The sequence below is a fragment of the Actinoplanes sp. NPDC051513 genome, assembly GCF_044454685.1.
Lineage (GTDB): Bacteria > Actinomycetota > Actinomycetes > Mycobacteriales > Micromonosporaceae > Actinoplanes.
Genome location: NZ_JBITDW010000006.1, coordinates 248,093 through 357,398, shown reverse-complemented (window position 1 = coordinate 357,398; position 109,306 = coordinate 248,093). Strand labels below are relative to the sequence as shown.

Below are 109,306 nucleotides of genomic sequence, written 5' to 3'. Positions count from 1 at the left end.
ACCAGCGCGCTCAGCGTGAGCAGAGCGCCCACCCCGGCCAGAACCCGCGGCCCGTGGGTGGGCAGCAGCGCGCCGCCGACCAGCGACCCCGCCGCGATCCCCAGATTGAAGGCGGTGCTCACGCCGGCCGAGGCGATGTCGGTGTTGCCGGGCGCGACCTGCAGCATGCGGTTCTGCAGGGCGGTGGCGAACGACGAGAACGAGATCCCGATCCCCGCCAGCAGCACCACCGTCGCCACCGGCAACGAGCCGAGCAGGTACAGCCCGAGCAGCGACGCCGACCCCACCCCGAGCGGCGTGAGCAGCGACGCGATGGGCCACGAGTCCAGAGTCCGCGCGACCGTGATGGTTCCCGCGATCCCGGCCACGCCCGAGACGAACAGCAGCGGCGCCAGTGCGGCCGGCCCGAACCCGCTCACGTCCAGCAGGAACGGCGTGACATAGGTGTTGAAGGCCAGAAAGCCGGTGATCGCGGCGGCGACCCCGAAGAGCAGCACCACGAAGGCGCGCCGGTCGGGCGCGGTGCCGCGGGCCGCGCCGCCGTCGCCGGGCGGATAGGACGGTAGCAGCGCCACCACGGCGACCATCGCGGCGAGACCGGTGGCCGCCATCACCGCGAAGGCCGCTCGCCAGCCGGCCTGCTGCCCCAGCCAGGTGCCCAGCGGCACGCCGAGGACCGGTCCCAGCGCCGCGCCCGTCGAGAACAACGCGACCACCCGCCCGCGCATGGTCAGCGGAAACAGGCCGCTCACCACCGCCGGCGCGATCGACCAGAAGAGCGCCTGCATCAACGCGGTGAGAAGACGGGAGACAGCCAGGATTTCGTACGACGGAGCCAGCGCCCCCGCGAGATTGGCGACGGCGAACAGGAACAGGGTGGCGCCGAGCACCCGCCGCCGCGGCATGTTCTTGGTGAGCACGGTCAGCGGGATCGACGCCAGCACGACCACGATCGCGTACCCGCCGACCAGCAGGCCGATCTGCGAGCGGGACCGGTCCAGATCGTCGGCGATCACCGTGAGCAGGCCGATCGGCAGCAGCTCGGTGGCGACGAACGCGAAGGCGCACAGCGACAGCACGACCAGCCCGGCCCAGGACCGGCGGGGCGTGAGGTCAGGCATCGACCCTGACGCTACAGGTTGTTCAGCAGCGCGATGAGCAGCAGAGCGGGAGCACACAGCACAGTGGACAGGAAGATGGCGTCGCGAGCCAGGACGAGGCCGACACCGAAGCGCTGGCCGTAGAGGAAGACGTTCTGGGCGGTGGGGAGCGCGGCGAGCACGCTGACGGCGTACACCTCATCGGCACGCAGCCGTAGCACGACGGCCAGAAGGAAGGCAATCGCCGGCATTCCGGCGACCTTGAGGAGCACCGCGGCGACCGTTGCCGTGCGGTCGGGGCCGGCGGCGAGGACGCGACGGCCCGAGAGCGACATGCCGAACGCGATCAGCACGACCGGGACCGCGGCGTGACCCATGGTGGTGATCGGTTCGGCGATGACGGTCGGTAGGCGCATTCCGGTCACGGAGAAGAGTGCCCCGAGGAGCACCGCCACGATCATCGGGTTGCGCAGCGGCGCCAGCACGGTCGAGCGCCACGAGGCGTGCCCGGTCTCGGCGATCTCCAGCAATGCCAGCGCGATCGGGGTGACGATCAAAAGCTGAAGCATGATGATCGGTACGACCAGAGCGGCGTCGCCCAGCACATACGTGGCGATCGGGATCCCGATGTAGTTGGCGTTGACGTATCCGGCGGCGAGCGAGCCCATGATCCGCGTGCCCGGCGTGCGCCCCCGCGTGAACAGCAGGTGCAGGCCGAAGCAGATCCCGGCCGCGGCGGTCGACACCACCAGCGGCTCGCTGAACAGGACGCCCAGGTCGGCGCCCTCGACGCCGATGAACAACAGGCAGGGGTTGAGCACCGCGTAGACGAGCCGGCCGATCACCGCCTCGGCGTTCGGCGGCAGCCCCGCCCAGCGCTTCGCGGCCCACCCCGTGAACACGATGACGCCGATGAGCACGAAGCCCGACAGAGCCGAGATCATGGCTCTCCGTCGATGACATATCGCGGTAACCTGCTGCGGTGACGGATCGTATGCCGAACGTAGGGGACGTGGCGGCGATCCCTTTGCGTGACGGCTACGGCGCCTGCCTGGTGACCGGTCTCGGCCCCATGGCGTGCGCGCTGGACTTCTTCTCCGCCGAGATGCCCTCCGTGGACGAGCTGGCGGACGCCGAGCCGCTCATCCTCGATCATCACGTCCTCCGCGGGCAGCCTACCGAGATCAACGTCATCGGGGACGAGCCGCCCCCGCCCTGGTGGGTGTGGCTGGGCCGGCGCGACCTGCCGTCCGGCGTGTCCGAGCGGGTCGACTCGCACGCCGGCTGGTCGTGGCTGCCCGCGCAGATCGCCGCCCAGCGCCGCTGGGATCACACGCTTCCCGCGTTCGCCAAAGAGGCCTACCGGACGGGCCAGGGCAAGGCGACGTCCCTGCTCGACATGACCGGCACGTCCGCGTCGTGGGCCGAGCTCGACCGGCTGCCCCGGTGCCGGTCGCTGGTCTGGTCGGGCCCCGACCGCGGCCTGCGCGAGGCCCTCGTGGCCCACCCGATCGTCAGCGACCTGACCTGGGTGGACGCGCCGCGCCGGGTCGACCTCACGGGCACGTACCTGACCCGCCTGCGTCTGTCCGCGTCCGACGTCGACGTGGCGCGCCTGCCCGACGACCTCGAGACGCTCAAGCTCGACGAGGACACCCGGGTGGCGTCGGTCGTCGCGGCCGACGAGGGCCGCTGGCTGCGGCTGACCACCGATCACGCCGAGGTGCCGCGCGGCCTGAACGGCCTGTGGGACCTGGAGCTGACCGGCGACGGCACGATCTCCGCCGACACCGTGCGCGACCTGCGCGACCTGCGGCGCCTGCGCCTGACCTGGCGGTCGGCGCCCGGCGAGCTGAGCGGGGCGTTCGCGCTGAGCAGCATGTCACGCCTGACCGACGTCAAGCTCATCGGCGCGTACGGGATGAGCGCACGCACCCTGCCGGAGCTGCCGTCGCTGAGCTGGCTCGTGTGCGACGGCCTGTACCGCAAGGCGGCGGCCGCGATCGAGACCCGCTACCGCGACGCCGACGTGCGAGTGGACATCACCGGCATCGAGAACGAGTGGAGAGAGTTCTGACGCTGCTCGTGCAGCGCCTCCCGGACGGCCGCGTCGACGTCGTCAGGACGGCGACGTCAGGTAGCGCTGAATCGTCGGGCCCACCCAGGCCGCGGCCTCCGCGGCCGGCATCGTCACGATCGGCGGGAGGCGCAGCACGAACCGGCACAGCGCCAGGCCGAGCATCTGGCTCGCGACCAGCCCGGCCCGCCGCGGCGCCGACGCCGGGTCGGGGCAGACGGCGGCCACCACCGGCAGGAGCTGCGCGCCGAACAGATTGCGCATCCGGTCGGCGGCGGCCTCGTTCGTGGCGGCCGCGCGCAGCAAGGCGGTCAGCGTGTCGTCGCCCTCCCAGCGGTGCAGGAAGTGGCGGGCCAGGGTGTCGCCGAGCTCCCCAGCCGGGACCGCGGACACGTCGGGGAGCTGCAGGTCGAACTCGGCGGCCGCCGCGAACAGCTTCTCCTTGTTGCCGTAGTAGCGCATCACCATCGACGGGTCGATGTCCGCGTCGGCGGCGATCGAGCGGATGGTCGCCCGCTCGTACCCGTCGCTGGCGAACCGCTCCCGGGCCGCCAGCAGGATCGCCGCACGCGTGGCGTCGGAACGCCGCTCGGCCATTTCTAAGCTCCCGTCGCCATTTTCTCCCGGTGGATCGTAGACAGCTCGGAAAGATTCATCGCGAGCCCTCGCCGGACCGCCGGCACCTTCCCCACGAGCGGCAGCACGGTGTTGCGCAGCGCGATCAGCGGCCGGCTCCGCAGCGTGGCGATCCGGGTCATGCGGTGGGTGAGCGCGACCACCTCGGCGGCGACCGGGCGCCGGCGGGCCTCGTAGCCGTCGAGATCGGCGCCGCCGGCCAGCACCGCGGCCAGCTCGATCGCGTCCTGGATGCCGGTGTTCATGCCCTGGCCGCCGGCGGGGCTGTGCACGTGCGCGGCGTCGCCGGCCAGGAAGATCCGGCCGTTGCGGTAGCGGTCGGCGAGCCGGTGGTGCACCCGGAAGCGGGAGCTCCAGACCACGTCGCGCACCCGGCCCGGCCGCTTGCGGGGGCCGCGCGATTCCAGCAGCGCCTGCACGTCGGCCGCGGTGGGGTGCTCGGGCGCGTCGTCGAGCGTCGCGACGATCCGGTGCCGGCCGCCGGGCAGCGGCGCGACCACGGCCAGTCCCTCGGGCGCGAACCAGAGCGTCACCTCGTCGTCGGGCAGCGGCCAGTCCATGCGCACGTCGGCGAGCACGAACGATTGGGCGTACGCGTCGCCGCTGAAAGTGATGCCACTCAGCTCACGCACCGTGCTGTGCATGCCGTCGGCGCCCACCAGATAGCGAGCCCGAATCGTCTCGCCGTCGCGCAGCGTGGCGGTCACACCGTCGGCGTCCGGCCGGACGCCGACGAGCTCCGCCGACCGGCGGACCGAGACCCCGAGGTGGTTCAGGCGGTCGGCGAGGATCCGCTCCGTCTCGTCCTGGGGCAACATCAAGGTGTACGGGTACGCCGTGGGCAGCCCGCCGAAGTCCACGGTGAGCAGCGCCCGGTCCCCGTCGCGCACGGTGAACCGCGGCACGACGACGCCCCGGTCCACGAGCTCGCGCGAGACGCCGAGCTCGTCGAGCACCTCGAGCGTCCGCGCGTGGATGACGGCGGCGCGCGACGTGTTGGCGCCCTCCGCCTGCTTGTCGACGATCACGACCGCCAGCCCGCGCTGCGTCAGCGCGGCGCCCAGGGCGAGCCCGACCGGCCCGGCCCCGGCGATCAGCACATCGGTGTTCCGCATGACCACTCCTCCACTTGCCAACAACTGTTGGCACGACGATAGTCTATGCCAACGGCTGTTGGCAAACACTTGTTGGCAAAGTTGATCCGCGGTGCGCGATATCCGGACTGTCGCGCTGTCGCATGATTTGATCAGCGACAACCGGTAACAGGCGGGAAACGTCGGGGTGCGAGCATCGCCGGGGATCCAGGGAGGTTCGGTTGTTCCTCAGCCAGCACGAACAGGAACGCCTGCTCATCCACGTGGCGGCCGAGGTGGCCCAGCGGCGGCGGGAGCGGGGCTTGAAGCTCAATCACCCGGAGGCCACCGCGATCATCACGGCGTTCCTGCTGGAAGGCGCGCGGGACGGGCGGACCGTCGCGGATCTGATGGACGCCGGGCGGCGGGTGCTGACGCGCGACGATGTCATGGAGGGCGTGCCCGAGATGCTGGGCGAGGTGCAGGTCGAGGCGACCTTCCCGGACGGGACCAAGCTCGTCACCGTGCACGGGCCGATCTCATGATTCCGGGCGAGGTCATTCCGGGTGACGGGCCGATCGAGATCAATGCGGGACGTGAGGTGACCGCGCTGACCGTGCGTAACACCGGCGATCGGCCGGTGCAGGTGGGATCACATTTCCACTTCGCGGAGTCCAATGCGGCGCTCGAGTTCGATCGCGCGGCCGCCTGGGGACGCCGGCTGGCGGTTCCGGCGGGCACGTCGGTGCGGTTCGAACCGGGGATGCCCCGCGACGTCGAGCTGGTGGCGCTGAGCGGCAAGAGGATCGTGCCGGGCCTGCGCGGGCTGGCGGGCGGGGCGCTGGACGCGACGGTGGAACCGCCGGCGCCGGAGCCGCCGGGCGCACCGGAAGAGCCCGAGAACGGGAGCCCGCGATGACCATCCTGGACCGCGGGCGCTACGCCGCCCTCTACGGCCCGACCACCGGCGACCGGATCCGGCTGGCCGACACCAACCTGCTGATCGAGGTCGAACAGGACCACAGCGGCGGCCCGCACGCCGGGGACGAGGTCGTCTTCGGCGGCGGCAAGGTCATCCGGGAGTCGATGGGGCAGTCGCGGGCCACCCGGGCCGAGGGCACCCCGGACACCGTGATCACCGGGGCGGTCGTCGTCGACCACTGGGGGATCGTCAAGGCCGACGTCGGCATCCGCGACGGGCGGGTCGTCGCGATCGGCAAGGCCGGCAACCCGGACACGATGGACGGCGTGCACCCCGACCTGGTGATCGGGCCGGGCACCGAGATCATCGCGGGCAACGGGAAGATCCTCACCGCCGGCGCCGTCGACAGCCACGTGCACCTGATCAGCCCGACCATCCTCGACACGGCCCTCGCCAGCGGGATCACGACGATCATCGGGGGCGGGACGGGCCCGGCCGAGGGGACGAAGGCCACGACGGTCACGCCCAACCAGTGGCACCTCGCCCGGATGCTCGAGGCGATCGACACCTACCCGATCAACGTGCTGCTGCTCGGCAAGGGCAACACCATGTCGGAGGAGTCGATGTGGGAGCAGCTGCGCGGCGGGGCGGGCGGCTTCAAGCTGCACGAGGACTGGGGCACGACGCCGGCGGTGATCGACGCCTGCCTGCGGGTGGCGGACGCGTCAGGCGTGCAGGTCGCGATCCACACCGACACGCTGAACGAGGCCGGGTTCGTCGAGGAGACGCTGCGGGCGATCGCCGGCCGGTCGATCCACGCCTATCACACCGAGGGCGCCGGGGGCGGGCACGCGCCGGACATCATCACGGTCGCCGGGCACCCGAACGTGCTGCCCTCGTCGACCAACCCGACCCGGCCGTACACCCGCAACACGCTCAGCGAGCACCTCGACATGCTGATGGTCTGCCACCATCTGAACTCGGCGGTGCCGGAAGACCTGGCGTTCGCGGAGAGCCGGATCCGCCCGTCGACGATGGCGGCCGAGGACCTGCTGCACGACCTCGGGGCGATCTCGATGATCGGCTCCGATTCGCAGGCGATGGGCCGGGTCGGCGAGGTCATCATGCGTACGTGGCAGACCGCCCACGTGATGAAGGCCCGCCGCGGCGCCCTGTCCGGCGACACCAAAGCGGACAACGAGCGCGTGAAACGCTATATCGCGAAATATACGGTCTGCCCGGCGGTGGCGCACGGGATGGCCGAGCAGATCGGGTCGGTCGCGAAGGGCAAGCTGGCCGACCTGGTGCTGTGGGACCCGGCCTTCTTCGGCGTCCGGCCGGCGCTGGTCATCAAGGGCGGCATGATCGCGTACGCGCAGATGGGCGACGCCAACGCCTCGATACCCACCCCCCAGCCGATGCTCCCGCGGCCGATGTTCGGCGCGTACGGCGCCGTGCCCGCCCAGACCTCGCTGGCGTTCGTGGCGCCGGCCGCGATCGACGCCCTGCTGGCCGACCGCATCGGCGTGAAGCGCGCCCTGGCCCCCGTCGCCGACACCCGCCGGGTGCGCAAGGCCGACATGCCGTTGAACGACGCCCTCCCGCGCATCGAGGTGGAGCCGGACACGTTCACCGTCCGTATCGACGGCGAGGTCATCGATCCCGATCCCGTGACGGAGCTCCCCATGGCCCAGCGTTACTTCCTGTTCTGACGATGACCATGAGCTTCTGACGATGACCATGAGCCTCGCGACGCTGCTGGTGCTCGCCGACGGCCGGCTGCCGTCCGGCGCGCACGCCCACTCCGGCGGTCTCGAGGCCCAGGTCGCCGCCGGCCGCGTACGCGACCTCGACGACGTGGGCGCGTTCCTCCGCGGCAAGCTGGCCACCGCCGGCCTGGTCTCGGCCGCCTTCGCCGCGGCCGCTTGCCGACGACCGGCCGAGTGGCAGGCTCTCGACGACGGCCTCGACGCCCGCACGCCCTCCCCCGCACTGCGCAAGGCCTCGCGCGCCCAGGGCCGGGCACTGCTGCGGGCCGGCCGGGCCATGTGGGCGCTGCCGGCGATCGGCCGCTCCCCGCACCAGCCCACCGCGCTGGGCGTCCTCGCGCACGCCGCGGGTCTGGGCCCCGGGGAGGCCGCCGTCGCCGCCGCGCACGGAACTGTCGCCGGCGTGGCCGGCGCGGCCGTGCGACTGCTGGGTCTCGACCCCTATGCGACGCATGCGCTGATCGCACAAAACGCACCCGAATGTGACCGGATAGCGCGGGAGGCCGCACGCCGCGCCGACGACCCGGTCGACGACCTGCCGGCGGCGGGCGCTCCCCTGCTCGACATCGGCGCCGAACACCACGCGACCTGGGAGGTGCGTCTCTTTGCATCTTGACCATTCCACCGGCGGGGCCTGGCCCCGGCCCTCCGACAACTACGTCCCGCCGACGCCACACACGCATCCGCACCCGGATCAAGACCCGCACCAGGCGCTCGCGGCGGGACCACGGGCGCTCCGGATCGGGATCGGCGGTCCCGTCGGCTCCGGCAAGACCGCCCTGGTCGCCGCCCTGTGCCGCGCCCTGGGCGAGCAACTGCGTCTCGCCGTGGTCACCAACGACATCTACACCACCGAGGACGCCGATTTCCTCCTGCGCAACGGCGTGCTCCCCGCCGAGCGCATCCGCGCCGTCGAGACCGGCTGCTGCCCGCACACCGCGATCCGCGACGACATCTCCGCCAACCTGGACGCCGTCGAGGACCTCGAGGCCACCCTGGGCCCGCTCGACCTGGTGCTGGTGGAGAGCGGCGGCGACAACCTGACCGCCACGTTCAGCAAGGGCCTGATCGACAAGCAGATCTTCGTGGTCGATGTGGCCGGCGGCGACAAGGTGCCGCGCAAGGGCGGTCCCGGCGTCACCGCCGCCGACCTCTTGGTGATCAACAAGACCGATCTGGCCCCGCTCGTCGGCGCCGACCTGGCCGTGATGGAGCACGACGCCAAGGAACGCCGGGGCGACCTGCCCACCGTCTTCGTCTCGCTGGTCGATGACCGCAACGCCACCGCGGTCGCCGACTGGATCAGCGCGCTCCTGCCCCCGAGGTGAAGGCGGTCGCGCGCATCGTCGCCGAGTCGGACGGCCGCGGCGGCACGCGGCTGGCCGTGCTGCGCGGCGAGTCGCCGTTGCTGCTTCGCCGCACCGGCGGTCGTGGCGGCGTGAGCGTGACGGTCCATCTGGTCGGTGGCGCGGCCGGGCCGCTGCGTGGCGACGAGCTCCGCGTGGAGGTCACGGTGGGTGCGGCTGCGCATTTGATCGTACGGAGCGTGGCCGCGCAACTGGCGCTGCCCGGCAAGCCGGGGCTACGGCCGTCCCTGCTTTCGGTGGACGCACAGGTCGCCGGCACGCTCGACTGGCAGCCCGAGCCGTTGATCGCGGCAACGGGGTGCGACCACCGGACCGACACCCGGGTCGAGGTGGCCGACGGCGGCAACCTGCTGTGGCGGGAGGACCTGGTCCTCGGCCGGCACGCCGAGCCCACCGGCACGGTCCGCCTGTCCACCACGATCCGCCACGCCGGCCGGACCCTCTACCGGCACGACCTCGCGGTGGGCCCGGATCTGCGCTCCCCCGCCGTCCTCGGCGACTTCCGGGCCTTGGGCACCCTCGTGGGCGTCCCCGGCCTGCCCGGCGCCCTCCTCGCGACATCGCAGGCCGCGATCATGAAGCTGGCTGGTCCGGGCGTGCTCGCCACGGCCGTGGGAAGGGACATCCGCGAGGTACGGGCGGCGCTGGACCCACTCTGCGCGGAAAAGCCACGGCCCGCCCCGGCCCTCGCTTCTCACGCCGCGACGGCGATGGGAACGCCGTGACTGTCGGTGATCGCCAGCCGGGTGTGCAGGTTGCCCTGCTGAGCGACCCGGGCGAAGTACTCCGAGCGACGGCGCTGCAGGCACCCCTTGCGGGTGCGTGGGCCGCCGGCCGCCACGGTGAGCAGCTCGGGCGCCAGTGAGCTGTTCAGGCCCTCACGGAGCAGCTGAAGGGCCTCGGTGCGCAGCTGGGAGATGCGGGACTCGGTCACGCCCAGGCGCGCCGCCACGTCGCTGAGGGGCTGCTCCTGCAGGAACGACTCGGTCACCACCAGCCGCAGCCGCTCGGGCAGGGCCTGGATCGCCTGGTGCAGGTAGCCGAGCCGCTCGCGCTTGAGCAGCAGGTCCTCCGGCCCCTCCGACATCTCCGGAACCATCTCCTCGGCCGCGCCCGTGGGAAAGCCCTGAAGGCTGAGCAGGGCGGCCTTCTGCACGTCGTCCTCGACGGTGGCGAGTTCGGCCACGCCGATGCCCAGCAACTCCGCGACCTCGGCGTCGGTGGGCGTGCGGCCCAGCGCGGCGGTGAGCTCCTGGCGGGCGGCCGCGGTGCGCCGGGCCCGGGCCCGCACCGAGCGACTGGCCCAGTCCTGCCCGCGCAGCTCGTCCAGCAGGGCGCCGCGGATGCGGACCGCGGCGAAGCGGTGGAAGGGAATTCCCCTGGTCACGTCGAATGATCGGGCCGCGCCGAGCAGAGCGGCGAATCCGGCCGAGGACAGGTCATCCGCGTGTACATGGCCCGGGACCCGGTTGAGCAGTTCCCGGACCAGATGGCCAACCATCGGCATGTTTTCGCGGACGAGGTCCTCGATGTCACGCGCGGATGGCGCGTCGTGGGTCGTGCCGATGGTGGCGGGGAGCTCGGTCGTGGTCGTCACGTGGTCCTCCTCGCTCATACGACCGGTTGGTGAAAACCGGCTGACGAGGAAGACGTTGGTCGCCGAAAGGTGCAGCGACGGCCGAACTCGGTTGCTTTTGGGGTGCTTTTTGCGAGAAAAGCTCAGGTTTCAGTTCATGGCGGGCGTGACGACGCCGATGAGCTCGTCATGCACCCAGTGCATACGGCGGACCGCGATCTCCGGGTGATCACCGAACTCGGTGGCCACCTCGGCCGCGCAGCCGTCGCTGCCGTGCAGCAGGATCATCGCGGTGACCGCCTGCTCCACCGCCTGCCTGCTGGGGTACTCGGACGGCTGCAGGCACGAGACGAACAGCGCCTCCGCCGCCAGATCCTTCACAATGCTGATCATTTGCTCGGACTCCCCGATGTACGACGATATGGCCCCGCTGGAGCGATTCTTGCCCGCCCGGACGGAGGCCGGTGGCAGCCACGCCGTGCGGTCGTCTCTCATCGGTAGCTCAGGCACGCAGATCGCGGATCGCTCCAGAAAGTGCCTGCTCACATCGCTTTCACCCTAACGCGTTGATCGGCCGCCCGGCTTGTGGTTTTCCGCCGGACGGCCGATCAACGGCGATCAGCTGCAGCTCGGGTCGGCCACGTCGCACGAGTCCGGTGGTGGCGGCGGTGGGACCGCGGAGCTGGTGGTCGGGTCGACCACCGGATCGCTGGTCACCTCGGCGGTCGGCGTGGTGGTCGGCGGCGACGTGCTTTCCGGCGGCTCACCGGGGTTGGCCCGCGTCGTTGTGGAGGTGGTGGTCGGCGTCGTGGTCTCGGTCGCCGTCGGCGTCGGCGTGGTGGTCGTCGTGCCGCCCCCGCCGGGCGTCGTGGCCGGCGCCGTGGTCGGCGTGATGTGCACGATGCCGCCCGGGTCGACCGAGATGCCCACCGTCGGGTTGCTCGTCGACGGCGTCGCCGCGAGCCGCGCGGTGCCGTCCGACAGGTGCTCGACCTGCCGGGACGGCTCGCCCGGCTTCGACGACACGAACGTCTCGCAGGTGCGGTTGTTGAGCATGAACGCCAGCGGCGCCGTGTTGTTGAGCTGGTAGCGGCCGGTGATCGGCACGGTCAGCGCGGTCTGCGGCTCGAGCGCGGCGGCCGAGCTGACCGTCACCGTCTGGCCGGCCTGGGTGAGCTGCGACTTGCCGTTGCCGGAGACGACCTGGTCGCCCGGCATGATGAACCACAGCTTCCAGTTGTTCACCGCGGCGTCGGCCCGGTTGGCCAGCGTCACCTGAGCCTTGAACTGACCGTTCCCGTCCGACCAGACCGCGTAGCTGACCACGCATTTGCCGGTGGCCGGAACAACGCTGGGCTGCGGGCGGCCGGCGGCGTTCGCGCCCCCGGATCCGCCGTTGAGGTTGCTGGTCAGGCTCCACCCGTACGTGCCGGCGCCGAGCAGCAGGACCGCACCCGCCGCGACCAGCACCCGGCGGGTGTGGACACGCGAGTTGTTGCGGGCCTTGTCCTGGTCGGTGGGCGGCGGGTCGCCGGGCTTGTTGTCGAAGGCCTTACGCAGGTTGGGACCCTCGGCCGCGGCTGCCTCGGCGGCGGCTGCCGCACCCGCGGCCGCTGCCCCGATCATGACCGGGCCCGACTTGAGCTCGGCGAACCGGCTGTTGCGGGCCGGGGCCTCCGGCTCCTCGCCGACCGGCTCCGGCTCCTTGCGGATCACGTCGGGGTAGGACCGCTGCGCCGGCAGGATCGTGGTGTCCTCGCCGTTCTCGCCCCAGTCCGGGACGTAGCCGCGGGCGGCCATCGGCGCGCCGGCCGCGAGCTGGGCCAGCACCTGCGCGAGCTCGGCGCTGGACGGCCGGTCGGACGGGTGCTTCTCCAGGCAGCGGCCGACCAGCGCGTCGATCGCCGGCGGCAGGCCCTCGACCTGCGGCAGCGGGTCGGGCTCCACGTACTGATGGGCGCGCAGCAGCGCCGTGGTGGTGCCGACGTCCCAGGGCAGCTGGCCGATCAGCGTGCGGTAGATCAGCAGGCCCACCGCGTACACGTCGGTGGCCGGGCTGACCTGGCCGCCCTCGAGCCGCTCCGGCGCGAGGTACGCCGGGGTGCCGAGCAGGCTGCCGTCGGGGTCTATGTCGTTCTCCCCGATCAGGGCCGAGATGCCGAAGTCGACAACCTTGGCCCCGGTCGGGGTCAGCATGACGTTGGCCGGGGTGACATCGCGGTGCACGATGCCGCGCGAGTGCGCGGCCGCGAGCGCCGCGGCGACCTCGGCGGTAATCCGGACCGCGTGCTGCCAGGGCAGCCGGCGGGTCCGGGCCAGTACGGCGGCGAGCGACTCGCCGTCGATCAATTCCATGACGACGTACGGGACGGGCTCGCCATCAACCGTGGTGGCCTCGCCGTAGTCGTAGACATTCGTGATGTTCGGGTGGCTGAGCCGGGCAGCGGCTTGGGCCTCAGCCCGTAGCCGGCGCCGGAAGGCCGGGTCGGCGCTCGTCGACGGCGGCAGGACTTTGACCGCGACCTGCCGTCCGAGGACCTCGTCGAACCCTCGCCACACCACTGACATCCCGCCGGCGCCGAGCCGCTCTACCAGCCGGTATCTACCGGCCAGCAGGCTCGAACCGGGCAGGTCCGTCGTGCTCATGTGCCCCCACATGCGCGCTCCGAAGAAACGCCGGGTCGCACCGCCATGCCACCCGACGCCGGGGTATGCCAGGACCGCGGTCGGACCGGGCGTTCCCCCTCGACGGCGAGGATGTTAGCCCACCTCGGGCACTATCACGAGACGCCGGAAGCGTGCTCTACCTGCGGATCGTTACGGACCGTTTCCGCGCATATGCCACCCGTCGGGGTGATCTAGAAGGGGCTGAAAGTCGGATCAAGGACTGTTTACCGTGCCGATTCGCCGTACATATCCTATTTTTTCTGGATAAGGCCGATGCGTCGCTAGTTCTAGTTTCTGAATGTCCATATCCAACAGCTCCACTTGCTGTCGTCAACGCGTCACGCAGAGAGACCAAACCCGTCACGTACTGATGATCTTTAATTACTCGCCCTATGGCAAATGTTGAAGGATCTACCTGTGCAACCCCATCTGATCGGGTGATCCGCCCGACTGATCAGCCATTTCCGCGTGCCAACATCATCACGCGGCGTGTCCTTCTCCGATAAGTCGGACTCCCGGCCCGTTATCCCAGCAGAACGCCCGGCGCCAGCTCGCGGGCCGGCGACGTGGCCGCCCCCGGCGCTTTCGTCGCCGGCAGCGCCATCGCGGACGGCACCGGCACGTCCGACCCGCGCACCGCGCCCAGCTCGGCCAGCAACGCGAGCACCGGCGCCAGCGACTCGTAGAGCACCAGCACCACGTCCCCGGGCCCGGCCAGCCGCAGCGCCTCGGTGATCGCGTCCCGGTAGCCGTCCGCCCGCAGCGCCAGCAGCTTGGGCCGGCGCGCCCGCATCTCCCGCTCCACGAGTGCCGACACCTCCCCCGGCTGCCGGCCGCGCGGATCCTCGTCGTCGTAGAGCACGGCCCGGCCCACCCCGTCGGCGACGATCTGCGCGCACGCCGCCAGCAGGTCGTCGCGGCGGTCGCCGGGCAGCGTCACCGCGGCCACGCACCGCTCGACGCCCCACAGCCGGTGCAGGGTGCGCAGCGTGGCGGCGAGCGCGGCCGGGTTGTGCGCGTAGTCCACGAAGATCGAGACGTCGCCGATCCGCAGCAGCGTGGCCCGGCCCGGGTTCGCCACCGGCGGGTCGAAGTCGGCGAGCCGGCTCGCCACCGACTCCTGGCCGGCCCCGAGCGCCCGCGACGCCGCCACCGCCGCGAGGGCGTTCGCGGCCGCGTGCGGCGCCGCCCCGCCGTACGCCCCGGGGAGGTCGGCCACCCGCAGCAGCGGCGTCCGCCGGGCGCCGGTCGCCTGCACCAGCCATCCGTCGTGCATCAGATACGCGGTCGCGCCCTTGGCCAGATGCTCGACCACCACCGGCTCCCGCGGGTCGAGCCCGAACCACACGAGCCGCTTGCGGTCGGCGCGCACCCGCGGCCGGTCCACCAGCGAGCGCACCCACGGGTCGTCCGCGTTGAGCACCAGCGTGCCGCCGTCGCGCACCCGCTCGGCCACCAGCGCCTTGGCGTGCGCGAGGTCCTCAATCGTGTCCAGCCCGTCCTGCCCGAGGTGGTCGGCCGTGATGTTGGTGATCACCCCGACGTCCGACCAGTCGTAGCCGAGTCCGCGCCGCAGCAGCCCGCCCCGTGCCGTCTCCAGCACCGCGGCCTGCACGCCGGGGTCGCCGAGCACCATCTGCGCCGAGAGCGGCCCGGTCGCGTCCGCCCGGAAGATCGTGCGGCCGTCGATGCTCACGCCGTCGGTGGTGGTCAGCCCGACCCGCATGCCGGTGTCGCCGAGCAGATGCGCGGTCAGCCGGGCCACCGTGGTCTTGCCGTTCGTGCCGGTCACCGCGGCGGTGGGGATGCGGCCGTCGGAGCCGGCCGGGAACATCGCCCGGACGATCGCGTCGCCCACGTCGCGCGACCGGCCGCGCACCGGCGCCAGGTGCATCCGCAGGCCCGGCACCGCGTTCACCTCGATCACGCCGCTCGCGACCTCCTGGCCGTCGGCGACCGGCGGCAGCGGCTCAGCGATGCCGGGCAGCCGCAGGTCGATGCCGGCGATGTCCAGCCCGACCAGCGCGGCGACCCGCAGGCAGAGCCGGGCCACGTCGGGATGCACCCGGTCGGTGACGTCGTGGCTGGTGCCGCCGGTGGAGAGGTTCGTGGTCTCGCGCAGCCAGACAGTCTCCCCGGTCGCCGGGATGTCGCCGAGAGAACAGCCCTGCCGCTCCAGCACCCGCATCGACGCGTCGTCCACGGTGATCCGGGTCAGCACGCGGGAGTGGCCGGCGCCCCGGCGCGGATCGGTGTTGGTGCGGTCGGCGAGCTCGGCGACGGTGCTGTGGCCGTCCCCGACAACGTGGGCGGCGATCCGCTCGGCCGCGGCGACGATCTCACCGTTCACCACCAGCACCCGGTAGTCCCGCCCGCCCAGCTGCCGTTCGATGACCACGTCCTGGCCGGCCGCCGCGAAGGCGTACGCGGTCTCGGCCCCGGTCGTCACGCTGAGCGTGACCCGATCGCCCTGCCGGCCCTGGCGTGGTTTGACGACGACCGGCGCGCCGAGCGTGGCGAACAGTCGCGCGGCCTCGGCGGCCGACCGCGCGACGCCACCGGCCGGTACGGGCACGCCCGCGTCGATGAGCAGCCGCCGGGTGATCTCCTTGTCCCCGGCGATGTCGATGCCCACGCCGCTGGTGCGGTCGCTCATCGCGGCCCAGGCCAGCCGGCGCCGATTGCCCCAGCCGAGCCGCACGAGGCTGAGGTCGGCGCAGCGCTCGACCGGGATGCCACGCCGTCGTGCTGCCGCGATGATCGCCCGGGTGCTCGGGCCGGTGGCCTCCCGTTCGGCGGTCGCGGCCAGCAACGCCAGGCGGGCCGCCGATCCATGCTGCATCTGAGGTACGCCGGCGCCGGCGGCGGCCAGCGCGACGCTCGAGTACGACACCCCGGCCACGATCTCGGTGACCAGGTCGACGGCGACGGCCAGCAGGTCGCCCGGCACTTCCGACTCGGCCGGCTCGTCCACCGGGCACTCGATGATCAGGTGATAGAGCCCCGGTTCCCCCGCCGAGACCGTACGGCCGAAGCTCACGTCCCGCCCGATCAGCTGGGACAGCTCGAGGCAGACGTGCTCGGTGACGTGGCCGAAATAGGTGCCGCCGCGCAGCCGGCTGACGAACCCGCCCGGCGCGCCGGCCGCGCAATGATGGTCGGCCAGCCCCGGCAGCGCGCGCAGCAGCCGCTCGGCGAAGCCGGTGACGTCCGAGGTCTCCCGGCCGGCCAGCTCCTCCAGCCGCACGCCGGCGACGATCGCGGGCCGGGACAGATACACGTTGGGTCCGCGCAGGCGGCGCAGGCTCTCGATCTTCATACGACTCCCCGTTCAGGCGCGGGTGCGTCGACGACCGGCCGGCGTCCCGTGAGGTGGAAGGTGTGCCCGGCGGCGAGCACGTGGATGCGCGCGCCGGCCAGGGTGATCGGGCCCTGGGCGGGAACCCGGATGTCGGTGGCGGCGCCGGCGTCGATCACGGTGACCGCGCCCGAGCCGAGCACCTCGAAACGGTCGCCGTCGGTGAGGATCGCGGTGTCCTCGTCGATGCCGAGGCCCAGCTCGTGCGGATAGAGGGCGACGGCGCTGAGCAGCCGGTTGACCCGGCCGCGCTCGGCGAAATGCTGGTCGATCAGCACGCCGGGCAGCAGCTCGAGGCCGGGGCCGGTGCGCACGCTGGCCCGCGTCACCCCGGGCCCGTCGCCCTCGACGATCATCGTGCCGGACATGACGGCCGCGCCCGCGCTGGTCCCCGCGATCAGGTGATGCTCCTGCAGCGCCGCGTCGGTGGCCGTCCCGCCGATGACCGACGAGATCCGCTCCTGGTCGCCGCCGGTGAAGAAGACGCCGGTGGATTCGCGCAACAGCGGCTGCGGCCGGTTGGCCTCGGCCCGGGTGGTCAGACGCAGCGCGTGCACCTCGCCGGCGCCCAATGCGGTGAACGCCTCACGGTGGGCGCTCTCGGCTTCGGCGGGTGCGGAACTGGCGGTGGCGATCACGACGATGCGGGCTGCCGCGCCGCCGGCCAGCGAGACGAAGCGGCCGAGCAGGCCCGGTCCGGCCGCGCCGCCGATGATCAGGAGCCGGCGACTCGACACAGCCTCAGGTTAATCGGAACAAATACGAAACATCCGGCTAATGCCCTGAGTCTGGTTTGCCCCCTGCGTTCCCGTCCGAGTTCCCATCGGTGTTCCTGTCCGCGTTCCCGTCGGCGGGCAGCAGATGCGTGATCTCCGCCGGGCCGCGGGCCAGCGCGGCGGCCTTCTCCTCGATCTCCTCGTCGCGCACGGTCAGCCGGCCCTCGTGCTGGCGCAGGTGCTCGGCCCACGTCGGCACCTGATAGACCTCGACGAAGCGGGCCGGGTCCTCGCCGTCGCGGAACAGGCCCCAGCGGGTCGCGCCGGTGCGCTGCCGGGAGCCCCGCAGGTCCTCCATCGCCTCGCGGAAGGCATCCACGTTCTTCTCGTCGACCCGGTACATCGCGGTGACCAGCACCGGGCCCTCGTCGAGGTGGGGCTCGAGCATGAGGTGCGGCTCGGCCCAGAAGATCGCGGGACTGCGGTCGGTGCCGTCCTGCTCGTGGATCGGCCACCAGGCGACGGTGACGGTGCCCAGCAGCATGAGGGCCGCCGCGGCCAGGTAGGCGACCCGCAGGCTGCTGCTCTGCGCGACCTGGCCCCAGAGCAGGGCGCCGACGGCCTGCCCGCCGGCGAACACCACCTGGTAGATGCCGAAACCGCGGGCGCGCACCCAGTTCGGGAGGAAGAGCTGCAGGGTCGCGTTCATCCGGGAGACCAGGGTCATCCAGGCCAGCCCGGCGGCGACCAGCACGGCGGTGACCGCGTAGCGGTCGGGCACCAGGGCGATGACGATCAGGGCGAGGCCGTAGACGACGCCGGCCAGGGCGACCAGCCGGTTGGGCGTGATCAGGTCGCGGATCCTCGGCATGAGCAGGGCGCCGGCGATCGCGCCCACGCCGAGCGCGGCCAGCAGGATGCCGTACCCGCTCGCGCCCATGTGCAGCTCCTGGTGGGCCACGAGCGGGAGGAGGCCCCAGATGACGCTGCCCGGCAGGACAAAGAGGACGACCCGGCCGAGCAGCCTTCGCACCACCGGCGAATAGCGGACGTATCGCCCGCCGGCGCGGAGCGCCGATCCCAGGTGCTCCGGATGCGAGGCCGGGGTACGCGGCTTCCGTCGCCAGATGAGCAGGGCGAGCGCGAAGACCCCGAAGGAGACCGCGTTGATCGCGAAGACCGCGGCGGGGCCGATGTGCGCCACGAGCAGGCCCGCCACGGCGGGGCCGGCCGACCGGGCCAGGTTGGTGTTGACGGCCCCGAGCGCGGAGGCGGACGGAATCTCGTCCCGCGGGACGACCTCGGGGATGATCGCCTGCCAGGACGGCAGCGTCAGCGCCTGCCCGACCCCGAGCAGGAAGGTGAAGACCAGCAGCAACGGCGGCGGCATGAGGTCCATGACCGTCAGCGCGGTCAGCACGCACCCGACGACGAAGAGGCCGGACTGCACGGCCAGCAGCAGCCGGCGCCGGTCGAACCGGTCCGCGAGCGCCCCCGACGGCAGCGCGAGCAGCAGCACCGGGATGGTCGTCGCGGCCTGCACCGAGCTGACCCAGGTGGCGGCGTTCGGCTCGGGCACGACCAGCCACTGCGCGCCGACGGTCTGCATCCAGGTGCCGACGTTGCTGGCGAGCACGGCGATCCACAGGTTCCGGAACACCGTCCGGCGCAGCGGCGCCCAGGGCGAGACCGTGGGCGAGGCCGTAGTCGTCACCGCACGAACCTATCGGCGGCGTGCCCCCGGACCGGGCCTCGGCACAACCTCACGCGGGTCCTCCAACCGATGGCCCGCCGAACAATGCAGCTCGGCGTGCACCTCTGCCCCGCAGTCACGGTGCGCAAACCGCAGCGGCGGCCCGCCCGGGTCGGCCAGGTACCGGTTGCCCCACTCCAGCAGCGTGATCAGCACGGGGTAGACGTCGAGCCCCTTGCGGGTCAGCCGGTACTCGTGCCGCTCGCGCGCCCCCGGCTCCCGGTACGGCTCGCGCCGCAGCACGCCCTGTTCCACCAGCATCGCGAGCCGGTTGGTAAGCACCTGCCGTGGGATGCCGGTCCGCACCCGCATGTCGTCGAAGCGGCGGATCCCGTTGAAGACCTCCCGCAGCACCACGAGGGTCCACTTCTCGCCGAGCACCTCCATCGCCCGCCCGATCGTGCAGCCGTCGATCGACCAGCTCAGTGCGTCGAAGGACGCTGTGGGATTCATGACAGCCAGGCTAGGTCTACTTGACAGACGCAGCAACCACCCGAAGCCTGGATCCATGACGCAGACCCAGGAGCGCACCCGCACCTTCGGCTGGACCGACCCCGCCACCCACGCCGCCGAGATCGGCCGCCGGAGCGGCCTGGACTTCCTGCAGGCGATGGCGAGGGGCGACTTCCCGGCGCCGCCCATCATGCATCTGATCGACCTGGCGTCGATGGAGGTCGAGGAGGGCAGCGTCACGCTGCGCCTGGATCCTCAGGAGTTCCACTACAACCCCCTGGGCACCATGCACGGCGGCGTCATCTCCACCCTGCTCGACACCGCCGCCGCCTGCTCGGTCCACAGCACGCTGCCGGTGGGCGTCGGCTACACCAGCCTCGACCTGACGGTGAAGTTCCTCCGGCCCGTCACGATCGCCACCGGCCGCATCGTCTGCACCGGCAAGGTCCTCCAGCGCGGCCGCCGCACCGCCCTGGCCGAGGCCGGCCTGAAGGACGATGCCGGCCGCCTGCTGGCCCACGCGACAAGCTCGTGCATGCTCTTCGAGATGCCCGCCTAGCGCGGCGTCTCAGGGCTTCTGGATCTGGCGCAGCCGCCTGGCCTCGCGCTTCTCCTCGAAGCGGGTCGCTTGCACGTCGAGGCTCTCCATGTGGGCCGCCAGCTCGTCGCGCGCCTTCTCGCCCTCGGCCGTCAGGCCGGTACGGCCGAAGACGTTCCACTGGCGCAGCACCGGCTGCAACACCTCGTCGCGGTGCTGGCGCAGGTCGTAGATGCCGGCCAGGGCGATCGACAGCGCCCTGCGCTGGAAGCCCTCGATGTTCGCCCCCGGCATCTCGAAGCCCGCCACCACGTCGGCCACCGCCCGCATCGCCTTGTCGGCGTCCAGGTCGAAGGCCGCCGCCAGCAGGTTGCGGTAGAAGACCATGTGGAGGTTCTCGTCGGCCGCCACCCGGGCCAGCAGTTGCTCGGCCATCGGGTCGCCGGTCGCCTTGCCGGTGTTGCGGTGCGAGATGCGGGTGGCGAGCTCCTGGAACGCCACGTACGCGATCGAGTGCATCATCTCTTCGGGATGCGCGTTGGCGTAGCCGGCCTGCATGTGGGTCATCCGGGCCCGCTCCAGCGCGGTCGGGTCGACCGCCCGGGTGACCGTCAGGTAGTCGCGCAGGGCGATGCCGTGCCGGCCCTCCTCGGCCGTCCAGCGGTGCACCCAGGTGCCCCACGCGCCGTCGCGCCCGAAGAGGGTGGCGATCTCGTGGTGGTACGAGGGCAGGTTGTCCTCGGTCAGCAGGTTGACGATCAGGGCCGTGCGGGCCACGTCCGGGATCGCGGAGTCGTCCTCGCGCCACGGCTCGCCGTTCAGGAGGCCGTCGAAGGTACGCCCCTCGCTCCACGGCACGTACTCGTGCGGGAACCATTCCTTGGCCAGCGACAGATGCCGGTCGAGGTTCTCGGCCACCACGGGCTCCAGCTCGATGAGCAGGGCGGTTTGGTCCACGATCACTCCCTACGGTTGCGTAACCTACGCAACCGTAGCCTCTCACCCCCGGTTCCTCACAGAGGGGCGGAGGATTCACAGCTGACTCGAAGTGGCGGGCCCGCATTTGTCTGGTTAGACCATCATGGATGGCTCAAACGACCCGGGAGGCAGCAGTGTTGCGACGCGCCCTGACCGTTCTGACCGTTCTGACCGTTTCTACCGCCCTGATCGCCCCCGTCGTCCCCGCCGCCGCGGCGACGACAAGAGACGATTTCGGCGCATTGCTCCAGGAACAGCTCGATGCCGTGCACGCCGCCGGGATGCCCGGCGCCTTCGCCGAGGTGCGCGACGGCCGCCGCACCTGGACCCCGACCACCGGCGTCGCCGACGTCGCCACCGGCGCCCCGGTGCGCGACGGGATGCGGCACCGGGTCGGCAGCATCACCAAGACCTTCACCGCCACGACCATGCTCCAGCTCGCCGGCGAGCGCCGGATCGCCCTGGACGCGCCGATCGGCCGGTACCTGCACCGCGGTCTCGTCCCCGCCGGCCTGGCCCGGCAGGTGACCGTGCGGATGCTGCTCAACCACACCAGCGGGATCGGCGACTACGCCAACGCGATCTTCACGACCCTCGACGACCTGATCACGATGGGCAAGACCATCTACACCCCCGAGCAGCTGGTGCGGCTCGGCGTGGGCGTCGGCCCCACCAACGCGCCCGGCGCGATGCATTCGTACTCGAACACCAACTACATACTCGCCGGGCTCATCATCGAGCGGGTGACCGGCCACAGCTACCGCGCGGAGGTCACCAACCGGATCTTGCGCCCGCTGGGCCTGCGCGACACCTACTTCGAGGGCAACGAGTTCGACATCCGCGGCCCGCACATGCACGCCTACGTGCCGTGGCCCGACGGGACGCTCAAGGACTTCACGCACTACAACATGTCGTGGGGCTGGGCCGCCGGAGAGATGGTGTCGACGGCGCGGGACCTGGACGTCTTCTACCGCGCGCTGCTCACCGGGAAGCTGCTGCGGCCGGCCCAGCTGGCCCAGATGCAGACGACCGTGCCGAGCGTGCCGGAGGACCCGGCGGCCGGCGGTTACGGCCTCGGGCTGTACTGGGTCGATCTGCCGTGCGGCCGGTTCTGGGGCCACGACGGCGGCACGATCGGCCACCAGACGGTGTCGTGGCACAGCCCGGACGGCAGCCGCCAGGTGACATACGCCCAGAGCATGGCGTTCTACCAGACCTCGAACACCGAGCCCCACCCGATCGACATCGCGCTGATCAACTTCCTCTACGTCGCGCTGTGCGGCGACGACAGCAACGCCGTCGCCGCACGCGCCCGCACGATGCCCAAGATGCCGCAAACCGTCGAGGTGATGCGCGGGCTGGTCAGCCGGTGAGGCGTTTCGTCAGCTCCTCGTAGGTGGGGGCGAGCCGGCGCAGCGTCTCGCACGCCGCGCCGGTCTCGCCGGCCACGACGGCGTACTGCAGGCTGCCGACCAGGCGCGCCTGACGGGTGGCCACCTCGGCGGCGCGGCCCAGGCCGAGGAGGTCGAGCGCGGTGGCGGCGTCGGCGAGCCGCCGGGCGCCGACCTGGACGGCGAAGTTCGCCAGGAAGTCATTGTCGGCGGAACCGTCGGCGACCATCTCGGCGAGCCGGAGAACCCCGTCGGCGTTGCCCAGCGTACCCGGCGGCACCTCGAGATCGGTGCGCCCCTGCAGCCACGCGATCGCGCGGGGGATCGCCGACCCCAGCGCCTGTCGCGCGCCGATGGCGTAGAGCGGGCCCTCGAAGCCGTACCGCAACGAGTACGGCTTGGAGCGGTAGGCGATGGTGTCGGCCCGCCACGCGGCCAGGAACTGCGGGGTCGGCAGCGTCGCGTACGGATGGCCCTGCGGGTCGTGGAAGAGCACCGTCGCCTCGTCGGCCTCGAGCACCACGACGAAGTGATCGGCCCCGATCGGACCGGTCATGCCGGGCTGGTGGCGCAGCAGGCCCAATTCGAGCGGCCCGGCCAGCGCCGGCCCGGCCCGGACGGCGTCGCGCAGCATCGCGAGGGCCTGTTCGTCGTCGTCGGCCCCGGTGCGCCGGAACGCGAAGCCGAGCTGGCCGATCGCGTCGTCGAGGCCGCGATCGGGATCCCAGCCGTACGGGTCGAACAGTGGCCGCCGCCCGCCGATCAGCTCGAAGCCGAACGGCGAGCCGGTCAGCACCTCGATGACCGGCGGCGGTGGCGCCGCCGGTCCGAGGATCATCGAAAGCGAGTTGGCGTAGCAGTAGGGCCCGGAGCCGGTGTACGTGTGCATGGCTTCGAGCCTGGCGTCTCCCCCAAGGGGAGAGTCAAGCGCCGGCGACGACCGGGTGCAGATCGGCGGCCGGCGGCGCCCAGGCGGCCGCGTCCGCGGTGACCTGCTCGCCCGAGCGGATGTCCTTGACCTCGTCGGAGGACGGGCCGCCGGAATCCGGGGACCCGCCGGGGAACCACACGTACGGAATCCCGCGCCGGTCCGCGTACTGAATCTGCTTGCCGAATTTCGCGGCGGTCGGCGCAACCTCGGTGGGGATGCCGCGTCGCCGCAGCGACGCGGCGATCCGGTCGCAGGCCACCCGCTGGTCCTCGTGCGGCAGCGCCACCAGCACGCAGGTCGGCACCGAGCGGGAGACGCCGAGCGCCTGCTGCCCGAAAAGCAGGCCGAGCATGCGGGACACCCCGATCGAGATGCCGACGCCGGGGAACCGGTCCTTGCCCGAGGAGGCGAGGTTGTCGTAGCGGCCGCCCGAGCAGATCGACCCGAACCTCTCGTAGCCGCGCAGCTGGGTCTCGTACACGGTGCCGGTGTAGTAGTCGAGGCCACGGGCGATCTTGAGCTCGGCGACAACCAGGCCGGGCGCGTGCTCGCGGGCGGTCTCCACGACGCGGACGAGCTCCTCGAGCCCCTCGTCGAGCAGCGGATCGCCGACGCCCAGCTTGCGCACCGCGTCCACGAAGGAGGCATCCTCGGCCGAGATGGCGGCGAGGTCGAGGCACGCGGCGGCCTGCGCCGGGGTCGCCCCGGCCGTCTCGACCAGCAGGTCCGCAACGCGCGAAGGACCGATCTTGTCGAGCTTGTCCACCGTGCGCAGCACCTGGTCGGTGTCCGTCAGGCCCAGCCCGCGGTAGAACCCCTCGCACACCTTTCGGTTGTTGACCTGGATGCGCGCCGCCGGGATCGGCAGCCCGCTCAGCGCGTCGCCGATGACCAGCGGCATCTCGGTGTCGTAGTGGAACGGCAGGTTGTCCCGGTTGACCACGTCGATGTCGGCCTGCAGAAACTCCCGGTAGCGGCCCTCCTGCGGCCGCTCACCCCGCCACACCTTCTGGATCTGGTAGCGCCGGAACGGAAAGACCAACTTGCCCGCATTTTCCACGACATATCGGGCGAAGGGCACGGTCAAGTCGAAGTGCAAGCCAAGTTGGTCATCGCTCGGGGCGTCGTCGGTCGCCTGGAGGCGGTGCAGCAGATAGACCTCCTTCGAGGTCTCTCCCTTGCTCAACAGGGTGTCGAGCGGCTCGACCGATCGCGTCTCCAACGGCGCGAATCCGTAGAGCTCAAAAGTCGAACGGATCCGGTCGATCACGCTCTGCTCGATGATGCGCTGCGCGGGCAGCCATTCGGGGAAGCCGGAAATCGGCATTCTCAAAATCTCCTCGGAATATGGTCAGAGTCCCCGGCCGGGCGCGGCGATCAGTTCCCGCAGGTACGGGTTACTCGCGCGCTCGCGGCCGATGGTGGTGGCCGGTCCGTGGCCGGGCAGGACGACGGTTTCATCGGCCAGCGGCAGAATCTTGTCGCGCAGGCTCGTCATCATCGTCGGGGTGCTCCCGCCCGGCAGGTCGGTGCGTCCGATGGATCCCGCGAAGAGCACGTCGCCGGAAAGGCAGAGCGGCGAATCGTCTCCGGGCAGGCGGAACAGCACCGACCCGCCGGTATGGCCAGGGGCGTGATCGACCGTCACCTCGAGGCCGACCAGGTTGAGAACGGCCCCGTCGGTCAGCTCGGCGACGTCCGAAGGCGCCGTATATGTCAGGCGACCGCCGAACAAAGCCGACAGATCAGCGCTCAGCCCCTTGGCCGGATCGGCCAGCATCTCGCCGTCGGCCGGGTGCACGTAGGCCGGGATCCCCCTGGCCCCGCACACCGGCGCCACCGAGAACGTGTGATCGAGGTGCCCGTGCGTGAGCAGCACCGCGGCGGGCTGCAGCCGGTGCTCGGCAAGCACCTCGTCGAGCTGGTCGAGCACCCCGATGCCGGGATCGACGATCAGGCATTGCTCGCCCGGCCCGGCGGCCACCACATAGCAATTGGTGCCGAAGGCTTCAGCCGGAAACCCAGTGACGAGCAAGGGACCCACTCCACAGACAGATCGGGTACGAATCGTAACGAGCCTAGCCGGGCGGGGGCACACCACTTTCCCAGGAGGTACCCGTACACTCTTGCGGGCGTGTGACACGACACAAAAGGAAGGGCAGCGTTCGGTGGCATCCAGTAAGGACCGGCAGCGCAAGCTCGCCCGGGCGAAGCTCGATCGGCAGATGGCGCGGCGAGCCGTCAAAGAACGGCGAAGGCGTCGGATGTATGCCGGTGTCGGGGCGGGTGTCGCGGTCCTCCTGATCGTCGCCGGTATCGCCTGGATCGGCGGGGCGTTCGACTCCGACGACACGACCAACGCCGCCGACCAGGACATCTGCGCCTGGACGCCGCAGAGCGCCACGTCGAACACCAACCTCAAGGACGTCGGCACCCCGCCCACCAAGGACTTCCCGGTCGACGGCACCGAGACGATGACCGTCAAGACCGACCAGGGCGACCCGATCGAGGTCACGCTGGACGTGACCTCCTCGCCCTGCGGCGCCGCGAGCCTTCGCTACCTGGCGAGCAAGAACTTCTACGACAACACCACGTGCCACGAGATCACGACGTACGGCGCGATCCACTGCGGTGACCCGAGCGGCACCAACCTCGGCGGCCCGACGTACAGCGTGTACAGCGAGAACACCCCGACCGCGCCCGACCCGTCGGCGAGCACCGCCCCGGCCGGCAAGACCCCGCTCTACCCCAAGGGCACGGTGGCGCTGATCGGCAACCCGCCCGGCACCAACGGCAGCCAGTTCCTGATCTTCTTCAAGGACTACTCGCCGGCCACCCCCGAGTACTCGATCGTCGGCTCGGTCACCGGCGGCATGCCCACCGTTGACAAGATCGCCAAGATCCCCACCGTCGCGAACGACATCGGCGACAAGGTCAAGCCGACCAAGAAGATCACGATCACCAGCCTCACCGTCGGGCAGACGGCTGCCTCCGCGGCGCCCTCGGCGAGCGCACAGTCTTAAATCCCCCAGGCCGAACACCCAGCAGGAGGAACACCGTGTCGTCGATCAAGGACCGGCAGCGCGCGGCGGCGCGGGCCCGGCTCGAGAAGGAGATGGCCGAGCGCGCCGCGGCCGCTCGTAAGCGCCGCCAGCGGCAGGCCATCATCGGTTCGGCGATCGCGGTCGTGGTCATCGCCGGCGCCGCGGTGTGGATCGTGGCCGCGATGAAGGATGACAAGAAGGGCACCCCGGCTGCGAGCGGCGTGCCCGCGGGCCAGGTCGCGTGCACCTGGACGCCGGACACCGGTGGCGGCAAGGTCAAGGACGTCGGCACCCCGCCGGCCACCGCGGCCAACACCGGCACCGCCACCCTGACCATGGACACCAACCTCGGCAAGATCGTGGCGACCCTCGACAAGTCGAAGGTGCCGTGCACCGCCGAGAGCTTCGCGTTCCTGAGCAGCAAGAAGTTCTGGGACAACACGAAGTGCCACCGGCTCGTCAACGAGGCGAGCTTCAAGGTGCTGCAGTGCGGCGACCCGTTCGCCACCGGCAAGGGCTACCGCGAAACCGACGGCCAGGGCGGCCCGAGCTACACGATGGCCGAGGAAAACCTGCCGACCGACACCAACAACCCGTACCCCGCCGGCTCGATCGCCATGGCGAACACGGGCCAGGCCGGCAGCACCGGCAGCCAGTTCTTCATCTGCTCCGAGAACACGCAGCTCCCCGCGAGCTACACGCTGCTCGGCACGATCACCACGGGCCTCGACATCGTGAAAGACGTGGTCAAGGCCGGCGACGACGGCGCGTTCGCCCAGCAAGCGGGCGGCGGCCACCCGAAGAAAGAGCTCGACATCAAGGCTCTGACGATGTCGTAGGTGCACGTTGCACGAGGAAGGGCGGGGCCGAAAGCCCCGCCCTTCCTTTGTGTCGCTCAGGCTCCGTGTCGCTCAGGCTCCGTGTCGCTCAGGCTCCGGAAGTGACCCGGTAGGCGTCGAAAACGCCGTCGACCTTGCGAACCGCGGCCACCAGGTGGCCCAGATGCTTCGGGTCGGCCATTTCGAAGGTGAACCGGCTCACGGCCACCCGGTCACGGGTCGTGGTGACCGTTGCCGAGAGGATGTTCACGCGCTCCTCGGAAAGCACCCGCGTGACGTCGGCCAGGAGCTTGTGGCGGTCGAGCGCCTCGACCTGGATAGCGACCAGGAACGTCGACGCGCTGGTCGGCTTCCAGCTGACCTCGACGACGCGCTCGGACTGCTCGCGCAGGTCTTCCGCGTTGGCGCAGTCCTCGCGGTGCACGCTCACGCCGCCGGAACGGGTGACGAAGCCGAACACGGCGTCGCCGGGCACGGGCGTGCAGCAACGGGCCAGCTTGACCCACACGTCGCTGACGTCCTTGACCACGACGCCCGGATCTTGCGCGGTGCTGCGGTTGCGCGGCGGGCGGGTCGCGACGGCGGTCTCGGCGATGTCCTCGACCGCGCCCTCCTCGCCGCCGAAGCCGGCCACGAGCTTCTGCACGACCGACTGCGCGGAGACCGTGTTCTCGCCCACCGCCGCGTACAGCGAGGCCACATCGGCCAGGTGCAGGTCGCGTGCGATGGTCGTCAGGTTCTCGCTGGTCAGCATGCGCTGCAGGGGCAGGCCCTGCTTGCGCATCGCCTTGACGATCGACTCCTTGCCGATCTCGATCGCTTCCTCGCGGCGCTCCTTGTTGAAGAACTGCCGGATCTTCGTACGGGCGCGGGGGCTCTTGACGAAGCCCAGCCAGTCCTGCGTCGGTCCGGCCGTGGCCGACTTCGACGTGAAGATCTCGATGACGTCGCCGTTGGAGAGCGTCGACTCGAGCGGGACCAGCTTGCCGTTGACCCGCGCGCCGATGCACTTGTGCCCGACCTGGGTGTGCACCGCGTACGCGAAGTCGACCGGGGTCGAGCCGGTGGGCAGCGGGATCACGTCGCCCTTCGGCGTGAAGACGTAGACCTCCTGGCTGGAGAGGTCGAAGCGCAGCGCGTCGAGGAACTCCGACGGGTCGCTCGCCTCACGCTGCCAGTCGAGCAGCTGCCGCAGCCAGGTCATCTCGTCGATGTGCGCCGGCGGGCCGACGATCGTCGCGCCCTTCTGCTCCTTGTACTTCCAGTGCGCGGCGATGCCGAACTCGGCCGTACGGTGCATGGCGAACGTGCGGATCTGCATCTCGACCGGCTTGCCGGTCGGGCCGATGACCGTCGTGTGCAACGACTGGTACATGTTGAACTTCGGCATCGCGATGTAGTCCTTGAACCGGCCCGGCACCGGCTGCCAGTTCGCGTGGATGACGCCCAGCGCGGCGTAGCAGTCGCGGACCGTGTCGACCAGGATGCGCACGCCGACCAGGTCGTAGATGTCGTTGAAGTCGCGGCCCCGCACGATCATCTTCTGATAGATCGAGTACAGGTGCTTCGGCCGTCCGGTGGTCTCTGCCTTGATCTTGGCCGACTTCAGGTCGAGCGAGACCCGGTTGGTCACCTGGCGCAGCAGCGCCTCGCGCTGCGGCTGGTGCTCGCCGATCAGGCGGTTGATCTCTTCGAACCGCTTGGGGAACAGCGTGCCGAACGCGAGGTCCTCCAGCTCCCACTTGATCGTGTTCATACCGAGGCGGTGGGCCAGCGGGGCGAGGATCTCGAGCGTCTCCTTGGCCTTCTGCTCCTGCTTGGCGCGGGGCAGGAAGGTCAGCGTACGCATGTTGTGCAGCCGGTCGGCCAGCTTGATGACCAGCACGCGCGGGTCTTTCGCCATGGCGACGACCATCTTGCGGATCGTCTCGGCCTTGGCCGCGTCGCCCAGCTTGACCCGGTCGAGCTTGGTCACGCCGTCGACCAGCAGCGCCACCTCGCCGCCGAAGTCGGTCTTCATCTGGTCGAGCGAGTAGTCGGTGTCCTCGATCGTGTCGTGCAGCAGGGCCGCCACCAGCGTGGTCGTGTCCATGCCCAAGTTGGCCAGGATCGTCGCCACGGCGAGCGGGTGCGTGATGTACGGGTCGCCGGACTTGCGGTACTGACCCGAATGCCAGCGGGCGGCCACGTCGAAGGCGCGCTGGAGCTGGCGGCCGTCGGCCTTGGGGTGGCTGGCCCGGTGGGTGGCGATCAGCGGCTCGAGAACCTCGCTGACCTGGGTGCTCTGCCAGGGCGCGTTGAACCGGGCGAGCCGGGCGCGCACCCGCCGGCCGGTCGGCGCGCTGGCCAGGCCGAAGCCGCCGCTGGGCTCCTCGCCGGGCGGCATCGGCTGCGTCACGTCAGGGTCGGGAGTCGGCACCGCGGGAGTCGGCACCGCGGGACGAGGCTGGACCGCCTCGGGGCGGGGTGGGGTCGCATCGGCCGCGCGCGGCTCGTCGACGGGCGTCGCCGCCGTGGCGTCCGCGCCGGTCTGTGTGTCCTCGGTCGGCTGCACCGTGCCCTCCGCCGGAGGGGCGACGTCGCTGGACACCGGCCTCCTCACACCATCGCCTGGAACCTCACCGGTCGTCGTCGGCCGGAGAAGTCCGCTCATGCCATTGGTCACCTGGTCTGGAACGCCATCCTACCCGCACCGTCTTCCCCGATGGCCCGGCCGAACCTCCGAAAGAACGACTCCCAATCCGACAAACCGGTCAAACCGTTAGCAGCGCGTGGACCTCTCGGGGCGCCAGCCGCTCCCGGCCCTTCAGGAAGGCCAGCTCCATCAGCACGGTGAAGCCCGCGATCGTGCCGCCGGCCCGCTCGACCAGGTCGAGGGCCGCTCCGGCCGTGCCGCCGGTGGCGAGCACGTCGTCGACCACCAGGACACGCTGCCCGGCGATGAAAGCGTCTTCGTGCACCTCGAGGGTCGCTTCGCCGTATTCGAGCGCGTACGAGGCGCTGAGGGCCTTTCGCGGCAGCTTGCCGGCCTTGCGCACCGGGACCACGCCGCTGCCGGTCGCGTAGGCGACCGCGGCGGCCACCACGAACCCGCGCGCCTCCACGCCGGCGACCACGTCGAAGCCACCCGGGTAGTGCGCGACGATCCCGTCGATGACCTTGTGAAAGGCCGGGCCGTCGGCGAACAGCGGCATCAGGTCCTTGAAGCCGATGCCCGGCTTGGGAAAGTCGGGCACGTCGACGGTGCCGCCCGCGACCACGGCCGCCAGCTCGGGCCCGCTGTCACCTCGCGGAGTCTGATCAGTCACGGCCCAAAGACTAACGGCCCGCCTCCCCTCGGGGAGCCGGGCCGTCCGCATCGAGCCTTACCTACGCTTGCTGCCGCCGCTCGGGCGGTTGCCGGCGCCGCCGGGGCGCCCGCTGCGGTTGGTGTTGCGCTTGGCCGTCGGCCGGGATCCCGGCCGCGGCGCGGACGAGGAGGCCATGGCCGGCGCCTCGTCCGACTCGGTCGCGTTCGGCTCACGCTGCCGCTCGGCGCGCGGGGCGACGTCGCCCGAGCGGACCGCGGCGCGGCGGGCCAGCACCCGGGCGGTGTGCGCCTTGATCTTCGGCTCGCGGTCCTTGAGCGCGGTGAGCACCGGCGCCGCGAACATGATCGAGGAGATGACGCCGAAGCCCATGCCGACGAAGAGCACGAGACCGAGGTCCTTGAGCGTGCCCGCGCCGAGCAGGCCGGCGCCGATGAACAGCAGGCCGCCGACCGGCAGCAGCGCCACGAGACCGGTGTTGATCGAGCGCATCAGGGTCTGGTTGACCGCGAGGTTCGTCGCCTCGGAGTACGTCCGGCTGCTGCCCGCCGTGATGCCGCGGGTGTTCTCCTGGACCTTGTCGAAGACGACCACCACGTCGTACAGCGAGTAACCGAGAATCGTCAGGAAGCCGATCACCGTGGACGGCGTGACCTCGAAGCCGACCAGCGAGTACACGCCGGCCGTGAGGATCAGGTCGAGCAGTAGCGAGGAGACGGCGGCCGCCGCCATCCGCCACTCGAACCGGACGACCAGATAGGCCATCACCAGGACCAGGAAGATGAGCAGACCGATGACCGCCTGCCGGGTCACCTGCCCGCCCCAGGCCGCCGAGACCTGGTCGTCGCTGACGTCCTCGGCCTTGACCCCGAGGTCCGCGACCAGCGTCTCCTTGGCCTGCTCGGCCTGCGCCGCGGTGAGCGCCGAGGCGCGGACGGTGAAGCTCTCGCCCTGGCCGGCGCGGCCGACCTTCTGGGCGGCGCCGACCTCGGCGCCCGGGTCGACCTTCTGGATCGCCTGCTCGACCGCGTCGGAGACCCGGGCCTGGGTGAGCGACTCACCGCTGATGGTCGTGGCCGGCACGCTGAACGACGTGCCACCGGCGAACTCGATGCCCAGACTGAACCCGCGGAACACGAAGCTGCCGATCGAGATCAGCACGAGCACCGCCGCCACCGTGAACCAGAGCTTGCGCCGGCCCACGATGTTGATGTTCGCCTCGCCCTGGTACAGGCGGGTGGCGAGACCGGTACGGGCCATCTCAGGCCTCCTTGACGTCGGTCGGAACGCGACGCAGGACGCGGCCGAGACCGCTCACCCGCGGCGACATGAACGCCTTGGTGTTCGCGAACATCGTCATGATCGGGTGCCGGAAGAGGAACACCACGAGCAGGTCGAGCACGGTGGACAGACCCAGCGCGAACGCGAAGCCCTGCACCGCGCCGATCGAGACGATGTAGAGAACCACGGCGGCCATGATCGTGATCGTGTTCGCCGAGATGATCGTGCGCCGGGCGCGGGCCCAGGCCCGCGGCACCGCGCTGCGCGGTGTTCGACCCTCGTGGATCTCGTCCTTGAGTCTCTCGAAGTAGATGACGAACGAGTCTGCCGCCACACCTAGTGACACGATGAAGCCGGCTATACCGGCCAGGGTCAGCGTGAAGCCCACCGTACGGCCGAGGAAGACCAGCGCGCCGAAGGTCAGCAGACCCGACAGCATCAGGCTCAGGAAGATGACCGAGCCGAGCAGGCGGTAGTAGAAGAACGCGTACACGGCCACCAGCAGCATGCCGATCGCGGCGGCGAGCAGACCCGCCTTGAGCTGCTGGACGCCCAGGGTCGCGGAGACCGTCTGCGCCGGGCCGGAGGTGAAGGTCACCGGCAGCGCGCCGAAGTTGAGCTGGTCGGCCAGCTGCTTCGCCGAGACCGCGGTGAACTGGCCGGTGATCTGCGAGGTGCCGGTGAGAACGCCCTGGATCTGCGGCGCGGAGATGACCGTCTTGTCGAGCACGACCGCGACGGCGCAGTGCTCGATGCTGCCGTACATCGCCGTGGCGGCGGTGTAGCAGGGGTCGCTCGAGGTCGCGTTGTACGCCTGGCGGGTCAGGTTGGCCCACTTCGTCGAGCCCTCGCTCTTGAAGTCGAGCGAGACGACCCACTGGCCGTTCTGCTGGTCGAGCTGCGGGCTGGCCTTCGAGATGTCGTCACCGACCACCGGCGCCTTGTCCAGCAGGACCTTGCCGCCCTGGTAACAGACCGTGGCCTGCTTGTTGACGTCGTCGATCGCGCCGTTGGGCCGGGCGTCGAGCTGCGCGCAGCTGATCGTCGGCACGTTGTACTGCATCTGCGGGGTCAGCGCGTTGACCTCGGCGCCGGAGAGCTTCGCGAAGCTCGCGTACGCCAGGCCGGCCTTGGTGTCGGTGGAGAGGTCGACCGGCGCGGTCAGCTTCTCGGCGGCGGCCCAGGCGGTGGCGCCCACCTTCTTCTGCACGTCGGCGACGGAGACTTCCTCCTGGCCGGGAACGGCGGCGGTGCTCGTCGCGGCCGGGGTCGCGCTCGGCGTGGCGCTGGGGGTCGTGCTGGGGCTCGGCGCCTTCACGACCTCGCCACCGCCCTGCCCGCCGGTCGACGGGCTCGCGTTGGCGGCCGGGGCGCTCGCGTTGCCGGCGGGGGCGCTCGCGGAGGTGCTGGGCTTGGCTGATCCGCTCGCCGACGGCGCGGCGGAGGGCGACGGCGGGTTCAGCGCCGTCGACGCCACGTCACCGGTCGCCCCGATCACCAGGCGGAAGCGCATCTGCGCGGCCTGCGACAGGTCCTTGAGCTGGTCGTCGGCCTTGCCGGCGAGCGAGACGACGATGTTGCGGTCGCCCTGGACGACCACCTCGGCCTCGGACACACCGAGCGCGTTCACGCGGTTCTCGATGATGTTCTTGGCCTGCTCCATGCTTTCCTTCGACGGCACCTGGCCGCCCTGCACGGACGCGATGTAGGTGGCCTGCGTGCCGCCGACCAGGTCCAGCCCCAGCTTGGGGTGGAGCCGGTCGGTGAAGCTGCCCTTCGCTCCGCCGGCGAAGAAAACCAGCAGATACAGGACGACGAAGACCAGGCCGAGCACGCCGAGTTGGCGTCCGGGATGCATCTGTCCCTGTGGTGGTCGTGCCACGGCGTTCGGTCTCCCTGCGTTACGGCCGCCCCCCTGGCGGCGCCCATACTTTTGTCATTGGCCGGTGTCCGGCCGGACGAACCGGCCCGTCGGCTCAGTGCGCCGCGGGCCGGTCCGGAAAAGTCTTCAGTCCTTTTTCTGGGTGTCGTCGACGACCGTGGCCTCGACGTCCTCGACCGCCGGCTCCTCAGCCGGAGCGGCCTCTTCCGAATCCTGGCGCGGCAGGATGCGGGAGATGGCCTGGCGGGCGAACTTCACCTGAACACCCGGAGCGACCTCAAGAGTAGCCGCGTCGTCGTCGATCGTGACGATCGTGCCGTGCAGACCGCCGATGGTGACGATCTGGTCGCCGGGGCCGAGCTGCTTCTGCATCTGCTGCGCCTCGCGACGCCGCTTCTGCTGCGGCCGGATCATCAGGAAATAGACGACGCCGAAGAGCAGAAGCAGGAACAGGATCGTGGTGAAGCTGTTTCCTGCCCCCGAGGCAGCCGCTGACAGTGGCACGAGAAAGCCTTCCGTAGGCCCGGGCGCGACCGGTCGCGCGCGTCAGGGCGATATACACATCTGGGTTGAACCGCGGCGAGTCTAATCGGTCAACCTGGGAAGTCCGAATGCGGCACACATCACGTTCACATTACGAGCGGATTTCATACGTCTCGGGCGAACAAGTCGGCCTGAACCGCACCGGACGGGGGCGTCTTGCCCAGATGCAGCCACCCCGACTCGGTCGCCACCCGGCCCCGCGGCGTCCGCGCCAGCAACCCCGCACGCACGAGGAACGGCTCGCACACCTCCTCGACCGTGTCGGACTGCTCCCCCACCGCGACGGCGAGCGTGGACAGACCCACCGGGCCGCCCCGGAATGTCTCGATCAGCGCCCGCAGCACCGCACGGTCGAGCCGGTCGAGGCCGAGCGCGTCCACGTCGTACACCCGAAGGGCCTCCCTGGCAGTTTCCTGGGTGACCACTCCGTCCGCCCGCACCTCGGCGTAGTCGCGCACGCGGCGCAGCAGGCGGTTCGCGATGCGCGGCGTGCCGCGCGAGCGCCCGGCGATCTCGGTCGCGCCCTCCGGCGTGATCGGCACGCCGAGGATCCGTGCCGACCGGTGCAGCAGAGCGTCCAGATCGGCCGGTGAGTAGAAGTCGAGGTGCGCCACGAAGCCGAACCGGTCACGCATCGGCCCGGAGAGCAACCCCGCGCGTGTCGTGGCGCCCACCAGGGTGAACGGCTCGACGTCCAGCGGGATCGCGGTGGCGCCCGGCCCCTTGCCCACGATCACGTCGACCCGGAAGTCTTCCATGGCGCTGTAGAGCAGTTCCTCGGCCGGCTTCGCAATGCGGTGAATCTCGTCGATGAACAGCACGTCGCCCGGCGCGAGGCTGGTCAGGATCGCCGCGAGGTCGCCGGACCGCTCGATCACCGGCCCGCTCGTGGTGCGGATCCCGGTGCCGAGCTCGGCCGCCACGATGTTCGCCAACGTCGTCTTACCCAGGCCCGGCGGGCCCGAGAGCAGGATGTGGTCGGGCGGCGTGCCCCGCCCCATCGCGCCCTTGAGCAGCAGCTCGAGCTGGTCGCGCACCCGGTGCTGGGCGATGAAGTCGGCCAGGCGGCGGGGCCGGACGCTCGCCTCGGCGTCGAGGTCGTCGTCGCCCGCGTCCGCGGAGACCAGCTCGCGCTCCGTCATGATTCGCTCCGTCGTGCGGCGCTGAGAGGGCGACGTCCGGCCTCCGCTTCGCTCCGGCCGAACGCCGCCGCGCCAACTCCGTCGCTCATCGAGCGCGGCCCAGCAGGCGGATCGCCTGGCGCAGCAGCACGGGAACGGGCGGCGCCGCACCGTCGATGCCCTCGGCGAGCTTCGACACCGCCTGGTCGGCCTGGGCGACCGTCCAGCCGAGCGCCAGCACGCCCTGGCGCACCTGTTCCTGCCAGCCGCCGCTGAGCACGCCGGCCGAGGCGCCGTCGCCGCCGATCGGCAGCGGGCCGATCCGGTCGCGCAGCTCGACGACCATCTTCTCGGCGCCCTTCTTGCCGATGCCCGGCACCTGGGTCAGCGTCGCCAGGTCGGCGCCGGCGATCGCGCGGCGCACCACGTCGGGCGCGTGCACGGCGAGCACCGCCTGGGCCAGGCGGGGGCCCACGCCGCTCGCGGTCTGCAGGAGCTCGAACAGCTGCTTCTCGTCGTCGTCGGCGAACCCGTACAGGGTCAGGGAGTCTTCCCGGACCACCATGCTGGTCGCCAGGCGCGCCTCGACGCCGGCCTTGAGGCCGGCGAGCGTGCCCGGCGCGCACTGCACCTGCAGGCCGACGCCGCCGACCTCGATGACGGCGCTGTCCGGGTTGATCGCGGCAACCACGCCACGCACGCTCGCGATCATCGCCGGGCTCCTTTTCTGTTGAAACGCGCCGCGGCAAGCGCCGCGGCCTCCATACGTGCCCGGGTGGCACCACGCCAGATGTGGCAGATGGCGAGGGCGAGCGCGTCGGCCGCGTCGGCCGGCTTGGGCGGCGCGTCGAGCCCGAGCAGCCGGGTGACCATGCTCGTCACCTGCTGCTTGCCGGCGGTGCCGGAGCCGGTCACGGCCGCCTTCACCTCGCTCGGCGTGTACGTCTGCACCGGCAGCCCCGCCCGCGCGCCGGCCAGGATCGCGACCCCGCTGGCCTGCGCCGTGCCCATCACTGTTCGCACGTTGTGCTGGGAAAACACCCGCTCCACGGCCACGCTCTGGGGCTTGTGCTCGGCGACCAGCTTTTCCAGCTCGGTGTCGAGCCGCAGCAGGCGCAGGGAGATGTCGTCGTCGGGGTCGGTGTAGACCACGTAGTAGCCGATCAGCTTGCACTGCCGCCCGGGAACGCCCTCGACCACGCCGACGCCGCAGCGGGTGAGGCCCGGGTCGACGCCGAGCACGCGCACCACGGACCTCCCCTGTCTCACGTACGTGTGTTCGACACCCTAATACGGCCTGGTCTTGCGCCCGGCACCGACACGCCTCGACGATGGGTGTCGGGAGGCTCGACTTTTAGGGGGTTGGGCATGTACCTCGTTCCGCCGATGGATGACGAACCGCCACCCGAGTACGTCGCCTTCGTAGCCGGTCACCTCACGGCGCTACGCCGCGAGACCGACCGGCTGGTGGGCGGCGACTTCGAGGCGGGCCACCTGTATATGGACGTGCTGGCCGACGTGGCCGGCCATTGGCGCAGGCTGTGCTGGTGGGCGTGGCTGGCGCACAAGGACGCGCAGATGGAGTACCTGACGCGCCGCCTGGCCGCGCGCACGAAGCAGTGGCGCGACGAGCAGATCTACGAGGTCGACATCCGCGTGCTGCGCACGCAGCCCTACATGCCCATGCGCGGCCCGGGCGCGACGCTGGCGTTACGCAAGGCCGACGTCCTGCCCGACACGGTACGGCTGGGAATGCTCCCCGCGGCCGACGCGGGCATAGCGTGGGTCCACGCCTACCGCAAACAACAGTGGCATCGGCTGGGCCGTCTGGTGGCCACCGGCATTCTCCTGGTGGGCGGAATGATCCAGTACATGTCCTGGCTCTCCACGACCACGTCATGAGAAAGCCGGCCCGGGAGATCTCCGGACCGGCTTTCTGATCGACGGCGGCCATTACCGATTCGCGCGGTACTCCGCTTCCAGTTCGGACAGCAGCAGACTGCGCTCCCACGCATACGAGGACTTGCCGGGCTCCAGCCGAAGGATTCGGACGTGCCCGTCGTCCTCATCGCGATCAAGCGTCTGATCAACGATCCAATACTCCGGGATGCCGCGCTTGGCATACCAGTCCGTCTTGTCGGCGTACTCGCCGTTGACCGAGTTCTCCGAGACGACCTCGACGACCAGGCGGTAGGCCGAGCCGGGCAAATTCGAATATCCCTGCTTACCGGGAGGAAGCGCGCCGGCGATGACGCCGAGATCGGGAAGCCGGCAGTCGCGGGGGCGGTCGCCCAGCACGCCCGGGTCCTGGAAGACGTCGAGGCCCGCGGTGTGAAGCATGAGGAAGAGGCGTCGCACGACGAACTTATGCCAGAAGGACGACGGTGCCATGATGACGAGGTTTCCCTCGTGCAGTTCGTAGCGGTAACCCTCGGGCAGGGTGAGGAGATCTTCGACATCGAGGCTCTCAATGGGGGGCAGATTCAAGCTCGGCATCACCAGCACCTCCTCACCCTACTGGTCACATGGCCAGATGTCACACGCCAACTGTCACGCGTCAATGGCCGCCATGACTTCGTCGCTCACGTCGAAGTTGGCGAAGATGTTCTGCACGTCGTCGCAGTCCTCGAGGGCGTCGATCAGCTTGAACACCTTGCGGGCCGCGTCCTCGTCGACCGGCACCGTCATGGTCGGGACCAGCGACGACTCGGCCGAGTCGTACTCGATGCCCGCGTCGACCAGCGCCGTGCGCACCGGAATCAGATCAGTGGGCTCGGACACGATCTCGAACGAGTCCCCGAGGTCGTTGATCTCCTCGGCCCCCGCGTCGAGGACCGCGAGCATCAGGTCGTCCTCGCTGGGCCCGTCCTTCGGGACGATCACGACGCCCTTGCGGTTGAACAGGTACGACACGCTGCCGGCGTCCGCGAACGTGCCGCCGTTGCGGGTGAGCGCGGTGCGCACCTCGGTCGCGGCCCGGTTGCGGTTGTCGGTGAGGCACTCGATCAGGATCGCCACACCGTTGGGCCCGTAGCCCTCGTACATGATCGTCTGCCAGTCGGCGCCGCCGGCCTCGAGGCCCGAGCCGCGCTTGACCGCGTTGTTGATGTTGTCGTTGGGGACCGAGCTCTTCTTCGCCTTCTGGATGGCGTCGTAGAGGGTCGGGTTACCGGCCGGATCCCCACCGCCCGTGCGGGCAGCGACCTCGACGTTCTTGATGAGCTTGGCGAACATCTTGCCGCGCTTGGCGTCGATGACGGCCTTCTTGTGCTTGGTCGTCGCCCACTTGGAGTGGCCGGACATGCAAACCTCCGTGGTGTCAGGCGGCCTGGCGGACCATCTCGACGAAGTACCGGTGGACACGGAGGTCGCCGGTCAGCTCCGGGTGGAAAGCCGTGGCGAGCAGGTTCCCCTGCCGAACGGCGACAATCCTACCGGCGGCCGGTCCGTCCTTGACGCGGCCCAACACCCGCACCTCGGCGCCCACCTCTTCGACCCATGGCGCGCGGATGAAGACGGCGTGAAAATCCCCGCCCGAAATGTCGTCGATGGTCACGTCGGCCTCGAACGAGTCGACCTGCCGCCCGAACGCGTTGCGACGCACGGTCATCTCGATCCCCTGGAACGACTCCTGATCGGGCCGCCCGTCGAGCACCTCGGTAGCCAGCATGATCATGCCCGCGCACGACCCGTAGACCGGCATCCCGTCCGCGATCCGCTTCCGAATCGGGTCAAGCAGCCCAAAACTAACCGCAAGGTTGCTGATGGCGGTCGACTCCCCGCCAGGAATCACGAGCGCCGAGACGTCGGCAAGCTCCTCGGGCCGCCGCACCGGCCGCGCCAGCACGTCACTCTCCGCAAGCGCGGCCAGGTGTTCCCGAACATCACCCTGCAGGGCAAGGACTCCAATATTCACCATCCGAGCTTAGGTCGACGTCTCCCTTTCCTTCGCTGACCCGGCCTCAAGATCAGAATCCAGGTCAAATTCAGGATGTCGTGCCTGAGCGGTGGGTACGGACCGTCGCTCACGCCGAGGCCGGGCCTGGGGCCCAGCTGCGCCGGCCCGAGGCCCTTCATTCTGCGTAAGTGGTCACCCCAACCCCAAACCCCCAACCTTCAAAACCCCCAAGACGCCCGAAGGCCGGCCCCGATCGGGGCCGGCCTTCGCGAAGCGGGTGATGTCAGCTGCCGATGAGCTGGGGGATCTTCTCGAACAGCTGCTGGGTGTAGGTGACCATCTCGTGCAGCATCCAGTTGCCCGAGAACAGCAGGGCCGCGCCGACCGCGGCGGCCTTGGGGACGAACGAGAGGGTCGCCTCCTGGATCTGGGTGACCGACTGGAAGAGGGAGATCGCGAAGCCCACCGCGAGGGCGGTGAGCAACACCGGCGCGGACATCTTCGCCGCAATGGTCATCGCCTGGAGGCCCAGCTCAACAATCATCGTGTCGGTCATGCCAGTCAGTTCGGCCCGCCGGTCGGCCCGCGGAGTGCGGAACGGGCGCAGCCGGGTTGCCGTTCGGTTCGGGCCACGGAAAGCCTCAAGAAGACGAAAGTAGGAGAGTGCAGGCCACCGGGGGGTCGATTGGCCATCGGTGGCCCCCGGGTAGCTGGATACGATTCCGGTACCGATACCCCTGCTTGAGGAGCCGATACACCATGTCCGAGAACCAGCCCGCAGTCGGGACCGCCCGCGTCAAGCGCGGGATGGCGGAGATGCTCAAGGGCGGCGTGATCATGGATGTCGTCACGCCGGAGCAGGCGAAGATCGCCGAGGACGCCGGCGCCGTGGCGGTGATGGCGCTCGAGCGGGTGCCGGCCGACATCCGCGCCCAGGGCGGCGTGTCCCGCATGTCCGACCCCGACATGATCGACGGCATCATCAACACCGTCTCGATCCCGGTGATGGCCAAGGCCCGCATCGGCCACTTCGTCGAGGCCCAGGTGCTTCAGGCGCTCGGCGTCGACTACGTCGACGAGTCCGAGGTGCTGACCCCGGCCGACTACGCCAACCACATCGACAAGTGGCAGTTCACGGTGCCGTTCGTCTGCGGCGCGACCAACCTGGGCGAGGCGCTGCGCCGCATCACCGAGGGCGCCGCCATGATCCGCTCGAAGGGCGAGGCCGGCACCGGCGACGTCTCCAACGCCACCACCCACATGCGCAAGATCCGGCAGGAGATCCGACGCTTGCAGACCCTGCCGGAAGACGAGCTGTTCGTCGCCGCCAAGGAGCTCCAGGCGCCGTACGAGCTGGTCAAGGAGGTCGCCGAGGCCGGCAAGCTCCCGGTGGTGCTGTTCACCGCCGGCGGCATCGCCACCCCGGCCGACGCCGCGATGATGATGCAGCTGGGCGCCGAGGGCGTCTTCGTCGGCTCCGGCATCTTCAAGTCCGGCAACCCGGCTCAGCGCGCCGCCGCGATCGTCAAGGCCACCACGTTCCACGACGACCCCGACGTGCTCGCCAAGGTCTCCCGGGGCCTGGGCGAGGCCATGGTCGGCATCAACGTCGACGACATCCCGGTTCCGCACCGCCTCGCCGAGCGCGGCTGGTAAGCGACACCGACGAAAGGCCCCGGTCAGCGCCGGGGCCTTTCATGCCCCCGACACTGGTCAGGCCGGCAGGTGGTCAGGCCAGGCAGGTGGTCAGGCCGGCAGGTGGTCAGGCCGGCAGGTGGTCAGGCCGGCAGGTGGTCAGACCGCCTCGAGGGGCGCCGTCGGGGTGGGCGCGGGCAGCGGAACCTCCACCACGGGCTCGAGCAGGGCCGGGTCCTCGATGTCGAAGTACTGCGGCAGCGGGTACCTCCGCGCCATCCCCAGCGCCCGCACCAGCAGCCGATCGCGGGACGTCAGCGCGTCCCGTACCTGATCGGTGTGCACCTGTCGCGCAAGCCCCACCCGCCGCGACGTGGCGATCAGCTGTCGCGCCGCAGGGTCGTTCCCGCCCAGCGGCGTGGCGCGCAACTGGCGGGTCAGGTCGTTCTCGGCCGACTCACGCTCGTCGGGATCGGCGTCGAGGGCCAGCCGCGCGGCCGCGTACAGCTCGACGTTGTCCTGCTGCTCGGCCACGACCGCAGCGGCCGCGGCCCGGCGGAGCAGGTGGGCGTCGAGGGCGCGCTCGGCCGACTGCGCGCGCACGTGCACCCGCTCGACCCGGTGGGCCGTCCAGCCCAGGTAGGCGGAGAGCAGCGTGACCAGCGCGACAACCCCCAGCACCCACCACATGCGGGGCATCGTAGTGCCCTTTTGCTTCGGAAAGTCACGCCCCCGGCCGTGGCTCTGCCCACTCGTCGTCGATGACCCGGCCGTCGGTGGCCTCGATCGCGGTGGCGTAGACCTCGAGCACGCGCAGCGCCACGGCCGGCCAGTCGAAGACGGCGACGGCCGTGCGGGCGGCCGCGGACTGCGCCTCGCGCCGCGAAGGATCGTCGAGCAGGGCCCCGAGCAGCACCGCGAGCGCGGCCGCGTCCCCGGTCGGGAACAGCGCCCCGGCCTTCCCGCCGTCGAGCACCCGCCGGAAAGCATCGAGATCCGAGGCCGCGATGGCCGTACCGGCCGCCATCGCCTCGGTCAGGATCATGCCGAAGCTCTCGCCGCCCGTGTTCGGCGCCACATACACATCGACACTGCGCAGCATGCGAGCTTTGTCCGCTTCAGACACTAAGCCGAGAAATATCACGCGATCGTGGAGGAAGCCGGGAATTTCGGAGTAGAGATCGTCAGCATCTCCGGGGCCGGCCACGAGCAGTCGCAAACCGGGCCGCTCGCCGGCAAGAGCCACAAAGGCCGACCGGAGAATCTCGAACCCCTTACGAGACTCCGTGAACCGCCCCAGAAACCCCAGGGAGCCACCGTCGCCGGGCCACCCGTCCAGCGGCACGGCATTGGCGAACTTCGCGACCGCCACCCCGTTCGGGATCTCCACCGCTCCCCCGCCGAGGTGCTCCACCTGCACCTTCCGTGCCAGCTCGCTGACCGCGATCCGCGCCGTGATCTTCTCGATGACCAGCTGCAACAGCCCCTGAGCCATCGACATCGCCCGCGACCGGGTCATGGCGGTGTGAAAGGTCGCCACCACCGGCCCGCGAGCGGACAGCACCGCCAGCATCGACAAGCTCAGCACCATCGGCTCGTGCACGTGCAGCACGTCGAAGTTCCCGCGGTTGAGCCACCGCCGTACCCGCGCCGTGGACACCGGCCCGAACGCGATCCGGGCGACCGACCCGTTGTACGGAAACGGGACCGCCCGCCCGGCCGGCACCACGTAGGGCGGCAGGTCGGCGTCCTCGTCCGCCGGCGCCAGCACGCTGACCTCGTGCCCGAGCCCGATCAGCGCCTCGGAGAGGTCCATGATGTGGTTCTGCACGCCGCCGGGCACGTCGAACGAGTACGGCGAGACGATCCCGATCCGCACGATGCTCCCCCTACAGCCACAGCTTCTGGAGCATGTGCCAGTCCTGCGGGTGTTCGGCGATCCCGGCCGCGTACGCGTCGGCCAGCATCTGCGTGGTCGCCTTCACCCGCTGGTCGAGCGGGCCCTCGGTAGGCGGCGTGATCGGGCGCAACACCGCGTACGTCTGATCGGGTGTGAATGAAAGATCGACGGCGTAGAGCGGCGCGCCGGTCCGGATCGCCAGGATCGCCGGACCGGCCGGCATCCGGGTACGCCCGCCGAAGAACTCGACCTCCACCCCGTTGCGGGACAGGTCGCGGTCGCCGAGCAGGCAGACGATGAAACCCTGCTTGAGCCGATCCGCGAGCACGTCGATCGGGGCCTGCTCGCCACCGGTCAGCGGGATGACCTCCATGCCGATCTTCTCGCGGTACGCCACGAACTGCCGGTACACGCCCTCGGGCTTGAGCCGCTCGGCGACGGTCACCATGCGCCAGCCGTTGGAGACCACCCAGCCGGCGGCGGCATCCCAGTTGGCGAGGTGCGGCAACACCAGCAGGATGCCCCCGCCGTCGGTGGCCCCGGTCTTGATCCAGTCGTAGTGCTCCGCGGAGATGCCGAATCCCGCGAGCAGCTGCTGTTTGTTCTGCGACGGCAGCCGGAAGGCCTCGAGCCAGTAGCGGGCGTAGGAGCGCAACCCGTCCCGGACCAGCTCGTCCGGCATGCCTTCGCCGACGACCTGGGCGAGATTCTGGCGCAGGCGCTGGGTCCCGGGTCCGTTCTTCCGGTACGCCCGGTCGGCCGCCGCCATGAACAGCGACCGCGCCACGGGCAGCGGCAACGTCCGAATGAGCCGCCACCCGGCAGCGAAACCGATCTCGGTGAGCCGGTCTTTCACGCGGGCTCCGAAGGCGACGCGGGCGAGGCAGGGGCGGCGGGCGAGGCCTTTGTGCCAGGCGAGGCGGGCGCAGGGGCCGGCTCGGTGCGGGCCGCGTGGATCAGCCGCTGGAACACGGTGATCGTCGACAGCAGCGCGAGCACCCACAGCGCCGCCGGCAGACCCCACTCGAGCCCGGCCGATCCGAGCAGCCCGCCGACGCCGAGGATCAGCAGGCGCTCGAGGCGCTCGGCGATGCCCACGTCGGCGTTCAGCCCGAGACTCTGGGCGCGCGCCTTCACATACGACACGACCTGGCCCGCGGCCAGGCTGATCAGCGCGGCGACCGTTCCGCCGTACGGATTGCCCTCGGTCGCCATGTAGAAGACGACCGCCCCGAAGACGGCGCCGTCGGCGATGCGGTCCATGGACGAGTCGAGCAGGGCCCCGAACTTGCCGGAGCCGCCGCGCATCCGGGCCATCGTCCCGTCGAGCGCGTCGGTGAGTGCACACGCGGTGACGACCAACGTGCCCACCAGGAGCTGGCCGATCGCGCCGAAATAGGCGCCGATGAGCACGCCGACGGTGCCGGCGATGGTCACGGCGTTCGGGGTGACCCCGATCCGCAGCAGAAAACGCGCGGTCGGATTGACGCCGTGCGACACGACAGCACGGGCGGTTACGTTGACGATCTTTGCCATGGCGGTCCCCACCTTATCGGCGGGAAGCGCGGCACAGTACGACCCAGGCCACCCAGTGGCCGTATCGTCATCTCCTGCGACGTTTGACCACTACAAAGGGTTGCGACAGGCACAGCGGCGGGTGTGGGATTCAGGAACAGCGTCGTAACAGTCACGAAACGGCTAGGGAGCGGACGCCATGGCGCAGAAGACCTCGGAGAAGGGGCTCAACGGCGCGACGGCGCCGGTGGTGACCGAGCCCGGCAGAGTACGCAACGTGGTGTTGGTGGGCCATTCCGGCTCGGGCAAGACCACACTGGTCGAAGCCCTGCTCGCCGCCACCGGGACGATTCCTCGGGCGGGCACGGTGGCCGACGGCACCACGGTGTCCGACCATGACCCGGCCGCGGTGCGTCAGCAGCGGTCGGTTTCGCTTTCCTGCGCCCCGCTGATCCACCAGGACGTGAAGATCAACCTGCTCGACACCCCCGGCTACGCCGACTTCGTGGGCGAGTTGCGCGCCGGCCTGCGGGCCGCGGACGCCGCCGTCTTCGTGGTGTCGGCCGAGGGTGGCGTCGACGACGCCACCGCCGCGCTGTGGGAGGAGTGCGCCGCGGTCGGCATGCCGCGCGCCGTCGTGATCACCCGGCTCGACCACCCGCGCGCCGACTACGACGCCGCCCTCGAGGCCTGCCAGGAGGCCTTCGGCGAAAACGTGATGCCGATCTACCAGCCCATGCTCGGCGACGACGGCGTCTCGATCGCCGGCCTCATGGGCCTGGTCACCCTGCGGGTTCTCGACTACTCCGAGGGCTATCCGCCCAAGGTCGGCGAGGCCGAGCGCGAACATCTCGAGCCGATCGCCGACGACCGCAACACCCTGATCGAGGGGATCATCGCCGAGAGCGAGGACGAGACCCTCATGGACCGCTACCTCGGCGGCGAGGAGGTCACGGCCGACACGCTGGTGACCGACCTCGAGAAGGCGGTCGCGAAGGGCAACTTCTACCCGGTCATCCCGGTCTGCTCGGCGACCGGCGTCGGCCTGGACGCGCTGCTCGACGGCCTGGTCACCGGCGCGCCCTCGCCGCTGGAACACGACCTTCCGGTGGTCACCGGGGTCGACGGCTCCCCGCGCCCGCCGCTGACCTGCGACCCCGGCGGACCGCTGGTGGCCGAGGTGGTCAAGACCACGATCGACCGGCATGTGGGCCGCGTCTCGCTCGTCCGCGTCTTCTCCGGCACCCTGCGCCCCGAGCAGGTCCTGCACGTCTCCGGGCACGGCCTGTCCGAGCGCGGCCACCCCGACCACGACGCCGACGAGCGGGTGGCGCACGTCTACTCCCCGCTCGGCGCGACGCTGCGCGAGGTGCCGTATTGCGTGGCCGGCGACCTCTGCGCGATCACCAAGTCGGGCAGCGCCGAGACCGGCGACACGCTGTCGGGCAAGGACGACCCGATGCTGATGGCGCCGTGGAGCATGCCCGAGCCGCTGCTGCCGATCGCCGTGGTCGCCAAGACCCGCTCCGACGAGGACGCCCTGGCGAAGAACCTGGCCCGCCTGGTGGCCGGCGACCCGACGATGCGCCTGGAGCGCAACATCGAGACCCACCAGCTGGTGCTCTGGACGATGGGCGAGTCGCACGCCGACGTCGTGCTCGACCGGCTGCGCTCGGGCGGCGTCGAGCTGGACACCGAGCCGGTCAAGGTGCCGCTGCGCGAGACGTTCGGCTGCGGGGCCAAGGGCCACGGCCGGCACGTCAAGCAGTCCGGCGGCCACGGCCAGTACGCGGTCTGCGACATCAGCGTCGAGCCCCTCCCCCGCGGCTCGGGCTTCGAGTTCGAGAACAAGGTGGTGGGCGGCGCGGTCCCGCACAACTACATCCCCTCGGTCGAGAAGGGCGTGCGCACCCAGCTCGAGCGCGGCCTGGTCGCCGGTTACCCGGTGGTCGACCTGCGGGTGACCCTCTTCGACGGCAAGGCGCACAGCGTCGACTCGTCGGACGCCGCGTTCCAGACCGCCGGCGCGCTCGCCCTGCGCGAGGCGGCCGCCGCCGGCCAGCTCACCCTGCTCGAGCCGATCGACGAGATCGCCGTGCGGGTGCCGGAGATGTACGTCGGCGCCGTCATGAGCGACCTCTCCGGCCGCCGGGGCCGCCCGCTGGGCTCGGAGTCGGAGGCCGACGGCGTGCACAGCGTCGTGCGGGCCGAGGTGCCGGCGACCGAGCTGATCCGGTACGCGGTCGAGCTGCGCGCCATCTCCTCCGGCGCGGGCACGTTCTCCCGCACCTACATCCGCCACGAGCCGATGCCGGCGCACCTGTCCGAGGCCGTCAAGAAGGAGCACACGAAGTAGGTCGGGAAGTAGGTCAGAGGGTGATGGCGTTGGCCGCCTCGTGCATCGGCGCGAGAAACTTGTCGATCACCTGCTCCTTGCGCGGGTGGTACGTCAGGGTCCGCATGCCGTAGCTGCGGAAGGCGATCGCGAGGCGGCCGCCCGGCACCATGTCCTTGGCCATCTTCCTGCCGAAGGCCATGTTCTTCTCGACGTAGGGGCGCATGGTCCGCTCGTAGGTGGCCAGGCCGTCCGGCTCGCCGAGGTGCTTGCCGAGCATGTACGCGCCGACCAGGGCGAGGCTGGTGCCCTGGCCGGAGGCCGGCGCCGGGCAGTGCGCGGCGTCGCCGAGCAGCGCGACCCGCCCGCGTGACCAGGACGGCAGCTCGACCTGGCTCATCGAATCGAAGTAGAAGTCGCTCGCGTCGTCCATCGCCGCCAGGAACTCGCCGACCCGCCACCCCTGGCCTTCGAAGGCCTCGCGGACCAGCCGTTTCTGCGCCGCGGTGTCGCGGCGGGCGAGGCCGGTGTCGGACGAGGCGAAGGCGAGGCCGACCCGGGCGTCCTGGTCACGATCCATCGCGTACGCGAAGACGAGCCGCCCGGGCCGGAAGAACATGACCTCTTCGCGCTCGATGCCCAGCAGGTTCGGTGTCGAGAAGATCGAGATGTACGCCCCGAGGTGGCTGAGCGACGCCTCCCCCAGAACCATCCGCCGGGTCGCCGAGTGCAGCCCGTCGGCGCCGACCACATAGTCGAACCGGCGCGGGGCGCCGCGCTCGAACGCCACGTCGACGCCGTCCGGCCCGTCGGCGATCTTGGCGATCGCGTCGCCGAAGACGTACTCCACCCCGTCGGCGGTGGCGTCGTGCAGGATGCGGCTCAGGTCCCACCGCATGATCTCGACGTCGTCGCCGCGGCGGCCCATGAGCAGGTCGGCCGGCAGCGCCGCGATCGGCTTGCCGTTGCGGCGCACGTACGTGATCTGCCGCATGCCGGTGTCGGCGGCCTGCGCCGCCTCGAGCAGGCCCATCTTGCGCAGCACCTCGGTGGCGGCGCCGCGCACGTCGACCTTGTAGCCCGCCTCGCGCAGCGCCGGGGCGCGCTCGACGACGGTCACCTCGAAGCCGCGCTCACGCAGCCAGTACGCCAGTGCGGGGCCCGCCACGCCGGCCCCGGAGATCAGTACGCGTGTCGATGTCATGCGGACTACTATACAAACGTCTTATACGTTTGTATAGAAGTTAGGATCGCCAACGTGGGCCACAAGGAAGATCTGCTGGTAGGCGCGAAGCGCGCACTGCTGGAGAAGGGCTACGCCCGCACGACGGCGCGCGACATCGTGGCCCTCTCCGGCACCAACCTCGGCTCGATCGGCTACCACTACGGCTCGACCGAGGCGCTGATGACCGCCGCGATGCTCAGCGCCATGGAAGATTGGGGCGACAAGATCACCATCGCCCTGACCACGCCGCCCGCTCCGGGCGAGGCCGACGAGGACCAGCTGATCGGCTTCTGGCGGCGGGTGATCGGCTCGATCAAGGAAGACCGCGCGCTCTGGACGGCCAGCATCGAGGTGGCGATCCAGGCCGAGCACAATCCGCGCCTGCGCGAGCAGCTCGCCGAGGGCGTCGAGCTCGGCCGCCGCGGCATGGCCTCGCTGATGACCGGCGTGCCGGAAGATCAGCTCGACGACGAGACCGTGCGCACCCTCGGCGCCGTGCAGATGGCGCTGATGTCCGGCGTCCTCACCCAGTGGTTCACCGACCCCGAGAACGCGCCCGGCCCCGAGCAGATCGTGGCCGGGATCAGAGCGCTGGCCAAGCTTTCGCGAGCATGACCCGGGTGTCGGTCAGCACCTGCGGCAGAACCTTGGTGCGGCCGATCACCGAGACGAAGTTCGCGTCGCCGCCCCACCGCGGCACCACGTGCTGGTGCAGGTGAGCCGCGATGCCGGCGCCGGCGACCGCGCCCTGGTTCATCCCCAGGTTGAAGCCGTGCGGGCTGCTGACCGAACGGATCACGCGCATCGCCGTACGCGTGAAAGCCGCCACCTCCACCGTCTCGTCCTCGGTCAGATCGGTGTAGTCGGCGACGTGCCGATAGGGGCAGATCAGCAGGTGCCCGGGGTTGTACGGATAGAGGTTGAGCACCGCGTAGACCAGATCGCCGCGGGCGACCACGAGGCTCTCGGGCTCGGCCGGCGCGCGGCAGAACGGGCAGCCGGACGGTTTCGCGTATCCCTCCGGCGGCGCGTCCTCGCCGGTGACGTAGGCCATCCGGTACGGCGTCCACAGCCTTTCCAGGCCGTCAGGCTCCCCCGTCGCGGTCACGCCCAGCAGCCTATGCCAACGAGGTCGCGAGCCAGGGCGGTAGTGCTTCGCGCGCCGACAGCCACGCCGCCGGGATGCCGTCGAGGCCGGTGTGCGCGGCCACGATCCCGCCGGCGATCGCGCAGGTGGTGTCCACGTCCCCGCCCGCGGCCACGCACGCCCGGATCGCCGCCGGGTAGTCGTCGAGGAACCGGTCGGCGACCCAGACCGCGAAGGGCACGGTGTCGCGCGCCATCGCCCGGGCGCCGCTGCCCAGCTCGTACGCGGCCTCGGCGACGTCGCGCAGGCGAGTCGCCCGCTGCAATCCCTCGCGGATCCGCCCGTCGGGCGTGTGCGCCGCCACCGCCCGCAGCAGCCCCGGCCGATGCCCGTCGAGCCGCCCGGCCGCCGCCAGCGCCGCGGCAACCGCCACCGCCACTCCCCCGGCGATGCCCTCGGCGTGCGCGTGGGTCACCTCGGCCGCCCGCGCTCCCTGCACCGCCGCGCGGGCCAGCGAATCGGCATGCCACGCGCCCAGCGGCGCGGCCCGCATGGCCGCGCCGTTGCCCGACGAGCCCTCGCCCTCGAACGCCGCCGCGGCCGCGATCGGCCACGGCAGGCCCTCCCGGATGGCCCGCAACATGACCACCGCGCCGGGCCCGTAGCCCCGATACGGATCGTGATGACGACCCAGCAGTTCGGCGAACCCGTCGCGGTCGAACTCACCGTCACCGAGCACGGCGACGAGGCAGCACGCCTCCTCGGTGTCGTCCGTCCACTCCCACGGGGCCGGTGGCAGGTCACCGAAGTCGACAGGGCCGACGAAATGCTGGGCCCCGAGCGCGTCGCCGACGCTCAGACCGGCCAGGCTTTCGAGCGCCAGGGCCAGCCGCGTACCGGGGAAAAGCGTGAATGACATCAGCACATCGGATGGTAATCCGTCACGGAATGTGATCGAAAGGTGTCCCTGCATCACCGGTTAGGCGTGTCTTGCCGTTGGCAGTACGGTCTCTGCATGGCCACGGTGTTGCTCGTCGAGGACGATCACGTCGTGCGCGGTGCCATGCTCCGATCGCTCACCGACCGGGGGCACGCCGTGCACGCCGTCGGCACGGCACTGGACGCGTTGCGCCGGGTCGCCGCCGAGACGCCCGACCTGGTGGTGCTCGACCTCGGACTGCCCGATCTGGACGGTTCGGACGCTTTGCGCATGCTGCGCGGCATCACCGATGTGCCGATCATCATCGCCACCGCGCGCGACGACGAGCAGTCCGTCGTCCGGCTGCTGCGGGCCGGCGCCGATGACTACATGGTCAAGCCGTTCACCGGCGCCCACCTCGACGCGCGCATCGCCACGGTGCTGCGCCGGGTGGGCCGCGCCAGCCGCACCGCCCAGCCCGCCGTGCACGAGGTCGGCGAGCTGCGGGTGGACGTCGGCGAGCGCAGCGCCAGCCTGGGCGACCAGGCTCTGGCGCTGACCCGCAAGGAATTCGATCTGCTGGCTTACCTGGCGGCCCGCCCGGGCCGGGTGGTCTCGCGTCGTGAGCTGTTGGAGGAGGTATGGCGACAGCCATCGGTCGGCGAGGACCAGACGATCGACGTCCACCTGTACTGGCTTCGCCGGAAACTGGGCGAGTCCGCGGCGAAGCCTCGCTACCTGCGCACCGTGCGGGGGGTCGGGTTCCGGCTGGTGGCGCCGGACTGAGGTCCCGGCTGGCGATCATGACGGCCGCCACCACCGCCGTCGCCGCCCTCGCCTTCCTCGTTCCGCTCGGCTGGTACCTACGCTCCGACCACCGTGACCAGGTCATGTCGCTGGCCGAACGGCGCAGCGCCACGATCGCGGGCGCGATCGCCGCGGGCGCCGACAAGAAGGGCGTGGCCGCCGCGGTCTCGGCCGCCGGCGGCGAGGCGGTGGCCCATCCCCCGGGCGACGTCGCGGGCGGGTGGGCGGGCGCGGCCGAGGTGCGACTGACGGCCTCCGGCGGCGCGATCCGCGAGGTGGGCGTCACCAACGGCCTCGTACGCCTGGAGCCCGTGACCGTGGCCGGCAAGACTTCGGTGGTCGAGGTGTTCGTGCCGTCCGCCGATCTCGCCGGCGACACCACCCGCAACTGGCTGCTGCTGCTCGGCATCGCGCTCGGCCTGGTCGGCGGCTCGGTCTTCGTGGTCGACCGGCTGGCTCGCGGCGCGGTGAGCTCGGCCCGCAACCTCGTGCACGCGGCCCTCGCGGTCGGCGGCGGCGATCTCGGCGTGCGTATCCAGCCGTCCGGCCCGCGCGAGCTCGCCGAGGCCGGGTACGCGTTCAACCGGATGGCCGACCGCCTGATCACCGCGCGCACCGACGAGCGGGAGCTGGTCGCCGACCTGTCGCACCGGCTGCGCACCCCGCTGACCGCGCTGCGGCTGGACGCCGAGGCGCTCGATCCGGACGACACCCAGGTGGGCATGTTCGACCAGGAGGAGCTCGACCGCCGTCGCGGCATCCGGCGCATCCGGCAGGCGATCGTGACCCTGGAGGGCGAGGTCAACCAGCTGATCAACACGACCCGTCAGGCGGTCGCGGCGCAGGTCGCCGAGGCCCCCGAGGACGGCTTGTGCGACGCCAGCGAGGTGGTCCGGGAAAGGATGATGTTCTGGTCGGCGCTTGCCACCGACCAGAACCGGCAGTACCGCGTGATCGGCGCCCATCTCCGTATCCCCGTTCCGGTGGCGCGTGCGGAGCTGGCTGCCGCTCTTGATGCCGTTTTGGGTAATGTGTTCCGCTACACCCCCCAGGGCACCGCGTTCGAGGTCGGCATCTCCCGCCGTGACGGCTGGGTTGCCGTCCGGGTCGACGACGCGGGGCCCGGCATCCCCGACCCGGAGAAAGCAATGCAGCGTGGTCAGAGCAACCAGGGCTCGACGGGCCTGGGGCTCGACATCGCCCGCCGGGCGGCCACGGCCGCCGGTGGCTCGGTCAGTCTCGACCGTGCCGCGATGGGCGGCGCCAGCGTGGTGATGCTGCTGGCCGACGCCGAGGCCGCACCCAAGCAGGCAAGCCGGTTCGGCCTGGTGGGGCGCCTCGCGCGCGAGCGGACGAGCCGCCCGGGCAGGCCGGAATGAGCATGACGCCGGGCGGTGCAACAGTTGCTTAGATCTGCGTTAAGAAGGTTTCCCCGGCTCCGCCGGAGTGGGATCGTTCCCGACGATCCCATCCGGCTTCCCGGTTCGAAACCCGCAAAACGTCCCCGCGAAGCGAACCGGCGGAGCTCACACGCGGTGGGAGGCGGCAACCCCATGGCCGCTTCCCATCGCGCCCCCGCCAGGCAAGGAGAGGACTTGTCCACCCACCGCCGGCTGGTCGTTGCGCCGCGCGCGCATCGCCGGGTGGAGCGCCCCCGCGCGACGAACCGGCCCTGGACCCACCGGCTGCTGCCGGTCGGGCTGGGTCTGGCCGTGCTCGGCATCGGCGGCGTGGTCGGCCCCAGCGTGGTGGAGGAGGTCTCCGGCGGCTCCCGGCAGCTCGAGCTGACCGCGCTGCCGGCCGACAACCCCGGCCAGGGCCTGGTCTACGAGGGACTCGCGGCGGCCAAGTCCGACGCGATCTGCGCGGGCTCGTACCAATTGGACGATCAGACCTGCACCCGTGGCCCCGACCCGGCCCCGGCCGGCCTTGCGGTTCGCCGCGGCGTCGCGCCGGTGACCGCGAAGGCGCCCGAGCCGGTCCAGCCGACGCTCGAGACCGGCGCGGTGCCGGCCGACGCCGAGATCGCCCGCGACGAGGGCGGCAGCGCGCTGACCGCGGACGCCCCCGCGCTGATCCCCGACGCGGCGCCCGGCGAGGCCGACTTCATCATGGGCTCGCAGAACGTGGCGTGCGAGGCCGACGGCCGCAGCGGCAAGCGCGTCCAGGTGCTCTACCTGCACGAGTTCGGCACGCCGTCGCGGTACACCGACTTCCTCGGCTCGATCCGCACCTGGGCCGGCGGCGCCGACCAGATCTTCGACGAGAGCGCCGGCGAGACCGGCGGGTCGCGGCACATCCGCTTCGTCACCAACCCGCAGTGCCGGGTCGACGTCGCCGAGGTGCAGCTCCCGCCCGAGGCGCTCGGCACGTTCGCCAAGAGCATCCGGGCGCTGCAGACGCTCGGCTACAACCGCAACGACCGCAAGTACCTGATGTTCGCCGACTCGAACGTCTACTGCGGCATCGCCACCTACATCGCCGACACCCGCGCCGGCCTGGGCAACCGCAACAACGGCGGCCCCTCCTACGGCCGGGTCGACTCGGGCTGCTGGAGCTCGGTGATGGCAGCCCGCGAGCTGACCCAGACGCTGGGCGCGGTGCTGGTCAACTCGCCGAACGCGAGCGGCGCCGGCGGCTGCCTCGACGAGTACGACCTGCTCTGCGGCGAGGACCGCTCGGGCAAGCCACTGCGCAACATCTGTCCCAAGAAGCACGAGACCCGCCTCGACTGCGGCCACGACGACTACTTCAGCACCAACCCGAAGCCGGGCAGCTACCTCGCGACGAACTGGAACATCGCGACCAGCGAGTTCCTGCTGCGCGGCGACGGCGGCGACGACGTGCCCGACGCGGGCGGCACCCCCGCGATCCCGACCGGGCCGAGCACCGAGCCGACCGCGGCTCCCACGGTGGCGCCGAGCACGGGCGTCTCGTACAACGCGGGCGCGGCCGACGGCGGCGGCGACGCGCCGCCGAGCCCGGCGGTCACGGCCCCCGGGAACGGCGCCGGGAACGGGAACGCCAACGGCGCCGGGAACGGGAACACCGGCGGCAACAACGGGAACGGCGCAGCCGCCTCCGCCGGACCGCCGACCGAGCAGGCCGGCCACCGGGTCCTGCCGGCCGGACAGCCGAAGGCGCAGGCCGAGGCGGTGCAGGCGGTGCTCGAGATCCGCGACGCGACCAGCAGCTCGGTCCGTCTCACCTGGAGCGCGGCGTCCCCCACGGCCACGTACGAGGTCTGGGTGGGCAACTCCCCGATCGCCACGACGAAGGCCACCCGGGCGCGGCTGATCGGCCTCGAGCCCGATGGGACGTACCAGGTCACCATCAAGTCGGGCAGCGCCTACGCGGCGAAGGCGACCGCCGAGACCGCGCCGGCCGCCCGCCCGGCCCAGAACACGTGGTTCGCCCTCACCAACGCGCTGACCGGCGGCGCCGCCGACCTGTACGCGGCGCGCACCGCCAACGGCACGCCGCTCACACTCGCCGAGGCCGACGGCAACGCGCAGCAGCAATGGCAGCTGGTGCCGGCCGGCACCGGCGCCTACTCGCTCGTCTCGCGGGCCACCGGCAAATGCGTGGTGCCGCTGGACGGCAACCCCGTGGCCGGCACTCCCCTGGTGCAGGGCGACTGCGGCACCGACGACGGGGCCCGCTGGCAGTTGCAGGCCTCGGACTACGGATTCACCATGCGCACCACGGTCGGCGACCTGGTCGTCGGCGTAGGACAGCAACGTTTCGGCGCGCACCGGGTGCTGGTGCTTCAGAACGGCAACGGTCAGCGCCACCAGAGCTGGACAGCGGTACCCGACTGAACCTTTTTCAACGTGGCCAGGGCGGCAGGACCCGGCGCCGATCAACGGCCTGCAACCTCAGGCCCGACGCCAGGTTGAAAAAGGTTCACCGATCGCCCTTTATTGGGAGGCGACGATGCCCGACACGCTGACGAAGCCCCTGGCCGAGCCCGAGGAGGGCCCGGCCCGGTTCAACAAGCGGCGCCTCGTGCGCTGGATCGCGATCCTCACGATCGGCATCATCGTGGTGCTGGCGGTCTGGCAGGAGCCGCTCTACGCGCGCTTCTGAGCCGCCGCGTAGTCACCGATCTCCGCGAGCAGGGCTTCCTTCCCGGCCGGGGCGAGGAAGCTCTGCTCGACCGCGCCCCGCGCCAGCCCGGCCACCCCGTCCTCGTCGAGGTCGAGCAGACGGGCGGCGACCGCGTACTCCTCCTCGAGCGTGGTGCCGAACATCGGCGGGTCGTCGGAGTTGATGCTGACCCGCACGCCGGCGCCGACCAGGGTCGCGAGCGGGTGCTCCTCGATCGAGGGGACCGCCCGGGTCCGCACGTTGGAGGTCGGCGAGATCTCCAGCGGGATCCGGTTGTCGGCCAGGTAGGCCACCAACTGCGGGTCCCCGACGGCGGAGATGCCGTGCCCGATCCGCTCGGCGCCGAGGTCGCGAATGGCCGACCAGACGGTCGCGGGACCGGTGGTCTCGCCGGCGTGCGGCGCGCTGTGCAGCCCGGCGGCCCGCGCCTGGTCGAAGAACGGCTTGAACTGCGGCCGCGGCACGCCGATCTCGGGGCCGCCGAGGCCGAAACTGATCAGTCCGTCGGGCCGCTCGTCGAGCGCGATCCGCAGCGTCTCCTCGGCCGCCGGGAGGCCGGCCTCGCCGGGGATGTCGAAGCACCAGCGCAGCTCGATGCCGAAGTCTTTGGCGGCGCAGCGCCGGGCGTCCTCGATCGCCTCGCAGAACGCCTTGGCCGCGATGCCGCGCTTGACGCTCGAATACGGCGTGATGGTCAGCTCGGCGTACCGGACCTGCTGGCGGGCCAGCTCGCGGGCGACCTCGTAGGTCAGCGTCCGCACGTCCTCGTCGTCGCGGATCAGGTCGACCACGGTGAGGTAGACCTCGATGAAGTGCGCGAAGTCGCGGAACGCGAAGTAGTCGGCGAGCGCGGCCGGGTCGGCCGGCACCGGCGACCTGCCCTCGTGCCGGGCGGCCAGCTCGGCCACGATCCGCGGCGAGGCCGAGCCCACGTGGTGGACGTGCAGCTCGGCCTTCGGCAGCCCGGCGATGAACGAGGTCAGCTCGGTCACCCGATGTCCCTTCTCCTATGTCGCGGTCCTGGCCACCACGAAGACGCGGCGGAACGGGAAGGCGACGTGCCCGTGTGCCGCCGGGTAGGCGGCGGTCAGCTCCTGCCCCAGATCGGCGCGGAACGACTCCCAGGCATTCTCGTCCAGCGCGGCCTTGACGGGCCGCAACGCCGTGCCCTCCATCCAGCGCAGCACGGGGTGTGTTTCGCCACCCTCGGGCAGCAGGTGCAGGTAGGTGGTCTCCCAGGCGTCCACCTCCGCGCCCGTCGCCATCAGCAGGCCGGCGTAGCCGGTCGGGTCGTCGACCGGCGCCTCGCGGGTCACGTGGGCCACGCCGTAGGTCGCCGCCACCTGCCGGAGCAGCCGGTGCGAGGGCGCGTCGAAGTTGCCGGGCACCTGCATGGCCAGCCACGCCCCGGCGGGCAGCTCGGCGGCCCAGCGGGCGAGCAGTTCGTGGTGGCCGTCGACCCACTGCAGGGTGGCGTTGGTGATCAGCACGTCGACGTCGGCGCCGGGCTTCCAGTCGCGCACGTCGCCGAGCTGGAACCAGGCCGGCCCGGCGTGCGCCACGGCCTTGTCGATCATCTCGGGTGAGGAGTCGATGCCGGTGATCCGGGCCTGCGGCCAGCGCTCGGCCAGAGTCAGGGTCAGCTCGCCGGGGCCGCAGCCGAGATCGACGACCGCGCGCGGGCGATCGCTGTCGATGCGGCCGGTCAGATCGAAGAAGGGGCGCGAGCGCTCAGCCCCGAAGCGCCGGTAAACGGTCGGATCCCACATGATCAACCTTTCAAACCGTACGTACGTCTTGCAAGAAGATAGCAGAGGAAACGATAGGGTCGGGACGTGGAAAATCGCAGCTTCTCGAGGATGGGCCGCACGGTCGGCGTGGTCGGCCTGGGCGCCTGGCAGCTGGGCGCCGACTGGGGTGAGGTGAGCGAGGCCGACGCGCACGCCACCCTGCAGGCCGCGGTCGACGCCGGGGTCACCTTCATCGACACCGCCGACGTGTACGGCGACGGCCGCAGCGAGCAGATCGTCGGCTCGTTCATCAAGGACAAACCGCAGCTGACGGTCGCCACCAAGATGGGGCGGCGGGTCGAGCAGCTGCCGGAGAACTACACGCTCGACAACTTCCGCCGCTGGAACGACCGCTCGCGGTCCAACCTCGGCGTCGACACGCTCGACCTGGTCCAGCTGCACTGCCCGCCCACGCCGGTCTACTCGACCGACGCGGTCTACGACGCCCTCGACACCCTGGTGGAGGAGAAGCGCATCAAGGCGTACGGCGTCAGCGTCGAGAAGGTCGAGGAGGCCCTCGCGGCGATCGCCCGCCCCGGCACCGCGAGCGTGCAGATCATCCTGAACGCGTTCCGGCTCAAGCCGCTCGAGCGGGTGCTGCCGGCCGCCGCCGAGGCCGGTGTCGGCATCATCGCCCGGGTCCCGCTCGCCAGCGGCCTGCTCTCCGGCCGGTACGACGAGCACACCACGTTCGCGGCCGACGACCACCGCAACTTCAACCGGCACGGCGAGTCCTTCGACGTGGGCGAGACGTTCGCCGGCGTCGACTTCGCGACCGGACTCGAGGCGGTCCGCCGGCTGCGCCCCCTCGTGCCCGGGTTCTCCGCGCCGTCCGAAGGACGAGGCGCGGGTAGCGGCACAGCCCCGGCCGGCGCCACCATGGCGCAGTTCGCGCTGCGCTGGATCATCGACCACCCGGCCGTCACCGTGGTCATCCCGGGCGCCCGCAATGCCGAGCAGGCCCGCGCCAACGCGGCCGCCGCCGGCCTCGCGCCATTGCCGCCGGAGACCCATGCCGCGGTGCAAAGGGTGTACGACGAACTGATTCGCCCGGCGGTGCATGACAAATGGTGAACGAACCGGCATCACCCCCCAAGCTCAAGGGGTGGCTGCTCATGACGATCGGGCTGCTCGCGATCGTCGTCGGTGCGTTGTGGACAGTTCAGGGACTGGACATTCTCACCGACAGCAAGATGAGCGGTAAACAAACCTGGGCATTCGTCGGCGGGGCCGTGGCCGTGTTCGGGCTGATCTTGACGGTGATCGGCGAACGTGTCCGATCTCGATCCAAAAGAAAATAAGAACAATTAACGGAAAGCCCCGCACTCCGAAACCGGAGTGCGGGGCTTGTCTAGATCCGAGCCGATCTCCGCCAGGCGATCGGCGGCCGGTCACGAAGGACCGGCGTGTTTGTCTCAGAGCGGGCGAACCTGCTCTGCCTGCGGGCCCTTCTGACCCTGGGCGATCTCGAACTCGACCCGCTGGTTCTCTTCCAGACTGCGGTAGCCGCTCATCTGGATGGCCGAGAAGTGGACGAACACGTCAGCACCCCCACCATCGACGGTGATGAAGCCGAAGCCCTTGTCCGCGTTGAACCACTTCACGGTTCCTTGCGCCATGCTGAACTCTCCCTCTGGAAATGCCGGCCCCGCTGAATCCCGGGCCGATGACCGTTTTCGAGCAGCGGCGCCGTGAGGCGGCCTTTCAGAGGACGTCCCATCCGCCGCCACCCGAGGACGCTCGCCGACGGTCACATCGGCCAGCGTTCCGTGGTCTTGGCGGAAGCAGCGAACCACGTACGCAAAAACTGGCCACACTGTACCTGAGAAAGGACCCCGAAAGCTGCCCCTGAAGCGAATCGAATAAACGCCTGCGGATACGGAAAAGGCCCCCCACTTCGCTCTCGCGATGTGGGAGACCGTTGCTCTTCAGCACAGACTTACTTAGGCCATTGACCAGTCAGTCTGCGGACTCCGGTAGCGCCTCCCCGATCGACGGCCGCCTTAACGACAGCGAAGATGAGGCCTTGCAACGCGGCGGCCGCGAGAACCTCGCCCCATCCACGCTCTTCATCGGTTGCGTTCGGTGCGTCGTCGTCGCCGGAGACCACCTTCCAGACTTCCTTGAAGGCGAAGCCGGCAAGCGCGCCGGCGGCCGCGCCGAGCAACAGTCCGACGGGCTTGTACGCGATCTTGGAAACCTTGCTCACCGACGCCTCCCTCGCGTCACCAGGATGATTCCGACCAGGGCCGCCACGCCCGCGACGGCCAGCGCGATCGGCACCGGCGAGGCCGACACCGCCTCGCGGGCCCGCTGCTTGGCCACCTCGACCTGGTCGAGGGCCCGCGCCTTGACGTCCGCCTTGGCCGCGAGGGCCTGCACGGTCTCGCCGAGGTCGGCACGGGTCTGTTTGATCTCGGCCCGTAACTCGTCGATCGTCGGCTTCGGCACCGGCGCCGCGGCCTTGTCGCTCGTCTGTTCGCTCATGCCCGTTTCCGCTCCTTGACCGCCTGCTTGACCTCGTCGACGTCGAGCTTGACGCTCTCGATCGCGGCCTTGGGCTCCGGCGGCACCGCCTTGGTCACCTGATTCTTGCCGATCAGGGCCAGGATCCCGGCCAGAAGGAACAGCGCCACGGTCCAGATCAGCGCGGCCAGCCACAGCGGCAGGAAGATGTTGAACACGATGATCAGAGTCGCGATCGCGGCGCCCACGCCGTAGAAGACCAGCACTCCACCGGAGCCGAACAGCCCGATACCGATTCCGGCGTGCTTTCCCTTCTCGGCCAGCTCGGCCTTCGCGAGCGCCAACTCGTCGCGGACCAGTCGGGTGATCTGCTCACTGGCGGTCTGCACGAGCTCGGCCGTGGATTGCTCCGCGACCGGCCTGGTTGCCCTACCGTTCAGGACATCGGCCATCGTGTCCCCCCTTTCCCTGCAATGGGTTTATGCCCTGATCAACTGACAGTCAATCCTGTTGCCGGAAACCCGCCTGAGCGGTGGTGTCATCCGGTCCGGCGAATCGTGCGCCGCGCTCCTCGGCATCCCGCCCGCCGGAGAACACCTGGGCGTCGGCCGAAGGCTGCTGCGGCGGGGATGTCCGCGGCCCGGCGGGGGCGGCCGGGCCTTCCAGGTCGGCACGCATCCGCGGCAGGGCGTCGCGCTGGTACTGCCACACGTACGAGACGAGGCGCTCTCGCACCAGGCAGCGCAAGTCCCACAGCGCCGGCGCGTCGGCCGCGCTGACCAGCGCCCGCAGTCGGACGTTCCCGCCCACCGCATCCGTCACCTGCAGCACGGCCACCCGGCCGTCCCAGAGCTTGGATCCCTCGCAGACCGAGCGCAGCTCGGCGCGCAGCGGCTCGAGGTCGGTGCCGAAGTCCACGTCCAGCTCGGCGGTGCCGAGGACCGCCGATCCCGTACGCGTCCAGTTCTGGAACGGCTTGGTGGTGAAGTACGAGGTCGGCAGGATCAGCCGGCGGTCGTCCCAGACCTGCACGGCCACGTAAGTGAGCGTGAGCTCCTCGATCCGCCCCCACTCGCCCTCGACCACCACGACGTCGTCGACCCGCACCGCGTCGCTGAACGCGAGCTGCAGCCCGGCGAAGACGTTGCCGAGCGTGCTCTGCGCGGCCAGCGCCGCGATGACGCTGATCAGGCCGGCCGAGGCGAGCACGCTGGCGCCCAGCGCCCGGATCCCGGGGAAGGTCATCAGCACCACGCCGAGCGTCAGCACCACGATCGTGGCCACCGTGACCCGGCGCAGGATCACCACCTGGGTCTTGAGGCGGCGGCGTTTCAGGTTGTCCGGCACGTCGGTGCGCCAGCGGGCGAGCGCCGCGTCCTCCAGCACCAGCACCAGCGCGGCGACCAGCCAGGCGAACGCGGCGATGAACAGGATCACCAGCAGGTGCAGCAGCGCGCCGCGGCCGTCGAACTCGCCGGCCTGCCACCGGATCGCTTGCTGGACGGCGAACAGGGTGACCGTGGCCAGGAAGGGCCGGTGCGCGGTGCGGGCCAGATCGGCCGCCAGCTCGGAGCGGCGGCCGATCCGGCCGAGAACCCAGTGCAGGATCTCCACGAGCACGATCGCGGCGCCGGCCGCGGCCACGACGGTCAGGATGCCGATCATCAGGTCGCGCATCGTGCTCTCCTCTCCACCCGGGCGGTCTTCCAACCCTGCCAGGAGAGTAGAGAGAGGTCACACTTTGCGATACCGGGCCTGGGCGAAGCAGTAGATGCCGAACGCGCCGATGCCCAGCCCGATCAGCGCCAGCAGCCACACGCCCCACGGGTGCCCCGCGAGCGTCTTGAGCGCCGCGTCGAGACCGCGGGCCTTCTCCGGGTCGTAAGTGACGGCCGCGGCGACGACCAGGACGCCGGCGATGGCGTACGCGACGCCCTTGGCCATGTAGCCGGCCTTGCCGAGCCGGATCGTCGACTTCCGCACCGACGCGGCCATCTGCTCCGTGTTCAAGTGCTTCACGAACTTCTCGCGCAGCCCGTACACGAAGATCCCGATGCCGACGCCGATCACGACCAGCCCGATGAACCCGACCAGCCAGCGGCCGCCGGCGTTCGCCATGAGGCCGGCCGACTTGTTCTCCTGGCTCTGCGCCATCGACGCGTTGGCGCCGCGCAGCACGTTGACCGCGTACCAGGCCAGGAAGAGGTAGAGGACCGCGCGCACCCCGGAGATCACCCGCTCGGCGATCGCCGTCTTGTCGCGCGGCCCGCTCTCGCCGATCGCGGCCTCGAAGCCCTGCCAGACGGCCAGGCCCACCATGCCGATCGCGATCAGGACGAGCAGACCCTTGCCCAGGCCGTTGCCGGCCAGCTGCTGCAACGCGCCCGACTGGTCGCTCTCCTGGCCGGAGCCGCGGAACGCGACCTGGAACGCGATCCAGGCGAAGAGCAGATGGATGATGCCGTAGCCGACGAAACCAGCCCGAGCGATGTACTCGAGCGGCTTGCTGTCGGCCGCGCGTGAGGCCGTGTATTTGACGTTCGAAGTCGCGGAGGACATGCCCCCCTCATTGACCCGAGCCGAGGTCAGACAAACCTCAGTTACGTGACACCTGGAAACTGACGGTGTCACCGGTAATGCTGTCGAGCGACACCTGAAGCCCCGCGACCTGCGCCGCCTGCTGCCCCTTCGTGAGGGTGACCTGCTCGCCCGCCATGTCGAGCGTGACCGTGTTGTCGTCGGCGCTGACGAACTTCGCCTCGATGCCGAGGACGCTGGCGCTCGCGTTCACCTCGCGGTCGATGGTCACCGTGCATTGGTCGATGCCGCAGTTCACGTTGTCGCTGCTGCATCCGGAGAGCAACGCGAGGCCGATGATGGCGGAGCTGAGCGCGGCGACGACGCGCCGGGTGGGCTTGAGCACCATTAGAGGGTACGGGCACCGCGCGACCCTAAGGTGAGGTACGTGAGCGACTTCGATGTGCAGGACAACGCCGCCAACCATCGCTTCGAGCTCCTGGTCGACGGCGCGGTGGCCGGCCTGGCCATGTACCGCCGTCGCGGCGACACCGTCGTCGTGGTCACCCACAGCGAGGTGAACCCGGAATTCCGTGGCCGGGGCCTCGGCAACGAGCTGGCCCAGCGGACGCTCGACCTGATCCGCTCCCGCGGCGAGAAGGTCGTGCCGATCTGCCCGTTCTTCGCCCGCTACGTTTCCGAGCACCCCGAGTACGACGACATCGTCGTCGAGTAGCAGAACCTAGGCCGCGAGCGGGGCGGGCACCCGGTTGCCGGCGATGAGCTCGGCGGCCGCGAGGCCGCAGGCGCGGGTCGCGCCGTAGGTGGCGATGTGCACCCCGCCGAGCACCGTCACCGGCACGCCCATCTCCACCACGATCGCGTCCGGGCGCGCCTCGAGCACCCGGATCAGCGCCGCCGCCAGCCAGGGATGCCGGTGCACGTCGCGGGCCACCAGCACGAGGGCGCGGCCGTCGGCGCCGGCCAGCACCGGGGCTGCCGGGTCGGCGAGGCCTTCGAGGTCGTCGGCGGTCAGCCGCATCGACGTGGTGCCGGGCAGCAGGTCGTCCAGGGGCGCGCCGATGCCCCAGGGGGTCTCGGCGCCGATCGCGATGTTCCGCGGCGGGGCGAACTCGACCACGTGCGCCCGCCGGTCGATCGGCAGCGGGGTCGCGCCCTCGGCGATGGTCACCCGCACCGCACGCCGCGCCGCCTCGAAGCCGACCCCGGCAGCCGAACCGTTCGGCGGCTTCGGAACCGCCGCCAGGTCGGCGATGGGCCACGCCCGGTTCGCGATCGCCCGCGCCCCCGTACGCGTCTGCGCCGCGCTCGCCCAAGCTCCCAGCCGCCGCACCCGGGCCGCCGCGTCGGCCAGCCGCTCCTCACCGAGCTCGCCGCTGCGCACCGCCTCGACGATCGCGTTCCGCAGCAGGACGGCGGTCTGCTCGTCCGCGTTGTCGCCACCGACGCAGATCGCGTCGACGCCGGCCGCCAGCGCCAGCACCGTCGCGCCGGCGAGGCCGTACCTGCGCCGTACCCCCTGCATCTCGATGCCGTCGGTGACGATCAGACCCTGGAAGCCCAGCTCCTCGCGGAGCAGGCCGGTCATGATGGGGTGGCTCAGCGTCGCCGGAAGCTTGTTGTCGAAGGCGGGGACGAGCAGGTGCCCGGTCATCACCGCCTGGGCGCCCGCCTCGATCGCGGCGCGAAAGGGCAGCAGCTCGCAGGCGTCCAGCTCGGCCCGGTCGCGGTCGATCAGCGGGACGTCGTGGTGCGAGTCGACGCTGGTGTCGCCGTGGCCGGGGAAATGCTTGGCGCAGGCGGCGACGCCGGCGTCCTGAAGACCACGGACGAACGCCGCCGAGTGGCGCGCCACCAGATGCGGCTCGGCGCCGAATGCCCGTACGCCGATGACGGGGTTGTCGGGGTTGCTGTTGACATCGGTGTCGGGGGCGTAGTCGAGGGTGATGCCCGCGTTGGCGAGTTCGGCGCCCAGATCGGACGCCACGGCGAAAGTCAGCGCCGGATCGTCGATCGCGCCGAGCGCCAGGTTGCCGGGGCGGGAGCTGCCCTGCCGCGACTCGAAGCGGGTGACGTCGCCGGCTTCCTCGTCGATGGCCACGATCACGTCGGGGCGCTCGGCCCGCAGCTGCGCGGTGAGCGCGGCCACCTGCGCCGGCGACTCGACGTTACGGGCGAACAGCGCCACGCCGCCCAGTCCGTCGGCGAGCCAGCGGCGGACCCAGTCGGGTGCGCTCGTGCCGACAAAACCCGGCTGGAGCACGGTCGCGGCCAGCTCCGGCAGTTCGCCTTGGTTGGGCATGGGCCCCCGTACCTCCGCTGATGTCGTCGCGCGCGCTCGTGGGAGCGCGCCCCCCCGTTGTGCCGACCTATGGTCACACCACCTCCCCGATTTAGTCAACAAACCTTTCTATTAGGCGGGGCTCGATACCATGCGGGTCGTGTCGTATCCGCTAGCCGAGACCTCCGGCGTCGACTGGTCACAGATCCACGCCGTACGCCTGCTTGGTGTTGCTCTTGCCGTTCTGCTTCTGCTCTGGGCGATCCGCCGGATGTTCAAGTAGCGGTTTGACTGTCACACCGATGGGGCACAATGGCCCGCGCCATGAAGCTGCCTGTCTATGGACCACGTCTGCGCAAGGCCGCGCGCCTTTTCGGCTGGCCGTCGTTGCGCCCGGGCCAGTTCAAACCGATGCGCGCCGTGCTGCGCCGCCGGGACGCGCTGGTCGTGCTGCCCACCGGAGCCGGAAAGTCGGCCATCTACCAGGTCCCGGCCGTCCTGCTGCCCGGACCCACGGTCGTGATCTCCCCGTTGCTCGCGTTGCAGCAGGACCAGATCGCGGCGCTCAACGAGCGGAACGACCCGCGCCTGCGCGCCGTGCGGGTGAGCTCGGCCGAGACCCCCAACCAGCAGAAGGCGGCGCTCGAGGAGATCCGGTCCGGCCGGGCGGAGTTCCTCTTCATCACGCCCGAACAGCTGAGCAACCCCGGCCGCCTCGCCGAGGTGCGCGCGCTGAAGCCCGGGCTGGTCGCCGTCGACGAGGCGCACTGCATCTCGGCGTGGGGGCACGACTTCCGGCCCGACTACCTCGCCCTCGGCGACATGATCAAGGAAATGGGCCGCCCGCCGGTGCTGGCGCTGACGGCCACCGCGTCGCCGCCGGTGCGCGAGGACATCATCGACCGGCTCCGGCTCCGCAAGCCCGAGATCCACGTCTCCGGGCTCGATCGCCCCAACCTGTTCCTCGAGGTCGCGTACTGCCCCGACGAGGACTACCGCTGGCGGCGGCTCACCAAGCTGATCGACTCGGCCGCGCGGCCCGGCATCATCTACGTCGCCACCCGCCGCGCCGCGGAAGAGCTCTCCGCGCGCCTGACCGACGCCGGTTACAGCGCCGCCTTCTACCACGGCGGCATGGCCGGCGGCCCGCGCGAGCAGCGACAGGAAGACTTCGCCGCCGACCAGGTGGACATCATGGTGGCCACGTCCGCGTTCGGGATGGGCATCGACAAGGCGAACATCCGCTGGGTCGCGCACGTGGCGCTGCCCGACTCGCCGGACAGCTACTTCCAGGAGATCGGGCGCTCCGGCCGCGACGGCGAGCCCGCCCACGCCATGCTGCTGTGGCGCACCGAGGACGAGGCCATCCAGCGCTTCTTCACCGGCGGCGCGCCGGACGAGATCGAGCTGCGCTCACTGGCCGGCGCGCTGCGCTCGGGCCCCTCGACCAAGACCGCGTTGAAGGACAAGACCGGCCTCGGACCACGCAAGCTGGGCGCCTACCTGGGCCTGCTCGAGCAGGTCGGCGCCGCCGTGGCCGGCGCCGGCAACAAGATGACGGTTCCGCTGTTCGCACCGCTTCCGGCCGCCGCGGCGACGGCGGCCGTCAAGGAGTACGAGCGGCAGCAGGTGGTCTCCCGTTCCCGGACCGACATGATGCGCGGCTTCGCCGAGACCAGAGCCTGCCGCAGCCAGGTCCTGCTGGCCTACTTCGGCGAGGACATGCCCCGCCGCTGCGGCCACTGCGACAACTGCGTGAACGGCGCGACCTCGGAGCCGTCGTCCGCCGAGCCGTTCGCCGTGCACAGCAAGGTAAGCCACCCGGAATGGGGCACGGGCATGGTGATGGGCTACGAGGAAGACCGCATGACCGTCCTCTTCGACGACGTCGGCTACAAGACGCTGTCCGTCCCGGTCGTTCTGGAGCGCCGGCTGCTCAAGCCGGATAGGGCGAGGTGAGCGTGAACGGCGTGCGGGCGATCTCCAGCGCCGGCGCGGGGAACCGCGGGCCTTCGGTGTAGTAGCGCGCCCGGGTACGGCCGACCGGAACGAGCAGGCCGGCGGTGGCCAGGTCGCGCAGGTCGCGTTGGGCCTGCTGGAGGGTGAGGCCCTCGGCCTGTTCGTACCGTGCGCGCCGGACCCGCCCGACGACGGCAACGTCGTGCAACGCGGATATGACTCGTTCGTCCAACCCGGCGTTGTCGGCGAATGCGGTGAGCAGTCCCCACACGGCGGCGGACTGATCCATCCGATGCTGAACCGCCTGCGCCTGCTGGTGGTAGGCGGTCAAGTTGAACCGGATCCAGCCGGAGACGTCCTGGTCGGGTAGATAGGTGGCGCCGCGTCGCTGGAGTTCCCGGTAGTACTCCCACGTGTTTCCCGGCCGGCCGAGCCACGCTTCGATCGAGGAGAACTCGGGGGCGAGGACTCCTTCGCGGGCGATCAGCAGGGTTTGTAGCGATCGGGACATCCGGCCGTTGCCGTCCGCCCAGGGGTGGATGGAGACCAGATGCAGGTGGGCCATCGCCGCGCGGATCAACGGGTGGGTGCCGTCGTCGGTGTTGAGCCAGTCGACCAGCTCGGCCATCAGCTCGGGGACGCCGGCGGCGTCGGGGGCGGTATAGGCCGCGACCAGCGGGTCGCGGGGGTCGGTGACGTAGACCGGCCCCTTGCGCCATTGCCCGGCCGGCTTGGTTCTTGTATGCCGGTGCCCTTGCAGCATCCAGTGCAGGGCGTTCAGCAGACCTTTGCCGTACTCGAAGTCGGCGACGTCGTGCAACGACTGCACGTAGGTCATCATGCGCTGATAGGCGAGAGTTTCCTCGCGGTTCTCGTCGGACACCTCGACGTCCCGTTCACCGTCCATCAGATCCTGAACGTCCTGAGTGGTGACGCGGAAACCTTCGATGGAGTTCGATGCGGCGACGGCGTCGGCGGTCAGGAACTTGCGCAGCCCGGACGTCCACTTGCCGGGATGAGCCTGGACCTGATGGCGGAGCCGGTCGCGCATCTTTTCAACGTCGGCCAGAACAGGCCGGTCAGCCGAGGTCAACGTCGGGGTCGGAAACAACACCACCTAATGATAGAATGACGCAATCATTGCGTCAAATGATGATCGGCGACTGGTGGGTCAGTCGGGGCCGGTGTAGCCCGTTGTTGACGGCATGTCGTCGTCGGGCTCGGTGCCATGCTCGTTGTCGGTGGGGTCGTTCTGGCCGTCGGTGTCCCACGTGGCCATGGCCTTGCGCAGCTCGCTGAGCGGGAGTTTCTGCTCGTCGCGCCAGACGCCGTCGTCGGTTGGATGGACCATGGCGACAAGCTACCCGTCTCCGGTGGTCGTGTAATGCAAGGACCGGGACCGAACGTGGGTGGGGAGATCGGATGGACGTCGCGGACGCGATCGTGATCGGCGCCGGGCACAACGGGCTGGTCGCCGGGAACCTGCTGGCCGACGCCGGGTGGTCGGTGCTGGTGCTGGAGGCGACGCCGCAGCCGGGCGGCGCCGTGCGGTCCGGATTTGTCACCTCGCCGGGGTACCTGTCAGATCTGTTCAGCTCGTTCTATCCGCTGGGGATCGCTTCGCCGGTGCTGCGCGAGCTCGACCTGGGCATCGAATGGCGGCACGCGCCGGACGTCTTCACCCATCTGCTGCTGGACGGGCGCGCCGCCACCGTCAACCGCGACGTCGAGACCACGATGGCGTCGATGGAGCAGTTCGCCCCGGGCGACGGCGAGCGATAGCGCAGCGCGTACGAGGAGTGGCGATCGATCTCGGCGCCGTTGCTGGACGCGATTCTGCGTCCGTTCCCGCCGGTGACGGCCGGCCTGGGCCTGCTCGCCCGGCTCCGGGGTCGGCGGGGCGCTGCGGCTGGGGCGCCGGCTGATGGTGCCGGCCCGCCGGCTCGGCGCGGAGCTGTTCCGCGGGGAGGGCGCGACGCTGGCGCTGGCCGGCTGCGCGCTGCACACCGACCTGTCGCCGGACGACGCGGGCAGCGGGGTCTACGGCTGGCTTCTCGCGATGCTCGGGCAACAGGTGGGCTGGCCGGTCCCGGCCGGCGGCGCGCAGCGGATCACCGACGCGCTGGTCGCCCGGTTGCAGGCGCGCGGGGGCGAGGTCGTCTACGGACGCGCCCGTCGAGCGTGTGCTGATCGCCGGGAACCGGGCCATGGGGGTCCGCGCCGGCCGCGACTACCGGGCAGGACGGGCAGTTCTCGCCGATGTGCCGGCGCCGGCGCTCTTCCTCGACCTCGTCGGGGAACGCCGGCTGCCGCCGCGCCTGGTGGAAGATCTGTCGCATTTCCGGTGGGACGGCGCGACGGTCAAGGTCGACTGGGCCGTCCGCGGCCGGATCCCCTGGAGCAACCCGGCGGTGGCGGGCAGCGGCACCATCCACTTGAACGCCGATCTGAACGGCCTCACCCGGTACGCCGCGCAGCTCGCCACCGGCGAGATGCCACCGGATCCCTTCCTCCTCCTCGGCCAGATGACCACCGCCGACCCCCTCCGCTCGCCGCCGGGCACCGAGTCGGCGTGGGCCTATACGCACCTGCCGCGGCGGGAGAAGTGGCACGGCGACGAGATCGCGGCCCACGTTGAGAAGATGGAGGCCGCGGTGGAGAGGCAGGCGCCCGGCTTCCGGGAGCTGATCGCCGGCCGGAACGTCTTCTCCCCGGCCGACCTCGAGCGGGAGAACCCGTCTCTGAACGGCGGCGCCCTCGGCGGCGGCACCTCGGCCGCGTACCAGCAGCTCTTCCTGCGCCCGATCCCCGGCCTGGGCCGCGCCGACACCCCCGTCGACCGCCTCTACCGGGCGGGCTCCTCGGCCCACCCCGGCGGCGGCGTGCACGGCGCCCCGGGCGCGAACGCCGCCCGTGCCGCCCTCGCCCGCGAGTCGCCCGTCACAGGAGATCTCTACCGCGCCGCTATCGCCGCAGCTCAGCGGGCTGTCTACCGGTAACGTGACGTGGGTGATGTTTACCGATTCGGGCGTCGGGCACCAACCACCGCGTCACCGTCGCCCGACCGGAGGGACACCGTGCGCATCGCGATGATTTCCGAGCACGCCAGCCCCCTGGGTGACGGCGGGCAGCACACCCATGTCGCCGATCTCTCCGCCGCGCTCGTCGAACTCGGCCACGAGGTGCGCGTCTACACGCGGCGCGACGATCCCACGGTCGCCGAGGAGGTGACCACCCGCGGCGGCATCCGCGTGGTGCATGTGCCGGCCGGCCCCGCTCACGCCGTCCCGCCCGACCTGCTCCTGCCGTACATGGGCGAGTTCGCCCGCTGGCTGGAGCAGCAGTGGCGCGCCGGCTGGGCGCCCGAGGTCGTGCACGCCCACTTCTGGACCAGTGGCCTGGCCGCCGTGACCGCCGCCCGCCAGATGGACATTCCCGTGGTGCAGTCCTTCCACGAGCTCGGCGAGGCCGGGGCGACCAGCGACGGCAAGCCGTCGCGGTCGGGTTACGAGCGGGCGCTGGGTCGCGCGGTCGACCGGGTGGTCGCGCAGTCACAGGACGAAGTGCGCGGTCTCGTACGCATCGGCGTGCCCCGAACGCAGCTCACGGTCGTTCCGGCCGGGGTCGACTCGGAGCGGTTCACGCCCGAAGGACCGGCCGTCGAGCGCGATCCGGACCGGCCGCGCATCCTCTCGGTCGGCCGGCTGGTCGAGCGCAAGGGCTTCGGCGACGTCATCCAGGCCATGCGCTGGGTGCCGACCGCCGAGGTGGTGGTCGTGGGCGGCCCGCCCGCCGACCAGCTGCCCGCCGACCCGGGCGCCCGCAAGCTGCGCGCCCTGGCCGAGCGCTTGCAGGTCGCCGACCGGTTCCGGCTGGTGGGCCGGGTCCCGTCGGCCGACATGCCGCGGTGGTACCGCTCGGCCGACCTCTTCGTGGCCGCGCCCTGGCAGGACGAGCTCGAGCCGTCCGCGCTGGAGGCGATGGCCTGCGGCGTGCCGATCGTGGGAACCGCGGTGGGCGGCCTCAACGACGCCGTGGTGGACGGGCTGACCGGCGATCTCGTGCCGGCCCGCGACCCGCGGGCGCTGGGCGGGGCGCTGCGGCGGCTGGTCAACGACAAGGTGCGCCGGTTCGCGTACGCGACCGCCGCTCTCGACCGCGCGCGGCAGGCCTACTCGTGGCGGCGGGTCGCCGCCCAGGTCGGCTCGGTCTACGCCGCGGTCGCCGGCCTGCGCAAGGGCACCACCAGCGAGGCGATGGCACAGGGTCCGGTGTAGGCCGGGAGTAGTCCGGCATCCACCAACTGGTTGATCGGAAGGCTCGCTCGCCGGTCGATTCGGCACGGTCGGTTTCCCGCGACGCTCTACGTATGCCAGTCATCGAGGTCCAGAATCTGCGGAAGCGCTACGGGGACACGGTCGCGGTGCGGGAGGTCTCGTTCACCGTCGAGCGTGGTGAGATCTTCGGAATCCTCGGCCCGAACGGCGCCGGCAAGACCACCACCGTGGAGTGCGTGTCCGGCCTGCGCGTGCCGGACGACGGCACGATCAGCGTGCTCGGCCGGCCGCCCCGCGACAAGGAGTTGCGCAAGCTTGTCGGTGTGCAGCTGCAGGAGAGCCAGCTGCCCGACAAGATGACCGTCCAGGAGGCGTTGCAGCTCTACGCCTCCTTCTATCCGGCCCCGGCCGATTGGCGGGCGTTGGCGCGCGAGCTCGGGCTTTCCGACAATTTGCGTACGCGTTACGCGAAGCTCTCCGGCGGCCGCAAGCAACGGTTGTCGATCGGGCTCGCCCTGGTCGGCAATCCCGAGATCGCGATCCTCGACGAGCTCACCACCGGCCTCGACCCGCAGGCCCGCCGCGACACCTGGGACCTGATCGAGTCCATCCGGGACACCGGCGTCACGATCGTGCTGGTCACCCACTTCATGGAGGAGGCCGAGCGGCTCTGCGACCGGCTCGCCGTGATCGACCACGGTGAGGTCGTCGCGCTCGACACCCCGGCCGGGCTGGTCAGCGCGATCAGCGCCGAGCAGCGGATCCGCTTCCGGCCGTCGGACCCGCTCGACGACGCGTTGCTGCTGGCCGCGCCGGAGGTCACCTCCGTCGAAAGGCACGGCACGCAGGTCGAGGTGGTCGGCACCGGAAACCTGCTGCACGCGGTCACCTCGGTGCTGGCCGCCCACCAGATCATCGCGAACGACCTGCGGATCGAGCAGGCCAGCCTGGACGAGGCGTTCGTCCGGCTCGTAGGAAAGGACTGACGCCATGTTGGCAAAACTGACCCTCAGCGAGCTGAAGCTTCTTGCCCGCGAGCCGGTGGCGGCGTTCTTCTCGCTGCTCTTCCCGACGGTCCTCGTGGTGATCCTCGGCAGCATCCCCGCGTTCCGGGAGCCGTCGCCCGACCTCGGCGGGTTGCGGGTGGTCGACATCTACGTGGGGATCGCGGTGGCGCTGACGCTGGCGATGCTGGGCCTGCAGGTGACGCCGATGGCGCTCGCGACGTACCGGGAGAAGGGCATCCTGCGGCGGCTCGCCACGACTCCGGCACGGCCGGAACTGCTGCTGGCCGCGCAACTGGCCTCGGCATTGGTGACGGCGATCGTGTCCAGCGCCTTGGCCATCGCCGTGGGGCGCATTGCTTTCGACGTACCCATCGCCGGGAATTTTGTGGGTTTTGTCGTGGCCTTTGTTCTCACGGCTCTGGGTGTCTTTGCGATCGGGTTGTTCATCGCGGCGCTGGCGCCGAACGGGAAGGCCGGCAACTCGATCGGGACGCTGCTGTTCTTCCCGGTGATGTTCTTCGCGGGGCTGTGGGTGCCGCGCGAGGTGATGCCCTCGGTCATTCAGAGGATCGGTGACTTCACGCCGCTGGGCGCCGGGGAGCGGGCGCTGCACGAGGCCATGACGGGTCATTGGCCGGGCCTGCTGTCGGTTAGCGTTCTGGTGGGATATCTCGTCGTGTTCGGGTTCGCGGCGGCGCGACTGTTCCGCTGGTCATAAGGAGCGGGAATGCCAGAAATGTCGGAGGTCGCCCGGCTGGAGACCTCGCAGCGACGGCTCGATCGATGGCTGATGTGGGTGCCCTACGGCGCGCTCGTCTGCTCCTCCGCGATCGTCCCCATCGGTGCGGCCGCCGACCTGCCCACGCTGCCGTACCCGGCCATCGGCGCGATCGTGGTCTTCACGGCCGCCTGGATGCTGTGGTGGACCACGCTGCACCCGCAGTGGGAGCACGACCGCACCCGCATGACGATCTTCTACGCCGTGCTGGTCGGGCTGATCTACCTGCTGGTGTGGGCCAGCCCGCTGTTCGGGTTCTTCGCCTGGACCGGGTACCTCTTCACGGCGTACGCGTTGAAGGGACGTCTCCCCCGGCTGGCCGGCGCTTCCGCGGTGGCCGTGGCGACCGCCGTCTCCCAGGTGGGCGGCTTCCAGACGGTCGCCAACCCGGACGCGTGGGGCTACTTCCTGATCCTGTTGCTGTTCAACGTGGTGATCGCCGGGTCGATGACGCTGCTGACCACGATGACGCACGAGCAGTCGGCCAAGCGCGCCGAGATGATCGGGCAGCTCGCCGAGGCCAACGCCAAGCTCGAGGCGGCGCTGAAGGAGAACGCCGGGCTGCACGCCCAGCTGCTGGTGCAGGCACGGGAGGCGGGAGTGCACGACGAGCGGCAGCGGATGGCCGGGGAGATCCACGACGTGCTGGCGCAGGGGCTGACCGGGATCGTCACGCAGCTGGAGGCGGCCTCGGCGGTGCCTTCGTCGTGGGAGCGGCACGTCACGGCGGCCAAGAAGCTGGCCCGGGAAAGTCTGACGGAGGCGCGGCGGTCGGTGCAGGCGTTGCGGCCGCAGCATCTTGACGCCGCCGCGCTGCCGGACGCGCTGGGCGAGGTCGTGTCGACGTGGTCCTCGCTGCACGACGATGTCGCCGCTTCGCTGATCACCACCGGCACGCCGCGGTCCCTGCTGCCCGAGATCGAGATGACGCTGCTGCGGACCGCTCAGGAGGCGTTGGCCAACGTCGCCCGGCACGCCGCAGCCGCCCGAGTTTTCCTGACTTTGTCGTATATGGAGGACGTAGTCACGTTGGACGTACACGATGACGGCGTCGGGTTCGACGCAACGATTTCTCCCGAAATTTCGTCTTATGGGCTGACGGCGATGCGTGACCGGGTGCTGCGGGTCGCCGGGACCCTCGAGGTCGAGTCGGAGCCCGGCGCCGGCACGGCGGTGTCGGCGTGCGTGCCGGCCCTGGGGGTAGCGGCATGATCGGGCTGCTCATCGTGGACGATCACCCCGTCGTGCGGGACGGGCTTCGCGGAATGTTCGCCGGGGACGACCGTTTCCAAGTGCTCGGCGAGGCGGGGAACGGGCGCGAGGCGCTGGCGGTGGCCCGGTCGGTGTCGCCCGACGTGGTGCTGATGGACCTGCGCATGCCCGAGATGGACGGCGTCACCACGATCAAGGAGCTGCGCTCGCAGGGCTGCGCGGCTCGGGTGCTGGTGCTGACCACGTACGACACCGACCGCGACGTCCTGCCCGCGATCAAGGCCGGGGCCACCGGCTACCTGCTCAAGGACACGCCACGCGAGGAGCTGTTCCGGGCGGTCACCGCGGCGCATCGCGGGGAGTCGGTGCTGTCGCCGGTCGTGGCCGGCCGTCTCATGGGAAGCCTGCGCTCGCCGGCGAAGGAGCCGCTGTCCGCCCGCGAGATCGAAGTGCTCACCCTCATCGCGCGCGGAAACAGCAACCGGGAGGCGGCCTCACTGCTTTTCATCAGCGAGGCGACGGTCAAGACACACCTGCTTCACGCGTACGCCAAATTGGGCGTTCGCGACCGGGCGGCGGCCGTTGCCGCGGCCTTCGAGCAGGGTCTGATGAGCCGCGATTGAGGCCGGCGTCATACCCAGGTGGTAGACCGCTGTACGACGCTGGTCCGACGCGCACCCTCATCAATTCCGCGAGGATCGAGCTCATGGCCATCGAATCCAGCCCCGTCTCCGCCCTTCGAGCGCTCGCGATCGGCCCACCAACTCCCGGCGTGCCGGTGCCCGGCCCACCCGATCCGCCGGCGCAATCGCCTGCCGCCGGCGGGCGGCCTGTTGCCGGCGGCGCGCGGCCCATCGAGCGCGCCGGCTATCTGATCGGGTCGGTGCTGCTGGCCAGCGGCCTCTTCCACGCCGCCGTCCTGATCACCTCGGGCGGCACCTGGGAGGGCCCGGTCTCCTGGCGCAAGCCCATGACGTTCGGTCTCTCCTTCGGCCTGACCCTGATCACGATCGCCTGGGTGACATCTCTGGTCCCGCTGCGCGACCGCACCCGCAACCTGCTGCTGGGCGTCTTCGCCACGGCCTCCGTCGTCGAGGTTCTGCTGATCACCATGCAGGCCTGGCGCCGGGTCCCCTCGCACTTCAACATGGAGACCCCCTTCGACACCGCGGTCTCCCGCGTCCTGGCCGCCGGCGGCGGCGTCATCATCGTCGTCGTGGTCGCCCTGACCATCGCGACCTGGCGCCCTCTTCCGGCGGTTGCCCCGTCCATGCGCCTGGCCCTGCGCGCCGGCTTCCTGGCTCTCGACACGGCCCTGCTGATCGGCGCCATCATGGTCGTCACCGCCGTCCTCGACGTCGCCCGCGGCGACCAGCTGGCGGCCTACGCCGTCGGCGCCCAGTGGAAACCGGCTCACTTCGTCCCCATGCACGGGGTCCTGGCGCTGCCGCTGCTGGCGTGGCTGCTGGCGCGCACCCCGCTGCCGGAACGATCCCGCGTCAAGACGGTCGCCTTGGCCACGGCCGGTTACGGCGTGCTCTGCCTGCTGTCGGTCGTCGAGTCGGCCGCTTCGATCAACCCGCTACAGGCCCCGTTGATCGCCGACACCATCGCGGCCCTGGCCATCGCGGCGATAGTGGCGGCGGGCGCCCGCGCCCTGGCCTTGCTGCGAAGCACCCCGATGCCCGACGGCCCCAACCACCTCAGCCACGTCTGACCGCTCCCGCTCCGGCGCGGGGCGGCCCGCCAGATCTGACCACTCCCGCCCCGGCAGAGGCGCTGGCCAGCCACGTCTGACCGGCTCCCGCCGCGGCGTGAGCCGGTCGGCCACGTCTGACCGCTCCACCCAAGCGCGTCGGCCAATGCCGGCTGGCGTACCGGGACGAGGTGTGCTGGCCAGTGCCGGCCAGCCTGCCGGGACGAGCGTGCCGGGACCGGCGTGCCGGGACGGGCGTGCCGGGATGGGCGTGCCGGGACGGGCGTGCTCTTGGGCGGCGGTCAGCTCGGGCCGGGGGCGACGGCGGCCGGGGCGGGCGGAGGGGCGACGACTGCCGGAATGGCGGGCGAGCGGGCGGCCGCCCACTGGGCGACGGCCACGAACCAGCCGAGCAGCAGCAACCACAGGTAGGGGTCGACCAGCTCGATGCGGCTGTTGGCGAGCCGGTCCGCCGGGGTCAGGGCATGCGGCACGAGGCTCGGGATGAGCTCGGCCGGGCCGACGGAAGACAGGATCACGACCGCGTTGAAGATCAGCAGTGCGCCGGTCGTTCCGGCGATCAGGGCGGCGCGCAGGGCCGCCTTCGGGTCACGACGCGGCGCCAGAAGGACCGCGACGGCCATGCCCGCGGCCACCAGGGCGGCCGCCAGATTGGGGCCGGGCGGGATCGGCGGGGCCAGCAGCACCACCACCCCCCACGCGGCGGCCGCGATCACGCCGCCGGCCAGTCCGAGCAGCAGCGATCGGGAGGTGGCCGCGGCTCGGCGGCTGGTCGTCGCGAGCGTCGCGGCGAGATAGCCGGCCAGCACCACGGACAGGACGGGCACGCCGGTCAGGTCGTTGTTGTCCTTGTGGGCGATCGAAAGGTCCAGTTCCACGGCCAGGACTCCGACCAGCAAGTACCCGCAGGCGCGGGTGAACCGCGCCGCCCTGGTCCGGCCGACCGGGCCGAGCGGTCCGACGACACCCAGCTCGGCAACGACAGCCAGGACGGCGGCGAACGCGACGACACCCCAGCGTCGGGGCGCCCAATCGATGCTCGCGCTCCAGAGCACCACGCCGGCCACGATGACGGCCGGCAGCAGCGCATAGCCGACGCGGCGCCACACCGCCGGCCGAGTGCCGACCGCCGCGGCACACCCGGCCGCGAACCGGTGGCGCTCGTCCGGCTCGGTCAGCGCGCCGAGCTCGGCCTGCATGGCCGTGCCCCACTCACGCTGATCCGCCGGCAGCACCCGCACCGCGACCGACAGCAGCCGCGCGGCCGTGTCTCGCCGATCCGCGCCGTCCCGCCCCGTCGACCGCAGCAAGCCGGGCCGTTCCCCCGCCGGCGTGGACCGTTCCCCCGCCGGCGTTGGCCCTTCCCTCAGCGCAGCGGGCCGTGCCGGCGGCGGTGTGGGTCGTGCTGGCGGCGTTGGCCCTTCCCCCAGCGCAGCGGGCCGTGCCGTCGGCGGTGTGGGTCGTACTGTCGGCGGCGGCGTGCCGGGCCGCGGCTTGCGCGGTGATTCGGTCACCACGCACCCCCGAACTCCGCGGGGCGCAGCACGCCGGGCCGGCGAGCCGGCGGGCGGGTGTGTGTGGTCGGCGGCTGCTCGGCCGCTGCGGGGACGGCCTCGGCCGCCAGCTCGTGGCCGGCCTCGGTCAGGCGATAGAGGTGGCGGGGCGGGCGGCCGGCCGGCGGCTCGCTCTCCCAGGTGGATTCCAACAGGCCGCGATCGGTCAGCCGCATCAGGATCGGGTAGAGCGAGCCGGCCCGCAGGCCGACCTGCTGGCCGAGCTCGTAGCCGTATCGCCAGGTCGACGGCTCGTCGGCCAGCGCGTGGAGGACCGCAGCGGTCTGCGGTGAAGGTCGCCTTATCCGGGTCACGGGGCGTAACTCTATATAGGTAGAGTTAATCGCGCTAGTCCTTTGCGCGGGGCTCTCCGCGGTAGGTGCCGAACGACCAGAGGTTGCCCTCGGGGTCGCGGGCGGCGAACTCGTGCGAACCGTACTCGGTGTCCTGCGGGGGCCGGATGATCTCGGCGCCGGCTTTGGCCGCGCGGGCGTGAAGGGCGTCGATGTCGTCGGCCACCACGTACGCGCCGAACGTGCCGGGCGGCAGGGACCACTGGTCGTCGGGGCCGCGGTTCGCCGAGCCCAGCATGATGCCGCCGCCCAGGGGCCAGCTCAGCTGGGCGTGGTCCACCCGGCCGCCCTCGCCGTAGACGACGGTCTCCTCGAAGCCGAACGCTTCCACCAGGAACTTGATGAGGGCGCGGGCGTCGTTCGCGCGCAGCGTGGGCCACACCTGCGGTGGCGGGGTCTTCGCATCGGTCATGGCTCGATCCTCACCCCGGGCCGCGGGCGAGGGCTTGGACAAAACCGAACTACGTGACGCGCAGGCCCTCGATGAGATCGTGTTCGTCGGCCAGCCAGGTGGACGGCGCGCAGCCGGCGAAGGCGTGGAACTCGCGGACCAGGTGGGACTGGTCGGCGAAGCCGTGCGCGGCGGCCACGTCGGCCAGGCGGGTGGCGGTGCTCAGCGCGCGGCGGGCGCGGTCGAAGCGGGCGACCCGGGCGGCCTCCTTCGGGCGCAGGCCCACCTCGGCCCGGAACCGGTCGGTGAGATAGCGGGCGCTCCAGCCGACCTCGGCGGCGACGGCCGCCACGGGGACGGGCTCACCCAGCAGGAGACGACGGCAGGCGTACGCGATCTCGGGCGCCACGCCGGGGAGATCGTCGCGTAAGCGGCGCAGCAAGGCCTCGTCGATCACGGCGAAGCGGGACGGCCAGTCGGGCGCAGCGCGCAGCCGATCGCGGATCTCGTCGACCAGCAGATCGCCGAGCACGTCGGCGGCCTCCAGATCGGCCCCGGCCAGCTCGGCGGCGGGCAGGCCGAACAGCGCCCGGCAGCCCAGTGGGCTCAGCGCCACCTGGACTCCGGACTGGCGGCCGGGATGAACGATCACCGCGGGGGTGAGGTGCAGGCCGCCGATCAGGGCGTCGTAACGCCCCGGGCGCTGGCGCGGATCGGGATGGGCCGCGATTTCCAGCGGGTCGTCGATCGTGAAGATCAGCGTCAGGTACGGCGACGGCAGCCCGCGGTGCACGCCCGGCGCCACCCCGGACTGGCGGTAACCGGAGTAGGAGCCGACGAACGGGCGCAGACCGGCCGACGGCCGTGCCTGCAGGTATTCGTCGACGCCCACCCCACCAGCATCGCACCCGTCAGTCGGCCAGGGCCTTGGCCAGGTCGTCGCGGAACTCGCGCTCGGTGTCGGTCACCTGCTCCCCGCCGATGCCCAGGACGCCGCCGGTGGAGGCCGCGCCGACGACGCTCTCGGCGATCTCGACGAGCCAGTGCTTGTAGGTCTCGGCGTCGGCCTGGTCGGCCTTCGCCGTCAGCAGCGCGTTGGCCTGCGCCGCACGATCGAGCACGTCCTCGACGTACGCGATGGGGTCGTTCGGCTCGATGACCGGGACCTCCTCGCCCAGCTCGGGATCGCCCACCTCGGAGAGCAGCCCGGCGGCGACCGCGGCGACCAGGGGGCTGGCGGACACCCGGGCGTCGGAGATCACGTCACGGCCGGCCTCGTTCTCGGCCCGGGTCTTGCGGGCGCTGTCGGGAGTAGCGGCGCTCGCCGCCGTCAGCACCGACTGCGGCAGGCCGACCAGCAGCCCCCACTCGGCGTCGGTGAAGCCCAGCTTCGTGTAGAGCGGTTCGTCCGTCACGACATCGTCCTCACATCTCGGCACATCGGCAGCAACGTCCTTCTTCTACCCCGGCCATCGCCGGAGATCACCGACCTGCGGCAGCGAGACGCAACGTATCAGGACGACGGGCGCCAGGCGGCTACGACGTCGTCGACTTAGGTAGGCGCCATCTAGGTAGATAGTGGTCGGGAGTCGCGGGTGATGAACGGCAGGCCGTGGGTCATGAAACCGGAGCCGGGGGACCTTCCGGCGTCGGGCGCGGGCAGCGGTCGTCGGGGTCGATGGCGCGCATGATGCGGCGGCCTATCTCCTTCAGATTGCGCTGCTGGGGTTTGGTCAGGGGATCGAAGACGAACTGGCGTACGACCTCCACGTGGCCGGGCGCGGAGGCGACGACCTTGGACCAGCCGTCCTCCGTCAGGATCGCGAGGGTGTAGCGGCCGTCGGTGGGGTCGGGGGCGCGGCGCACCCAGCCGCGCTTCTCGAGGCGGGTGACCACCTGGGAGAGGCGGGGCAGCGAGCCCTCGGCCGCCGCGGCCAGGTCGCTCATGCGCATGGTGCGGCCGGGGGCCATGGACAGGCCGGAGAGCACCAGGTATTCGAAGTGTGTGAGGCCGGCGTCGCGCTGGAGCTGGGCGTCGAGGGCGCCGGGCAGGCGCATCAGGACGGCGGCCAGCGACATCCAGGCCTCCTGCTCGTCGTCGTCGAGCCAGCGGGGCTCTTCCGGCCGGCGGCGCTCGGTATCGGTCTCCACAACGCCACAATAGCTTAACGCTTGAACCGGCGATCACTTGCGACGTGAAGTCATGACGCGTACGGTTCGCTTCGCTCATCAACCCCCTCGCGGCCGTGGAGGCCCCCGTGAACGTCGTTTTGTGGATCATCGCGAGCCTGCTCGCCGTCGCGTTCGCGGCCAGCGGTCTGATGAAGGTGCTGCTCCCGAAGGAGCGGCTCAAGGCCCAGGGCATGGGCTGGGTCGACGACTGGGACGGACGCGCGGTCAAGGTGATCGGGGTGCTCGAGGTGCTGGCCGCGGTCGGGCTGATCCTTCCGGCGGCGCTCGACATCGCGCCGGTCCTCGTGCCGCTCGCCGCCACCGGGCTGGCGATCATCATGGTCGGCGCGATCGTGGTGCACGCACGCCGCAAGGAGTACCCGGTGGCGATCGCCAACGTGGTTCTGCTGATCCTCACCGTGGTGGTCGCGTGGGGGCGGTTCGGGCCCTACTCCTTCTGACGGACGGTCAGGGTCCCGATTGTCGAGCGCGCCGTCATCGCGTACCGGTCAGGGGTTTCGACCCACCCGGGCGTCTGCACGACGGCGCCCTCGTCGATCGCCTGGCCGGACGCCCACGGAAGCTCGGCGAAGCCGGCGCCCTGATCGAGCTCGAGGCGCAGCGGCGCCGCGCTGAGGACGACGCTGCCGACGGCGCCGGCGAGGGTGACCGGCACGGTGCCGGCCGGTGGCGGCAGGCGCAACTCCAGCAGGCCGGACGCGCCCAGATCGAGCCGGGAGATCCGGCCGCGGCGCAGGTCCAGCTGCTGTTCGCCGGCGCCTGCGGGCAGGCTGATCGCCCAGCGGACGTCCCGGTTGAGCACGATGCGGACCTCGTCGGGGCCATCGGCGCCGTTCGGCCGCAAGGTGGCCCGGACATGGCCGTTCTCGCTGGTCACGTGGGGGGTGAGGCCAGCGCCGGCGGGGGTGGTGATGCGGTAGAGGAGGCCGGGGAGGGACGCCGTGATCACCTCGACCCGGGAAGCCGCGTCCTCGACCGTCAGGTAGGCGCCGGTACGACCGAGAAGGGCCCCCACGGCCACGTGCCGCTCAGGCGCGGGGCTTGACCGGGACTCCTCGCGCGGCGCGCACCCCGCCACCGCGCTGACCAGCGACAACGCGAGGAACGCGCGAAGTGTTGAGCCACGTGGACGCAATCCGGGGGGCACTATCGGACAACGGAGAATCGGCCGAACGGGTGACGGCGATCCCGTGTGATCGCGACAAACTGGCCGAATGCGATCTGCCGGTTTCCTGTCCGAACGCCACCGTCGGTACGCCTGGGTCGGTTTCTTGCTGGCCGCCATACAGGCGCCCGTGGCCGCCAAGGTCGTCGACGACGCGTCCTGGCTGTTCGCCGTCGTCGTGGCGTTGTGCGTGGCCACCGTGATCCTGGCCGACGACGCGCAACGCCGCCGGCCGGAGCCGGTCGAATAGGGGGGCTGGGTTCAACCGACCTGCACCTGTCCGGGAAACCGTTCCCTACCCGTGGCTCCGTAACTTTCTTCCCATGAATGGCCTGTTCAGCGGCGCCGCCGCCCGTGCTGCCCTCCGTTCCGCCTACGCCTGCCTCGCCGAGTTGCACGACACGGTGGGCGTCAGCGGTCTCGACGCCGCCGACGCCGGCCCCGGCCTGATGGCCGTCGTCGACCAGCACACCGCCGGCATCCGCGACAGCCTGTCCGCGGACGTCCGCCCGCTCACCGCGGTGCTGCTCGCCGCGTACGCCGAGGGCGTGCGCGACGCCGCCTTCACCCACGGCTGGCGGCCGCCGGTCGGGCCGTTCGACTGGTCGGAGAACGACTGGGTCATGCGCCGGCTGCTGGCCGTGTGCGTGCTCGCCCGCACGCTGCCCGACCCCAGCTGAGCCACGGCACCACCGCGGGGCCGTCGCCGAGTCGAGAACTCGGTGGCGGCCCTTCCTACTTTCCGGGTCCGCGGCGCTTGTCGGCGGCGACGTCCTGGGTCGGGTCGTCGTCCGCGGGGATCACCTGGGTCTCGTCGGGGCCGATCACCACGGTGCTGTCGGAGCCGGGGTTGATGATCGTGGTGTCGGCGGTGTCCGAGGTGATGATCGTGGTGGCGTCGGGGTCGGGTTCGAAGCCGGGGATGAAGTCGGGGCGGTGCTCGGGCGGTTCCAGGTCGAAGGCGCTGTCGGTGACCCGGCGGCCGCGCGCGGTCGGGATCACCTGGGTGTCGTCCGGCGGCGGCCCGCCGGCGGCCCGCCGGTCGGCCTCGGCCTTCGCCTCCTCGACGAGCTTCTGGTCGGCGGCGCGGGCGGCGGCGGCCTGCCGCTCGGCCTCGGCGGCGGCAACGGCGGCCTGCCGGGCCTCCTCGGCCTGGCGCGTTTCGTCGGCTTTCCGGGCCTCCTCGGCCTCTTTCGCGCGCCGAGCCACTTCCGCTTCGCGCGCGAGCCGGGCCTCCTCGGCCAGCCGGGCCTCCTCCGCCAGCCGGGCCTCCTCGGCCTCCTTGGCCAGACGGGCCTCCTCAGCCTCCTTGGCGAGACGGGCCTCCTCCGCCAGCCGCGCTTCCTCGGCCCGTCGCGCTTCCGCGGCGCGCCGCTCGTCCGCGTACGCCTTCGCGTGCTCCCGAATGACGGTGGACTCGGTCGAGGCGCGGTCCAGCCACCCCTCCCACCGCTGCTGCATGGGCCGGATGAGCCCGCCTCCCACCCCCACGATCACCACACCGGCGACGGTCGCCAGCACCGCGATCAGCAGCGGTCGGGTGACCGAGGTGGCGATCTGCACCTGATCGAGCGCCGCGATGACGCCCAGCGCCACGATCACGATCGCCACGGCGCGGGCCAGCACCCGCCCGTACCCGAGCCCGCCGAGCGCGCTGACGATCAGATCGTGGACGGCCCCGGCGATGGCGGCGGCCACCACCACGATCACGATCGCGACGAATGCCCGCGGCAGCCACGAGATCAGCGCCGTGAGTAGATCGCTGACCGGGTTGGGTCCCCAGATCCCGAACGCCAGCTGCAACGCGAACAGCAGCACCGCATAAAAGACAATCTTCGCGCAAAGGTCGGCAGCGCTGACGTTCCGCAGCGCCCTTCCCACCGCCCCGCGCGACACGGCCCGGTCGAACCCCGTACGTCCCAGCCCCTTGGCCACCAGCGTCCGCAGCAGCCGGGCCACGAAGTACCCGACGACCAGGATCACAATGAACGCCAGCGCCGCGGGCAGGAACAACAGCACCGACCGCCACATGTCGCTGAGCCCCTGGCCTATCCCGTTCCCGGTCATCGCCACTCCTTGCTGTCCGCTCGGCCATTGCGACCATAAGACGGAACGAGCCGGGCCGCTCGGCCAGTGCTGTCAACAACACGCACCGTCAAGAATCGGACGGACGGTGGGCAGGGCATCGTCCGAATGGCCGAGTCGGGATACGCTTTTGCTCATGGCCGGGACGGGTGGGGTGAGCCCCTCAGTGGTGCCCACGCTGCCCGCGCAGCAGGGCGGGTCCCAGCCTGGCCACGGGAGCTGCGCCGAGATCGTCGCCGCGATCGACTGGCCGGCCACGCCGCTCGGGCCGTGTGACCGCTGGGATCCGGCGGTCGAGGCCACCGTCGAGCTCGTGCTGGCGTCCCCGATGCCGATGGCGTTCAGCTTCGGCGACGACTTCGTCGTGATCTACAACGACGCGTACGCCGAGACGATCGGCTCCCTGCACCCGGGCGCGCTGGGCCGCCCCGCCGCCGAGGGGCTCGGCGATCTGTGGGCGTCGCTGGGCGGCGTGGTCGAGGAGGTCTACCACAGCGGCCAGCCCTTCCTCGAGGCCGAGACGCAACTGACCGTGACGCGCACCGCGGGCGCCCGTCCCGAGCAGGCGTTCTTCACCCGCGGCCACTCGGTCGTGCGCGACTCGCAGGGCGCCGTGGCCGGGGTGCTGACGGTCGCCGCCGAGACCACCCAGGTGACCCGCCGCCTGCAGAACCTCAGCGAGCTGACCTCGCGGCTGGCCGTCGCCCTGACCGTCGACGACGTGGCCCGGGTGGTGCTGGGCTACGCGCTGGCCTCGTTCGACGTCGACCACTGTGCCTTCGCGGTCGACGACGGCGCCGCGTTCCGCACCGTGCGCCGGGTGCGCGGCGAGATGCTCGACGAGGCGGACGAGCGCCTCCCGCCGGTGTGGAAGCGGATCGCCGACGACCCACGCGCCCCGCTGGTGGCGGCCGCCCGCGAGGGACGGCCGTCGTTCGTGCCCGACGGCGAGCCGCTGCGCGAGGTGGCGGACGACCGGCACGAGCGGCGCATCCGGGCGCTCGCCGTGCTGCCGCTGCGGACGCCGTCGCTGACCGGCGCGCTGAGCATCGGCTACCACGCCGCGCACACCTGGCTGCCGGCCGAGCGGGCGCTGCTGAGCGCCGTCGCCCAGCTGGTGGCGCAGGCCGCCGAGCGGGCCCGCCGCTTCGAGGCGCAGCACGGCACCGCGCAGCTGCTGCAGCGCAGCATGCTGCCCGAGCACCTGCCCGAGCTCGAGCACTTCCGCCTCGCGGCCCGGTACGCCCCGGGCGTCGACGGCAACGCCGCGGGCGGCGACTTCTACGACGCGTTCCGGCTGGCCGACGGCCGGCTGGCGATCGTGCTGGGCGACGTGGCCGGGCACGACGTGCGGGCGGCCGCGGTGATGGGCCAGGTGCGGGCCGCGCTGCGGGCGCTGGCGCTGACCGACCCCGAGCCGCCGGCGGTGCTGGCCGGCCTCGACCGGCTGGTCGGCTCGCTGGGCGCCGAGTCGCGCAACGAGGAGATCTTCGTCACGGTCGCGTACGGCCTGCTCGACCTCGCGGACGGCACGATCACGCTGGCCAGCGCGGGCCATCCACCGCCGGTGCTGCGCCGCGCGGGCCTGGGCGGCGAGCCGCCGACCGCCGAGCTGGTGAAGGTGCCGCCGGGCGCCCCGCTGGGCCTGGGCGGCCGATGGCAGACCGGGCAGGTGCGGCTCGAGCCGGGCGACACCATCATGCTGTTCAGCGACGGGATGGTGGAACGGCGCGGACGCCCGCTCAACGACGGGCTGGACGCGCTGGTGGCGGCGGCCGCGGCGGCGCCCAGCGGCGATCCGCGCAACCTCTGCTCGCTGGCGACCGCTGCGGTTCCGGGCCCGCCGACCGACGACGACGTGGCGGTGCTGGCGGTTGAACGGGCGGTGGCCCGCAGCCGCTCCGACACGATGCGGGTGGCGGCCGATCCGAGCGGCCCCAGCCGCGTACGCCATTGGCTGACCGGCCGCCTGCGCGAGTGGTCGGTGCCCGAGCAGGTGATCGCGTCGGCCGTGCTGTGCACCAGCGAGCTCACCACCAACGCCCTGCTGCACGCCGGGACGCCGGCCCAGGTCGAGATCGATCTGAACGCCGAGCGGCTGCTCGTCTCGGTCGCCGACACGGGCACCCGGGGCAGCGTGATCCGCACGCCGACCGAGGGGAAGACCAGCCTGAGCAGCCGCGGCCGCGGCCTCGGGCTGATCGAGGAGCTGAGCGACTCGTGGGGCACCGATCCCTCGGTCCAAGGCTCGACCGTGTGGTTCGAGATGCTGCTCCGCGGCGCACGCGGATCCACAGTCGACTGATCGACTGGTTAACGGTCGCGTTACATTCGAACCCTCAACCAATTACTCTCCGTGGCGGCAACACCCGCCAAACCGGACATTGAACCCTTGGGTAGTGACGAAGCGTATTGGGTGCCGTAAGGTGTTCAGCAATTCGGGGACATCCAGGTTGGAGCGGCACATGAGGATCAGAGGCTTTGCGCCATCGACCCCCTGCTGGGTGGAACTGACGACTTCGGACCCGGCACGGGCGGCGCGGTTCTACGCCGGACTGTTCGGCTGGGAGATCGACGGCGATCGGTTCCTGCTCGAGGGTCGCGCGGTGGCCGGCATCTCGCGCAGCCGGCACGACCGGCCCGACGGGTGGCTGACCTACCTGGCGACACCCGATCTCGAGGAGACCTGGGAACGTGTGCTCCAGGCGTACGGAAGAATTCTGACCCCGCCGGAAGAGCGAGCCGGCGCACGCAGCTCGATTGTCGCCGACACAGGCGGAGCGCTCTTCGGGCTCTGGCAGGCGAACGGGTTCGCGGGCGCCCAGCTGCGCGGCGAGCCGGGCACGATGGCGTGGTCCGACCTGCTGATCGACGACATGGCGGCGGCGACGGCGTTCTACGGCTCGGTGTTCGGATGGACGCTGACGCACGAGTTCGGCAGCGGCGAATGGCTGACGGAAGCGCACGACTCGGTGGCCGGGCTGATCACCGGGCGGTACGACAACCGTTGGCAGCCGTCGTTCCAGGTGGCCGATTGCCCGTCGCTGGTGGACGACGTGGCCCGGCTGGGCGGCCGGGTGACGGCCGGGCCGGTGGAGCTGGGGCTCGGGCGGTATGTCGAGATCGTCGACCCCGGCGGAGCGCCATTCGCCGTCACGGCGCCGGTGCCGCGGCCGGTGGAGCTTTCGGTCGCCTACAACGACATCATCGGGATGGAGCTGACGTACGGCGGCTAGTTTCTCCTCGAAAGGGGCCGGCTTCTCTGAAGCCGGCCCCTTTTGGTGTCAACCGGGGTTGACGAAGTCGCCGTGTCAACGTAAGTTGACAGCATGACTGAGGCAACCGACCTCGCTGCCGCCGCCGGCAGCGCCGACCCCCGGGTCGGCCTGCGCGCGGTGGTCGCCCTGCGCCGCCTGCTCGAGGGTCTCGAACATCTCCAGGTCGCCAACGCCCGCCGCAACGGCTGGTCCTGGCAGGAGATCGCCGAAGCGCTCGAGGTGACCCGCCAGGGCGTCCACAAGAAACACGCGCACCTCATGCCGGCGCGCGACCCACGGGAGGGCTGACATGTTCGAACGGTTCACCGCCGCCGCGCGCCAAGTCGTGATCGGCGCTCAGGAACAGGCCCGCGAGCTGGGCAATGATCACATCGGCACCGAGCACGTGCTGCTCGCGCTGCTCGCCCCCGAGGAAGGCACGGTCGCGCGCCTGCTGCGGCCCCTCGACCTCGACACCGCCCGGGCCGACGTCCAGCGCCTGGTGGGCGCCGACCTGCCCGATCTGTCCTTCACGGAGGCCGACGAGGAGGACGCCGCAGCGCTCAAGGCGATCGGCATCGACCTCGACAAGGTACGCGCCGCGATCGAGGAAAGTTTCGGCGCCGGCTCGCTGCGCCTGCCCAAGCCCGCGCCGAGGAAGCGCGGCATCTTCGGCAAGTTCTACGCGGGCAGCGGGCACGTCCCGTTCTCCCCGCGAGCGAAAAAGCTGCTGGAGCTTTCGCTGCGCGAGGCGATCCGCCTGCACCAGAACTTCATCGCCCCCGAGCACATCATGCTGGGCCTGCTGCGCGAGGGCGAGGGCCTGGCCGCCCGCATCCTGGCCGACCACGAGGTCGATTTCCGGAAGCTGCGCACCGACCTGGAAGACTCGCTGAAGAACGCAGCGGCCTAACCCCGGTAGTAGATGCGCAGTTGGTGGCCGCTCGACGTGTGGTGCCAGCCGACATCGCCGAGCACGTCGATGTCGGGCCGGCGCCCGAGCCAGTCGGCCGCCATGGCGAACGCCTCGGCCGGCGTACGCCCGATGAACGAGACCCGGCGCTCCCACTCCTCCACGACGCGGGCGCCGGGTCCGGAGATCACCGCGGCCGGCCCGATCCGGCGGCCGTTGCGCACGGCCTGCACGAACCAGTCGTCGAGCTCCTCGTCGTGCTCGACCGACCAGCCGTCGAAGCGGTCCACGTCGTTCGCGATCGCGTTGCGGGCGCAGTTCAGGGCGGCGTCGAGGGTGGCGAGCTCGATGTCCTCGCCGTTGTACTCCACCCGGTAAGCCATGGTCGTCTCCCCACGCAGCGGCTCGATGATAATGGCGGCGCGGCACGTTCGTCGCGGTCATGATCCGCACCATCGTGATCGGGGTAGGTTCAGGTCATGCGTGTGCTCGTGACCGGCGCGGCCGGGCTGGTCGGGTCGGCCGTGCTCACCCTCCTGGCCGATCGCGGCGTCCCGGTCACGGCGCTGGTGCTCGAACAGACGCCCGGCCTGCTCGCCGATCGCGTCGTGGCCGGCGACGCCCGCTGCGCCGAGGTGGTCGACGAGGCGCTGCACGACGTCACCGACGTGATCCACCTGGCGGCCATCCCGACCCCGCTGCACGATCCCGACGAGAAAGTTTTCGGGCACAACACACTCGCGACCTTCACCGTGCTCGACCGCGCCGGCCGGGCGGGCGTCGAGCGGGCGGCGATCGCGAGCAGCTATGCGATCTGCGGGCTGCCGTTCGCGCGGACGCCGCTGCGCATGCCCTACTTACCGATCGACGTGGGCCTGCCGCTGCAGATCACCGATCCGTACGCGCTGTCGAAGCAGGTCGACGAGGCCACGTCGCTGATGATCCACCGGCAGTACGGGATGAGCGTGGTGGCGCTGCGGCTGCCGTTCGTGGGAACCGCCGACGGCCGACTTTCCGAGACGGCCGCGAAATTCGCGCACTCGCCGCAGTTCGGCGCGGCCGATGTGTGGAGCTACCTCGACGATCGGGACGCGGCGCGGGCTTTCGTCGCCGCGTTGCGGCCGGCGGTGGCCGGCCACCATGTCGTGTACGTGGCGGCGCCGTCGACGCTGGCGCCGCAACCGACGGAATGGCTGTTGGAAACTTTCCATCCCGGGGTGCCGCGCCCGGTCTTTGCCGGTCGTTCGGTGCCGATCGATGTGACGCCCGCGCTCGATCTGCTGGATTTCCAGGCAAAATTCGTTTTCGAGGTACGGGCATGAGGCCGCCCTGGAGTCAGGCGAACGACATCACCGTCACCGGCGTGCGGGCCGTGGTCACCGCCCCCGAGGGGGTCAACCTCGTGGTGGTCCGGATCGACACCTCCTCGCCGGGGCTCTACGGCCTGGGCTGCGCCACCTTCACCCAGCGTTTCGCCGCGGTCGTGGCCGCCCTCGAGTCGCACGTGGCGCCGCTGCTGATCGGCGAGCCTATTTCGAACATTTCCGAAATATCCCGTATGTTGCACTTTTCGTCATATTGGCGGGCGGGGCCGGTGTTGAACAGCGCTCTGTCCGGGGTGGACATGGCGCTGTGGGACATTCTGGGCAAACGGGCCGGGATGCCCATCTACGAGCTGCTCGGCGGCCGGCTGCGCGGCGACGTTCCGGTCTACCTGCACGCCTCCGGCGCGACCATCCCGGAAACCCTCGATCACGCGGAGGCGCTCCTCGGCGCCGGCTTCTCCCACGTACGGCTGCAGACGGGCCAACCGGGCCTCGGCACGTACGGCGCTCCCGGCCGGCCCGGCGGCTATCCCCGGGCGCCGTACCCCGACGGCTGGAGCGTCCAGCATTACCTCGCCCAGACGCCGCGCCTGTTCGCCGCCGCCCGCGACCGCCTCGGCGACGACGTCGAGCTGCTGCACGACGTACACAGCCGGCTCTCCCCGAAGCAGGCCGTGGTGCTGGCCCGCTCGCTCGAGCCGTACCGGCTGTTCTTCCTCGAGGACCCGATCGCGCCCGAGCAGTACGACCACCTTCCTTCGGTGCGCGCGGCCTCGCCCGTACCCATCGCCTGTGGTGAACTGACCACCTCGGTCGCCGAGGCGGCGCGCCTGGTCTCCACCGGCGGGGTGGATCTGCTGCGCTGCCACATCTCGGCGATCGGCGGGCTGACCCCCGCCCGGAAGCTGGCCGACCTGTGCGAGCTGTCCGGAGTGCAGACGGCCTGGCACGCCCCGGCCGACGTCTCCCCCATCGGCGCGGCCGCCAACCTTGCGCTCGACCTGACCAGTCCGGCGTTCGGCATCCAGGAGGGCCACATCTATCCCGACGTGGTTCACGAGATCTTCCCCGGCACTCCCGTTGTCGAGGCCGGCTATGCCCGGCCGTCCACGGCCCCCGGCTGGGGTATCGACCTCGACGAGAAGCTCGCGGCCGTCCATCCACCGGTGTTCGGCGCCCACGAGAGCTGGACCGCCACGGTCCGCCGCCCCGACGGCGCCATCGAGGCCCCCTGACCCGCCGCAACTCACCGTTGACGAGTTGCTGCGCACTGGGTGGCGCGCACTCTGATGAGTAGGCGCGCGGCCCGCGGCAACTCATCAAAGCTGAAATGTCGCACCGCGGGCGATGCCCCCAGCCGCGGGCGTTCGAGGCGTACCTTCGATGACATGAGCGTGCGGTGGTGGTCGATCGAGGTGCGCGATGGCGTCCTCCCCGCGATGCGGTGGAAGGACGGATACGGTGAGGCCCTCCTGGAGGCGGCCGTCACCAATGGCGCCCGCAAGTGGGAGTGGACCGTGATTCCCGGCGGCGTCGTCCTGGAGGTGGCGTTCCGCGAGAGCGACGAGTGGGATCGTTTCCGTTCCCTGCCCGTCGTGACCGCGGCCCTCGATGCGACGCCCGACCCGGTCAACGGCCTCTACGTCTACCCGGGCCGGGGCGGCAGCGCCTCCGCCCGCTCCCCCAAGCGGAAGCCGCGCCCCACCGGCGCCGGCGCCGCGGCCATCCCGATCCCCGTAGAGCCGCCGCCCGTGGCTCGGCTGGCCGTCGCCGCCCCGCCCGCCGAGCCCCTGGTCGCCGAGCCGATCGGCCACCAGACCCTGGAGCCCGCCGCCTGACGCCCGCGATGCGGAGCACCGCCCTGCTCAAGGCCGGCGCTCCGCATGAAGACGCCCCCGGCCGGGTATTCCCCGGTCATGGCAGAGCCGCTGGGCACTCTCACCCCGTTGAGCGAGACCGGCCAGACCGTCGCCGACCCCGCGCAGGATGTCCGCGGCCGGGCCGTGATCGACAGCGCCGGTGAGAAGGTGGGCACCGTCGCCGATCTGCTGGTCGACGCCGACACGGTCCGGTTCCTGAGCGTCGAGCACGGCGGCATCCTCGGCTTCGGCGCCACCACGTCCTTCATCCCGGTGGACGCGATCGAGCGGGTCACCGACGACGAGGTACACGTGGCCTCCGCGAAGGACCGCATCGCCGGGGCTCCCCGCTACGACCCCGATCTGGCCGACCAGAAGCCCTATTACGAGGACCTGTACGGCTACTACGGTTACCCGCCGTACTGGACGCCCGGCTACTTCTATCCCGGCTTCCCGCCTCGTTGACCCCGCTCGGTGAGGGCGACCGTCAGTCCAGGGATCGCGAGAGCCCGGGTCAATCGGTGTGCGGGAGGCGCCCGGCCGGCACGACGCCGAGGCGGCCCTTCTGGAAGTCTTCGAACGCCTGGGCCAGTTCCTCCTTCGTGTTCATCACGAACGGCCCGTAGTGCGCCACCGGCTCCCGGATCGGACGCCCGCCCATCACGAACAGCTCCATCGCGGGAATGTTCGAGTCCTGCGTGGCGTCGGCCGTCACCCGGATCGCGTCGCCGGCGCCGAAGGCCGACAACTGCCCGATCTGGATCGGCCGCCGCTCGACGCCGACCGTTCCGCGCCCGGCGAGCACGTAGACCAGCGCGTTGTAGTCCTCCTGCCACGGCAGGTCGAGCTGCGCGCCGGGCTGCAGCGTCACGTGCGCCAGGTTGATCGGCGTGAAAGTCGAGCCGGGGCCGTCGTGCCCGGCGATCGAGCCGGCGATGATGCGGATCAGGCTGCCGCCGTCGGGCGTGGTGATCAGCGCGGACTCGCGGCCGCGGATGTCCTGGTACTTCGGGGTGATCATCTTGGCGGCGCGCGGGAGGTTGACCCACAGCTGCAGGCCGTGGAAGAGGCCGCCGGAGGTCACCAGGTGCTCGGGCGGCGCCTCGATGTGCAGGATGCCCTGGCCGGCCGTCATCCACTGGGTGTCGCCGTTGGTGATCGTGCCGCCGCCGCCCAGCGAGTCCTGGTGGTCCATGATCCCGTCGATCATGTAGGTGACGGTCTCGAAGCCGCGGTGCGGGTGCCACGGCGTGCCCTTCGGCTCGCCCGGCGCGTAGTCGACCTCGCCCATCTGGTCGAGGTGGATGAAGGGGTCGAGCTCGTTCAGCGGCACCCCGGCGAAGGCGCGGCGCACCGGAAAGCCTTCGCCCTCGTAGCCCGAGGGCGCAGTGGTGAGCCGGCGGACCGGGCGGAAGTTGGCGCCGGCAATAGTGGACAGGCGGGGCAGGACGAGCACATCGTCGACGGTGATGGCGGGCATCTCAGGCCTTCCTTACTTTGTCGAAAACCCGGGCGATGACTTCGAGCTCGTCGGGTTCGAGGCGGTCGATGAAGCGGTCCCGCACGGTGACCAGGTGCAGCGGGGCGGCGGACTCCAGCGCGGTCATCCCCTCGTCGGTGAGCACGGCTTCCTGGCCGCGCCCGTCCTCGGGACAGGGCTGCTTGAGGACGAGGCCGCGCTTGACCATCGAGTTGATCTGGTACGTGATGCGGCTCGGCGAGAACACCAGGCGGCCCGCCAGCTCGCCCATGCGCAGCCGGCGGCCGGGCGCCTCGGAGAGGACGACCATGACGTGGTAGTCGTTCATGCTCAGGCCGGTCTGGGCGCGCAGGTCATCTTCCAGATGGGTGTGCAGCGCCCACGAGGTCTCGATGAACGTGCGCCACGCACGCTGTTGGTCGTCGGTCAGCGGTTCGGCCATGGCGAAACTCTAACTCTTTCAAATCTTAAATAACAAGGTACCGTGGGTCACGAGGCGCCGCGGACGCGGTCCATCAGCGCCACGAACGCCGCCGGCTGATCGAACATTGACCGATGACCCGCGTTCTTGAGCGTGACGAGCTCCTTGCGGGGCGCCTTCAGCGCCGCGTTCCACAGACCGAGCTCGCGTACGCGTGACGGCACCTCACGGTCACCGGCGACAAAATAGACGGGTACGGCCAAAGCGGGCACCTGGGTCTTGAAGTCGACCGATCGCACCCGCGGGTAGTAGGCGTCGAACGCATCGAGGAAGCCCGACACCACGTGGATCTTGTCGAGCGTGCCGAGCTCGGGCGCCTCCGCGTTCTCGATCAGCGCGTCGCCGTTCTCCGACCCGTACACCCGATCTTCGTTGAGGATCATCGGCTCGTACCCGTAGATGTTGGCGTAGGGCGGCGGGCCGACCTGCGTGAGCCGCGCGACCAGCGCGGCGTCCCCCTTCGCCCGCGCCCACGCGAGCGTGTCGTCATACTGCGTCCGGTCGCTGGCGGTCGGATTCGCGACCTGCCCGACACCGACATAAGCCGCAAAATACCCAGGGTTTTCCTGTACGGCGAGAGTCGCCCCGATCGTGCCGCCCGAATGCGCGACCAGGAAGACCTTGTCGCGGCGGAATCTGTTCAGCAGGTACTCGGTGGCCCCGAGGACGTTGCGGGTTTCGTTCTCCACCGTGAAAGTCGGCGTCGGGTCGAGCGCGCCGAACGACCGTGCCCCGCCCCGCCTGTCCATGGTCACCACGATGAACCGCTGCTCCAGCGCGCCCAGCCGCTCGCGCATCGCGCGCAGTTCCGACCCGCCCGGCGAGCCGGGGACGAACAGCAGGATCGGGAGGTCGGTGCGAGCGCCCCTGATCATGAGACCGAGCTTCCCCGCGTACGTGAGCTCGGAGATGCCGCCGTTGATCGGCGCGACGCGCCCCGGGATCGCGACCGCCACCCCGATCGCGACCACCACGACGGCCAGCACGCCCGTCACGAAGCGGCCCACCCACCGCCAGGGGCTGCGGCTGCGCCGCGTCGATCCCGCGCCGTAGGCCGCGGCGACGCCCATCGGCAGCAGCGTGAGCAGCGCCTCGAAGCCGCGCCCGACGATCAGCGCGAGAATTCCCAGGTCGGTGGGGCGCGGGTAGTCGACGGTCGGGCCCGAGAACCCCACCCGCGTGACCTCGGCCGCGACCAGGAACAGCAGCGGCGCCAGCAGAATCGCCCAGCGCGACCGGTAGTAGCGCCCCGCGAACGCCCCCACCGCGATGCTGCCCAGCATGATCGCGGCGGCCTCGATCGGGAAGATTGGCCCACGCGGCCGCCAGAAGGCCACGAGCACACCCCAGACCAGCGCCGGAAGCAACCCCACGCCGCGGACCATGGTGGGACGTTAGTGCAAAATCGACGCGGCCCGCTGCCCCCGGGCGGCTAACGTGCGTGCCATGAATGCTCGCCTCGCCGGCCCCGATGACGCTGACGAGCTGGTGCGCCTACGTGCCGTGATGTTGCGGTCCCTGCATTCCGCATCGTGGGACGACGACTGGCACAAGCCGGCCCGTTCGGCGCTCGCGTCGCGCCTCGCCGCCGACCCGGACGGCGCCGGACGAGGTGCCGCGACGATGGCGGCCTTCGTCGTGGACCGCCCCGACGGCCCGGGCCTGGCATCGTGCGCCCTGGGCGTGATCGAACAGCGGCTGGGCGGCCCCGGCAACCCCGACGGCCGCAGCGGCTACATCTTCAGCGTCGCGACGGACGAGGACATGCGGCGGCGCGGCTTCTCCCGGCTGTGCGTGAGCGCGCTGCTCGACTGGTTCCGCGCTCAGGACATCCGCAAGGTCGACCTGCGCGCATCGGTGGAAGGCGAGCCGCTGTACCGGTCGCTGGGCTTCGAGCGCACCCACGACCCGGCGATGCGCCTGCATTTCAAGGTTTAGAGCCGTCGCGGGTGGGGCTGTCCCGGCATTTCGGGAGCGGGCCGGATATCACCATTGTCGACGGCGGCCAATCGGGGGTGAGATTGGCATGCTCGAAGTCGGTTCTGGGCTTACCGCCGGATTCTTTGGGGTGGAATAATTCTGGGGTGCGGCAGATGGAGTTCTTCACCAGGTCCCAGCTAGCGGAAATGCGTGATCCGACCCGGGCGCGCCGTTATTCGCCGGCGCGTGAAGAGTTCCGTCGCGTGCATGCCCGGCAGCGCGCGTGGGGGCTTGTCGAGCGGCACGCGCGTAAGCTGCGCCGGCTGCACGGCGGTGACGACGGTTCACCCTTGACGGCAGCCGAGCGGCGGCTCTGGTCGGGTCGCGCGGGCACACCCGGGCAACCAGCGGCGCCGGTAGCGCCGCCCGCCCCGGCCGAGCAGGTCACACGGCCCGCGCCCACCGAACAAGCCGCGCCCGCCCCGGCCGAGCAGGCCACACGGCCCGCGCCCACCGAACAAGCCGCGCCCGCCCCGGCCGAGCAGGCCACACGGCCGGCACCCACCGAACAAGCCGCGCCGGCCGCGGGCGGGCAGATGGTCTCCGCCCGGCCAGGGCCGAATCTCTCGGCGCAGCTGTGGGTTACGGGCCGGCCGCAGCGGGTCGTTCCGGAACGACCGTCACCGTGGCCCGGTCACGCGTACACGCCGACCAAAACCGCGGACCGACCAAGACCGCACGCCATTCGACCCGCGGCGCCTGCCGTATTCCGCCGTCGTGCGTGCCATTCCGTCAGCGGTGTGTTTGTGTCATTCTGCCGCAGCGGCAAACACCATTCTAGAGCCTCCCCACCGACGACGGCGAATACCGATCACGTCGGCGGGCGAAATCGGCGCCGACCGCAGCGGAGACTTGCGCCGTCCGCGACCCGTCGCGGTCTGGCGCAGCTCGGTCTCAGGTGGTGAAGGGAATCAGGACGGGCCTGCCCGATGCCCACTGTCCGGCGATGTGGCGCAGGAGAACGCCGAGATCGGCGCGCTGAGCCGGACCGCCGCCGGACGCTGATTGAGCACCGGATCCTCGCGGATCGCGGTCACGGTCGCCGGGCGGCTTCCGCAGGCGCCCTGCGCGGAGGACTCGGCCTTGTCCGCCAGCGAGGAGAGCACGGCCGCGACCAGCAACGCGCTCACCAGAATCGGTCCCGCCACGACGTCCGCCCGGTGCTCGGTTGGCGCTGGTTAGATGGAGCCGGTGAGCAACCCATGGGATGAGGAGTTCGCCCCCTCGGCCGCGGCCCGCAACACGTTGCGCTGGGCGCTCGAGATGGGCGCGACGACGCTGGGCGAGGCGTACGACATGCTCGAGCAGTTGGAGCTCAGCAACGACGTTCCCGAGGTGCTGGGTCACGACGACACGGTCGAGGGCGTGCGGGAGGAACTCGAGTTCGGCATCGAGGCCGCCGGCCCCGACACTGCGCTGACGACTCTGCTCTAGCTAGATCACCGCAGGAAGTCGAGGAGGATCGGGTTCAGCAGGTCGGGGCGTTCCATGCTCGGCAGGTGGCCGGCCCACGGCAGGTCCAGGCGGGTGGCCGACGGCAGCACCGTGGCCAGGTGGTCGGCCACGGCCCGGAAGTCGGGGAGGTCGTGGGCGCCGGTGACGAGCAGCGTCCGCGCGGTCACGTCCGCAAGGTCGTACTCGTGCCGGGTCTGCGGCGGCTCCTCGGGGACGGCCATCTGGATGTCGAACACGTGACGCTGCATCGCTCGTACGGAAGAACGGGTTTGATCTGTTGCTTCCGGGCCCACCCACAGGGACACGTTGAGATCCACGGCGCCGTCGATGTCGCCCGCCTCGAGCAGGGCGTTCTCGCGTTCCCAGAAGGAACGCAGCTCGGGGCCGGGGTCGAGGCCGCGCATCGCGGTGCAGAGCAGGATCAGGGCGGTCACGCGACCGGGAAAGCGGGCAGCGATCTCCTGCGCGACCCCGCCTCCGCCCGAGGCGCCGATGATCGCGAAGCGGTCGGCGCCCAGGTCGTCGAGCAGGGCGAGCACGTCGTCGGCGTCGCTGTAGAGGGCGGTGGGCAGCGGGGTGTCGCCGTAGCCGCGCAGGTCGCAGCGGATCGACCGGAAGCCGGCCCCGGTCAGCGCGGGAATCTGCGGATCCCACATGCGGCGATCGACCACGGTCGAATGCAGCAGCAGGACGGCCGGGCCTTCGCCGGTCGCATCATGGGCAAGAGTCACGCCGACGAAGGTAGCCCCTGCGGGCGCGGCGACTGATCTAGGCTGTCCGGCATGGGACAGATCGAGCGCTTCGCCGACCTGGTGGTCCGGGCCGGGGTCAACGTGCAGCCGGGGCAGGGTGTCGTGCTCGACACCGACACCGCGCATCTGGAGATCGCCCGGGCGGTGGTCGAGGCCGCCTATCGGGCCGGCGCCGGCTGGGTCGAGACCATCTGGAGCGACGGGCCGATGCAGCGGTCGGCGGTCGACCACCTCAGCGTCGAGCAGTTGTCGCGGAGCCGGCCGTGGGCGCTCACCCGGATCGAGGAGTGGGCGGCCGAGGGCGCGGCGTCGATCGCGCTGGTCGGCGACTCGAACCCGCACCTGTTCGACGGCGCCGACCCGGCCAAGGTCGCGGCGCGGCGCTCGGACGAGGCGCAGGCCCGGCGGCGGTCGTTGTTCGGGCGGATGCGCTGGAGCGTGGTGGCCGCGCCGAACCCGGGCTGGGCCGAGCAGATCTTCGGTGAGCCCGACCTGGATCGGCTGTGGGTGGCGGTCGGCACGGCGATGCGCCTCGACTCGCCCGATCCGGCGGCCGAGTGGCAGCAGCGGTCGGCGACGCTGGCGGCGCGTGCCCGGCAGCTGGACGCGCTGGAGCTGACCGAGGTCCGCTACGCGGGCGAGGGCACCGATCTGACGGTGGGGCTGCCGGCGAACGCGCGGTGGACCGGCGGCGGCATGATCGACGCGGATGGCATCGCGTACATGCCGAACATCCCGACCGAGGAGGTCTTCACCAGCCCCGATCGCCGGCGCGCCGACGGCACGATCCGGGTGACCAAGCCCATGGTGATCCTCGGTCAACTGGTCACCGGCCTCAAGGTCACCTTCAAGGACGGCAAGATCATTGACGCGTACGCCGATGAGGGCGCCGACGTCGTGCGGGCGCAGATCGCCACGGATGACGGTTCGTCCCGGCTCGGTGAGGTGTCGCTGGTCGATCGCGACAGCCGGATAGCGAAGGCCGGCATCGTCTTCCGGAACACCCTCTTCGACGAGAACGCGGGCTGCCACGTGGCGTGGGGCCAGAGCTTCCCGTTCGCGGTCGAGGGCGGGATGGCTCTTTCGGAGGACGAGCGGGCCGGGCTCGGGCTGAACGTGTCGGCCGTGCACACCGATGTGGTGATCGGCGGGGACGGGATCACCGTCACCGGGACGGGCCCCAAGGGCACCGTCGAGATCATCCGCGATGACGAGTGGGTGCTCTGAGCGCTCATGCGGGTGCTGGTGCTCGGCGGGACCGGGTTCGTCGGGCGGACGATCGTCGAACGCCTGCTCGCGGACGGGCACGAGCCGGTGCTGTTCAACCGGGGGCACAACGCCTCGCTGTTCCCGGGGGTGGAGCAGCTGGTAGGCGATCGGTACGCCGGGGACTTCGGCGCGCTGAAGGACGGCGCATGGGACTCGGCCGTGGCCGTCACGTCGTATCTGCCGCGCGATGTGGCGGGGGCGATGGACGCGGTGGGCGACCGGGTCGGAACTGCCCGGGGATCCGCAGCAGCCGATTCAACTGGTCGACTCGCGGGATCTGGCGCGGTTGGTGGTCACTCTGCTGGCAGCGGATCGTGGCGGCGCATTCACCGCGGCGGCCCCTACAACCGACTTCTCTGGACTTATCGGGGTTTGTGCGGAGGCGGCGGGGACGGCGGTGGAGATCGTGCCGGTTCCCTCGCGGGGGCGGTTTCCGCTGGTGCGCGAGCGAGAGGTCTGGCCTACCCTGCATCGCGTGCCGGCGCCGGAGATGGGGCCGGTCACGCCGCTGCTGACCACCGCGCGAGAGGTGCTGGCGTGGGATCGCGCCGCGCGGGAAACGCCGGATCGCTGAGAGCATGACGCCATGGCGGCCTACGACGAGATAGCCGACTGGTACGAGACCGAATTCCTCCCGAACAGCACGCCCGGCGACCCGATCGGCATCCGGGCCGCGATCGGCGCCCTGCTCGGGCCGGGGCGAGGGCCGGTCCTCGAGCTCGGATGCGGCACCGGTGTGCATGCCGGGCAGCTTGCCGGGCTGGGATGGACGCCCCTCGGGGTCGACCTGTCGACGGGCATGTTGACGTACGCGAAAGAACGTTTGCCGGTCGCCCAGGGTGACGCCACGCGCCTGCCGGTTCGTGACGCCGCGCTCGGCGCGGTTGTGGCGATCATGGTGCACACCGATATGCCGGACTACCCGGCGGTGTTGCGCGAGGCCGCCCGGATCCTGCGCCCGGGCGGCACGTTCGTCCACGTCGGAGTGCATCCGGCGTTCTGTGGTGGTTTCGCGGACCGCAGCGATCCGGCGGCGGTGGTGATCCGGCCGGGGTACGTCGACGGTCACTGGACGAAGGATTCGTGGACCACGCAGGGCGTACGCAATCGGGTCGGCGCCACCCACTACCCGTTGCCCGCGCTGCTGGGGTCGTTTCTCGCCGCCGGGTTCGCGCTTCGCGACTTTCACGAGGGTGGCGCGCCGGTGCCGACGACGCTGTCGATCAGGGCGGTCAGATCATGAAGAGCATCGCGCCGGCGCCCACGAGGACGATCAGCAGGACCGCGATGAGCAGGCCCTTCTCGGCGGCAGCGGCGGCGGCAGCGCCGGCCGCGGCAGTCGCGATCGCGGCGGTGGTGGCAGAGTCGGCGGGCGTGGTCGTGAGCGGCTCGCTGCTCATGGGCTGATCCCTCCGGGAGTTGCTTCCAGAGTGCGGGGGTCGGTCAAGGGGCATACCGTGAGGGCTTCGTCGACCTCAGAAGGGCTGCGTTGGTGGACTGGTTCCTCAGTACGCAGGAGCGCGGCAACCCGAACTCCTCCATACCCACGTGGTGCGCGGGAAACGCGGCCGAACCGCTTATTCACGGAATAACGTATTTTGACCGCCTGGCGAGCGAGGTGGACAGCCTCCAAGAGGGTGACCACCTCTTCTTCACCGACTGGCGCGGCGACCCGGACGAGCGGCTGCGCGACGACGGGCCGACCGTTGCCTCCCTCTTCGCGGCCGCCGCCAAACGTGGGGTGGTCGTCAAGGGGCTGCTGTGGCGGTCTCATCTGGACAAGCTCGCGTACAGCGAGCAGGAGAACCGCAACCTCGGCGACGAGGTGCGGGCGGCCGGCGGTGAGGTTCTGCTGGATCAGCGGGTGCGGCGGGGCGGCTCGCATCATCAGAAGCTGATCGTCATCCGTCGCCCCGGCTCTCCCGAGCAAGATGTCGCTTTTGTCGGCGGCATCGACCTGTGCCACAGCCGTCGGGACGGCCCGCTGCATCTGGGCGATCCGCAAGCCGTGCGGATGTCCGGAAAATATGGTAAAAATCCCCCGTGGCACGACGTGCAGCTCGCCCTGCGCGGGCCGGTGGTCGGCGCGCTCGACCTGACCTTCCGCGAGCGATGGAACGACACGGCCCCGCTCGACCAGCACGGCCCGATCTCGACGATCATGGACCGCCTCAAACACGCCGACGAGCATGCCGACCGGCTCCCGCCACAGCCGCCCGACCCGGCGCCATGCGGCACCCTGAATGTCCAAGTTCTACGGACATATCCGGCTATGCGGCCGAGGTACGCGTTCGCACCGCACGGTGAGCGCACGATCGCCCGCGCCTACACCAAGGCGATCCGCAAGGCCCGGCACCTGATCTACCTGGAAGATCAGTACCTCTGGTCGACCGAGGTGGCCCGCCTGTTCGCCGAGGCCCTGCGCGCCACCCCGACGCTGCACCTGGTCGCGGTGGTCCCCCGTCACCCCGATGTGGATGGTCGCCTGGCGCTGCCACCCAATGAGATCGGCCGCGAGCAGGCGATCTCGCTGTGTCACATGGCCGCGCCCGACCGCGTCCACGTCTTCGACCTCGAGAACCACGAGGGCACGCCGGTCTACGTGCACGCCAAGGTCTGCGTCATCGACGACACATGGTGCAGCGTGGGAAGCGACAACTTCAACCGTCGCTCGTGGACCCACGACAGCGAGATCTCGTGCGCGATCCTCGACGAGACCCTCGACGACCGCGCGCCCACCGGCGAGGCACGGCATTTCGCCCGCGAGCTGCGCCTGCGCTTGATGCGTGAGCACCTCGACCGCGACCCGGCCGACGACGATGACCTGGTGGACACGGTCTCGGCGGTGCGGGCGATCACCTCGACGGCCGATCGACTGCGCGCCTGGAGCGACGACGGCCGCGGGTCGCCTCGCCCGCCGGGCCGCGTGTTCCCCCACTCGCCCGAGCGCCTGCCGTGGCATCAGCGGCTCTGGTCGCTGCCGGCCTACCGCCTCTTCTACGACCCGGACGGCCGCCCGTGGCGGTTCAAGAAACAAAACACCTTTTAAACCATTTCTCCGTACGAGGACCGCAGAATCCCCCCGCCGTGCCACGCGACGTCCCTGCAACACCGGTTCCACTGCCGCGACCGCCGGGCGGTGAGTGGGTGGTCAAAGGCCGAGCACCCGGCGGGCGTCGGCCATCACCGCCGGTGAGGCCACCGGCGCCCACGTCGGGAACACCGACCGGAAGTAGTCCCCGGCCTTGGCCGCGATCTCCGGCGACCGCTCGTACACGTCGAGCTCGTTGACGATGCTCAGATCGGCGAAGGCGCGCACCCCGCCCGGCGCCGGTGACTCGCTGTGGCCGGTGAAACGGCTCCAGATCAGCCCGGTGGCGGGCAGGGCACGCCAGGTGCGTCCCCGGTCGCAGCCGCCGTAGCGGTACACCAGCTCTTCCGCCTCGGCGCCGATCAGCTCGCGCAGCACGTGACGATGCGCGACGCCGAGCAGGCTAGTGGGGAAGCCGTCCGTGCCGTAGGCCGCGTGCGTCAGCGCGGCCAGGCACTCGGCGGCAGAAGCGCCGTGGCCGGCCAGCCGATCGGCCACGCGGCCCAGGTGCTCGTAGAGCGAGCCCCCGGCATGCGGGATCGACTCGGCGCCCCGCGCGCACAGCCACCGCAGCACAGCCTCGGTCATGACAACTCCCATGCGTCCGGCGCCCAGATCGGCGCGTCCGGGTCGCCGGTCAGGGTGCACGACACCCGCCAGGCCTGCATCGGCGGCCGGCCGGCCGAGATCCACCGATCGAGGATGATCGCGGCCGGCTCGACCTGGTCGGACGAGCCGGCCGCGTGGATGCTCCCATCCGGGAAGATCACGGCGCCGCCGGTGCGGTTCTCGTCCAGCAGAGCCAGGCAGCCCTGTTCGCGCCCGGCGACGGCCACGTGGGAGGCCCGGCGGTTCCAGGCGCCGGCGGCGTACCAGAGGTCGCGGTACTGGATCTCGCCGAGGGGTGGGTCGAAGCGCGGCGGCATGACCGGCAGGAGGTCGGTCAGCGGCCCGGCCGGGAACGGGAACGCTCCGGGGTGGTCGGCGGTGAGCGGCCCCGCGGCCAGCATGAATCCCGACGGGCAGACCGGGGTGCCGGTGACCGGGCCCTCGGGCGGGCCGGAGACGACGAGGACCGGGTGGGTGCCGGCGTGCTTCACCGGGGCGAGCACGAAACCGCCCGGCGCCAGCTGCGAGAGCCACTGTGGAGAGACGCCGCCGATGCCGACCGTCACGATCACCCGGTCGAAGCGGTCGCCGGAACTGCCCGCGTAGCCGTCGCCGTGCTCGACGCGTACGTGTGAGATGCCTGCCCTTGCCAACGCCGTGCGTGCCCGGACCGCGACGTCCTCCTGCACGTCGATGCTGGTGATCGTCGCCCCGAGCGAAGCGAGAAGGGCGGCGTTGTAGCCGGTGCCCGCGCCGATCTCGAGAATGTGCTGGCCGGGGGCCACCCGCAGCGCGACGATCATGATGGCCATCAGTGACGGCTGGCTCGACGAGCTGACCGGGATCTTGTTGTCGACCTTGGTGACCAGCACGTCGTCGCTGTAGACGGTGGCGAGGTACTCGGGGTCGGCGGGGCACACCCAGGTGCCGTCGCGGCGCTGGAAGCCGTCGGGCACGAACGCCTCGCGGGGCACGCTCGCGAACGCCGCCGCAAGATCCGGCGGGAGGTCGGCGCCACCCCGCCGGATCTGCTCGAGATAGTCCCCGCGCCGGCCGGTCATCCGTCAACGATAGAGGTGGCGACGGCCGCGGACAGGCAGGCCGGGACATCGTCGGCGTGATAGGGCCATTCGGAGGGCTCGATGGCGTCCAGGAAGGCGGCGTAGGTCACGGCCGCGCGACGCCGCCGGGCCGCCCACCTCGGTGTAGGGAGCCCGGCGGGGGTGCGGCGCGAGATCGACGTCGACGGGAAGCAGTCCGGCGGGCGGGTCGGCGGTCTCGGCCAGGTAGGTCACCTCGCGGCCGTCGGCGTGCAGCATCCGCAGCACCTGCCATCGCTCGTCGGCGAAATCCCCCACTTCCTGCCGCCACGGCGTCGGCGCCTCGAACGGCGGCAGGGGGCCCAGCAGCTTTCCCGCGGGGTCGACGAGGACCAAAGTCACGATGCGCGTCACGCCCACAGTGTGACGTCTAAGGTCGGTGGCATGGTCGATCTCGTGGTGCGGTCCCGCCGGGCCGTCGTCGGTGGCGCGGAACGTCCCGCCGCCGTGGCCGTGACCGGTTCGCGGATCGAGTCGGTCTCGGCCTACGACGCGACGATCGAGGCCGCCGAGGACGTCGATCTCGGTGACACGGCCCTGCTGCCCGGGCTGGTCGACACCCACGTGCACGTGAACGAGCCGGGCCGTACGGAATGGGAGGGTTTCGCCACCGCCACCCGGGCCGCCGCGGCCGGCGGGGTCACCACGATCATCGACATGCCGCTGAACAGCCTGCCGCCGACCGTGGACGTCGAGGCGCTGCGGATCAAGCAGGCGGCGGCCGCGGGGAAGATCCACGTCGACGTGGGCTTCTGGGGCGGCGCGATCCCGGGGAACGCCGCGGCGCTGCCCGGCCTGCACGACGCGGGGGTATTCGGGTTCAAGGCGTTCCTGGCCGACTCGGGCGTTCCCGAGTTCCCGCCGGTCTCCCCGGCCGAGCTGGCTCTTTCGTTGAAGGCCGTGGACGCGCTGTTCGTGGTGCACGCGGAGGATCCCGGCCATCTCCGGGACGCCGCGTCGTCGGCCGCGTACGCCGACTTTCTCGCCTCCCGGCCGGCCGCGGCCGAGGACGCCGCGATCGCCACGGCGATCGACGCCGCCCGCGCCACCGGCCAGCGCGTTCACATCCTGCATCTTTCGGCGGCCGGCGCGCTAACGCTCATCGCGGCGGCACAGGCCGAGGGTGTACGCGTCACCGCCGAGACCTGTCCGCACTACCTGACGCTCGACGCCGCGCAGATCCCGGACGGCGCCACCGAGTTCAAGTGCTGCCCGCCGATCCGGGACGCAGCGAACGCCGACGCGCTGTGGCGGGCGCTCACGGACGGGCTGATCACGTGCGTGGTCAGCGATCATTCGCCGTGCACGCCCGAGCTCAAGCGGCGCGACACCGGCGACTTCGCGGCGGCCTGGGGCGGAATCGCGTCGGTGCAACTGGGGCTGCCGGTGATCTGGACGGCGGCCCGCGACCGTGGTCACCGGCTGGCCGACGTGGTGGAGTGGATGGCCCGGCGCCCGGCCGACCTGGTCGGGCTGGCGGCCAAGGGCCGCATCGCGCCGGGCGCGGACGCCGATCTGGTCGCGTTCGACCCCGACGCGACCTTCGAGGTCGACCCGAGCCGGCTGCATCACCGCAACCCGGTCACGCCGTACGCCGGGAAGGTGTTGCGGGGAGTGGTTCGCACGACCTGGCTGCGCGGACGCAGGGTGACCACCGATCAGGCCGGCGGCCGTTTCCTCATGCGAGAGGGGTAGCACGATGGAGGAGTTCAGCACCCGCACCGACCTCGCCTCGCGGGCGCTCGGCGGCGGCGTCGTGTTCGCCAACGACGAGTTCTTCGCGGCCGCGGACCACTTGGTGCTGCCGTCGGCGCCGACCTTCTCGCCGCGCACGTTCGACCAGAAGGGCCAGGTGTACGACGGCTGGGAGACCCGCCGGCGGCGCACTGCCGGGCACGACGTGGCGATCGTGCGGCTGGGCGCGCCGGGGGTGATCCACGGCGTCGACGTCGACACCGCGTTCTTCGTCGGCAACTACCCCACGCACGCGTCGATCGATGCGCTGGCCATCGACGGCTATCCGGCGCCGGCCGCGTTGCAGGCCGCCACGTGGGTGCCGATCGTGCCGAAGTCGTCGCTCGACGGGGACACGCGCAACCCGTTCCCGGTCGGCGACCGCCGCCGGTTCACCCACGTGCGGCTGACGATCCATCCGGACGGCGGGGTGGCGCGGCTGCGGGTGCACGGCGACGTGGTGCCCGATCCGGCGATGCTGCCGTCCGTCTTCGACGTGGCCGCGATCGCCGCCGGCGGCCGGGTCTCCGGGTGCAGCAACATGTTCTTCGGCCGGCCGCACAACATGCTGATGCCGGGGCTGGCGCAGCACATGGGCGACGGCTGGGAGACGGCCCGGCGCCGCGCCGACGGCAACGAATGGGTCGAGGTAAACCTGGCCGCGCCATCGCAGATCGAATTCGTCGACCTCGACACCAGCCACTTCAAGGGGAACGCGCCGGGCGCGGCCTCGGTGCTCGGCTCCCTCGACGGCGGGGAATGGTTCGAGGTGCTGCCGCGGGTCGCGCTCAGTCCCGACACGCCGCACCGGTTCGCGGTGACGCCGGGGCGGCAGGTCGATCGGGTGCGGCTCGACATCCTTCCCGACGGCGGGATGGCGCGGTTGCGGGTGATCGGGCGGCCCGACCGGAGCTATCTCGAGGAGAGATTCCGCTCGGCGGTCGAGCGCCGCCCGCGATGACCGCGGGCGGCGCCCTCGTTCAGACCACTGCCGCCGTCCTGCGCACGGGCGCGTCCCAATCGATGCGGTAGCGCTGCTCGACGCCGACCGTCTTCTCCGGCTTCATGGCGATCTTCAGGAAGATCGGCATGATGACCGGCATCAACGCCTTCGCGACCAGGCCCGGCGCCTTGGTGTGGTTGATCTTCGCGGCCCGGGAGGCGACCCGCTCGACCCGTGCGCGGCGCAGCCCCTCGTAGGTCGCGAACGCCTCCGGCACGTCGAGCTCGCGCAGGCAGCGGGCCAGCTCGACGGCGCTTTCGATCGACAATGACGCGCCCTGGCCCGAGCTGTTGGACGGCGCGTGCACCGCGTCGCCGACCAGCACCATCCGGCCCCGGTGCCAGCGCGGCACCGGCGGCATGATGTACAGCGCGCCGTTGACCTGAAGCGCCTCCGGCGCGAGGCCGCGCACCAGGGCGCCGCCCGGATCGTCCTCGCCGTAGACCTCCACCAGCTTGCGCAGCCACTGGTCGGGTGGGGTCTGGCGGGCCTCCCGGACGGTCAGCGGGCGCTTGGCCGGCAGGTTCACGCCGAAGGTCGTGCCGCCCTTCGACGGCCAGTACAGGTAGTAGCCGCGCTTGCCGAAGGCGAACGTCATGGTTCCCGGCTCCTCGGCCACCTCGGCCCGGGAGACGCCCTCGAACGCCAGCATGCCCGTGTAGCGCGGGCCCGGCGCTTCGGGGTCGATCAGCCGCCGCACGGTCGAGTGCACGCCGTCCGCGCCGATCAGCACGTCGGCGGTGACGCTCGATCCGTCGGCGAACTTCGCGGTGGCGCCGGCGGCGTCCTCCCGTACGGAAACCAGCTTTTTGCCGTGCTCGATGCGGACGCCGTCGGCAGCGGCCCGGTCGTGCAGGATCCGATGGAGATCGCTGCGGCGCACCACCTGCAGCGGCTCGACCCCCGACAGGCCCGGAAGCGGGACCCGCTTGCCGTTCACCGACATCACCTGCCGGTAGGCCGGGTCGGCGACCTGCCGCACCTGGTCACCCGCCCCCACGATGTCGAGGGCGGCCACGCCGTTGGGCGCCAGCGCGATCGTTCCGCCCAGACCCTCGGCCGGGCTCGGATAGCTTTCGTAGACGGTCCCCGCGATGCCGGCTCGGTGCAGCGCCAGGGCCGCCACCGGGCCCGCGATGCCGCCGCCGATGATCGCTGCCGTGCGCACACGCTTGCTCATTGCTCCTCCTGGTGGTTGACGTGCACGACCTCATGCGGCCGTGCTCGATCGCCATGGGAGAAGGCCCCGGTATCCTCAAGGTGCCGCCTTCGGACGGGGTCATGCTCGCCATGGCTTGGTTCGAGGCCCGGTCCCGGCGGTTCCTGTTGCAGCAGGGCCGCCGGGACCGTTCTTACTTCCTCCTGCCGTACTGCTCGATGCTGCTGTCGGCGAGTTCCTGCATCTCGGCCGAGACCTCGCCCGTCTCGTGGTGTTTGCGCCACTCGTCGAGGCCGGGAAGCGTCTCGCCGGTGATCTCCTCGATCAGCGACCGCATCCAGGCCTCCTCGGCTCGCAGGATGGCCAGGTCGTACTCGATCTCGATCAGGAACAGCCGCGGCACGCGCGGCGAGTGCTCCTCGAGCGTGCTCTCGGCCTCGGCGATCTCGCGCCCGACCGCGGCGAGGCGCTGTTGCAGCAGCGTCACCACCTCGTCGGGCCCCAGCACCGCCATGACGCTCAGCCCGGCCCGGAAGCGCGGCAGCTCGGGCTCGGCGACCGAGAGCAGCTCGCGAGCCCAATCGATCAGCTCGGCGCGGCCCTCGTCGGTGATCCGGTAGACGGTCCGCTCGGGGCGACGGCCCTCGCGGCTGCTCTCCACCTCTTCCAGCAAGCCGTGCTTCGCCAGGTTGCGGACCACGGTGTAGAGGGAGCCCCACTTGATCTGGAGGTCGCGCTCCTTGCCCCAGCCGCGCAGGGCGCCGGCCATCTCGTAGGGGTGCATCTGCCGGAACGCGACGGTGGACAGCACGCCCAACGCCATCAGGTTCGCCACTCGGCGTCGCTTGGCCATGTCGCCCTCCTCCACGCTTTGCTCTGCTCACCTCTACGTGCTGCTCTGCTTACCTGGCTACTCGTGCACGAGTATACGCACGCGAGTAATCGTAGGGCAAGGCCGGCCGAGCGCGCGGGCCGGCCGATCGCGCGGGCCGGCCGATCGCGGGCCAACCGATGCGCAGGCCAGCCGAGCGCGCGGGCCAGCCGAGCGCGCGGGCCAGCCGAGCGCGCGGGCCAGCCGATGCGCGGGCCAGCCGATGCGCGGGCCAGCCGATGCGCGGGCCAGCCGATGGGCGGGCCGGACGTTGTCGCCGGCCCGGTGGCGGGCCGGGTCAGCGGGCCAGGAGCAGGAGATCGGATCGGGGGAGGCCGGCGTCGGTGAGGGCGCCGCAGTCGAGGCCCCGCAGGAGGAAACCGGCCAGCGCCCGGGCCGTGGCGGGCTCGTCGGCGATGCCGGAGTCCTGGCGGGCCAGGTAGCGGTGCAGGCGCTCCACCGCGGCGTCGCGGCCGTCGCGGAAGAAGGCGTAGGTCGCCGCGTAACGGGTCGGCAGTTGCGCTGGGTGAAGGTCCCAGCCCTGGTAGAAGCCCCTCTCCAGCGAGCGCCGCACCAGGCGGTGGTGCAGCTCCCACGCCGCCTGGATCTCGTCGGGGCCGCCGACCGGGAGGATGTTGGTGGAGCCGTCCGAGAGGCGGACCCCGGTCTGGGCGGCGGCGGCCTGCATGACGGCCTTCGCGTAGTCGGCCGCCGGATGCTCCATCGACTGGTAGGCGGCGGCAACGCCGGCGGCGGCGCTGTAGTCGTACGTTCCGTAGTGCAGGCCGGCGCATCGGCCGTCGGCGGCGGTGATCAGCCGGGCCACCGTGGCGGTCCCGTCGGCGCCCAGCACCGCGGCCGGCAACTCGATCTGGATCTCGAACCGGAGGGTGCCGGCGGCCAGGCCGTACGATCGCTCCAGCCTCTCGCAGAGCGTGACCATCGCGCTCACCTGATCGGTCCCGCTCACCTTGGGCAGCGTGGTGACGAAGGTGTCCTGATAGGACGAGAGGAACAGGTCGAGCGTGCGCAGGGCGCGCCGGCGGGTGGCTGCCTCGAACGATTTGATCCGGACGCCGACGAACGGCGGCACCGGGCCCTCGGTGAGGATCTTGGCGGCCCGGCGGACCGCCTCGTCCTCCTGGTCGTCCGGGCGGACGCCGTAGCCGTCCTCGAAATCGACGCGCAGGTCTTCGATCGGCTCGCGGGCCAGTTTGGCGCGCACGCCCTCGGCCGCCCACGGGAAATCTGCCATGGCTTCGATGGCGATCTCTCCCCACTCGCGGAAGCCGTCGAGCTTGTCGGCCGCGATATACACCGTGTGCACGGGCTGGCGGCCGGGCCGCTCCCCCGGGTAACGACACTTCAGGAACGCATCGTGAGCGGCCAGGCTGACATCGAGCTCTGCGTAGTCGTCGTTGGTCAACCGCATGTGGTCAGTCGATCGCGTCGTAGGCGGCCGTGGTGAGGAAGTCCGCGAAATCGTCCGCGAGGGCCACCCGCTCGAAGAGCTTCCGCGCGTCGTCGAACCGAGAGCTCGCCCAGACCTGGTCGCCGACCGCCTTGCGGATCGCCACCAGCTCCTCGTCCTCGATGCGGCCCACCAGATCGGCGGTGATCTCGGTGCCGTCGGGCAGGCGTACGGCGTTGTGGATCCACTGCCATACCTGCGATCGGGAGATCTCGGCGGTCGCCGCGTCCTCCATCAGGTTGTTGATCGCCACGGCGCCGTTGCCCCGCAGCCACGCCTCCAGGTACTGCAGCGCGACCGACACGTTGTTGCGCAGCCCGGCCTCGGTGACCGCTCCCCCGCCGACGTTCAGCAGGTCGGCCGCGGTGACGGAGACCTCGGGGCGCTGCTTGCCGAGCTGGTTCGGCCGGTCGCCGAGCACCCGGTCGAAGATCTCCTGGCAGACCGGCACCAGGTCGGGGTGCGCCACCCAGGATCCGTCGAAGCCGTCGCCGGCCTCGCGCTCCTTGTCCTCGCGGACCTTGGCCAGCGCCACCTCGTTGACCTGCGGGTCGCGCCGGCTCGGGATGAACGCCGCCATGCCACCCATCGCGAACGCGCCGCGCCGGTGACACGTCGAGACGAGCAGCTCGGTGTAGGCGCGCATGAACGGCGCGGTCATCGTGACGGCCGCCCGGTCGGGCAGGATCATGTTCGGGTTGTCCCGGAAGTACTTGATGATGCTGAACAGGTAGTCCCAGCGGCCCGCGTTCAGCCCCGAGATGTGCGGCCGCAGCGCGTGCAGGATCTCCTCCATCTCGAACGCCGCCGGAATGGTCTCGATCAGCACGGTCGCGCGGATCGTCCCGCGCGGGATGCCGAGCGTGTCCTGGGCGAAGTCGAAGACGTCGTTCCAGAGGGCGGCTTCCTTGTGCGATTCCATCTTGGGCAGATAGAAGTAGGGGCCGCTGCCGCGCGCGAGCAGCTCGGCCGCGTTGT

The 109,306-nt window shown here is 71.0% G+C and carries 118 protein-coding genes and 2 pseudogenes (3 of these 120 running past the window's edge); 52 read left to right on the top strand and 68 right to left on the bottom strand.

The genetic code is table 11. From position 1 onward, the window contains the following. Nucleotide 1: a 1-nt sliver of a 3-keto-5-aminohexanoate cleavage protein gene (locus ACIA5D_RS22160; RefSeq protein ID WP_396032034.1), read on the top strand. Its footprint begins 782 nt before the window's first position; just 1 of its 783 coding nucleotides falls inside the window; its start codon lies beyond the left edge, outside the window; its stop codon straddles the left edge of the window (only 1 of its three bases is visible, at nt 1). Here ACIA5D_RS22160 and ACIA5D_RS22155 read toward each other — a convergent pair. Continuing rightward, on the bottom strand, nt 1-1,121 hold the 5' portion of the coding sequence (locus tag ACIA5D_RS22155) for an MFS transporter (protein WP_396032033.1). The gene continues 43 nt to the left of window position 1, outside the view; 1,121 of the gene's 1,164 nt are visible here — the first part of the coding sequence; it begins with the start codon at nt 1,119-1,121; its stop codon lies beyond the left edge, outside the window. The two genes, ACIA5D_RS22160 and ACIA5D_RS22155, sit on opposite strands and share 44 nt — an antisense overlap. An 11-nt stretch (nt 1,122-1,132) precedes the next feature. Continuing rightward, nucleotides 1,133-2,044 carry an AEC family transporter gene (locus tag ACIA5D_RS22150; protein ID WP_396032032.1) on the bottom strand — a complete coding sequence of 304 codons (912 nt, stop codon included), beginning with the start codon at nt 2,042-2,044 and terminating at the stop codon, nt 1,133-1,135. A gap of 68 nt (nt 2,045-2,112) precedes the next feature. Between ACIA5D_RS22150 and ACIA5D_RS22145 the strand changes: the two genes are divergently transcribed. Beyond that, nucleotides 2,113-3,177, top strand: coding sequence for a hypothetical protein (locus ACIA5D_RS22145; protein ID WP_396032031.1), 1,065 nt, complete (start codon nt 2,113-2,115; stop codon nt 3,175-3,177). 42 nt (nt 3,178-3,219) lie between these two features. Here the strand turns inward: ACIA5D_RS22145 and ACIA5D_RS22140 are convergent, their stop codons facing one another. Together ACIA5D_RS22140 and ACIA5D_RS22135 are read right to left on the bottom strand one after the other, a co-directional pair. Continuing rightward, nucleotides 3,220-3,774, bottom strand: a complete 555-nt coding sequence (locus ACIA5D_RS22140; RefSeq protein WP_396032030.1) for a TetR family transcriptional regulator — start codon at nt 3,772-3,774, stop codon at nt 3,220-3,222. Nucleotides 3,775-3,776: 2 nt separating this feature from the next. Further along, nucleotides 3,777-4,928 (bottom strand): FAD-dependent oxidoreductase, encoded by a 1,152-nt coding sequence (locus ACIA5D_RS22135; RefSeq protein WP_396032029.1) that lies wholly within the window; start codon nt 4,926-4,928, stop codon nt 3,777-3,779. Between the two features lie 200 nt (nt 4,929-5,128). Here ACIA5D_RS22135 and ACIA5D_RS22130 point away from each other — a divergent pair, with 200 nt between their 5' ends. From ACIA5D_RS22130 to ACIA5D_RS22105, 6 genes are read left to right on the top strand one after another with little or no spacing between them, the layout of a single operon-like run. Then, nucleotides 5,129-5,431 (top strand): urease subunit gamma, encoded by a 303-nt coding sequence (locus ACIA5D_RS22130; RefSeq protein ID WP_396032028.1) that lies wholly within the window; start codon nt 5,129-5,131, stop codon nt 5,429-5,431. Next, nucleotides 5,428-5,805 carry an urease subunit beta gene (locus ACIA5D_RS22125; RefSeq protein ID WP_396032027.1) on the top strand — a complete coding sequence of 126 codons (378 nt, stop codon included), beginning with the start codon at nt 5,428-5,430 and terminating at the stop codon, nt 5,803-5,805. Before ACIA5D_RS22130 ends, ACIA5D_RS22125 begins: the two co-directional genes overlap by 4 nt. Continuing rightward, nucleotides 5,802-7,520: an urease subunit alpha gene (locus ACIA5D_RS22120; RefSeq protein WP_396032026.1), complete on the top strand. Its 1,719-nt coding sequence runs from the start codon at nt 5,802-5,804 to the stop codon at nt 7,518-7,520. The genes ACIA5D_RS22125 and ACIA5D_RS22120 overlap by 4 nt, the downstream gene beginning before the upstream one ends. Nucleotides 7,521-7,542: 22 nt before the next feature. After that, nucleotides 7,543-8,193: an urease accessory protein UreF gene (locus ACIA5D_RS22115; RefSeq protein ID WP_396032025.1), complete on the top strand. Its 651-nt coding sequence runs from the start codon at nt 7,543-7,545 to the stop codon at nt 8,191-8,193. Next, the gene (ureG, locus tag ACIA5D_RS22110; RefSeq protein WP_396032024.1) at nt 8,183-8,905 is read left to right on the top strand and encodes an urease accessory protein UreG; all 723 of its coding nucleotides are present in this window, start codon (nt 8,183-8,185) and stop codon (nt 8,903-8,905) included. Before ACIA5D_RS22115 ends, ureG begins: the two co-directional genes overlap by 11 nt. After that, complete coding sequence (locus tag ACIA5D_RS22105; protein WP_396032023.1) at nt 8,902-9,669, top strand: urease accessory protein UreD; 768 nt, start codon at nt 8,902-8,904, stop codon at nt 9,667-9,669. Before ureG ends, ACIA5D_RS22105 begins: the two co-directional genes overlap by 4 nt. On the opposite strand, the gene ACIA5D_RS22100 is transcribed toward ACIA5D_RS22105, so the two are convergent. The 7 genes from ACIA5D_RS22100 to ACIA5D_RS22070 form a co-directional block, all read right to left on the bottom strand. Beyond that, nucleotides 9,639-10,541 (bottom strand): sigma-70 family RNA polymerase sigma factor, encoded by a 903-nt coding sequence (locus tag ACIA5D_RS22100; RefSeq protein ID WP_396032022.1) that lies wholly within the window; start codon nt 10,539-10,541, stop codon nt 9,639-9,641. The two genes, ACIA5D_RS22105 and ACIA5D_RS22100, sit on opposite strands and share 31 nt — an antisense overlap. A 129-nt stretch (nt 10,542-10,670) precedes the next feature. After that, nucleotides 10,671-10,913 (bottom strand): hypothetical protein, encoded by a 243-nt coding sequence (locus ACIA5D_RS22095; RefSeq protein WP_396032021.1) that lies wholly within the window; start codon nt 10,911-10,913, stop codon nt 10,671-10,673. A gap of 225 nt (nt 10,914-11,138) precedes the next feature. Next, nucleotides 11,139-13,166 (bottom strand): serine/threonine-protein kinase, encoded by a 2,028-nt coding sequence (locus tag ACIA5D_RS22090; protein WP_396032020.1) that lies wholly within the window; start codon nt 13,164-13,166, stop codon nt 11,139-11,141. Between the two features lie 544 nt (nt 13,167-13,710). Further along, the gene (gene cphA, locus ACIA5D_RS22085) at nt 13,711-16,506 is read right to left on the bottom strand and encodes a cyanophycin synthetase (protein ID WP_396032019.1); all 2,796 of its coding nucleotides are present in this window, start codon (nt 16,504-16,506) and stop codon (nt 13,711-13,713) included. Next, nucleotides 16,503-17,282, bottom strand: a complete 780-nt coding sequence (locus tag ACIA5D_RS22080; RefSeq protein WP_396032018.1) for a cyanophycinase — start codon at nt 17,280-17,282, stop codon at nt 16,503-16,505. Before ACIA5D_RS22080 ends, cphA begins: the two co-directional genes overlap by 4 nt. A gap of 37 nt (nt 17,283-17,319) precedes the next feature. After that, nucleotides 17,320-18,975, bottom strand: coding sequence for an MFS transporter (locus ACIA5D_RS22075; protein WP_396032017.1), 1,656 nt, complete (start codon nt 18,973-18,975; stop codon nt 17,320-17,322). Nucleotides 18,976-18,984: 9 nt separating this feature from the next. After that, nucleotides 18,985-19,467, bottom strand: a complete 483-nt coding sequence (locus tag ACIA5D_RS22070; protein WP_396032016.1) for a winged helix-turn-helix transcriptional regulator — start codon at nt 19,465-19,467, stop codon at nt 18,985-18,987. 55 nt (nt 19,468-19,522) lie between these two features. On the opposite strand from ACIA5D_RS22070, the gene ACIA5D_RS22065 reads away from it, so the two are divergent. Continuing rightward, nucleotides 19,523-20,026, top strand: coding sequence for a PaaI family thioesterase (locus tag ACIA5D_RS22065; protein ID WP_396032015.1), 504 nt, complete (start codon nt 19,523-19,525; stop codon nt 20,024-20,026). A gap of 9 nt (nt 20,027-20,035) precedes the next feature. Here ACIA5D_RS22065 and ACIA5D_RS22060 read toward each other — a convergent pair whose 3' ends face one another. Beyond that, nucleotides 20,036-20,968 (bottom strand): acyl-ACP desaturase, encoded by a 933-nt coding sequence (locus ACIA5D_RS22060; protein WP_396032014.1) that lies wholly within the window; start codon nt 20,966-20,968, stop codon nt 20,036-20,038. A 122-nt stretch (nt 20,969-21,090) separates the two neighbouring features. Here ACIA5D_RS22060 and ACIA5D_RS22055 point away from each other — a divergent pair, with 122 nt between their 5' ends. After that, on the top strand, nt 21,091-22,356 hold the full coding sequence (locus ACIA5D_RS22055) for a serine hydrolase domain-containing protein (protein WP_396032013.1): 1,266 nt from the start codon (nt 21,091-21,093) through the stop codon (nt 22,354-22,356). On the opposite strand, the gene ACIA5D_RS22050 is transcribed toward ACIA5D_RS22055, so the two are convergent. Genes ACIA5D_RS22050 through ACIA5D_RS22040 form a run of 3 tightly spaced genes read right to left on the bottom strand, consistent with a single transcriptional unit; the run spans nt 22,346 to nt 25,340 of the window. After that, a complete protein-coding gene (locus ACIA5D_RS22050; protein WP_396032012.1) occupies nt 22,346-23,263 on the bottom strand; it encodes a hypothetical protein in 918 nt (305 codons plus the stop codon). The genes ACIA5D_RS22055 and ACIA5D_RS22050 overlap by 11 nt on opposite strands. Before the next feature lie 34 nt (nt 23,264-23,297). Continuing rightward, complete coding sequence (gene hisS, locus ACIA5D_RS22045; protein ID WP_396032011.1) at nt 23,298-24,632, bottom strand: histidine--tRNA ligase; 1,335 nt, start codon at nt 24,630-24,632, stop codon at nt 23,298-23,300. Nucleotides 24,633-24,656: 24 nt separating this feature from the next. Then, a complete protein-coding gene (locus tag ACIA5D_RS22040) occupies nt 24,657-25,340 on the bottom strand; it encodes an MBL fold metallo-hydrolase (protein ID WP_396032010.1) in 684 nt (227 codons plus the stop codon). A gap of 133 nt (nt 25,341-25,473) precedes the next feature. Here ACIA5D_RS22040 and ACIA5D_RS22035 point away from each other — a divergent pair, with 133 nt between their 5' ends. Continuing rightward, complete coding sequence (locus ACIA5D_RS22035; protein ID WP_396032009.1) at nt 25,474-26,328, top strand: peptidylprolyl isomerase; 855 nt, start codon at nt 25,474-25,476, stop codon at nt 26,326-26,328. A gap of 35 nt (nt 26,329-26,363) precedes the next feature. Beyond that, nucleotides 26,364-27,188: a peptidylprolyl isomerase gene (locus tag ACIA5D_RS22030; RefSeq protein ID WP_396032008.1), complete on the top strand. Its 825-nt coding sequence runs from the start codon at nt 26,364-26,366 to the stop codon at nt 27,186-27,188. 88 nt (nt 27,189-27,276) lie between these two features. Here ACIA5D_RS22030 and ACIA5D_RS22025 read toward each other — a convergent pair whose 3' ends face one another. From ACIA5D_RS22025 to ruvC, 8 genes are all read right to left on the bottom strand, one after another. Next, nucleotides 27,277-29,778: a RelA/SpoT family protein gene (locus tag ACIA5D_RS22025; RefSeq protein ID WP_396032007.1), complete on the bottom strand. Its 2,502-nt coding sequence runs from the start codon at nt 29,776-29,778 to the stop codon at nt 27,277-27,279. 163 nt (nt 29,779-29,941) lie between these two features. Next, complete coding sequence (locus ACIA5D_RS22020; RefSeq protein ID WP_396032006.1) at nt 29,942-30,496, bottom strand: adenine phosphoribosyltransferase; 555 nt, start codon at nt 30,494-30,496, stop codon at nt 29,942-29,944. 57 nt (nt 30,497-30,553) lie between these two features. Further along, nucleotides 30,554-31,756 (bottom strand): protein translocase subunit SecF, encoded by a 1,203-nt coding sequence (gene secF / locus ACIA5D_RS22015; protein WP_396032005.1) that lies wholly within the window; start codon nt 31,754-31,756, stop codon nt 30,554-30,556. A 1-nt stretch (nt 31,757) separates the two neighbouring features. Further along, nucleotides 31,758-33,635, bottom strand: coding sequence for a protein translocase subunit SecD (gene secD / locus ACIA5D_RS22010; RefSeq protein WP_396032004.1), 1,878 nt, complete (start codon nt 33,633-33,635; stop codon nt 31,758-31,760). 150 nt (nt 33,636-33,785) lie between these two features. Then, complete coding sequence (yajC, locus tag ACIA5D_RS22005; protein WP_396032003.1) at nt 33,786-34,163, bottom strand: preprotein translocase subunit YajC; 378 nt, start codon at nt 34,161-34,163, stop codon at nt 33,786-33,788. A gap of 143 nt (nt 34,164-34,306) precedes the next feature. Further along, complete coding sequence (gene ruvB / locus ACIA5D_RS22000; protein WP_396032002.1) at nt 34,307-35,344, bottom strand: Holliday junction branch migration DNA helicase RuvB; 1,038 nt, start codon at nt 35,342-35,344, stop codon at nt 34,307-34,309. Between the two features lie 85 nt (nt 35,345-35,429). Next, nucleotides 35,430-36,035 carry a Holliday junction branch migration protein RuvA gene (gene ruvA, locus ACIA5D_RS21995; RefSeq protein WP_396032001.1) on the bottom strand — a complete coding sequence of 202 codons (606 nt, stop codon included), beginning with the start codon at nt 36,033-36,035 and terminating at the stop codon, nt 35,430-35,432. After that, nucleotides 36,032-36,571: a crossover junction endodeoxyribonuclease RuvC gene (gene ruvC, locus ACIA5D_RS21990; RefSeq protein ID WP_396032195.1), complete on the bottom strand. Its 540-nt coding sequence runs from the start codon at nt 36,569-36,571 to the stop codon at nt 36,032-36,034. The genes ruvA and ruvC overlap by 4 nt, the downstream gene beginning before the upstream one ends. 138 nt (nt 36,572-36,709) lie before the next feature. Between ruvC and ACIA5D_RS21985 the strand changes: the two genes are divergently transcribed. After that, nucleotides 36,710-37,225: a hypothetical protein gene (locus tag ACIA5D_RS21985; protein WP_396032000.1), complete on the top strand. Its 516-nt coding sequence runs from the start codon at nt 36,710-36,712 to the stop codon at nt 37,223-37,225. A 51-nt stretch (nt 37,226-37,276) separates the two neighbouring features. Here ACIA5D_RS21985 and ACIA5D_RS21980 read toward each other — a convergent pair whose 3' ends face one another. The 4 genes from ACIA5D_RS21980 to fliQ all read right to left on the bottom strand — a co-directional run bounded on the left by ACIA5D_RS21980 (nt 37,277) and on the right by fliQ (nt 39,777). Continuing rightward, complete coding sequence (locus ACIA5D_RS21980) at nt 37,277-37,819, bottom strand: Uma2 family endonuclease (protein WP_396032194.1); 543 nt, start codon at nt 37,817-37,819, stop codon at nt 37,277-37,279. Nucleotides 37,820-37,873: 54 nt separating this feature from the next. After that, nucleotides 37,874-38,626 (bottom strand): YebC/PmpR family DNA-binding transcriptional regulator, encoded by a 753-nt coding sequence (locus ACIA5D_RS21975; RefSeq protein WP_396031999.1) that lies wholly within the window; start codon nt 38,624-38,626, stop codon nt 37,874-37,876. A 16-nt stretch (nt 38,627-38,642) separates the two neighbouring features. Continuing rightward, on the bottom strand, nt 38,643-39,242 hold the full coding sequence (gene pdxT / locus ACIA5D_RS21970) for a pyridoxal 5'-phosphate synthase glutaminase subunit PdxT (RefSeq protein ID WP_396031998.1): 600 nt from the start codon (nt 39,240-39,242) through the stop codon (nt 38,643-38,645). 262 nt (nt 39,243-39,504) lie between these two features. Then, nucleotides 39,505-39,777, bottom strand: coding sequence for a flagellar biosynthesis protein FliQ (gene fliQ / locus ACIA5D_RS21965; protein WP_396031997.1), 273 nt, complete (start codon nt 39,775-39,777; stop codon nt 39,505-39,507). A 203-nt stretch (nt 39,778-39,980) separates the two neighbouring features. Here fliQ and pdxS point away from each other — a divergent pair, with 203 nt between their 5' ends. Continuing rightward, the gene (gene pdxS / locus ACIA5D_RS21960) at nt 39,981-40,877 is read left to right on the top strand and encodes a pyridoxal 5'-phosphate synthase lyase subunit PdxS (RefSeq protein WP_396031996.1); all 897 of its coding nucleotides are present in this window, start codon (nt 39,981-39,983) and stop codon (nt 40,875-40,877) included. 138 nt (nt 40,878-41,015) lie between these two features. On the opposite strand, the gene ACIA5D_RS21955 is transcribed toward pdxS, so the two are convergent. From ACIA5D_RS21955 to pgsA, 4 genes are read right to left on the bottom strand one after another with little or no spacing between them, the layout of a single operon-like run. Further along, a complete protein-coding gene (locus ACIA5D_RS21955) occupies nt 41,016-41,555 on the bottom strand; it encodes a hypothetical protein (protein ID WP_396031995.1) in 540 nt (179 codons plus the stop codon). A 25-nt stretch (nt 41,556-41,580) separates the two neighbouring features. Next, complete coding sequence (locus tag ACIA5D_RS21950; RefSeq protein WP_396031994.1) at nt 41,581-42,735, bottom strand: glycosyltransferase family 4 protein; 1,155 nt, start codon at nt 42,733-42,735, stop codon at nt 41,581-41,583. A gap of 10 nt (nt 42,736-42,745) precedes the next feature. Beyond that, on the bottom strand, nt 42,746-43,612 hold the full coding sequence (locus ACIA5D_RS21945) for a phosphatidylinositol mannoside acyltransferase (protein WP_396031993.1): 867 nt from the start codon (nt 43,610-43,612) through the stop codon (nt 42,746-42,748). Continuing rightward, complete coding sequence (gene pgsA / locus ACIA5D_RS21940) at nt 43,609-44,292, bottom strand: phosphatidylinositol phosphate synthase (protein WP_396031992.1); 684 nt, start codon at nt 44,290-44,292, stop codon at nt 43,609-43,611. The genes ACIA5D_RS21945 and pgsA overlap by 4 nt, the downstream gene beginning before the upstream one ends. A 178-nt stretch (nt 44,293-44,470) precedes the next feature. Here pgsA and ACIA5D_RS21935 point away from each other — a divergent pair, with 178 nt between their 5' ends. After that, nucleotides 44,471-46,627, top strand: coding sequence for an elongation factor G-like protein EF-G2 (locus ACIA5D_RS21935; protein ID WP_396031991.1), 2,157 nt, complete (start codon nt 44,471-44,473; stop codon nt 46,625-46,627). 13 nt (nt 46,628-46,640) lie between these two features. On the opposite strand, the gene ACIA5D_RS21930 is transcribed toward ACIA5D_RS21935, so the two are convergent. Beyond that, nucleotides 46,641-47,810 carry an FAD-dependent monooxygenase gene (locus ACIA5D_RS21930; protein WP_396031990.1) on the bottom strand — a complete coding sequence of 390 codons (1,170 nt, stop codon included), beginning with the start codon at nt 47,808-47,810 and terminating at the stop codon, nt 46,641-46,643. Nucleotides 47,811-47,864: 54 nt separating this feature from the next. On the opposite strand from ACIA5D_RS21930, the gene ACIA5D_RS21925 reads away from it, so the two are divergent. Beyond that, nucleotides 47,865-48,446 (top strand): TetR/AcrR family transcriptional regulator, encoded by a 582-nt coding sequence (locus tag ACIA5D_RS21925; protein ID WP_396031989.1) that lies wholly within the window; start codon nt 47,865-47,867, stop codon nt 48,444-48,446. Here ACIA5D_RS21925 and ACIA5D_RS21920 read toward each other — a convergent pair. Further along, entirely contained in the window at nt 48,415-48,885 is a 471-nt protein-coding gene (locus ACIA5D_RS21920) for an HIT family protein (RefSeq protein ID WP_396032193.1), read from the bottom strand. The genes ACIA5D_RS21925 and ACIA5D_RS21920 overlap by 32 nt on opposite strands. Nucleotides 48,886-48,949: 64 nt before the next feature. Continuing rightward, on the bottom strand, nt 48,950-49,837 hold the full coding sequence (locus ACIA5D_RS21915) for an ADP-ribosylglycohydrolase family protein (protein ID WP_396031988.1): 888 nt from the start codon (nt 49,835-49,837) through the stop codon (nt 48,950-48,952). A gap of 96 nt (nt 49,838-49,933) precedes the next feature. On the opposite strand from ACIA5D_RS21915, the gene ACIA5D_RS21910 reads away from it, so the two are divergent. The 4 genes from ACIA5D_RS21910 (at nt 49,934) to ACIA5D_RS21895 (ending at nt 54,733) form a co-directional block, all read left to right on the top strand. Next, a complete protein-coding gene (locus tag ACIA5D_RS21910) occupies nt 49,934-50,623 on the top strand; it encodes a response regulator transcription factor (protein WP_378971899.1) in 690 nt (229 codons plus the stop codon). 17 nt (nt 50,624-50,640) lie between these two features. Further along, nucleotides 50,641-52,023 carry an ATP-binding protein gene (locus ACIA5D_RS21905; RefSeq protein WP_396031987.1) on the top strand — a complete coding sequence of 461 codons (1,383 nt, stop codon included), beginning with the start codon at nt 50,641-50,643 and terminating at the stop codon, nt 52,021-52,023. Nucleotides 52,024-52,239: 216 nt separating this feature from the next. After that, entirely contained in the window at nt 52,240-54,465 is a 2,226-nt protein-coding gene (locus ACIA5D_RS21900) for an RICIN domain-containing protein (protein ID WP_396031986.1), read from the top strand. A gap of 115 nt (nt 54,466-54,580) precedes the next feature. Next, nucleotides 54,581-54,733, top strand: coding sequence for a hypothetical protein (locus tag ACIA5D_RS21895; RefSeq protein WP_396031985.1), 153 nt, complete (start codon nt 54,581-54,583; stop codon nt 54,731-54,733). Here the strand turns inward: ACIA5D_RS21895 and ACIA5D_RS21890 are convergent. Both ACIA5D_RS21890 and ACIA5D_RS21885 read right to left on the bottom strand, forming a co-directional pair. Further along, nucleotides 54,718-55,746 (bottom strand): adenosine deaminase, encoded by a 1,029-nt coding sequence (locus ACIA5D_RS21890; protein WP_396031984.1) that lies wholly within the window; start codon nt 55,744-55,746, stop codon nt 54,718-54,720. The genes ACIA5D_RS21895 and ACIA5D_RS21890 overlap by 16 nt on opposite strands. 15 nt (nt 55,747-55,761) lie before the next feature. Further along, entirely contained in the window at nt 55,762-56,523 is a 762-nt protein-coding gene (locus ACIA5D_RS21885) for a trans-aconitate 2-methyltransferase (protein WP_396031983.1), read from the bottom strand. Nucleotides 56,524-56,589: 66 nt separating this feature from the next. Here ACIA5D_RS21885 and ACIA5D_RS21880 point away from each other — a divergent pair, with 66 nt between their 5' ends. Together ACIA5D_RS21880 and ACIA5D_RS21875 are read left to right on the top strand one after the other, a co-directional pair. Continuing rightward, entirely contained in the window at nt 56,590-57,618 is a 1,029-nt protein-coding gene (locus ACIA5D_RS21880; RefSeq protein WP_396031982.1) for an aldo/keto reductase, read from the top strand. A 41-nt stretch (nt 57,619-57,659) separates the two neighbouring features. After that, the gene (locus ACIA5D_RS21875) at nt 57,660-57,845 is read left to right on the top strand and encodes a hypothetical protein (protein ID WP_396031981.1); all 186 of its coding nucleotides are present in this window, start codon (nt 57,660-57,662) and stop codon (nt 57,843-57,845) included. A gap of 114 nt (nt 57,846-57,959) precedes the next feature. Here ACIA5D_RS21875 and ACIA5D_RS21870 read toward each other — a convergent pair whose 3' ends face one another. From ACIA5D_RS21870 to ACIA5D_RS21840, 7 genes are all read right to left on the bottom strand, one after another. After that, a complete protein-coding gene (locus ACIA5D_RS21870; RefSeq protein WP_030440218.1) occupies nt 57,960-58,163 on the bottom strand; it encodes a cold-shock protein in 204 nt (67 codons plus the stop codon). Between the two features lie 320 nt (nt 58,164-58,483). Then, nucleotides 58,484-58,753 (bottom strand): DUF4235 domain-containing protein, encoded by a 270-nt coding sequence (locus ACIA5D_RS21865; RefSeq protein WP_396031980.1) that lies wholly within the window; start codon nt 58,751-58,753, stop codon nt 58,484-58,486. After that, complete coding sequence (locus ACIA5D_RS21860) at nt 58,750-59,031, bottom strand: DUF3618 domain-containing protein (protein ID WP_396031979.1); 282 nt, start codon at nt 59,029-59,031, stop codon at nt 58,750-58,752. The genes ACIA5D_RS21865 and ACIA5D_RS21860 overlap by 4 nt, the downstream gene beginning before the upstream one ends. Beyond that, nucleotides 59,028-59,462 (bottom strand): phage holin family protein, encoded by a 435-nt coding sequence (locus tag ACIA5D_RS21855; protein ID WP_396031978.1) that lies wholly within the window; start codon nt 59,460-59,462, stop codon nt 59,028-59,030. The genes ACIA5D_RS21860 and ACIA5D_RS21855 overlap by 4 nt, the downstream gene beginning before the upstream one ends. A gap of 49 nt (nt 59,463-59,511) precedes the next feature. Continuing rightward, nucleotides 59,512-60,687 carry a mechanosensitive ion channel family protein gene (locus tag ACIA5D_RS21850; RefSeq protein ID WP_396031977.1) on the bottom strand — a complete coding sequence of 392 codons (1,176 nt, stop codon included), beginning with the start codon at nt 60,685-60,687 and terminating at the stop codon, nt 59,512-59,514. Between the two features lie 57 nt (nt 60,688-60,744). Next, the gene (locus ACIA5D_RS21845; RefSeq protein WP_396031976.1) at nt 60,745-61,569 is read right to left on the bottom strand and encodes a DUF1206 domain-containing protein; all 825 of its coding nucleotides are present in this window, start codon (nt 61,567-61,569) and stop codon (nt 60,745-60,747) included. Nucleotides 61,570-61,606: 37 nt separating this feature from the next. Next, the gene (locus ACIA5D_RS21840; RefSeq protein ID WP_396031975.1) at nt 61,607-61,936 is read right to left on the bottom strand and encodes a hypothetical protein; all 330 of its coding nucleotides are present in this window, start codon (nt 61,934-61,936) and stop codon (nt 61,607-61,609) included. 39 nt (nt 61,937-61,975) lie between these two features. Between ACIA5D_RS21840 and ACIA5D_RS21835 the strand changes: the two genes are divergently transcribed. After that, nucleotides 61,976-62,263, top strand: coding sequence for a GNAT family N-acetyltransferase (locus ACIA5D_RS21835; RefSeq protein WP_396031974.1), 288 nt, complete (start codon nt 61,976-61,978; stop codon nt 62,261-62,263). A 6-nt stretch (nt 62,264-62,269) separates the two neighbouring features. Here the strand turns inward: ACIA5D_RS21835 and ACIA5D_RS21830 are convergent, their stop codons facing one another. Then, nucleotides 62,270-63,850: a glycoside hydrolase family 3 protein gene (locus tag ACIA5D_RS21830; protein ID WP_396031973.1), complete on the bottom strand. Its 1,581-nt coding sequence runs from the start codon at nt 63,848-63,850 to the stop codon at nt 62,270-62,272. 139 nt (nt 63,851-63,989) lie between these two features. Between ACIA5D_RS21830 and ACIA5D_RS21825 the strand changes: the two genes are divergently transcribed. Both ACIA5D_RS21825 and ACIA5D_RS21820 read left to right on the top strand, forming a co-directional pair. After that, nucleotides 63,990-64,112: a hypothetical protein gene (locus ACIA5D_RS21825; protein ID WP_396031972.1), complete on the top strand. Its 123-nt coding sequence runs from the start codon at nt 63,990-63,992 to the stop codon at nt 64,110-64,112. A 41-nt stretch (nt 64,113-64,153) separates the two neighbouring features. Beyond that, nucleotides 64,154-65,788 carry a RecQ family ATP-dependent DNA helicase gene (locus ACIA5D_RS21820; protein WP_396031971.1) on the top strand — a complete coding sequence of 545 codons (1,635 nt, stop codon included), beginning with the start codon at nt 64,154-64,156 and terminating at the stop codon, nt 65,786-65,788. Here ACIA5D_RS21820 and ACIA5D_RS21815 read toward each other — a convergent pair. Beyond that, a complete protein-coding gene (locus ACIA5D_RS21815; protein WP_396031970.1) occupies nt 65,766-66,839 on the bottom strand; it encodes a Fic family protein in 1,074 nt (357 codons plus the stop codon). The two genes, ACIA5D_RS21820 and ACIA5D_RS21815, sit on opposite strands and share 23 nt — an antisense overlap. Before the next feature lie 120 nt (nt 66,840-66,959). Beyond that, on the bottom strand, nt 66,960-67,139 hold the full coding sequence (locus tag ACIA5D_RS21810) for a hypothetical protein (RefSeq protein WP_396031969.1): 180 nt from the start codon (nt 67,137-67,139) through the stop codon (nt 66,960-66,962). Nucleotides 67,140-67,210: 71 nt separating this feature from the next. Between ACIA5D_RS21810 and ACIA5D_RS21805 the strand changes: the two are divergent. From ACIA5D_RS21805 to ACIA5D_RS21775, 7 genes and pseudogenes are all read left to right on the top strand, one after another. After that, nucleotides 67,211-68,787, top strand: a pseudogene (locus ACIA5D_RS21805) (phytoene desaturase family protein). A gap of 78 nt (nt 68,788-68,865) precedes the next feature. Further along, a complete protein-coding gene (locus tag ACIA5D_RS21800) occupies nt 68,866-70,065 on the top strand; it encodes a glycosyltransferase (protein ID WP_396031968.1) in 1,200 nt (399 codons plus the stop codon). 92 nt (nt 70,066-70,157) lie between these two features. Beyond that, entirely contained in the window at nt 70,158-71,051 is an 894-nt protein-coding gene (locus tag ACIA5D_RS21795; RefSeq protein WP_396031967.1) for an ABC transporter ATP-binding protein, read from the top strand. A gap of 4 nt (nt 71,052-71,055) precedes the next feature. Beyond that, on the top strand, nt 71,056-71,790 hold the full coding sequence (locus ACIA5D_RS21790; protein WP_396031966.1) for an ABC transporter permease: 735 nt from the start codon (nt 71,056-71,058) through the stop codon (nt 71,788-71,790). Nucleotides 71,791-71,799: 9 nt separating this feature from the next. After that, on the top strand, nt 71,800-73,062 hold the full coding sequence (locus tag ACIA5D_RS21785) for a sensor histidine kinase (RefSeq protein ID WP_396031965.1): 1,263 nt from the start codon (nt 71,800-71,802) through the stop codon (nt 73,060-73,062). Next, nucleotides 73,059-73,685 (top strand): response regulator, encoded by a 627-nt coding sequence (locus ACIA5D_RS21780; protein ID WP_396031964.1) that lies wholly within the window; start codon nt 73,059-73,061, stop codon nt 73,683-73,685. The genes ACIA5D_RS21785 and ACIA5D_RS21780 overlap by 4 nt, the downstream gene beginning before the upstream one ends. Before the next feature lie 83 nt (nt 73,686-73,768). Continuing rightward, the gene (locus ACIA5D_RS21775; protein ID WP_396031963.1) at nt 73,769-74,779 is read left to right on the top strand and encodes a hypothetical protein; all 1,011 of its coding nucleotides are present in this window, start codon (nt 73,769-73,771) and stop codon (nt 74,777-74,779) included. 281 nt (nt 74,780-75,060) lie between these two features. Here the strand turns inward: ACIA5D_RS21775 and ACIA5D_RS21770 are convergent, their stop codons facing one another. The 6 genes from ACIA5D_RS21770 to ACIA5D_RS21745 form a co-directional block, all read right to left on the bottom strand. Further along, nucleotides 75,061-76,089 carry a hypothetical protein gene (locus ACIA5D_RS21770; RefSeq protein ID WP_396031962.1) on the bottom strand — a complete coding sequence of 343 codons (1,029 nt, stop codon included), beginning with the start codon at nt 76,087-76,089 and terminating at the stop codon, nt 75,061-75,063. A gap of 200 nt (nt 76,090-76,289) precedes the next feature. Continuing rightward, nucleotides 76,290-76,646 carry a PadR family transcriptional regulator gene (locus ACIA5D_RS21765; protein ID WP_396031961.1) on the bottom strand — a complete coding sequence of 119 codons (357 nt, stop codon included), beginning with the start codon at nt 76,644-76,646 and terminating at the stop codon, nt 76,290-76,292. Nucleotides 76,647-76,680: 34 nt separating this feature from the next. Next, on the bottom strand, nt 76,681-77,097 hold the full coding sequence (locus ACIA5D_RS21760; protein ID WP_396031960.1) for a VOC family protein: 417 nt from the start codon (nt 77,095-77,097) through the stop codon (nt 76,681-76,683). 49 nt (nt 77,098-77,146) lie between these two features. Continuing rightward, nucleotides 77,147-77,968, bottom strand: coding sequence for a helix-turn-helix domain-containing protein (locus ACIA5D_RS21755; protein ID WP_396031959.1), 822 nt, complete (start codon nt 77,966-77,968; stop codon nt 77,147-77,149). 19 nt (nt 77,969-77,987) lie between these two features. Then, nucleotides 77,988-78,491 carry a hypothetical protein gene (locus ACIA5D_RS21750; RefSeq protein ID WP_396031958.1) on the bottom strand — a complete coding sequence of 168 codons (504 nt, stop codon included), beginning with the start codon at nt 78,489-78,491 and terminating at the stop codon, nt 77,988-77,990. Nucleotides 78,492-78,693: 202 nt separating this feature from the next. Next, the gene (locus ACIA5D_RS21745; protein WP_396032192.1) at nt 78,694-79,155 is read right to left on the bottom strand and encodes a MarR family winged helix-turn-helix transcriptional regulator; all 462 of its coding nucleotides are present in this window, start codon (nt 79,153-79,155) and stop codon (nt 78,694-78,696) included. 179 nt (nt 79,156-79,334) lie between these two features. Between ACIA5D_RS21745 and ACIA5D_RS21740 the strand changes: the two genes are divergently transcribed. Beyond that, nucleotides 79,335-79,709, top strand: a complete 375-nt coding sequence (locus ACIA5D_RS21740; RefSeq protein ID WP_396031957.1) for a DoxX family protein — start codon at nt 79,335-79,337, stop codon at nt 79,707-79,709. Here ACIA5D_RS21740 and ACIA5D_RS21735 read toward each other — a convergent pair. Next, the gene (locus ACIA5D_RS21735; RefSeq protein ID WP_396031956.1) at nt 79,697-80,290 is read right to left on the bottom strand and encodes a hypothetical protein; all 594 of its coding nucleotides are present in this window, start codon (nt 80,288-80,290) and stop codon (nt 79,697-79,699) included. The two genes, ACIA5D_RS21740 and ACIA5D_RS21735, sit on opposite strands and share 13 nt — an antisense overlap. A 193-nt stretch (nt 80,291-80,483) precedes the next feature. Between ACIA5D_RS21735 and ACIA5D_RS21730 the strand changes: the two genes are divergently transcribed. Both ACIA5D_RS21730 and ACIA5D_RS21725 read left to right on the top strand, forming a co-directional pair. Then, nucleotides 80,484-80,684 (top strand): hypothetical protein, encoded by a 201-nt coding sequence (locus ACIA5D_RS21730; protein WP_396031955.1) that lies wholly within the window; start codon nt 80,484-80,486, stop codon nt 80,682-80,684. 73 nt (nt 80,685-80,757) lie between these two features. Then, nucleotides 80,758-81,114 (top strand): DUF6401 family natural product biosynthesis protein, encoded by a 357-nt coding sequence (locus tag ACIA5D_RS21725; protein WP_396031954.1) that lies wholly within the window; start codon nt 80,758-80,760, stop codon nt 81,112-81,114. A 55-nt stretch (nt 81,115-81,169) separates the two neighbouring features. On the opposite strand, the gene ACIA5D_RS21720 is transcribed toward ACIA5D_RS21725, so the two are convergent. Then, the gene (locus ACIA5D_RS21720; protein ID WP_396031953.1) at nt 81,170-82,501 is read right to left on the bottom strand and encodes a hypothetical protein; all 1,332 of its coding nucleotides are present in this window, start codon (nt 82,499-82,501) and stop codon (nt 81,170-81,172) included. Between the two features lie 154 nt (nt 82,502-82,655). Between ACIA5D_RS21720 and ACIA5D_RS21715 the strand changes: the two genes are divergently transcribed. From ACIA5D_RS21715 to ACIA5D_RS21700, 4 genes are all read left to right on the top strand, one after another. Continuing rightward, on the top strand, nt 82,656-84,824 hold the full coding sequence (locus ACIA5D_RS21715) for a SpoIIE family protein phosphatase (RefSeq protein ID WP_396031952.1): 2,169 nt from the start codon (nt 82,656-82,658) through the stop codon (nt 84,822-84,824). 199 nt (nt 84,825-85,023) lie between these two features. After that, on the top strand, nt 85,024-85,755 hold the full coding sequence (locus ACIA5D_RS21710; protein WP_396031951.1) for a VOC family protein: 732 nt from the start codon (nt 85,024-85,026) through the stop codon (nt 85,753-85,755). A 93-nt stretch (nt 85,756-85,848) separates the two neighbouring features. After that, on the top strand, nt 85,849-86,085 hold the full coding sequence (locus tag ACIA5D_RS21705) for a helix-turn-helix domain-containing protein (protein ID WP_396031950.1): 237 nt from the start codon (nt 85,849-85,851) through the stop codon (nt 86,083-86,085). A gap of 1 nt (nt 86,086) precedes the next feature. Then, entirely contained in the window at nt 86,087-86,689 is a 603-nt protein-coding gene (locus ACIA5D_RS21700; protein ID WP_396031949.1) for a Clp protease N-terminal domain-containing protein, read from the top strand. Here the strand turns inward: ACIA5D_RS21700 and ACIA5D_RS21695 are convergent. After that, nucleotides 86,686-87,072, bottom strand: a complete 387-nt coding sequence (locus ACIA5D_RS21695) for a hypothetical protein (protein ID WP_396031948.1) — start codon at nt 87,070-87,072, stop codon at nt 86,686-86,688. The two genes, ACIA5D_RS21700 and ACIA5D_RS21695, sit on opposite strands and share 4 nt — an antisense overlap. A 96-nt stretch (nt 87,073-87,168) precedes the next feature. Here ACIA5D_RS21695 and ACIA5D_RS21690 point away from each other — a divergent pair, with 96 nt between their 5' ends. From ACIA5D_RS21690 to ACIA5D_RS21675, 4 genes are all read left to right on the top strand, one after another. Further along, entirely contained in the window at nt 87,169-88,011 is an 843-nt protein-coding gene (locus ACIA5D_RS21690) for an NAD-dependent epimerase/dehydratase family protein (RefSeq protein ID WP_396031947.1), read from the top strand. Further along, nucleotides 88,008-89,249: an enolase C-terminal domain-like protein gene (locus ACIA5D_RS21685; RefSeq protein WP_396031946.1), complete on the top strand. Its 1,242-nt coding sequence runs from the start codon at nt 88,008-88,010 to the stop codon at nt 89,247-89,249. The genes ACIA5D_RS21690 and ACIA5D_RS21685 overlap by 4 nt, the downstream gene beginning before the upstream one ends. 153 nt (nt 89,250-89,402) lie before the next feature. After that, on the top strand, nt 89,403-89,852 hold the full coding sequence (locus tag ACIA5D_RS21680) for a hypothetical protein (protein WP_396031945.1): 450 nt from the start codon (nt 89,403-89,405) through the stop codon (nt 89,850-89,852). A gap of 78 nt (nt 89,853-89,930) precedes the next feature. Next, on the top strand, nt 89,931-90,338 hold the full coding sequence (locus ACIA5D_RS21675) for a PRC-barrel domain-containing protein (RefSeq protein ID WP_396031944.1): 408 nt from the start codon (nt 89,931-89,933) through the stop codon (nt 90,336-90,338). Nucleotides 90,339-90,387: 49 nt separating this feature from the next. On the opposite strand, the gene ACIA5D_RS21670 is transcribed toward ACIA5D_RS21675, so the two are convergent. From ACIA5D_RS21670 to ACIA5D_RS21660, 3 genes are read right to left on the bottom strand one after another with little or no spacing between them, the layout of a single operon-like run. Then, the gene (locus tag ACIA5D_RS21670; protein ID WP_396031943.1) at nt 90,388-91,353 is read right to left on the bottom strand and encodes a pirin family protein; all 966 of its coding nucleotides are present in this window, start codon (nt 91,351-91,353) and stop codon (nt 90,388-90,390) included. Nucleotide 91,354: 1 nt separating this feature from the next. Continuing rightward, nucleotides 91,355-91,795 (bottom strand): MarR family winged helix-turn-helix transcriptional regulator, encoded by a 441-nt coding sequence (locus ACIA5D_RS21665; protein ID WP_396031942.1) that lies wholly within the window; start codon nt 91,793-91,795, stop codon nt 91,355-91,357. Between the two features lie 47 nt (nt 91,796-91,842). Next, nucleotides 91,843-93,219, bottom strand: a complete 1,377-nt coding sequence (locus ACIA5D_RS21660) for an alpha/beta fold hydrolase (RefSeq protein WP_396031941.1) — start codon at nt 93,217-93,219, stop codon at nt 91,843-91,845. Between the two features lie 61 nt (nt 93,220-93,280). Between ACIA5D_RS21660 and ACIA5D_RS21655 the strand changes: the two genes are divergently transcribed. After that, nucleotides 93,281-93,772 (top strand): GNAT family N-acetyltransferase, encoded by a 492-nt coding sequence (locus tag ACIA5D_RS21655; RefSeq protein WP_396031940.1) that lies wholly within the window; start codon nt 93,281-93,283, stop codon nt 93,770-93,772. Nucleotides 93,773-94,725: 953 nt separating this feature from the next. On the opposite strand, the gene ACIA5D_RS21650 is transcribed toward ACIA5D_RS21655, so the two are convergent. After that, nucleotides 94,726-94,962: a hypothetical protein gene (locus tag ACIA5D_RS21650; protein WP_396031939.1), complete on the bottom strand. Its 237-nt coding sequence runs from the start codon at nt 94,960-94,962 to the stop codon at nt 94,726-94,728. A gap of 34 nt (nt 94,963-94,996) precedes the next feature. Here ACIA5D_RS21650 and ACIA5D_RS21645 point away from each other — a divergent pair, with 34 nt between their 5' ends. Beyond that, nucleotides 94,997-95,248, top strand: a complete 252-nt coding sequence (locus ACIA5D_RS21645) for a hypothetical protein (RefSeq protein ID WP_396031938.1) — start codon at nt 94,997-94,999, stop codon at nt 95,246-95,248. Nucleotides 95,249-95,253: 5 nt separating this feature from the next. Here ACIA5D_RS21645 and ACIA5D_RS21640 read toward each other — a convergent pair whose 3' ends face one another. Next, nucleotides 95,254-96,000, bottom strand: a complete 747-nt coding sequence (locus ACIA5D_RS21640) for an alpha/beta fold hydrolase (RefSeq protein WP_396031937.1) — start codon at nt 95,998-96,000, stop codon at nt 95,254-95,256. A gap of 51 nt (nt 96,001-96,051) precedes the next feature. Here ACIA5D_RS21640 and ACIA5D_RS21635 point away from each other — a divergent pair, with 51 nt between their 5' ends. The 4 genes and pseudogenes from ACIA5D_RS21635 to ACIA5D_RS21620 all read left to right on the top strand — a co-directional run bounded on the left by ACIA5D_RS21635 (nt 96,052) and on the right by ACIA5D_RS21620 (nt 98,533). Further along, nucleotides 96,052-97,248, top strand: coding sequence for an aminopeptidase (locus tag ACIA5D_RS21635; RefSeq protein WP_396031936.1), 1,197 nt, complete (start codon nt 96,052-96,054; stop codon nt 97,246-97,248). Nucleotides 97,249-97,254: 6 nt separating this feature from the next. Next, nucleotides 97,255-97,317 (top strand): annotated as a pseudogene (locus ACIA5D_RS21630) (hypothetical protein); the annotation flags it as partial. A gap of 370 nt (nt 97,318-97,687) precedes the next feature. Then, nucleotides 97,688-97,864, top strand: coding sequence for a hypothetical protein (locus ACIA5D_RS21625; RefSeq protein WP_396032202.1), 177 nt, complete (start codon nt 97,688-97,690; stop codon nt 97,862-97,864). Nucleotides 97,865-97,876: 12 nt separating this feature from the next. Next, nucleotides 97,877-98,533 carry a class I SAM-dependent methyltransferase gene (locus ACIA5D_RS21620; RefSeq protein WP_396031935.1) on the top strand — a complete coding sequence of 219 codons (657 nt, stop codon included), beginning with the start codon at nt 97,877-97,879 and terminating at the stop codon, nt 98,531-98,533. Here the strand turns inward: ACIA5D_RS21620 and ACIA5D_RS21615 are convergent. Beyond that, a complete protein-coding gene (locus tag ACIA5D_RS21615; protein WP_396031934.1) occupies nt 98,523-98,690 on the bottom strand; it encodes a hypothetical protein in 168 nt (55 codons plus the stop codon). The two genes, ACIA5D_RS21620 and ACIA5D_RS21615, sit on opposite strands and share 11 nt — an antisense overlap. Before the next feature lie 89 nt (nt 98,691-98,779). Here ACIA5D_RS21615 and ACIA5D_RS21610 point away from each other — a divergent pair, with 89 nt between their 5' ends. Then, nucleotides 98,780-100,339 carry a phospholipase D family protein gene (locus ACIA5D_RS21610; protein WP_396031933.1) on the top strand — a complete coding sequence of 520 codons (1,560 nt, stop codon included), beginning with the start codon at nt 98,780-98,782 and terminating at the stop codon, nt 100,337-100,339. Between the two features lie 102 nt (nt 100,340-100,441). Here ACIA5D_RS21610 and ACIA5D_RS21605 read toward each other — a convergent pair whose 3' ends face one another. From ACIA5D_RS21605 to ACIA5D_RS21595, 3 genes are read right to left on the bottom strand one after another with little or no spacing between them, the layout of a single operon-like run. Further along, nucleotides 100,442-100,969 carry a DUF6817 domain-containing protein gene (locus tag ACIA5D_RS21605; protein ID WP_396031932.1) on the bottom strand — a complete coding sequence of 176 codons (528 nt, stop codon included), beginning with the start codon at nt 100,967-100,969 and terminating at the stop codon, nt 100,442-100,444. Continuing rightward, a complete protein-coding gene (locus ACIA5D_RS21600) occupies nt 100,966-102,051 on the bottom strand; it encodes a protein-L-isoaspartate O-methyltransferase (protein WP_396031931.1) in 1,086 nt (361 codons plus the stop codon). Before ACIA5D_RS21600 ends, ACIA5D_RS21605 begins: the two co-directional genes overlap by 4 nt. Before the next feature lie 3 nt (nt 102,052-102,054). Beyond that, nucleotides 102,055-102,444: a hypothetical protein gene (locus tag ACIA5D_RS21595; protein WP_396031930.1), complete on the bottom strand. Its 390-nt coding sequence runs from the start codon at nt 102,442-102,444 to the stop codon at nt 102,055-102,057. 30 nt (nt 102,445-102,474) lie between these two features. Between ACIA5D_RS21595 and allB the strand changes: the two genes are divergently transcribed. Both allB and alc read left to right on the top strand, forming a co-directional pair. Then, nucleotides 102,475-103,785 carry an allantoinase AllB gene (gene allB, locus ACIA5D_RS21590; protein WP_396031929.1) on the top strand — a complete coding sequence of 437 codons (1,311 nt, stop codon included), beginning with the start codon at nt 102,475-102,477 and terminating at the stop codon, nt 103,783-103,785. A 4-nt stretch (nt 103,786-103,789) separates the two neighbouring features. Further along, the gene (gene alc, locus ACIA5D_RS21585; protein WP_396031928.1) at nt 103,790-104,785 is read left to right on the top strand and encodes an allantoicase; all 996 of its coding nucleotides are present in this window, start codon (nt 103,790-103,792) and stop codon (nt 104,783-104,785) included. A gap of 19 nt (nt 104,786-104,804) precedes the next feature. On the opposite strand, the gene ACIA5D_RS21580 is transcribed toward alc, so the two are convergent. The 4 genes from ACIA5D_RS21580 to aceB form a co-directional block, all read right to left on the bottom strand. After that, a complete protein-coding gene (locus tag ACIA5D_RS21580) occupies nt 104,805-106,007 on the bottom strand; it encodes an FAD-dependent oxidoreductase (protein WP_396031927.1) in 1,203 nt (400 codons plus the stop codon). Between the two features lie 172 nt (nt 106,008-106,179). Beyond that, the gene (locus ACIA5D_RS21575) at nt 106,180-106,839 is read right to left on the bottom strand and encodes a PadR family transcriptional regulator (RefSeq protein WP_396031926.1); all 660 of its coding nucleotides are present in this window, start codon (nt 106,837-106,839) and stop codon (nt 106,180-106,182) included. 316 nt (nt 106,840-107,155) lie between these two features. After that, nucleotides 107,156-108,289 (bottom strand): DUF6986 family protein, encoded by a 1,134-nt coding sequence (locus tag ACIA5D_RS21570; RefSeq protein WP_396031925.1) that lies wholly within the window; start codon nt 108,287-108,289, stop codon nt 107,156-107,158. A gap of 4 nt (nt 108,290-108,293) precedes the next feature. Next, nucleotides 108,294-109,306: the 3' portion of a malate synthase A gene (gene aceB / locus ACIA5D_RS21565; protein ID WP_396031924.1), read on the bottom strand. The gene runs 529 nt beyond the window's last position; the window shows 1,013 of its 1,542 coding nt (coding positions 530-1,542); the start codon falls outside the window, past its right edge — the gene reads right to left on this strand; it ends in the stop codon at nt 108,294-108,296.

Bases quoted from the DNA above. Each gene is read 5' to 3' on its own strand.
- ACIA5D_RS22150 (WP_396032032.1), bottom strand. From the start codon at position 2,044: ATGATCTCGGCTCTGTCGGGCTTCGTGCTCATCGGCGTCATCGTGTTC.
- ACIA5D_RS22140 (WP_396032030.1), bottom strand. From the start codon at position 3,774: ATGGCCGAGCGGCGTTCCGACGCCACGCGTGCGGCGATCCTGCTGGCG.
- ACIA5D_RS22135 (WP_396032029.1), bottom strand. From the start codon at position 4,928: ATGCGGAACACCGATGTGCTGATCGCCGGGGCCGGGCCGGTCGGGCTC.
- ACIA5D_RS22125 (WP_396032027.1), top strand. From the start codon at position 5,428: ATGATTCCGGGCGAGGTCATTCCGGGTGACGGGCCGATCGAGATCAAT.
- ACIA5D_RS22120 (WP_396032026.1), top strand. From the start codon at position 5,802: ATGACCATCCTGGACCGCGGGCGCTACGCCGCCCTCTACGGCCCGACC.
- ACIA5D_RS22115 (WP_396032025.1), top strand. From the start codon at position 7,543: ATGACCATGAGCCTCGCGACGCTGCTGGTGCTCGCCGACGGCCGGCTG.
- ACIA5D_RS22095 (WP_396032021.1), bottom strand. From the start codon at position 10,913: ATGATCAGCATTGTGAAGGATCTGGCGGCGGAGGCGCTGTTCGTCTCG.
- ACIA5D_RS22090 (WP_396032020.1), bottom strand. From the start codon at position 13,166: ATGAGCACGACGGACCTGCCCGGTTCGAGCCTGCTGGCCGGTAGATAC.
- cphA (WP_396032019.1), bottom strand. From the start codon at position 16,506: ATGAAGATCGAGAGCCTGCGCCGCCTGCGCGGACCCAACGTGTATCTG.
- ACIA5D_RS22070 (WP_396032016.1), bottom strand. From the start codon at position 19,467: ATGAATCCCACAGCGTCCTTCGACGCACTGAGCTGGTCGATCGACGGC.
- ACIA5D_RS22065 (WP_396032015.1), top strand. From the start codon at position 19,523: ATGACGCAGACCCAGGAGCGCACCCGCACCTTCGGCTGGACCGACCCC.
- ACIA5D_RS22055 (WP_396032013.1), top strand. From the start codon at position 21,091: ATGGCTCAAACGACCCGGGAGGCAGCAGTGTTGCGACGCGCCCTGACC.
- ACIA5D_RS22050 (WP_396032012.1), bottom strand. From the start codon at position 23,263: ATGCACACGTACACCGGCTCCGGGCCCTACTGCTACGCCAACTCGCTT.
- hisS (WP_396032011.1), bottom strand. From the start codon at position 24,632: ATGCCGATTTCCGGCTTCCCCGAATGGCTGCCCGCGCAGCGCATCATC.
- secF (WP_396032005.1), bottom strand. From the start codon at position 31,756: ATGGCCCGTACCGGTCTCGCCACCCGCCTGTACCAGGGCGAGGCGAAC.
- secD (WP_396032004.1), bottom strand. From the start codon at position 33,635: ATGCATCCCGGACGCCAACTCGGCGTGCTCGGCCTGGTCTTCGTCGTC.
- ruvB (WP_396032002.1), bottom strand. From the start codon at position 35,344: ATGACGGAGCGCGAGCTGGTCTCCGCGGACGCGGGCGACGACGACCTC.
- ruvA (WP_396032001.1), bottom strand. From the start codon at position 36,035: ATGATCGCGAGCGTGCGTGGCGTGGTTGCCGCGATCAACCCGGACAGC.
- ACIA5D_RS21985 (WP_396032000.1), top strand. From the start codon at position 36,710: ATGGATGACGAACCGCCACCCGAGTACGTCGCCTTCGTAGCCGGTCAC.
- ACIA5D_RS21980 (WP_396032194.1), bottom strand. From the start codon at position 37,819: ATGCCGAGCTTGAATCTGCCCCCCATTGAGAGCCTCGATGTCGAAGAT.
- ACIA5D_RS21975 (WP_396031999.1), bottom strand. From the start codon at position 38,626: ATGTCCGGCCACTCCAAGTGGGCGACGACCAAGCACAAGAAGGCCGTC.
- pdxT (WP_396031998.1), bottom strand. From the start codon at position 39,242: ATGGTGAATATTGGAGTCCTTGCCCTGCAGGGTGATGTTCGGGAACAC.
- fliQ (WP_396031997.1), bottom strand. From the start codon at position 39,777: ATGACCGACACGATGATTGTTGAGCTGGGCCTCCAGGCGATGACCATT.
- pdxS (WP_396031996.1), top strand. From the start codon at position 39,981: ATGTCCGAGAACCAGCCCGCAGTCGGGACCGCCCGCGTCAAGCGCGGG.
- ACIA5D_RS21955 (WP_396031995.1), bottom strand. From the start codon at position 41,555: ATGCCCCGCATGTGGTGGGTGCTGGGGGTTGTCGCGCTGGTCACGCTG.
- pgsA (WP_396031992.1), bottom strand. From the start codon at position 44,292: ATGGCAAAGATCGTCAACGTAACCGCCCGTGCTGTCGTGTCGCACGGC.
- ACIA5D_RS21935 (WP_396031991.1), top strand. From the start codon at position 44,471: ATGGCGCAGAAGACCTCGGAGAAGGGGCTCAACGGCGCGACGGCGCCG.
- ACIA5D_RS21930 (WP_396031990.1), bottom strand. From the start codon at position 47,810: ATGACATCGACACGCGTACTGATCTCCGGGGCCGGCGTGGCGGGCCCC.
- ACIA5D_RS21920 (WP_396032193.1), bottom strand. From the start codon at position 48,885: ATGGCCTACGTCACCGGCGAGGACGCGCCGCCGGAGGGATACGCGAAA.
- ACIA5D_RS21915 (WP_396031988.1), bottom strand. From the start codon at position 49,837: ATGTCATTCACGCTTTTCCCCGGTACGCGGCTGGCCCTGGCGCTCGAA.
- ACIA5D_RS21910 (WP_378971899.1), top strand. From the start codon at position 49,934: ATGGCCACGGTGTTGCTCGTCGAGGACGATCACGTCGTGCGCGGTGCC.
- ACIA5D_RS21905 (WP_396031987.1), top strand. From the start codon at position 50,641: ATGACGGCCGCCACCACCGCCGTCGCCGCCCTCGCCTTCCTCGTTCCG.
- ACIA5D_RS21895 (WP_396031985.1), top strand. From the start codon at position 54,581: ATGCCCGACACGCTGACGAAGCCCCTGGCCGAGCCCGAGGAGGGCCCG.
- ACIA5D_RS21885 (WP_396031983.1), bottom strand. From the start codon at position 56,523: ATGTGGGATCCGACCGTTTACCGGCGCTTCGGGGCTGAGCGCTCGCGC.
- ACIA5D_RS21875 (WP_396031981.1), top strand. From the start codon at position 57,660: ATGACGATCGGGCTGCTCGCGATCGTCGTCGGTGCGTTGTGGACAGTT.
- ACIA5D_RS21870 (WP_030440218.1), bottom strand. From the start codon at position 58,163: ATGGCGCAAGGAACCGTGAAGTGGTTCAACGCGGACAAGGGCTTCGGC.
- ACIA5D_RS21860 (WP_396031979.1), bottom strand. From the start codon at position 59,031: ATGAGCGAACAGACGAGCGACAAGGCCGCGGCGCCGGTGCCGAAGCCG.
- ACIA5D_RS21855 (WP_396031978.1), bottom strand. From the start codon at position 59,462: ATGGCCGATGTCCTGAACGGTAGGGCAACCAGGCCGGTCGCGGAGCAA.
- ACIA5D_RS21850 (WP_396031977.1), bottom strand. From the start codon at position 60,687: ATGCGCGACCTGATGATCGGCATCCTGACCGTCGTGGCCGCGGCCGGC.
- ACIA5D_RS21845 (WP_396031976.1), bottom strand. From the start codon at position 61,569: ATGTCCTCCGCGACTTCGAACGTCAAATACACGGCCTCACGCGCGGCC.
- ACIA5D_RS21840 (WP_396031975.1), bottom strand. From the start codon at position 61,936: ATGGTGCTCAAGCCCACCCGGCGCGTCGTCGCCGCGCTCAGCTCCGCC.
- ACIA5D_RS21830 (WP_396031973.1), bottom strand. From the start codon at position 63,850: ATGCCCAACCAAGGCGAACTGCCGGAGCTGGCCGCGACCGTGCTCCAG.
- ACIA5D_RS21820 (WP_396031971.1), top strand. From the start codon at position 64,154: ATGAAGCTGCCTGTCTATGGACCACGTCTGCGCAAGGCCGCGCGCCTT.
- ACIA5D_RS21815 (WP_396031970.1), bottom strand. From the start codon at position 66,839: ATGCGCGACCGGCTCCGCCATCAGGTCCAGGCTCATCCCGGCAAGTGG.
- ACIA5D_RS21810 (WP_396031969.1), bottom strand. From the start codon at position 67,139: ATGGTCCATCCAACCGACGACGGCGTCTGGCGCGACGAGCAGAAACTC.
- ACIA5D_RS21795 (WP_396031967.1), top strand. From the start codon at position 70,158: ATGCCAGTCATCGAGGTCCAGAATCTGCGGAAGCGCTACGGGGACACG.
- ACIA5D_RS21790 (WP_396031966.1), top strand. From the start codon at position 71,056: ATGTTGGCAAAACTGACCCTCAGCGAGCTGAAGCTTCTTGCCCGCGAG.
- ACIA5D_RS21785 (WP_396031965.1), top strand. From the start codon at position 71,800: ATGCCAGAAATGTCGGAGGTCGCCCGGCTGGAGACCTCGCAGCGACGG.
- ACIA5D_RS21780 (WP_396031964.1), top strand. From the start codon at position 73,059: ATGATCGGGCTGCTCATCGTGGACGATCACCCCGTCGTGCGGGACGGG.
- ACIA5D_RS21775 (WP_396031963.1), top strand. From the start codon at position 73,769: ATGGCCATCGAATCCAGCCCCGTCTCCGCCCTTCGAGCGCTCGCGATC.
- ACIA5D_RS21760 (WP_396031960.1), bottom strand. From the start codon at position 77,097: ATGACCGATGCGAAGACCCCGCCACCGCAGGTGTGGCCCACGCTGCGC.
- ACIA5D_RS21745 (WP_396032192.1), bottom strand. From the start codon at position 79,155: ATGTCGCTGGCCGCCGTCCTGATGCGCCTGCCCGGCGCCCTCGACGCC.
- ACIA5D_RS21730 (WP_396031955.1), top strand. From the start codon at position 80,484: ATGCGATCTGCCGGTTTCCTGTCCGAACGCCACCGTCGGTACGCCTGG.
- ACIA5D_RS21725 (WP_396031954.1), top strand. From the start codon at position 80,758: ATGAATGGCCTGTTCAGCGGCGCCGCCGCCCGTGCTGCCCTCCGTTCC.
- ACIA5D_RS21720 (WP_396031953.1), bottom strand. From the start codon at position 82,501: ATGACCGGGAACGGGATAGGCCAGGGGCTCAGCGACATGTGGCGGTCG.
- ACIA5D_RS21715 (WP_396031952.1), top strand. From the start codon at position 82,656: ATGGCCGGGACGGGTGGGGTGAGCCCCTCAGTGGTGCCCACGCTGCCC.
- ACIA5D_RS21705 (WP_396031950.1), top strand. From the start codon at position 85,849: ATGACTGAGGCAACCGACCTCGCTGCCGCCGCCGGCAGCGCCGACCCC.
- ACIA5D_RS21700 (WP_396031949.1), top strand. From the start codon at position 86,087: ATGTTCGAACGGTTCACCGCCGCCGCGCGCCAAGTCGTGATCGGCGCT.
- ACIA5D_RS21695 (WP_396031948.1), bottom strand. From the start codon at position 87,072: ATGGCTTACCGGGTGGAGTACAACGGCGAGGACATCGAGCTCGCCACC.
- ACIA5D_RS21690 (WP_396031947.1), top strand. From the start codon at position 87,169: ATGCGTGTGCTCGTGACCGGCGCGGCCGGGCTGGTCGGGTCGGCCGTG.
- ACIA5D_RS21685 (WP_396031946.1), top strand. From the start codon at position 88,008: ATGAGGCCGCCCTGGAGTCAGGCGAACGACATCACCGTCACCGGCGTG.
- ACIA5D_RS21680 (WP_396031945.1), top strand. From the start codon at position 89,403: ATGAGCGTGCGGTGGTGGTCGATCGAGGTGCGCGATGGCGTCCTCCCC.
- ACIA5D_RS21675 (WP_396031944.1), top strand. From the start codon at position 89,931: ATGGCAGAGCCGCTGGGCACTCTCACCCCGTTGAGCGAGACCGGCCAG.
- ACIA5D_RS21670 (WP_396031943.1), bottom strand. From the start codon at position 91,353: ATGCCCGCCATCACCGTCGACGATGTGCTCGTCCTGCCCCGCCTGTCC.
- ACIA5D_RS21665 (WP_396031942.1), bottom strand. From the start codon at position 91,795: ATGGCCGAACCGCTGACCGACGACCAACAGCGTGCGTGGCGCACGTTC.
- ACIA5D_RS21660 (WP_396031941.1), bottom strand. From the start codon at position 93,219: ATGGTCCGCGGCGTGGGGTTGCTTCCGGCGCTGGTCTGGGGTGTGCTC.
- ACIA5D_RS21655 (WP_396031940.1), top strand. From the start codon at position 93,281: ATGAATGCTCGCCTCGCCGGCCCCGATGACGCTGACGAGCTGGTGCGC.
- ACIA5D_RS21645 (WP_396031938.1), top strand. From the start codon at position 94,997: ATGGAGCCGGTGAGCAACCCATGGGATGAGGAGTTCGCCCCCTCGGCC.
- ACIA5D_RS21635 (WP_396031936.1), top strand. From the start codon at position 96,052: ATGGGACAGATCGAGCGCTTCGCCGACCTGGTGGTCCGGGCCGGGGTC.
- ACIA5D_RS21620 (WP_396031935.1), top strand. From the start codon at position 97,877: ATGGCGGCCTACGACGAGATAGCCGACTGGTACGAGACCGAATTCCTC.
- ACIA5D_RS21615 (WP_396031934.1), bottom strand. From the start codon at position 98,690: ATGAGCAGCGAGCCGCTCACGACCACGCCCGCCGACTCTGCCACCACC.
- ACIA5D_RS21605 (WP_396031932.1), bottom strand. From the start codon at position 100,969: ATGACCGAGGCTGTGCTGCGGTGGCTGTGCGCGCGGGGCGCCGAGTCG.
- ACIA5D_RS21600 (WP_396031931.1), bottom strand. From the start codon at position 102,051: ATGACCGGCCGGCGCGGGGACTATCTCGAGCAGATCCGGCGGGGTGGC.
- allB (WP_396031929.1), top strand. From the start codon at position 102,475: ATGGTCGATCTCGTGGTGCGGTCCCGCCGGGCCGTCGTCGGTGGCGCG.
- alc (WP_396031928.1), top strand. From the start codon at position 103,790: ATGGAGGAGTTCAGCACCCGCACCGACCTCGCCTCGCGGGCGCTCGGC.
- ACIA5D_RS21580 (WP_396031927.1), bottom strand. From the start codon at position 106,007: ATGAGCAAGCGTGTGCGCACGGCAGCGATCATCGGCGGCGGCATCGCG.
- ACIA5D_RS21575 (WP_396031926.1), bottom strand. From the start codon at position 106,839: ATGGCCAAGCGACGCCGAGTGGCGAACCTGATGGCGTTGGGCGTGCTG.
- ACIA5D_RS21570 (WP_396031925.1), bottom strand. From the start codon at position 108,289: ATGCGGTTGACCAACGACGACTACGCAGAGCTCGATGTCAGCCTGGCC.